Annotated in this window: 96 protein-coding genes, 1 tRNA gene and 1 pseudogene (1 of these 98 running past the window's edge); 52 read left to right on the top strand and 46 right to left on the bottom strand. The window is 73.2% G+C overall.

Annotated elements, in window-relative coordinates; translation table 11 throughout:
* Window positions 1–38 (top strand) — tRNA-Val (locus AB0J46_RS32665); it begins 34 nt to the left of the window's first position.
* A 353-nt stretch (window positions 39–391) separates the two neighbouring features.
* Here the strand turns inward: AB0J46_RS32665 and AB0J46_RS32660 are convergent.
* A complete protein-coding gene (locus AB0J46_RS32660) occupies window positions 392–925 on the bottom strand; it encodes a hypothetical protein (protein WP_364338018.1) in 534 nt (177 codons plus the stop codon).
* A gap of 619 nt (window positions 926–1,544) precedes the next feature.
* Between AB0J46_RS32660 and AB0J46_RS32655 the strand changes: the two genes are divergently transcribed.
* The 3 genes from AB0J46_RS32655 to AB0J46_RS32645 all read left to right on the top strand — a co-directional run bounded on the left by AB0J46_RS32655 (window position 1,545) and on the right by AB0J46_RS32645 (window position 6,115).
* On the top strand, window positions 1,545–2,789 hold the full coding sequence (locus AB0J46_RS32655) for a serine hydrolase domain-containing protein (RefSeq protein ID WP_364338017.1): 1,245 nt from the start codon (window positions 1,545–1,547) through the stop codon (window positions 2,787–2,789).
* Window positions 2,790–2,930: 141 nt separating this feature from the next.
* A complete protein-coding gene (locus AB0J46_RS32650) occupies window positions 2,931–4,145 on the top strand; it encodes a bifunctional glycosyltransferase family 2/GtrA family protein (protein ID WP_364338016.1) in 1,215 nt (404 codons plus the stop codon).
* 146 nt (window positions 4,146–4,291) lie between these two features.
* Window positions 4,292–6,115: a glycosyltransferase family 39 protein gene (locus tag AB0J46_RS32645; protein ID WP_364338015.1), complete on the top strand. Its 1,824-nt coding sequence runs from the start codon at window positions 4,292–4,294 to the stop codon at window positions 6,113–6,115.
* Between the two features lie 22 nt (window positions 6,116–6,137).
* On the opposite strand, the gene AB0J46_RS32640 is transcribed toward AB0J46_RS32645, so the two are convergent.
* Entirely contained in the window at window positions 6,138–6,749 is a 612-nt protein-coding gene (locus tag AB0J46_RS32640) for a tetratricopeptide repeat protein (protein WP_364338014.1), read from the bottom strand.
* An 8-nt stretch (window positions 6,750–6,757) separates the two neighbouring features.
* The gene (locus AB0J46_RS32635) at window positions 6,758–9,643 is read right to left on the bottom strand and encodes an AAA family ATPase (protein ID WP_364338013.1); all 2,886 of its coding nucleotides are present in this window, start codon (window positions 9,641–9,643) and stop codon (window positions 6,758–6,760) included.
* 285 nt (window positions 9,644–9,928) lie between these two features.
* Here AB0J46_RS32635 and AB0J46_RS32630 point away from each other — a divergent pair, with 285 nt between their 5' ends.
* The 7 genes from AB0J46_RS32630 to AB0J46_RS32600 all read left to right on the top strand — a co-directional run bounded on the left by AB0J46_RS32630 (window position 9,929) and on the right by AB0J46_RS32600 (window position 20,540).
* On the top strand, window positions 9,929–12,211 hold the full coding sequence (locus tag AB0J46_RS32630) for a TOMM precursor leader peptide-binding protein (RefSeq protein ID WP_364338012.1): 2,283 nt from the start codon (window positions 9,929–9,931) through the stop codon (window positions 12,209–12,211).
* A 40-nt stretch (window positions 12,212–12,251) separates the two neighbouring features.
* On the top strand, window positions 12,252–13,610 hold the full coding sequence (locus AB0J46_RS32625; protein ID WP_364338011.1) for a SagB family peptide dehydrogenase: 1,359 nt from the start codon (window positions 12,252–12,254) through the stop codon (window positions 13,608–13,610).
* Between the two features lie 52 nt (window positions 13,611–13,662).
* Window positions 13,663–14,475, top strand: a complete 813-nt coding sequence (locus AB0J46_RS32620) for an HlyD family efflux transporter periplasmic adaptor subunit (protein WP_364338010.1) — start codon at window positions 13,663–13,665, stop codon at window positions 14,473–14,475.
* A 39-nt stretch (window positions 14,476–14,514) separates the two neighbouring features.
* The gene (locus AB0J46_RS32615) at window positions 14,515–16,836 is read left to right on the top strand and encodes an NHLP family bacteriocin export ABC transporter peptidase/permease/ATPase subunit (RefSeq protein WP_364338009.1); all 2,322 of its coding nucleotides are present in this window, start codon (window positions 14,515–14,517) and stop codon (window positions 16,834–16,836) included.
* Between the two features lie 16 nt (window positions 16,837–16,852).
* Window positions 16,853–19,780, top strand: coding sequence for an NHLP bacteriocin export ABC transporter permease/ATPase subunit (locus AB0J46_RS32610; protein ID WP_364338008.1), 2,928 nt, complete (start codon window positions 16,853–16,855; stop codon window positions 19,778–19,780).
* A gap of 19 nt (window positions 19,781–19,799) precedes the next feature.
* Window positions 19,800–20,126 (top strand): YciI family protein, encoded by a 327-nt coding sequence (locus AB0J46_RS32605; RefSeq protein WP_364338007.1) that lies wholly within the window; start codon window positions 19,800–19,802, stop codon window positions 20,124–20,126.
* Window positions 20,127–20,195: 69 nt separating this feature from the next.
* Window positions 20,196–20,540 (top strand): YciI family protein, encoded by a 345-nt coding sequence (locus AB0J46_RS32600; RefSeq protein WP_352356825.1) that lies wholly within the window; start codon window positions 20,196–20,198, stop codon window positions 20,538–20,540.
* 22 nt (window positions 20,541–20,562) lie between these two features.
* Here the strand turns inward: AB0J46_RS32600 and AB0J46_RS32595 are convergent, their stop codons facing one another.
* Genes AB0J46_RS32595 through AB0J46_RS32585 form a run of 3 tightly spaced genes read right to left on the bottom strand, consistent with a single transcriptional unit; the run spans window position 20,563 to window position 22,882 of the window.
* Window positions 20,563–20,748: a hypothetical protein gene (locus tag AB0J46_RS32595; RefSeq protein WP_189646391.1), complete on the bottom strand. Its 186-nt coding sequence runs from the start codon at window positions 20,746–20,748 to the stop codon at window positions 20,563–20,565.
* Window positions 20,745–21,593, bottom strand: coding sequence for a methyltransferase domain-containing protein (locus tag AB0J46_RS32590; RefSeq protein WP_352356827.1), 849 nt, complete (start codon window positions 21,591–21,593; stop codon window positions 20,745–20,747). The genes AB0J46_RS32595 and AB0J46_RS32590 overlap by 4 nt, the downstream gene beginning before the upstream one ends.
* Window positions 21,594–21,625: 32 nt before the next feature.
* Window positions 21,626–22,882 (bottom strand): cytochrome P450, encoded by a 1,257-nt coding sequence (locus tag AB0J46_RS32585; protein WP_364338006.1) that lies wholly within the window; start codon window positions 22,880–22,882, stop codon window positions 21,626–21,628.
* Window positions 22,883–23,188: 306 nt separating this feature from the next.
* On the opposite strand from AB0J46_RS32585, the gene AB0J46_RS32580 reads away from it, so the two are divergent.
* From AB0J46_RS32580 to AB0J46_RS32570, 3 genes are read left to right on the top strand one after another with little or no spacing between them, the layout of a single operon-like run.
* On the top strand, window positions 23,189–23,560 hold the full coding sequence (locus AB0J46_RS32580; protein WP_358285393.1) for a hypothetical protein: 372 nt from the start codon (window positions 23,189–23,191) through the stop codon (window positions 23,558–23,560).
* 40 nt (window positions 23,561–23,600) lie between these two features.
* Complete coding sequence (locus tag AB0J46_RS32575) at window positions 23,601–24,557, top strand: ABC transporter ATP-binding protein (RefSeq protein ID WP_358285392.1); 957 nt, start codon at window positions 23,601–23,603, stop codon at window positions 24,555–24,557.
* Window positions 24,554–25,411, top strand: a complete 858-nt coding sequence (locus tag AB0J46_RS32570; protein WP_364338005.1) for an ABC transporter permease — start codon at window positions 24,554–24,556, stop codon at window positions 25,409–25,411. Before AB0J46_RS32575 ends, AB0J46_RS32570 begins: the two co-directional genes overlap by 4 nt.
* Before the next feature lie 13 nt (window positions 25,412–25,424).
* Here the strand turns inward: AB0J46_RS32570 and AB0J46_RS32565 are convergent, their stop codons facing one another.
* Window positions 25,425–26,615, bottom strand: a complete 1,191-nt coding sequence (locus tag AB0J46_RS32565) for a cytochrome P450 (protein WP_364338004.1) — start codon at window positions 26,613–26,615, stop codon at window positions 25,425–25,427.
* 51 nt (window positions 26,616–26,666) lie between these two features.
* On the opposite strand from AB0J46_RS32565, the gene AB0J46_RS32560 reads away from it, so the two are divergent.
* Genes AB0J46_RS32560 through AB0J46_RS32545 form a run of 4 tightly spaced genes read left to right on the top strand, consistent with a single transcriptional unit; the run spans window position 26,667 to window position 30,274 of the window.
* Window positions 26,667–27,911, top strand: a complete 1,245-nt coding sequence (locus tag AB0J46_RS32560) for an FAD-dependent oxidoreductase (protein WP_364338003.1) — start codon at window positions 26,667–26,669, stop codon at window positions 27,909–27,911.
* Window positions 27,908–28,825 (top strand): Rieske 2Fe-2S domain-containing protein, encoded by a 918-nt coding sequence (locus tag AB0J46_RS32555; RefSeq protein ID WP_364338002.1) that lies wholly within the window; start codon window positions 27,908–27,910, stop codon window positions 28,823–28,825. The genes AB0J46_RS32560 and AB0J46_RS32555 overlap by 4 nt, the downstream gene beginning before the upstream one ends.
* Window positions 28,822–29,661, top strand: coding sequence for an alpha/beta hydrolase (locus tag AB0J46_RS32550; RefSeq protein WP_364338001.1), 840 nt, complete (start codon window positions 28,822–28,824; stop codon window positions 29,659–29,661). The genes AB0J46_RS32555 and AB0J46_RS32550 overlap by 4 nt, the downstream gene beginning before the upstream one ends.
* Window positions 29,639–30,274, top strand: a complete 636-nt coding sequence (locus AB0J46_RS32545; protein ID WP_364338000.1) for a VOC family protein — start codon at window positions 29,639–29,641, stop codon at window positions 30,272–30,274. Before AB0J46_RS32550 ends, AB0J46_RS32545 begins: the two co-directional genes overlap by 23 nt.
* On the opposite strand, the gene AB0J46_RS32540 is transcribed toward AB0J46_RS32545, so the two are convergent.
* The gene (locus AB0J46_RS32540) at window positions 30,257–30,418 is read right to left on the bottom strand and encodes a hypothetical protein (RefSeq protein ID WP_352329725.1); all 162 of its coding nucleotides are present in this window, start codon (window positions 30,416–30,418) and stop codon (window positions 30,257–30,259) included. The genes AB0J46_RS32545 and AB0J46_RS32540 overlap by 18 nt on opposite strands.
* A gap of 165 nt (window positions 30,419–30,583) precedes the next feature.
* Here AB0J46_RS32540 and AB0J46_RS32535 point away from each other — a divergent pair, with 165 nt between their 5' ends.
* From AB0J46_RS32535 to AB0J46_RS32525, 3 genes are all read left to right on the top strand, one after another.
* A complete protein-coding gene (locus AB0J46_RS32535) occupies window positions 30,584–31,957 on the top strand; it encodes an NAD(P)/FAD-dependent oxidoreductase (protein WP_364337999.1) in 1,374 nt (457 codons plus the stop codon).
* On the top strand, window positions 31,957–32,523 hold the full coding sequence (locus AB0J46_RS32530) for a hypothetical protein (protein ID WP_358285374.1): 567 nt from the start codon (window positions 31,957–31,959) through the stop codon (window positions 32,521–32,523). The genes AB0J46_RS32535 and AB0J46_RS32530 overlap by 1 nt, the downstream gene beginning before the upstream one ends.
* A gap of 116 nt (window positions 32,524–32,639) precedes the next feature.
* The gene (locus AB0J46_RS32525) at window positions 32,640–33,488 is read left to right on the top strand and encodes a hypothetical protein (RefSeq protein WP_364337998.1); all 849 of its coding nucleotides are present in this window, start codon (window positions 32,640–32,642) and stop codon (window positions 33,486–33,488) included.
* Between the two features lie 66 nt (window positions 33,489–33,554).
* On the opposite strand, the gene AB0J46_RS32520 is transcribed toward AB0J46_RS32525, so the two are convergent.
* Window positions 33,555–33,860 (bottom strand): DUF6401 family natural product biosynthesis protein, encoded by a 306-nt coding sequence (locus AB0J46_RS32520; RefSeq protein ID WP_358285370.1) that lies wholly within the window; start codon window positions 33,858–33,860, stop codon window positions 33,555–33,557.
* A gap of 56 nt (window positions 33,861–33,916) precedes the next feature.
* Window positions 33,917–35,089, bottom strand: a complete 1,173-nt coding sequence (locus AB0J46_RS32515) for a 4-hydroxybenzoate 3-monooxygenase (RefSeq protein ID WP_364337997.1) — start codon at window positions 35,087–35,089, stop codon at window positions 33,917–33,919.
* 80 nt (window positions 35,090–35,169) lie between these two features.
* Here AB0J46_RS32515 and AB0J46_RS32510 point away from each other — a divergent pair, with 80 nt between their 5' ends.
* On the top strand, window positions 35,170–35,922 hold the full coding sequence (locus AB0J46_RS32510; protein WP_364337996.1) for an IclR family transcriptional regulator: 753 nt from the start codon (window positions 35,170–35,172) through the stop codon (window positions 35,920–35,922).
* 33 nt (window positions 35,923–35,955) lie between these two features.
* Here the strand turns inward: AB0J46_RS32510 and AB0J46_RS32505 are convergent, their stop codons facing one another.
* Both AB0J46_RS32505 and AB0J46_RS32500 read right to left on the bottom strand, forming a co-directional pair.
* The gene (locus AB0J46_RS32505) at window positions 35,956–37,029 is read right to left on the bottom strand and encodes an IS110 family transposase (RefSeq protein ID WP_364337995.1); all 1,074 of its coding nucleotides are present in this window, start codon (window positions 37,027–37,029) and stop codon (window positions 35,956–35,958) included.
* 228 nt (window positions 37,030–37,257) lie between these two features.
* Entirely contained in the window at window positions 37,258–39,024 is a 1,767-nt protein-coding gene (locus AB0J46_RS32500; protein ID WP_364337994.1) for a thiamine pyrophosphate-dependent enzyme, read from the bottom strand.
* 87 nt (window positions 39,025–39,111) lie between these two features.
* Here AB0J46_RS32500 and AB0J46_RS32495 point away from each other — a divergent pair, with 87 nt between their 5' ends.
* From AB0J46_RS32495 to AB0J46_RS32485, 3 genes are all read left to right on the top strand, one after another.
* Window positions 39,112–39,999, top strand: a complete 888-nt coding sequence (locus tag AB0J46_RS32495; protein ID WP_364337992.1) for an NAD(P)H-binding protein — start codon at window positions 39,112–39,114, stop codon at window positions 39,997–39,999.
* Window positions 40,000–40,133: 134 nt separating this feature from the next.
* Complete coding sequence (locus AB0J46_RS32490) at window positions 40,134–40,760, top strand: cupin domain-containing protein (RefSeq protein WP_352356863.1); 627 nt, start codon at window positions 40,134–40,136, stop codon at window positions 40,758–40,760.
* On the top strand, window positions 40,757–42,175 hold the full coding sequence (locus AB0J46_RS32485; protein ID WP_364337991.1) for an FAD-binding oxidoreductase: 1,419 nt from the start codon (window positions 40,757–40,759) through the stop codon (window positions 42,173–42,175). The genes AB0J46_RS32490 and AB0J46_RS32485 overlap by 4 nt, the downstream gene beginning before the upstream one ends.
* Before the next feature lie 21 nt (window positions 42,176–42,196).
* Here the strand turns inward: AB0J46_RS32485 and ligD are convergent, their stop codons facing one another.
* Together ligD and AB0J46_RS32475 are read right to left on the bottom strand one after the other, a co-directional pair.
* Entirely contained in the window at window positions 42,197–43,393 is a 1,197-nt protein-coding gene (ligD, locus tag AB0J46_RS32480) for a non-homologous end-joining DNA ligase (protein ID WP_364337990.1), read from the bottom strand.
* A 29-nt stretch (window positions 43,394–43,422) separates the two neighbouring features.
* Entirely contained in the window at window positions 43,423–46,626 is a 3,204-nt protein-coding gene (locus AB0J46_RS32475; protein ID WP_364337989.1) for a BTAD domain-containing putative transcriptional regulator, read from the bottom strand.
* A gap of 55 nt (window positions 46,627–46,681) precedes the next feature.
* Here AB0J46_RS32475 and AB0J46_RS32470 point away from each other — a divergent pair, with 55 nt between their 5' ends.
* Window positions 46,682–47,962, top strand: coding sequence for an FAD-binding protein (locus AB0J46_RS32470; protein WP_364337988.1), 1,281 nt, complete (start codon window positions 46,682–46,684; stop codon window positions 47,960–47,962).
* Between the two features lie 5 nt (window positions 47,963–47,967).
* Here the strand turns inward: AB0J46_RS32470 and AB0J46_RS32465 are convergent, their stop codons facing one another.
* The gene (locus tag AB0J46_RS32465) at window positions 47,968–49,044 is read right to left on the bottom strand and encodes a winged helix DNA-binding domain-containing protein (RefSeq protein WP_364337987.1); all 1,077 of its coding nucleotides are present in this window, start codon (window positions 49,042–49,044) and stop codon (window positions 47,968–47,970) included.
* Window positions 49,041–50,213 carry an epoxide hydrolase family protein gene (locus AB0J46_RS32460; protein WP_364337986.1) on the bottom strand — a complete coding sequence of 391 codons (1,173 nt, stop codon included), beginning with the start codon at window positions 50,211–50,213 and terminating at the stop codon, window positions 49,041–49,043. The genes AB0J46_RS32465 and AB0J46_RS32460 overlap by 4 nt, the downstream gene beginning before the upstream one ends.
* 62 nt (window positions 50,214–50,275) lie before the next feature.
* On the opposite strand from AB0J46_RS32460, the gene AB0J46_RS32455 reads away from it, so the two are divergent.
* Window positions 50,276–51,250, top strand: coding sequence for a YafY family protein (locus tag AB0J46_RS32455; RefSeq protein WP_364337985.1), 975 nt, complete (start codon window positions 50,276–50,278; stop codon window positions 51,248–51,250).
* A gap of 54 nt (window positions 51,251–51,304) precedes the next feature.
* On the opposite strand, the gene AB0J46_RS32450 is transcribed toward AB0J46_RS32455, so the two are convergent.
* Together AB0J46_RS32450 and AB0J46_RS32445 are read right to left on the bottom strand one after the other, a co-directional pair.
* Window positions 51,305–52,048 carry a crotonase/enoyl-CoA hydratase family protein gene (locus tag AB0J46_RS32450; RefSeq protein ID WP_364337984.1) on the bottom strand — a complete coding sequence of 248 codons (744 nt, stop codon included), beginning with the start codon at window positions 52,046–52,048 and terminating at the stop codon, window positions 51,305–51,307.
* Between the two features lie 58 nt (window positions 52,049–52,106).
* Window positions 52,107–53,759, bottom strand: a complete 1,653-nt coding sequence (locus AB0J46_RS32445) for an acyl-CoA dehydrogenase family protein (protein ID WP_364337983.1) — start codon at window positions 53,757–53,759, stop codon at window positions 52,107–52,109.
* A 31-nt stretch (window positions 53,760–53,790) separates the two neighbouring features.
* Here AB0J46_RS32445 and AB0J46_RS32440 point away from each other — a divergent pair, with 31 nt between their 5' ends.
* On the top strand, window positions 53,791–54,510 hold the full coding sequence (locus AB0J46_RS32440) for a PaaX family transcriptional regulator C-terminal domain-containing protein (protein WP_364337981.1): 720 nt from the start codon (window positions 53,791–53,793) through the stop codon (window positions 54,508–54,510).
* 11 nt (window positions 54,511–54,521) lie between these two features.
* On the opposite strand, the gene AB0J46_RS32435 is transcribed toward AB0J46_RS32440, so the two are convergent.
* The 3 genes from AB0J46_RS32435 to AB0J46_RS32425 all read right to left on the bottom strand — a co-directional run bounded on the left by AB0J46_RS32435 (window position 54,522) and on the right by AB0J46_RS32425 (window position 57,257).
* Window positions 54,522–55,550 carry a hypothetical protein gene (locus AB0J46_RS32435; protein ID WP_364337980.1) on the bottom strand — a complete coding sequence of 343 codons (1,029 nt, stop codon included), beginning with the start codon at window positions 55,548–55,550 and terminating at the stop codon, window positions 54,522–54,524.
* Between the two features lie 64 nt (window positions 55,551–55,614).
* Window positions 55,615–57,012, bottom strand: coding sequence for a glutamate--cysteine ligase (locus AB0J46_RS32430; protein ID WP_364337979.1), 1,398 nt, complete (start codon window positions 57,010–57,012; stop codon window positions 55,615–55,617).
* 35 nt (window positions 57,013–57,047) lie between these two features.
* Window positions 57,048–57,257, bottom strand: coding sequence for a hypothetical protein (locus AB0J46_RS32425; protein ID WP_364337978.1), 210 nt, complete (start codon window positions 57,255–57,257; stop codon window positions 57,048–57,050).
* 127 nt (window positions 57,258–57,384) lie between these two features.
* On the opposite strand from AB0J46_RS32425, the pseudogene AB0J46_RS32420 reads away from it, so the two are divergent.
* The 3 genes and pseudogenes from AB0J46_RS32420 to AB0J46_RS32410 all read left to right on the top strand — a co-directional run.
* Window positions 57,385–57,570 (top strand): annotated as a pseudogene (locus AB0J46_RS32420) (helix-turn-helix transcriptional regulator); the annotation flags it as partial.
* On the top strand, window positions 57,559–57,768 hold the full coding sequence (locus AB0J46_RS32415) for a hypothetical protein (protein ID WP_364338121.1): 210 nt from the start codon (window positions 57,559–57,561) through the stop codon (window positions 57,766–57,768). The pseudogene AB0J46_RS32420 and the gene AB0J46_RS32415, both read left to right, overlap by 12 nt.
* Before the next feature lies 1 nt (window position 57,769).
* Window positions 57,770–58,807: a zinc-dependent alcohol dehydrogenase family protein gene (locus AB0J46_RS32410; RefSeq protein WP_364337977.1), complete on the top strand. Its 1,038-nt coding sequence runs from the start codon at window positions 57,770–57,772 to the stop codon at window positions 58,805–58,807.
* A 29-nt stretch (window positions 58,808–58,836) separates the two neighbouring features.
* Here AB0J46_RS32410 and AB0J46_RS32405 read toward each other — a convergent pair whose 3' ends face one another.
* Window positions 58,837–59,325, bottom strand: a complete 489-nt coding sequence (locus tag AB0J46_RS32405) for a carboxymuconolactone decarboxylase family protein (protein ID WP_364337976.1) — start codon at window positions 59,323–59,325, stop codon at window positions 58,837–58,839.
* A gap of 142 nt (window positions 59,326–59,467) precedes the next feature.
* Here AB0J46_RS32405 and AB0J46_RS32400 point away from each other — a divergent pair, with 142 nt between their 5' ends.
* Window positions 59,468–60,076, top strand: coding sequence for a response regulator transcription factor (locus AB0J46_RS32400; RefSeq protein WP_364337975.1), 609 nt, complete (start codon window positions 59,468–59,470; stop codon window positions 60,074–60,076).
* Between the two features lie 34 nt (window positions 60,077–60,110).
* On the opposite strand, the gene AB0J46_RS32395 is transcribed toward AB0J46_RS32400, so the two are convergent.
* From AB0J46_RS32395 to AB0J46_RS32370, 6 genes are all read right to left on the bottom strand, one after another.
* Window positions 60,111–62,102 carry a prolyl oligopeptidase family serine peptidase gene (locus tag AB0J46_RS32395; RefSeq protein ID WP_364337974.1) on the bottom strand — a complete coding sequence of 664 codons (1,992 nt, stop codon included), beginning with the start codon at window positions 62,100–62,102 and terminating at the stop codon, window positions 60,111–60,113.
* Window positions 62,099–63,823, bottom strand: coding sequence for an ABC transporter ATP-binding protein (locus tag AB0J46_RS32390; RefSeq protein WP_364337973.1), 1,725 nt, complete (start codon window positions 63,821–63,823; stop codon window positions 62,099–62,101). Before AB0J46_RS32390 ends, AB0J46_RS32395 begins: the two co-directional genes overlap by 4 nt.
* The gene (locus AB0J46_RS32385; protein WP_364337972.1) at window positions 63,820–65,484 is read right to left on the bottom strand and encodes an ABC transporter ATP-binding protein; all 1,665 of its coding nucleotides are present in this window, start codon (window positions 65,482–65,484) and stop codon (window positions 63,820–63,822) included. The genes AB0J46_RS32390 and AB0J46_RS32385 overlap by 4 nt, the downstream gene beginning before the upstream one ends.
* Before the next feature lie 69 nt (window positions 65,485–65,553).
* Window positions 65,554–65,685 (bottom strand): SapB/AmfS family lanthipeptide, encoded by a 132-nt coding sequence (locus AB0J46_RS32380; protein WP_352327332.1) that lies wholly within the window; start codon window positions 65,683–65,685, stop codon window positions 65,554–65,556.
* A 3-nt stretch (window positions 65,686–65,688) separates the two neighbouring features.
* On the bottom strand, window positions 65,689–68,244 hold the full coding sequence (lanKC, locus tag AB0J46_RS32375) for a class III lanthionine synthetase LanKC (protein ID WP_364337971.1): 2,556 nt from the start codon (window positions 68,242–68,244) through the stop codon (window positions 65,689–65,691).
* A 127-nt stretch (window positions 68,245–68,371) separates the two neighbouring features.
* Window positions 68,372–69,502: a histidine kinase gene (locus AB0J46_RS32370; protein WP_364337970.1), complete on the bottom strand. Its 1,131-nt coding sequence runs from the start codon at window positions 69,500–69,502 to the stop codon at window positions 68,372–68,374.
* A 183-nt stretch (window positions 69,503–69,685) separates the two neighbouring features.
* Between AB0J46_RS32370 and AB0J46_RS32365 the strand changes: the two genes are divergently transcribed.
* From AB0J46_RS32365 to AB0J46_RS32345, 5 genes are all read left to right on the top strand, one after another.
* Complete coding sequence (locus AB0J46_RS32365) at window positions 69,686–70,666, top strand: aldo/keto reductase (RefSeq protein WP_364337969.1); 981 nt, start codon at window positions 69,686–69,688, stop codon at window positions 70,664–70,666.
* Window positions 70,667–70,704: 38 nt separating this feature from the next.
* Window positions 70,705–72,384 (top strand): DNA polymerase/3'-5' exonuclease PolX, encoded by a 1,680-nt coding sequence (gene polX / locus AB0J46_RS32360; RefSeq protein WP_364337968.1) that lies wholly within the window; start codon window positions 70,705–70,707, stop codon window positions 72,382–72,384.
* Between the two features lie 1,032 nt (window positions 72,385–73,416).
* Window positions 73,417–74,124, top strand: coding sequence for a hypothetical protein (locus tag AB0J46_RS32355; protein ID WP_364337967.1), 708 nt, complete (start codon window positions 73,417–73,419; stop codon window positions 74,122–74,124).
* A 172-nt stretch (window positions 74,125–74,296) separates the two neighbouring features.
* Complete coding sequence (locus AB0J46_RS32350) at window positions 74,297–75,370, top strand: sulfite oxidase (RefSeq protein WP_364337966.1); 1,074 nt, start codon at window positions 74,297–74,299, stop codon at window positions 75,368–75,370.
* 190 nt (window positions 75,371–75,560) lie between these two features.
* The gene (locus AB0J46_RS32345) at window positions 75,561–77,042 is read left to right on the top strand and encodes a wax ester/triacylglycerol synthase family O-acyltransferase (protein WP_364337965.1); all 1,482 of its coding nucleotides are present in this window, start codon (window positions 75,561–75,563) and stop codon (window positions 77,040–77,042) included.
* On the opposite strand, the gene AB0J46_RS32340 is transcribed toward AB0J46_RS32345, so the two are convergent.
* Entirely contained in the window at window positions 76,980–77,525 is a 546-nt protein-coding gene (locus tag AB0J46_RS32340; protein WP_364337964.1) for a helix-turn-helix domain-containing protein, read from the bottom strand. The two genes, AB0J46_RS32345 and AB0J46_RS32340, sit on opposite strands and share 63 nt — an antisense overlap.
* A gap of 120 nt (window positions 77,526–77,645) precedes the next feature.
* Between AB0J46_RS32340 and AB0J46_RS32335 the strand changes: the two genes are divergently transcribed.
* From AB0J46_RS32335 to AB0J46_RS32325, 3 genes are all read left to right on the top strand, one after another.
* A complete protein-coding gene (locus AB0J46_RS32335; protein ID WP_364337963.1) occupies window positions 77,646–78,218 on the top strand; it encodes a TetR/AcrR family transcriptional regulator in 573 nt (190 codons plus the stop codon).
* Window positions 78,218–79,723 carry an MFS transporter gene (locus tag AB0J46_RS32330; protein WP_364337962.1) on the top strand — a complete coding sequence of 502 codons (1,506 nt, stop codon included), beginning with the start codon at window positions 78,218–78,220 and terminating at the stop codon, window positions 79,721–79,723. The genes AB0J46_RS32335 and AB0J46_RS32330 overlap by 1 nt, the downstream gene beginning before the upstream one ends.
* A 77-nt stretch (window positions 79,724–79,800) precedes the next feature.
* Complete coding sequence (locus tag AB0J46_RS32325) at window positions 79,801–80,730, top strand: aldo/keto reductase (protein WP_364337961.1); 930 nt, start codon at window positions 79,801–79,803, stop codon at window positions 80,728–80,730.
* Between the two features lie 40 nt (window positions 80,731–80,770).
* On the opposite strand, the gene AB0J46_RS32320 is transcribed toward AB0J46_RS32325, so the two are convergent.
* Entirely contained in the window at window positions 80,771–81,790 is a 1,020-nt protein-coding gene (locus tag AB0J46_RS32320) for a polyprenyl synthetase family protein (protein ID WP_364337960.1), read from the bottom strand.
* A gap of 122 nt (window positions 81,791–81,912) precedes the next feature.
* Between AB0J46_RS32320 and AB0J46_RS32315 the strand changes: the two genes are divergently transcribed.
* The 7 genes from AB0J46_RS32315 (at window position 81,913) to AB0J46_RS32285 (ending at window position 89,457) form a co-directional block, all read left to right on the top strand.
* A complete protein-coding gene (locus AB0J46_RS32315) occupies window positions 81,913–83,232 on the top strand; it encodes a cytochrome P450 (RefSeq protein WP_364337959.1) in 1,320 nt (439 codons plus the stop codon).
* Window positions 83,232–84,059 carry a terpene synthase family protein gene (locus AB0J46_RS32310; RefSeq protein WP_364337957.1) on the top strand — a complete coding sequence of 276 codons (828 nt, stop codon included), beginning with the start codon at window positions 83,232–83,234 and terminating at the stop codon, window positions 84,057–84,059. Before AB0J46_RS32315 ends, AB0J46_RS32310 begins: the two co-directional genes overlap by 1 nt.
* Window positions 84,056–85,570 (top strand): prenyltransferase/squalene oxidase repeat-containing protein, encoded by a 1,515-nt coding sequence (locus AB0J46_RS32305; RefSeq protein ID WP_364337956.1) that lies wholly within the window; start codon window positions 84,056–84,058, stop codon window positions 85,568–85,570. The genes AB0J46_RS32310 and AB0J46_RS32305 overlap by 4 nt, the downstream gene beginning before the upstream one ends.
* A 187-nt stretch (window positions 85,571–85,757) precedes the next feature.
* Window positions 85,758–88,061, top strand: a complete 2,304-nt coding sequence (locus tag AB0J46_RS32300) for a nitrate- and nitrite sensing domain-containing protein (RefSeq protein ID WP_364337955.1) — start codon at window positions 85,758–85,760, stop codon at window positions 88,059–88,061.
* Between the two features lie 34 nt (window positions 88,062–88,095).
* Window positions 88,096–88,515, top strand: a complete 420-nt coding sequence (locus AB0J46_RS32295; RefSeq protein ID WP_358285281.1) for a roadblock/LC7 domain-containing protein — start codon at window positions 88,096–88,098, stop codon at window positions 88,513–88,515.
* Window positions 88,512–88,889: a DUF742 domain-containing protein gene (locus AB0J46_RS32290; RefSeq protein ID WP_352356948.1), complete on the top strand. Its 378-nt coding sequence runs from the start codon at window positions 88,512–88,514 to the stop codon at window positions 88,887–88,889. Before AB0J46_RS32295 ends, AB0J46_RS32290 begins: the two co-directional genes overlap by 4 nt.
* Window positions 88,870–89,457: an ATP/GTP-binding protein gene (locus AB0J46_RS32285; RefSeq protein WP_364337954.1), complete on the top strand. Its 588-nt coding sequence runs from the start codon at window positions 88,870–88,872 to the stop codon at window positions 89,455–89,457. Before AB0J46_RS32290 ends, AB0J46_RS32285 begins: the two co-directional genes overlap by 20 nt.
* Before the next feature lie 65 nt (window positions 89,458–89,522).
* On the opposite strand, the gene AB0J46_RS32280 is transcribed toward AB0J46_RS32285, so the two are convergent.
* The 3 genes from AB0J46_RS32280 to AB0J46_RS32270 form a co-directional block, all read right to left on the bottom strand.
* Window positions 89,523–91,142 carry a cation acetate symporter gene (locus tag AB0J46_RS32280; protein WP_364338120.1) on the bottom strand — a complete coding sequence of 540 codons (1,620 nt, stop codon included), beginning with the start codon at window positions 91,140–91,142 and terminating at the stop codon, window positions 89,523–89,525.
* Window positions 91,143–91,159: 17 nt separating this feature from the next.
* On the bottom strand, window positions 91,160–91,489 hold the full coding sequence (locus AB0J46_RS32275; protein WP_364337953.1) for a DUF485 domain-containing protein: 330 nt from the start codon (window positions 91,487–91,489) through the stop codon (window positions 91,160–91,162).
* A 165-nt stretch (window positions 91,490–91,654) separates the two neighbouring features.
* A complete protein-coding gene (locus AB0J46_RS32270) occupies window positions 91,655–92,833 on the bottom strand; it encodes an aminotransferase class I/II-fold pyridoxal phosphate-dependent enzyme (RefSeq protein WP_364337952.1) in 1,179 nt (392 codons plus the stop codon).
* Window positions 92,834–92,844: 11 nt separating this feature from the next.
* Between AB0J46_RS32270 and AB0J46_RS32265 the strand changes: the two genes are divergently transcribed.
* On the top strand, window positions 92,845–93,837 hold the full coding sequence (locus AB0J46_RS32265; protein WP_364337951.1) for a LacI family DNA-binding transcriptional regulator: 993 nt from the start codon (window positions 92,845–92,847) through the stop codon (window positions 93,835–93,837).
* 1,674 nt (window positions 93,838–95,511) lie between these two features.
* Here the strand turns inward: AB0J46_RS32265 and AB0J46_RS32260 are convergent.
* The 6 genes from AB0J46_RS32260 to AB0J46_RS32235 form a co-directional block, all read right to left on the bottom strand.
* Window positions 95,512–96,999, bottom strand: coding sequence for a cation acetate symporter (locus AB0J46_RS32260; RefSeq protein WP_357964520.1), 1,488 nt, complete (start codon window positions 96,997–96,999; stop codon window positions 95,512–95,514).
* Between the two features lie 19 nt (window positions 97,000–97,018).
* Window positions 97,019–97,471: a hypothetical protein gene (locus tag AB0J46_RS32255; protein WP_364337950.1), complete on the bottom strand. Its 453-nt coding sequence runs from the start codon at window positions 97,469–97,471 to the stop codon at window positions 97,019–97,021.
* Window positions 97,468–98,217, bottom strand: coding sequence for a LytTR family DNA-binding domain-containing protein (locus AB0J46_RS32250; protein ID WP_352324464.1), 750 nt, complete (start codon window positions 98,215–98,217; stop codon window positions 97,468–97,470). The genes AB0J46_RS32255 and AB0J46_RS32250 overlap by 4 nt, the downstream gene beginning before the upstream one ends.
* A gap of 112 nt (window positions 98,218–98,329) precedes the next feature.
* Window positions 98,330–99,508 (bottom strand): histidine kinase, encoded by a 1,179-nt coding sequence (locus AB0J46_RS32245; protein ID WP_364337949.1) that lies wholly within the window; start codon window positions 99,506–99,508, stop codon window positions 98,330–98,332.
* A 61-nt stretch (window positions 99,509–99,569) separates the two neighbouring features.
* Complete coding sequence (locus tag AB0J46_RS32240; RefSeq protein WP_364337948.1) at window positions 99,570–99,983, bottom strand: HIT family protein; 414 nt, start codon at window positions 99,981–99,983, stop codon at window positions 99,570–99,572.
* Window positions 99,980–100,687 carry a DUF1838 family protein gene (locus AB0J46_RS32235; RefSeq protein WP_364337947.1) on the bottom strand — a complete coding sequence of 236 codons (708 nt, stop codon included), beginning with the start codon at window positions 100,685–100,687 and terminating at the stop codon, window positions 99,980–99,982. Before AB0J46_RS32235 ends, AB0J46_RS32240 begins: the two co-directional genes overlap by 4 nt.
* A 52-nt stretch (window positions 100,688–100,739) precedes the next feature.
* On the opposite strand from AB0J46_RS32235, the gene AB0J46_RS32230 reads away from it, so the two are divergent.
* Both AB0J46_RS32230 and AB0J46_RS32225 read left to right on the top strand, forming a co-directional pair.
* The gene (locus tag AB0J46_RS32230; protein WP_364337946.1) at window positions 100,740–102,296 is read left to right on the top strand and encodes an MFS transporter; all 1,557 of its coding nucleotides are present in this window, start codon (window positions 100,740–100,742) and stop codon (window positions 102,294–102,296) included.
* A 5-nt stretch (window positions 102,297–102,301) separates the two neighbouring features.
* Window positions 102,302–102,898 carry a helix-turn-helix domain-containing protein gene (locus AB0J46_RS32225; RefSeq protein WP_364337945.1) on the top strand — a complete coding sequence of 199 codons (597 nt, stop codon included), beginning with the start codon at window positions 102,302–102,304 and terminating at the stop codon, window positions 102,896–102,898.
* Here the strand turns inward: AB0J46_RS32225 and AB0J46_RS32220 are convergent.
* From AB0J46_RS32220 to AB0J46_RS32200, 5 genes are read right to left on the bottom strand one after another with little or no spacing between them, the layout of a single operon-like run.
* Window positions 102,885–103,322, bottom strand: a complete 438-nt coding sequence (locus tag AB0J46_RS32220) for a protease inhibitor I42 family protein (protein WP_364337944.1) — start codon at window positions 103,320–103,322, stop codon at window positions 102,885–102,887. The two genes, AB0J46_RS32225 and AB0J46_RS32220, sit on opposite strands and share 14 nt — an antisense overlap.
* Window positions 103,319–104,257 carry a YihY/virulence factor BrkB family protein gene (locus tag AB0J46_RS32215; RefSeq protein WP_364337943.1) on the bottom strand — a complete coding sequence of 313 codons (939 nt, stop codon included), beginning with the start codon at window positions 104,255–104,257 and terminating at the stop codon, window positions 103,319–103,321. Before AB0J46_RS32215 ends, AB0J46_RS32220 begins: the two co-directional genes overlap by 4 nt.
* A gap of 2 nt (window positions 104,258–104,259) precedes the next feature.
* Window positions 104,260–104,892, bottom strand: coding sequence for a DUF3618 domain-containing protein (locus AB0J46_RS32210; protein WP_364337942.1), 633 nt, complete (start codon window positions 104,890–104,892; stop codon window positions 104,260–104,262).
* A complete protein-coding gene (locus AB0J46_RS32205; protein ID WP_352356982.1) occupies window positions 104,889–105,269 on the bottom strand; it encodes a phage holin family protein in 381 nt (126 codons plus the stop codon). Before AB0J46_RS32205 ends, AB0J46_RS32210 begins: the two co-directional genes overlap by 4 nt.
* A 51-nt stretch (window positions 105,270–105,320) precedes the next feature.
* On the bottom strand, window positions 105,321–105,485 hold the full coding sequence (locus AB0J46_RS32200; protein ID WP_358285249.1) for a hypothetical protein: 165 nt from the start codon (window positions 105,483–105,485) through the stop codon (window positions 105,321–105,323).
* A 79-nt stretch (window positions 105,486–105,564) separates the two neighbouring features.
* On the opposite strand from AB0J46_RS32200, the gene AB0J46_RS32195 reads away from it, so the two are divergent.
* Both AB0J46_RS32195 and AB0J46_RS32190 read left to right on the top strand, forming a co-directional pair.
* Complete coding sequence (locus tag AB0J46_RS32195) at window positions 105,565–108,471, top strand: DEAD/DEAH box helicase (protein ID WP_364337941.1); 2,907 nt, start codon at window positions 105,565–105,567, stop codon at window positions 108,469–108,471.
* Window positions 108,472–108,473: 2 nt separating this feature from the next.
* On the top strand, window positions 108,474–109,247 hold the full coding sequence (locus AB0J46_RS32190) for an SWIM zinc finger family protein (RefSeq protein ID WP_364337940.1): 774 nt from the start codon (window positions 108,474–108,476) through the stop codon (window positions 109,245–109,247).
* Between the two features lie 2 nt (window positions 109,248–109,249).
* Here the strand turns inward: AB0J46_RS32190 and AB0J46_RS32185 are convergent, their stop codons facing one another.
* On the bottom strand, window positions 109,250–110,188 hold the full coding sequence (locus AB0J46_RS32185; protein ID WP_358285242.1) for a diacylglycerol kinase family protein: 939 nt from the start codon (window positions 110,186–110,188) through the stop codon (window positions 109,250–109,252).
* Window positions 110,189–110,267: 79 nt separating this feature from the next.
* Window positions 110,268–113,018: an immune inhibitor A domain-containing protein gene (locus AB0J46_RS32180; RefSeq protein WP_364337939.1), complete on the bottom strand. Its 2,751-nt coding sequence runs from the start codon at window positions 113,016–113,018 to the stop codon at window positions 110,268–110,270.
* Window positions 113,019–113,137 lie beyond the last annotated feature (119 nt).

Genomic DNA, 113,137 nt, shown 5'->3' with positions numbered 1-113,137 from the left:
CACGGAAGAGGTCACTGGTTCAATCCCAGTATCGTCCACCCACGCTCTTCGGAAGTCGGACCGGGTTTCGGTCCGGTCCGGACAGCGGTCAAGCCCCAGCGAACGGCAAACGCCGGACGACTGGGGCTTCTTGTTGCTGCGGGCCGATCATGGTTGCCGGCACCGGTGCCGGCTGCATGCCGACCCTCGATGAACCCCGCTCCCACCGGGCGGAACGATCGCCGCGCTTCCGGCGCACATGCCCGCCTGGAGGCGTCCGGAGAACGCGGTCCCGACGTCGGACGACTCCGTGACACACCGTGCGTCGGCCGCCGCGCACGTCATCGAAGGGGCGGACGGTTTTCGCGGGAGTCGTCAACATGGCCTGTGCAAATGGCCGGGCGGAGTCTGATCAGTCCTCCAACTCCCGCATCTGGGTACGGGCCTTGCGTAGTTTCTCGTATGCGGTCCTGGCCTTCTCCGCTTCGACGCGGCCGTTGTACCAGGAGGCTTGCAGCTTGGGGAACCAGGAGCCGATCTTGTCCGGGTTCCTGAACAGATACACGACCGCGGAGATCACGCTCGCGCCCCCAGCACCCGTGGTCACCAGTTCCAGCGTGAGCGGCGAGTTCATGGAGACGGAACGCAGGTGGACGCCTCCCCGGGAGACCCCTCCGACCGACTCTCGATAGACCAGCAACTCAAGGAGCTCGATCACCTCTGCGCTGAAGGTGTCCACCTCGACAGGGAGTTCTTCGAGTGCCCCCACGCGATCCTTTATCTGCTGAGCGATTCTCACCGCCTTGATGACCTCGTTCAGCGCGTTCAGCAGGTCGAGAGCATACCCGTAGGCCGGATGAAGGTCAGTGGTCCCTACTGTCGGGTCGATCAGTACTTCGAGACCGTTGCCTACGCGGGTGCGCTCATCCAAGGCCTCTCCGCTCACAGCAGAGATCGTAACTCCTACCGGCGGAGGAGATGACCTCTGCGAATGGGCGACTTCGGGAGTCAGGCCGGGTCTCGCCCTTCCGGGCAAAGCCCGCCCGCAGCTCCACACGCTCATCCACCGGCGGTCGTCCGTCGGACCGCCGGGGCTGTACGGACGGGGAACGGCCTCTTCGATGTGGCGAGGCAGCAGGAGTTCGGATCTCCAGGCCGGCCAGCGGCTTCGGATCTCCATCGGACGGCTCACGCGGAGGTACGAGGCCTGCCGGATGGCTGCCGGGCGCTCTGCCGAAGCGGAAGGACGGCCCACGCCACTGTTTCTCTTCATCGCCGGGATCGCCGTCGGGGGCGGTTTGCCCCCTTGCTACAGCGCCCTTTGCCGCTCGACGGCTTCACCACCGCGACGGCATGACGGGGGCACGGGCGGTGGTGGAGGTGACGCCGGTCAGGTCGAGTTCGGCGGATTCGGTGTATCGCGGGCGTATCGAAAAGCGCATACGCCACCGCAACAGTCCTCCGTCTTCAGTAGAGGCACCGATCACATGGTGGTGATCGGCTGCCGACGGCGGTCGCGGTCAGACCTGCGGCGGTCGGTTCGGCGTCAGGAAAGGACCGTGATCATGGACTCTGTAGGTGGCGTCGGCCGGCGGCGGCTGCTCGGGTGGAGCGGGCTCGCGGCGGCCGGCGTGGTGGCGGCCGGCGCGCCGCTGGTGGGCGGCCCGCCCGGCAACCGGCAGCACCGTCCGGCCGCGACCGGCCCCGGCATCCCGCCGGACACCCGTCCCGGCGGAGCCTACGACCGGTACGTGGCGAAGCTGGCCGCGGAGGGCAGGTTCTCCGGCGTGGTGCTGCTGTCGCACCGGGGCCGGACGGTGCTGTCCCGCAGCTACGGCATGGCGGACAAGGAGAAGGGGATCCGCAACCACGAAGGCATCGCGTTCAGCCTCAGTTCGGCGGGCAAGCCGTTCGGCGCGGTGGCCATCCTGCAGCTGGTGCAGCAGGGCAAGGTGAAGCTGTCGGACACGGTGGGCACCCACCTGACGGGCTACGCCAAGGACGTCGCCGAGCGGGTGACCGTCCACCACCTGCTCTCCGGCACCTCCGGGCTGAACACCCCGGAGGAGGACCCGCAGCGCACCTTCCGGAGCCGGGAGGAGGTGCACGAGTTCTACGAGCGGTGGGCCCGGAAGGCGAAGCTGGTGGCCGCCCCCGGCACCCCCACCGAACACGCCGGCGCCGAGGTCGTCATCCCGGCGCTGATCGTGGAGGCGGTGACCGGCAGGACGTACTGGGACTACGTCGAGGAGAACATCTTCAAGCGCTGCGGCATGACCGGCTCGGCGTTCTACACCAGGCGGCAGTGGCTCACCGACGCGCACATCGCGCACCCTCACATGAGGCTGGCTGACGGCAGCGTGGTGGACGCCGTCCGCAACCTGGGCAAGAGCAGCTCGGACCAGTCCACGCCGGGCAAGAACCCGGGCCGCGGCTTCATCGACGTCCCCGGGGACGGGGGCTTCGCCACCGCACCGGATCTGGTCCGGTTCGCGCACGCCCTGAGCGAAGGCACGGTGCTGGAACGGCCCTACGCCGAGGTACTGACCGCGCCCAAGTTCCCTCACGGGCCGCAGTCGTTCGGGGCCTACCACATGGCGGTCCGCATCGTCAGCGGTCAGTGGGTGCACGGGCGCGCCGGCGCCAACCCCGGTGTCGGCGCCAGCTGGAACATCTACCCGTACACCGGCTGGGTCGGTGTCATCCTCAGCAACACCGACAGCGGGACGCTGCAGGAGCTGACCGGGCGGGAGGTACAGGCTGTCACCGGAGGCACGCCTGGCGGCGGCGGGGGCGGCGGGGGCGGCTGAAGTGGTCCGGCGGCCGAGTCACTGAGGGGACACGGCGTCGCCTGCCCTGGGTTCGCGTGCGCCCGGCTCGGCGCAGCCGCCAGGTGATCCACTCTGCGGCCACACCCTTGAGAGGCCTTTCGAGCGAGCGAGGAGTTGGTCATGGATCGCATGGTGGAGATCGCCATTCCGGTCTACAACGAGCAACATGTGCTGGCGTGCAGCGTGCGCAGACTGCACACCTATCTGGAAGAGACGTTCCCCTACCGGTTCCGGATCACGATCGCCGACAACGCCAGCGTCGACGGGACGTGGCAGGTCGCGCAGGAGCTGGAGACCGAACTGCAAGGGGTCCGGGCAGTACGGCTGGAGCAGAAGGGCCGGGGACGGGCGCTACGGCATGTGTGGAGCCGCAGCGACGCCGACGTGGTCGCCTACATGGACGTGGATCTGTCCACCGATCTGGACGCCTTCTTCCCGCTGGTGGCGCCGCTGATCTCCGGGCACAGCGATCTGGCCATCGGGACCCGGCTGACGCGCGGGTCGGCGGTGGTGCGCGGCCCGAAACGGGAGCTGATCTCCCGGGGCTACAACGTGTTGTTGCGCACGACGCTGGCGGCCCGCTTCACCGACGCCCAATGCGGTTTCAAGGCCGCGCGGACCGTGATCGCCAGGGCGTTGCTGCCGTCGGTGCAGGACGAGAAGTGGTTCTTCGACACCGAGTTGCTGCTGCTGGCCGAGTGCAACGGGCTGCGCATCCACGAGGTGCCGGTGGACTGGGTCGACGACCCCGACAGCCGCGTGGACGTCCTGCGAACCGCGCTGGATGACGTGAAGGGCATGGCCCGGGTGGCGCGGCGCATGCTGACCGGCGCGTTCGACGCCCCGGTGGAGAGCCGGCCGCGGCCGCGGCTGCCGGCGGGGATGGCCCGGCAACTGCCGACTTTCGCGATCATCGGGGTGTTCAGCACGATCGCTCAGCTGGTGCTGTTCGTGCTGCTGCGCATGGTGACGGGGCCGCTGTGGGCGAACGCGGTCTCGCTGTTGATCACCACTGTCGGCAACACCGCCGCCAACCGCCGGTTCACCTTCGGGGTGACGGGCCGGGAACGGGCGTTCAGGCAGCAGCTGGAGGGCGGTCTGGCGTTCCTGCTCGGACTCGTGCTGAGCTCCGGCTGCCTGGCCCTGCTGCACGCACTGGCGCCCGGGGCGCCACGGGCCGTCGAGGTCGCCGCGCTGGTGACCGCCAACGGGGTCGCGACGCTGGTGCGGTTCCTGCTGATGCGCACCTGGATCTTCCATCCACGGCGCCTGGGATGCCGGTCGGCCCCGGCCGATCCGACCGTCGGCACGGCCCGGAAGGACGAGGTCGCATGACCGTCGGCGTGCGTCGTTCACTGACGTCCTCTAATCCGCCGGGCCCGTCTGACGGGCCCCGCTCGCATGCCGCTCGGGGGTGGCTGCGCCGGCTGGCCTTGGGCGGGCCTGAAGATCCGCGCTGGTCGCGTCCGGCGCTCTGGGGCGTGCTGTCGGCGGCTTTCGTGCTGTACGCGTGGAACCTGTGGTCGGCCGGCTACGCCAACTCCTACTACTCGGCGGCGGTCAAGAGCGGCACCGGGAGCTGGAAGGCGTTCTTCTTCGGGGCCCTGGACTCGGAGTCGTTCATCACCGTGGACAAGCCTCCGATGGCGCTGTGGGCGATGGGCCTGCTCGCCCGCGTCCTGGGGTTCGGGACGTGGAGCCTGATGTTGCCGCAGGTGCTGGCCGGGGTGGCCGCCGTCGCGGTGCTGCACGCCACGGTACGGCGCGCGGCCGGGTTTCCGGCGGCGCTGATCGCTGCCGGGGTGCTGGCGCTGACCCCGATCACGGTGGCCATCAACCGCGACAACAATCCCGACACGCTGCTGGTTCTGTGGCTGGTGCTGGCCGCGTGGTCGTGTCAGCGCGCGATCGGGTCGGGACGCCTGCGCTGGCTGCTGGCCTCGGCCGCGTTCGTGGGGTGCGGGTTCAACACCAAGATGCTGCAGGCGTTCGTGGTCGTCCCGGCGCTGGCGCTGGCCTATTTCGTGGCGGCCCGGCCGGGCGTGCTGCGCCGGGTGCGGGATCTGCTGGCGGCGGGTGCGGTGCTGGTGGTGTCGAGTTCCTGGTGGATGGTGGTGGTCGACCTGACCCCGTCCGGGAGTCGTCCGTTCGTCGGAGGCAGCATCGACGGCACCGTGCGTGACCTCGTCATCGGCTTCAACGGCCTGGGCCGGATCTTCGGCCTGGAGACGCCCGGCGGCGGCCGTGGCGGCGGGGGTTTCGGCGGCGCCCCGGGCGCGGGACGCATGTTCAACGACATGGTCGGCGGTCAGATCTCCTGGCTGCTGCCGTTCGCCATGCTCGCGCTGATCGCGGGGGTCGTGCTGCTGTGGAAGCGGTCGCGCACCGACCTGGCCCGGGCCGGGCTGGTGCTGTGGGGCGGCTGGCTGGCGATGTACTGCGCGGCGTTCAGCTTCGCCAAGGGCGTGTTCCACCCGTACTACACCACGTCGCTGGCCCCCGCGATCGCCGTACTGGCCGGAGTGGGCGGGGTGTTGTTGTACGAGGCGTACCGGGGGCCGGTCCGGTGGTCGTGGGTGCTGCCCGTGGGCGTCGCGGTCACAGGGGCGTGGTCGTTCGCGCTGCTGAACCGGACGCCCGACTGGAATCCATGGCTGCGCTGGGTGATCGTGGCGGCGACCGTGCTGGCGGTGCTCGCGCTGGTGGCCGCGCGGCTGCCGTGGGCGCCGGGCCACGGCATCGTCGTCGCGTCGATGGCGTTCACGCTGGTCGCGGCCCTGGCAGGTCCGGGGGCGTACGCGGCGGTGACCGCGTTCGGCGGCGGCAACACCAGCGGCAACGCGCTGGCAGGGCCGTACGCGGCGCAGGCCCAGAACGGTCTGGCCGGGAACGGTCAGGCGCCGCCCCAGGGGCGGGGCGGCATGCTGGTGGTCGGCGGGCCGGCCGGTGAGTTGAGCGACGACCTGGTCGGCTACCTGCTCAGGAACCGGGGCGGTGCGCGCTGGCTGGTCGCCGTGGTCAGTGCCCAGCAGGCGTCGTCGATCATCCTGTCGACCGGCGAGCCGGTGATCGCGATGGGCGGCTTCACCGGGCAGGACCCGGCGATGACGGTGGCCAGGCTGCAGGAGTACGTCCGCAGGGGCGAACTGCGCCACATCGTGATCAACGGGTCGGGTCAGAGCGGCCCCATGAGCGGCGACCCCGCCATCGCCCAATGGGTGCGGAAGAACGGCACGAGGGTTTCGGCGAGCGCGTACGGCGGCACGTCCGACGAGGGCGGCGGTGAGCTGTACCGGCTCGGCTGAGGGGGCAGGCCGAGCGGGCGGATCACGGCCAGGGGTTGGACGGCTCCTGCTCGATCGTCGTCACGCTCGCGTCCCCCGGCCGCTCCAGTGGCATACGGCGATCAGGGGTCGGGTCTTCGCCGGTGGTGGCGGCGTCGAGTGATCGCAGGGCCGCCCGGGTGCCGGCGATCAGCTCGGGGTCGCCTCCGGCCGTGCGCAGGGCCAGGGCCTCCAGGAGCACCTCGCGGGCCTCCTCCTTGCGACCCAGGTCGGCAAGGGTCTTGCCTAGGTGTTGGAGCGGGAAGCACACCATCTCGGGTGCTTCGTTCCTGGCAAGGGTGAGCATCGCGCGGCAGAGGGTCTCCGAGGCTGCCGCGTCACCTGCGTACCGATGGGCGTCGGCCAGGTTGAGCGACGCGGCGATGCGCCTGCCGGTCGTGTCCGCCAGGTCGAGCGCACGGCTGAGGCAGCGGATCGCGTCGCCGTACTCGCCCAGAACCAGCAGCCCGATCCCGAGCGCGCGCAGCGTGCCGTGATCGGCGGGGGCCCGGGCGCGGGCGGAGTCGACGAGCGTGGTGAGCAGGCCACGGTCGCGGGGGACCATCCGCTGGCGTTCGTCGTAGGTGACGAGCTGGTTGATCTCTTGGAAGAGCACGGCCGGGGTCACAGGTATTCGTGGGGGCCGGTGGGCACGGGTTCGCCGGCGGGCGGGTCGTCGTCGGACAGGCCGGTGAGGATGACGGCGAGCTCGGCGCGGGTGTGGATGCCTAGCTTGCGGTAGATGCGGGCAAGATGGGTGTCCACGGTGCGCTTGCTGATCGACAGCGTCGTGGCCACCTCCAGGTTGCTCATCCCGCGCAGCACCAGGTCGGTGACCCGGCGTTCGCCGACGGTCAGCACGTGGTCGTCCTGGCCGGGGACGAGGGCGGCGGCGCGGGCCGGGGCGGTGGCGGCGCGGTGCTTGTCGGCCAGGGCGGCCAGGCGGCCCGCGCCGCAGTCGGCGGCCAGCCGCAGCGCCAGGGCCAGCGTCTCGTGGGCCTTGCCGTCGTCGCCGGCCTGGCGCTGGGCGATGCCGAGGCGCAGCAGGGCCCTGGCGTGTTCGAGCCGGGCGCCCCGGTTGCCCAGCAGGGCGACGGCCTCGTGCAGCATGTCGAGCCGGACCCGTCCCTCGTGGGCGAGGCTGCCCGCGCTGAGCGCGCGGGCGACGACGGTGGGCGCGCCCCAGGCGCGGGCCAGCTCCAGCTCCCGTTCGGCCACCATGCGGGCCGCCGAGCGCTCCCCGGACAGGACGTAGGCCAGGATCGAGTTCGTGCCCCAGGGCACGCAGGCGGGGTTGGTGATGCCGGCGGCGGTCAGGCGGCGGCCGCACTCCAGCAGGGTCAGCAGGCCGTCGCGCGGGCGGCCTTGGGCGAGCCGGAGGCGGCCCAGGGCGTCGAGGGCCTGTCCGGAGATCATCGGGTGCCAGTCGCCGTACGGGGCGACGGACTTCAGCGCCGACTCCGCGGCCTCCAGGTCGCCGAACTCCACCAGCACCCGGGCGGCGCAGGCGGCGGCGGCCACGTGGAAGCCCTCGGCCTGGCACTCGCGCGCGCTGACGACGGCGGCCTCGGCGTCGGCCAGCCCGGCCGCCAGGCTGCCGAGCTGGTAGCGCACCTCGGCCCTGGTCAGCAGCGCCAGCGCCAGTCCGGTGCCGGAGCCGGCCTCCTGGGTCTCGCTGACCAGGCGTTCGGCCCAGTAGGAGGCCTCGTCGAGGCGGTCGCCCCACACCAGCGGCAGCACGGCGGCCGCCGGCACCGGGCCCTGGCCGTCGAGGCAGCGCCGGGTCTGGGCGAGCGTGCGCGGCAGGCTACGGCCCCGCGCGCCGGTGGCCAGGGCCAGCACGCTGAGGAACTCCCGGGCCGCCGGGCTGACCAGCGTGCCGAGGGAGCGTCCGAGCCGGCGCAGGCCGAGCCGTCCGGCCGAGCGGCCCCACAGCAGCGCCTGGGCGGCGAACACGAGCAGCAGGTCCGCGCCGCCGAACTGGGGCGCGGCGGCGGCGCTCTCGGCCGCGCCGGCGAAGACCTCGGCGGCCTCGGCGGAGTTGGCGGTGACCAGGATGTCGGCGAACGGCGCCAGCGACATCAGGGCGTGCGGGGCCATCCTGACCCGGCCGTAGGCGGTGCGCAGGTGGCGCAGGCAGGCGGGCAGGTCGCGGTGCTTCTCCACGGCGCCCAGCTCGGCGGTGACCTCCAGCACGGTGTCCTGGTCGTCGGTCTCGGCCAGCGCGCGGTGCAGGTAGCCGGTCGCGTCCTCCCACGAGTGCCTGGCGGCGGCCTCGCCGGCGGCCTCGCGCAGCACGGTGACGGTGAGCGGGTCGCCGGTCGGGCCGGCCGACATCAGGTGGCGGGCCGAGCGGCGCAGCGGCGCGCCCAGCCGGTACAGCAGCGACGCGGTACGGCGGTGCAGCCGGTCGCGCTCGCCCGGGTCCATCCCGGCCAGCACGGCCTGCTGGATGCCCGGATGGGCGAAGCGGTCGGGCGGCGTGCCGGTGACCAGCCCGGCGCGGCGCAGCGTCTCCCCCGCCGCCCTGGCGGTGTCCTGGCCGTGCCCGGCGATCATGGAGGCGACCTCCATGCCGTCCTCGGGCGCGACGATGGCCAGGCTGCGCAGCAGGTCGACGCCCGCGGCGTCCACGCCGGAGCCGCTGCCGGACAACCAGCCGAGCGCGGTCTCGGTCAGCGCCAGCGCGCCGATCTCCAGCACCCGGGGCAGCTCGGCGCGCACCGGGCGCACGCCGGACCGGCCGAGCCGCCCGGCCAGCTCCCGCAGCAGCAGCGGGTTGCCCTGGGTGAGCCGGTGGCAGGCGGCGGCGACCTCCTCGCCGATCTCGTCCCCGGTCTCCTTTCCGCCGCCGAGCACGGACTCCATGAGCCGGGCGGCGCACTGGGCGCACAGGGGCGCGGGCCGCAGCAGCCGCGTGTACGGCAGCGCCGCCAGGTCCCTGACCAGGTCGTCGGGGCCGCCGGAGTCGGCGGTGGTGTCGGCGGTGGTGAGGACCATCGCGATGGGCAGGCCGTCGAGCCGCCGGGCGATGTAGGAGCACCACTGGGAGGACTGCGGATCGGTGTGGTGCACGTCGTCGACGGCGATGATCAGCGGCCGGTCGCCGGTGAAGGACCGGGTGGCCCGGTAGAGGCCGTGCAGCAGGTCGGGGGTGACGGGATGGCCCCGGTCGAGCCCCCCGCCCAGGTCCCCGCCGCCCAGGTCGGGCCCGACGACGGAGCTCCCGCCGGACGGCGGCGCGCGCCCGGCGGTCATGAGCGGTTCGAAGAGCTGGCGGACCACGCCGAACGGGTGGTCGCGCTCGGTGGGATGGCCCCGGGCCATCAGCAGCAGCGCCCCCACCTCGCCCCTGGCCGCCAGCGCGGCGTTGAGCAAGGTCGTCTTGCCCATGCCCCGGGACCCCTGGATCAGCAGGACGGAGGGGCCGCCGGCACGGACCCTCGACAGCGCCTCCCGCATCGCGGCGGTCTCGACGTCACGGTGTAGCAGCGGCTGTCCCGAAGACATCGCCACTCCCCACAGTTCGGCCCCCCTGAAACTGTCCACCAGGATCATGCCGCCTCAGGCGGGCGGGCTGTCAATACCTAGGCGCACGAATCCGACTAATCCGGACTATTGGCACCAGGTTCAACAGCCGGCCCACGCCGGGGCGCATGCGCATTCCTGACGGACCAATACGTATTTTCCCCCGTCGTACCGATGAAATGCGTACGCCGGAATTACGTCTTTACACCGGATCCGGCCCGATGCGACTCTGCGATCAACCGATATGGACCCGATACGGGGAGGGTCATGGACCGCCCACGTCTCAAGGCGCACTTCACACCCCAGGTGATCGACGGGTCGAAGGTGTTTCTCCTGGCCGAGGGGCAGCACTACCTCGTCCAGTCGGCGGGGGCCGGGAAACTCCTTCCCTACCTGGACGGACGGCGTACCGTCGCGGAGATCGCGAGCGCGCTGAGCGACGAAGTGCCGCTGCCGCAGACGCTCATCGCCATTCGCAAATTCGCCGCATTCGGCCATCTCGCCAATGGCCGCCCGGATTGGCCGGACAGCACCCTGGCATTCTGGGACGCGCAGGGAATTGACCCGGTCCACGCCCACGACGCGCTCTCCCACGCCGAATTCACCGTCGTGGCCTGCGCGGGGGCCGACGCCGCGCCGCTGCTCCCGGTGCTGCGCGAGCACGGATTACGTATGCGTACGGCCAGCGTGGAGGAGGCGGCCGCCGAGCCCGGAGGGACGATGTCGGTCGTCGTGGCCGGCGACTACCTCGACCCGGCGCTCGACCGGCTCAACGCCGCCTACCTGGCCGCCGGGCACCCGTGGGCGCTGGTGAAACCGGGCGGGATCACGCTCTGGGTCGGCCCGGTGCTGCAGCCGGGACGTACCGGCTGCTGGGCCTGCCTGGCGCAGCGGCTGGCCGGGAACCGGCAGGTCGAACGGTACCTGGCGGGCAAGCGCGGCGGCGGGGTGCCCTTCCACCCGGCGCGGGAGTCGGCGCCCGCCGGTCCGGCCGTGGCGGGCGGGCTGCTGGCCGTGGAGCTGGCGCGGATCGCCGCGGGGGCGGCCTCCTCGCGGCTGGAGGGCCGGATGACCACCGTCGACCTGCGCACGCTCGGCGTCATGGAGCACACCCTGGTCCGGCTGCCGCAGTGCCCGGCCTGCGGCGATCCCACGCTGATCAGCCAGCGCAGCCCCAAGGTCGCGCTGTCGGCGCGCAGCGCCCGGCACGTCACCGACGGCGGCTACCGCATCGAGCCGCCCGCGCGTACGTACGCCCGGCTGGAGAAGCACATCAGCCCGCTGATCGGCGCGGTCACCCGGCTGCACACCTTCGCCGAGCAGGACAACGGCGTCACCTACAGCTTCACCGCGGGCCACAACTTCGCCATGATCGGCGACAACATGGACCTGCTGCGGCGCAACCTGCGGGGGCAGAGCGGCGGCAAGGGCCGGACCGAGGTGCAGGCCAGGGTGAGCGCGCTGTGCGAGGCCATCGAGCGCTACTCGGGGGTCTGGCGCGGCGAGGAGCCGGTCACCGAGGCCGCCTACGCCGACCTCGACCCGGCGGTGGCCGTCCACCCGGAGTCGCTGCTGCACTTCTCCGACGCCCAGTACGCCGGCCGCGAGGAGTGGAACAAGGACCCCGCGCACCGGCTGCACCTGGTGCCCGAGCGGTTCCGCACGGACCTGCCGGTCGACTGGTCGCCCGCCTGGTCCCTGACCGAGGAGCGGGAGCGGCTGGTGCCCTCCGGCTACGCCTGGTACGGCCACCCCGACCTGGAGCGCCACTTCTACTGCGTGGGCGACTCCAACGGCAACGCCTCGGGCAACTCGATCGAGGAGGCCGTCCTGCAGGGCTTCTGCGAGCTGGTCGAGCGCGACGCGGTGGCCCTGTGGTGGTACAACCGGGCCCGGCGGCCGGCCTTCGACCTGGACTCGCTGCGCGACCCGTACGTCGACACCGTGCGCGAGTTCTACCGCGGCATGGACCGCGACCTGTGGCTGCTGGACATCACGACCGACCTCGGCATCCCGGCGTTCGTCGGGGTCTCGCACCGGCTGGGGCACCCGGTGGAGGACGTCATCGTCGGGTTCGGCGCGCACCTCGACCCGCGGATCGCCGCCATCAGGACGCTGACCGAGGTCAACCAGTTCCTGCCCTCGGTGGAGCGGCGCGACGAGCACGGCGAGACGCTCTACCTCGACGACGACGTCGCCACGCTGGCCTGGTGGAAGGAGACCAAGCTGGCCGAGGAGCCGTGGCTGGTGCCCGACCCCGCCGCGCGTCCCCGCACCCTGGCCGACTACGCCCGCTCGGACGGCGGCGACCTGGCCGGTGACGTGCAGACCTGCGTGGCCAGGGCCGCCGCGGCCGGGATCGAGGTCATCGCGCTCGACCAGAGCCGCCCGGACCTCGAGCTCAGCGTGGTCCGGGTGATCGCGCCCGGCATGCGGCACTTCTGGCGGCGGCTCGGCCCCGGCCGGCTGTACGACGTGCCGGTCTCGCTCGGCTGGATCCCCGAGCCCCGCGCCGAGGACGAGCTCAACCCGACCAGCGTCTTCTTCTGACCGGTTCGCGAGGCCCCTGCGTGACGGAGAGGAGCGGGCCATGGACGAGACCAAGCTGCGGCTGCGGCGGGACGCGGAGCTGACCGAGGCGGACGGGCAGGTGCGCATCTCCGCGCCGGCCGGCTCGCTCGGCCTGCGCGGGCTCGACGCCGGGACCACGGCCGCCCTGCGGATCCTGGCCGGCGGCGACGCCGGCGAGACCGCCCTGGCGGCGACGGTGGGCGAGGCCGGGCTGCTGCGCTGGAACCTGCTGGTACGCCGCCTGTCCGGAGCCGGCCTGCTGGAGTACGCCGCGGCGGGGGCCCGGCTGCGCCCGGTCGGCGCCGGGAGCGTGGAGCCCGCGCCCGCGCCGGCGGCGGACACGCCGATCAGGCTGTCGCGCTTCGCCGTCGTCACCGCCGGGGAGGGCGTGCTGACCGTGCGCTCCCCGCGCAGCCCGGCGGTGGTCGAGCTGTCGCCGGCCGCCTGCGGGCTGCTCGGCGCGCTGGCGTCCTGGACGACCCCGGCGGACCTGACGGACGGCGGCCGGGAGGGGAACCAGGGGTGGGGGCAGGCGCTGCGGTTCCTGGCGGCGGCGGGCGTGCTGGCCACCGGCCCCGAGGACGACGACCTGCGCCAGGCCCAGTGGCACCCGCGCGACCTGTGGCTGCACGCCCACAGCCGCGGCCCGCGCTGGACCGGCCGCTACGGCGGCACGTACGCCTTCACCCCCCGCTTCGACCCGGTGCCCGCCGATCCCCCGCCGTTCACCGGCGAGCGGATCGAGCTGCCCCGCCCCGACCTGGAGCTGCTGGCCAAGACCGACCCCAGTCTGACCGACACGCTGGAACGCCGCCGCTCCCTGCGCGAGCACGACCCGGCCGCGCCCATCACGCTGGCCCAGCTCGGCGAGCTGCTCTACCGGACGATGCGGCGGCGGGCCGTGTTCACCTCGCCGGACGGCCAGGAGCTGGCCGACCGGCCCTACCCCTCCGGCGGCTCGGTGCACGAGCTGGAGGTCTATCCGCTGATCGTGTCCTGCCAGGGGGCCGAGCCGGGGCTGTGGCACTACGACACCGCCGGGCACGCCCTGGAGCTGGTCTCGCCGCCCACGCCCGCCGTGCGGGCGCTGGTCGAGCGGGCCAGGTCGGCGGCCCAGCTCACCGGCGACCCGCAGGTGGTGCTGACCGTCACCGCCCGCTTCGGCCGGGTGATGTGGAAGTACGAGACGATCGGCTACTCGCTGGTCCTCAAGCACGTGGGCGTGCTCTACCAGACGCTCTACCTGGCCGGCACGGCCATGGACCTGGCCGTGTGCGCGCTGGGCGGCGGGGACGCCGCCGACTTCGCGCTGGCCAGCGGCCTGGACTACCTGACCGAGGGCAGCGTCGGCGAGCTGATCGTCGGCAGCCGGCGGTGACGCACATGACGGCACGACGGCGGCCCGACGGCCGCTTCCAGGGGACGGCGTGATGAAGTTCCGGTTCAAGGCGTTGCAGCGCATGCGGGAGCCCGACGAGCTGGACTCGCCGACGCTGCTGGCCTCCCCGCGCGGGTGGATCGCCACGTTCGTGGTGCTGATCATCGTGGTGGCCGCGGGGGTGTGGTTCTTCGCCGGGCGGCTGCCGGTCACGGTGCCCGCGGTGGGGCTGCTGACCCATCCCGGCGGCACGGCGCGGCTGCAGAGCCCGTACGGCGGGACGGTGCGCTCGATGCTCGTCCAGCCGGCCGAGGCGGTGCGGGAGGGCCAGGCGGTGGCGGTCATCGCCGCCGACGGCGGGTCGGAGCAGGTGGTGCGCAGCCCGTTCAGCGGGCGGGTGGTCGCCGGCTCCGCCGTGCCGGGGCACGTGGTCAGGGAGGGCGAGGAGCTGCTGCTCATCGAGCGTACGGACGCGCCGGGCGACCGGCTGGTGGCGATGTTGTTCGTGCCGGTCGACCGGGCGATGGGCGTGGTGCCGGGCAAGCCGGTCGATCTGTCGGTCTCCTCGGCGCCGCCCGGCGCGTACGGGCTGCTGCGCGGCCGGGTCGCGTCGGTCAGCGCCTACCCCGTGATGACCGAGCAGGCCGCCGACCTGGTGGGCGGCGAGGACCCGGCGCGCGGCTACCTGCGGAACACGCCGTCCAGGCTGGTGATCGTGGACCTGGTGCGCGATGCCGGCACGCCGTCCGGCTACGCCTGGTCGACCAGGAAGGGGCCGCCGGTGGGCCTGCAGTCGCAGGTCTCCGTCAGCGGCGCGATCGGGCTGGGCAGCCAGACGCTGTTCGACCTGCTGCTCGGGCGCTGAGGTGGACCGCGTGAACACCGCCGCCCGGCCGAAGGAGGGATGCGTGACCACGACCAGCGCCCCCGGGAGGGACGTGTGACCACCACCGGCGTCCCCGAGCAGGGGCATGCGGACCAGGCCCCCGCGCAGCCCGCCGCGCCCGCTCCCCCGGCGGCCCCCGTACGGCGGCGGCGGTGGAGGTGGCGGCGGCGCACGCCGACGGTGATCCAGATGGAGGCCGTGGAGTGCGGGGCCGCCTCGCTGGCGATGGTCCTCGGCTACCACGGCAAGTTCGTGCCGCTGGAGGAGCTCCGCTCGGCCTGCGGCGTCTCCCGCGACGGCGCCAAGGCCTCCAGCGTGGTGGCCGCCGCCCGCCGCTACGGGCTGATCGCCAGGGGCTTCCAGATGGAGGCCGAGGACCTGCGCTCGCTGACCGAGCCGGCCATCGTGTTCTGGGCGTTCCAGCACTTCATGGTCCTGGAGGGGGTGCGCAGCCGGTTCGGCAGGAAGGCCGTCGCGGTCAACGACCCGGCGGGCGGCCCCCGGATGATCGACTGGGACGACTTCGACTCCGGCTTCACCGGCGTGGTCCTGACGTTCGAGCCGGGTCCTGACTTCCGGCCCGGCGGCCGGCCCACCCGGGTCGGGCAGGCCCTGCTGGCCCGGCGGATGCCGTCGGGCCGCGCGCTCCCGCTGGTGCTGCTGGCCAGCCTGCTGCTGGTCGTGCCGGGCATCATCGGGCCGGCGTTCAGCCGGGTGTTCATCGACCGGATCCTGACCGGGCGCGACCCGGGCTACCTGGTGCCGCTGCTGTTCGCGATGGGGGTCACCGCGGTCGTGGTGTTCGTGCTGACCTCGGTGCAGCGGCACTACCTGCTGCGGCTGGAGATCCGGCTCGGCCTGGTCAGCTCGGCCCGGTTCTTCCGCCATCTGCTGCGGCTGCCGGTGGAGTTCTTCCTCCAGCGCCGTCCGGCCGAGGTGGCCAAGCGGGTGCAGGCCAACGACGGCGTGGCCGAGATCCTCTCCCGGGACCTGGCCGTCACGCTGGTGAACCTCGTCCTGGTGCTGTTCTACGCGGCCGTGCTCATCCGCTACGACGTGCTGCTCGGGCTGGTCGGGGTGTCGATGGCGCTGCTGAACATCCTGGTGCTGCGCCAGGTGTCGCGGGCGCGGACGGACGCGGTGGCGGCGCTGCGGGCCGACCTGGGGAACCTGACCTCCACCACGTTCAACACGCTGCAGCTCGTGGAGACCGTCAAGGCGACGGGGGCCGAGCCGACGGCGTTCCAGCGCTGGGCCGGGTTCCTGGCCAAGGCGGTCACCGCCAAGCAGCGGCTGGGCGTGGCCACGGCGACGCTGACCGTCGTGCCGCCGCTGCTGGCCGGGATCAACAGCGGGCTGATCCTGCTGATCGGCGGGCTGCGGGTGGTGGACGGGGTGATCAGCGTCGGCATGCTGGTGGCGTTCCAGACGCTGCTCAACGCCCTGTCCAGGCCGGTCACCCAGCTCACCAACCTGGGCGGCCAGCTGCAGGACATCTCGGCCGACATCTGCCGCCTGTACGACGTCGAGAAGTACCCGATGGCCAGGACGTTCGAGCGGGCCGCCGCCGGCGGGGAGCAGGCCGACCCCGGCGGGCGCCTGGACGGGCGGCTGGAGTTCGCCGACGTGACCTTCGGCTACAACGCGCTCGCCGCCCCCGTCATCAGGAACCTGTCGTTCACCGTGGTGCCGGGCCGCCGGGTGGCGATCGTCGGCAACTCCGGCAGCGGCAAGTCCACCGCCGGCAAGCTGGCCGCCGGCCTGTACGCGCCGACCTCCGGCCAGGTGCTGCTGGACGACCGGCCGCGCGACGACCTGCCGCGGGCCGTCGTGGCCTCCTCCGTCGCCTACGTGGACCAGGACATCACCCTGTTCGAGGGCACCGTGCGCGACAACCTGACACTGTGGAGCGACGACGTGCCCGACGAGGTGGCGGTCTCGGCGCTGCGCGACGCGGCGCTGTTCGACCTGATCGCCGCCCGGCCCGGCGGCCTCAACAGCCGGGTGCTGGAGGGCGGCAGGAACCTCAGCGGCGGCCAGCGGCAGCGGCTGGAGCTGGCGCGCGCCCTGTCGATCCAGCCCACGCTGCTGATCCTGGACGAGGCGACCAGCGCCCTGGACCCGGAGACCGAGCGGACCATCGCCGACAACCTGCGCCGGCGCGGCTGCGGCTGTCTGATCATCGCGCACCGGCTGTCCACCGTGCGCGACGCCGACGAGATCATCGTGCTCGACCGCGGCGAGGTGGTCGAACGCGGCAGGCACGCCGAGCTGCTGGCGCTCGACGGCCACTACGCCGAGCTGCTCAGAAGCTCGCGCAAGAACGGCGACGGCGGATGACACGGAGGATGACGCAGTGCTGAAGGTGGCCGGTTTCTCCCCGTTCTTCACCGACGCCGCCACGCCGGTGGACTACTCGGCGGAGAACCTGTTCGTGGTGTCGGGCGTGCGCGAGGTGCTGCTGGTGGAGGAGGGCGCGGTCGACCTGTTCGCGGTGCGGCTGGAGGGCGGCCGTCCGGTCGGCCGGTGGCACTACCTGTGCCGGGTCCGGCAGGGCACGCTGCTGCCGGGCTCGCCCAAGGGGCCCAGGCACGGCATCGTGGGCCGTCCGGTGCTCGGCACCCGCGTGTCGCGCCTGCCGCTGGCCAGGCTGGGCGAGCTGTCGGGCACCAACCGGTCGGCGACGATGTCCACCGCCGAGTACGGGCTGGCCGTCCGGCAGTTCGTCCGCGGGCTGGAGGCGGGGATGATCGCGCTGGCCACCGCCCTGCGCGACGCGCTGCCGCCACGCGAGTTCGTCCCGCTGCTGCCCGACGCGGTGACCGAGCTGCCCGCCGGGCGCGCCGCCCGGTCGGTGGACGGCGTGCGGTGGATGACCGTCGAGGCGGGCGCGGTCGAGATGCCCGACGGGGTGGCCGGCGTGCTGACCGCGGGCGCCGAGCTGGCGGTGACCGAGCGGGACTGGCTGGTCGCCGACGCGCCCGCCCGGCTGCGCGCCCGTTCGACCTGGCAGTTGCTGGCCGACGAGACGATCTGGGCCCGCTGGGTCGAGCACGCCATCCGGTTCCTCTACACCGTGGACCGCCGGGTCGAGCGGCGGCGGGCCCAGGAGCTGGAGGCGTTGCGGCGGCGCAAGGAACGCGAGGCCGGCACGACCCGGGCGGCCCGCCGCGGCTTCGACACGCTGGTCCGCGACACCGAGGCCAAGGTGCGCCTGGCCGACGTCACCGCCGACCCGCCGGCGCTGGCCGCGGCCAGGCTGGTGGCCTCGCACGGCGGGTTCACCGTGACCGCGCCGCCGCCCGGCCAGGCCCGGGGGGCCGATCCGCTGCAGGCCGTCGCGCTGGCCTCCGGGGTGCGCACGCGCTCGGTCCGGCTGGACGACGGCTGGTGGAAACATGACATCGGGCCCATGGTGGGCTACCGGTCCGACGACGGGACGCCGGTGGCCCTGCTGCCGATCGGCTCGCGGTACGTGGTGGCCCAGCCGGGCCACAGCCGGGTCACGCCGATCACCAAGGCGGTGGCCACCACGCTGAGCGCCAAGGCCGAGGTGCTGTACCAGCCGCTGCCGCGCGAGGTGCGGACCGTGGCCGGGCTGCTGCGCTTCGGCCTGGCCCGCAACGGCCGCGACCTGTGGGTGCTGGCCTCCCTGGGCACGCTGGTGGCGGTCATCGGCCTGCTGGTGCCCGCGATGACCGGGCTGGTGCTGGGGACCTTCGTGCAGCGGGCCGAGCGCGACCTCATCGTGCAGGGCGCGGCGCTGGTGATCGGCGGCGCGCTGGTGGCGGGGGCGCTGTCGATCGTGCAGAACGTCGCGGCCCTGCGCATCGAGGGCCGTTCGTCGGCCCGGGTGCAGGCGGGCGCGTGGACCCGGCTGCTGTCGCTGCCCGTCACGTTCTTCGGCCGGTACTCCACCGGCGAGCTGGGCACGACCGTGCTGGGCGTGAGCGCGGCGCAGGAGACGCTGTCGGGCGTGATGACGACGGCGACGCTCGGGCTGTTCGGCGGGCTGGCCAACCTGGCGCTGGTGTACTTCTACGACGTCGGCCTGGCGCTGCTGGCGACCCTGCTGGTGCTGGCCGGCGTGCTGGTGTGCGCGGTCGCCGGCTTCTTCGAGGTGCGCCTGCAACGCCGCCTGTACGAGCAGGAGCAGCGGCTGTCCTCGCGGGTGTTCCAGCTGCTGTCGGCGGTGCCCAAGCTGCGCGTGGCGGCCGCGGAGGACCAGGCGTTCGGCGTGTGGACGCGTGACTTCATGGCCACCAGGACCACCTCGGCCGCGGCCCGGCGGCTGCAGAACGTGGTGACCACCTTCAACGCCGGGTTCCCGCTGGTCTGCTCGGTCGTGATCTTCGCCGTGGCCGCCGGGCCGCTGCGCGGGCAGCTCCCGATCAGCGCGTTCCTGGCCTTCTTCGCCGCGTTCAGCCTGCTCATCGCCTCGGTGTTGCAGTTCACCGGGGCGGCCATCACGGCCATGGGCGTCGTGCCGATGCTGGAGAAGCTGGCGCCGGTGCTGGAGGCCGAGCCGGAGGACCACGCGGGCAAGGCCGATCCCGGCGACCTGTCGGGCCGCGTCAGCCTGTCGCGGGTGTCCTTCCGCTACGGCGAGGACGGCCCCGCGGTGCTCACCGACATCGACCTGTCGATCGAGCCCGGCGAGTTCGTCGCGATCGTGGGCCCGACCGGCAGCGGGAAGTCCACGATCCTGCGCCTGCTGCTCGGCTTCGAGCAGCCCGACGTCGGCTCGGTCCTGTACGACGGCCAGGACCTGGGCGAGCTGGACCTCGGCGCGGTGCGCCGGCAGTGCGGCGTGGTGCTGCAGAACGGCGCGCTGCTGGCCGGCGACATCAGGCAGAACATCGTCGGCAGCACGAACCACACCATCGACGACGCCTGGGAGGCGGCGGCGATGGCCGGCATCGCCGACGACATCACGGCCATGCCGATGGGCATGCACACCGTCCTGTCGGAGGGCACGAACACGCTCTCCGGCGGTCAGCGGCAGCGCATCATGATCGCCAGGGCGCTGGTCTCGCGGCCCCGCATCGTCTTCTTCGACGAGGCGACCAGCGCCCTGGACAACCCCGCCCAGAACGTCATCGCCGAGAGCACCCGGCGGCTCAACGCCACGCGCGTGGTCATCGCCCACCGGCTGTCCACCGTCCGGGACGCCGACAAGATCCTGGTGCTCGACGGCGGGCGCATCGTCCAGCAGGGCACCTACGACGAGCTGCTCACCGAGGAGCAGGGGCTGTTCGCGCGGCTGGCGCGGCGGCAGATGTGAGCGCACGGGAGGAGCCGTCATGGAGTTCGCGCTGCTGATCCACGGGCCGGAACGGGCCTGGGCCGAGCTGTCCGAACAGGACCGCGCCGCGCTGTTCGGCGCCTACCTCGACTTCGGGCGGGAGCTGCGGGAGGCCGGCGTCACGGTGCTGTTCGGCGCGCGGCTGGCCCGCCCGGACGCGGCCGAGGGGGAGCCGCGCGAGGACGGCCGTCCGGAGCTGGGCGGCATGTGGATCCTCGACCTGCCGTCGGAGGAGGCGGCGCTGGAGTGGGCCGGGCGCCTGCCGTCCGGGCCGGGCGACCGGGTCGAGTTACGGCGCTGCGACCGTGGAAGGATGTCACGATAGTGCCAACCGGGGCTCTGCCCGCGCCCCACCACGCCTTTGGGGCAGAACCCACAGGGAGGTAGACGACTCATGGACTTCGTGCTGCTGATCCACGGCGACGAGATGCTCTGGGACGCCTTCAGCGAGAGCGAGCGGGAGCGGATGGCCGAGGCGCACCGCCAGTTCGGCCGGGCGATGGCGATGGCGGGGGTCAAGGTCAAGTACGGCGCGGGGCTGACCAGGTCCCGGGAGGGCAAGCTGGTCAGGCCCGACGGGCCCGCCGTCGACGGGCCGTACGCGGTCGGGCGGGAGCAGATCGGCGGCATCTGGGTCATCGAGGTCCAGTCGGCCGAGGAGGCCGAGTCGTGGGCGCGCAAGATGCCCTACGCGCCCGGTGACATCGTCGAGGTGCGCCCCTGCGACCCGGCCTCCTGAAGGGCCGGGCCCCGGGCCGCCCTCAGTAGCGGGCTCTGCGGCTGAGCAGCACGCCCACGGCCAGGAACAGCAGGCCGGCGGCGCCGTACACGATGGCCAGCGAGGTCGCGGGCGGCTTCTCGCTGGCGTTCACGACGGCCAGCCCGAGGCCCACGATCGCGCTGATGTAGCTGAAGATCGCGATGAAGATCTTCCAGAACGGACTCATGACGTGCTTCCTTCCGATGGGTGCTGAGCCGGCCCGTACGGTGCGGTCCCGGCGACGACGAAGCCGAGCAGCATGACCCAGGCGTCCGGGTCGGCCAGGAAACGCCGCCAGCGGTCGGCGGCCAGGGCCAGCCCCGCCATCGGCAGCGCGCCCGAGGCGACGAGCGGCGCCAGGCGTTCGGGCCCCAGGTGCGGGGCGAAGGCCGCGGTGGGGTGGGTGTCGTTGGTGGTGGCGAACGGGCGCAGCACCACGTCGGCGAACCCGCCGCGGCGCAGCAGCCGGGTGAGCTTCCTGCCGATCTGCCGGTCTCCCCCGGCGCCGCGCTGGGCCTGCGCCATGGTGGCGTGCACGGAGGCCAGCTCCGGGTACATCGGGTCGGCCAGCCCCCACAGCATGCTGTCCACCTCGACGACCACGATCCGGCCGCCGGGACGCAGCACGCGCAGCGCCTCGGCCAGCATCGGCGCCGGATCGCCCACGTGCTGCAGTACGTACCGCAGCAGTACGCCGCCGACGCTGCCGGTACGCAACGGCAGCCGGGCGCCGTCGGCGGTGACCAGCGGCGCGCCGCAGCCGCCCGCGTTGCGCAGCAGGGCGGCGTCCACGTCGAGCGCGATGACCGGCAGCCCCGGCTCGGCGGCGCGCAGCCTGCGGGTGACCGCGCCGGACCCGGCGCCGAGCTCCAGCAGCGGGCCCTGGCCGGTCAGGCCGAGGTCGCGCATGATGCGCAGCTCCTCCTCGAAGGAGAGCGCCGCCTGGGCCTCCAGCCGGGCCAGCTCGCCCGCCACGCCTCCCCAGGTGGTGTTGGCGGCGTCGTAGGAGCCGGTCGCGGCCTGAGCACTCACCGGGGCACTCACCGGGGCACTCAGCGGGGCGCTCACCGGGGCCTCGGGGTCATCATCAGGCCGTGCCGGGGCCGCAGCGTGACCAGCGCCTCGGGCTCGACGGGGAAGCCCGGCACCAGCTCCATGCGCAGCCCGCGCAGGATCACCGCGAGCACGAGCGTGGCCTCGACCAGCGCGAAGTGCCGTCCGACGCAGATGCGCGGGCCGCCGCCGAAGGGCAGGTACTGGTGGCTGAGCAGCCGGGCAGCCCGGTCGGGGTCGAACCTCTCCGGCCGGTACGCATCCGGCTGCTCCCAGTACCTCCGATCCCGGTGCAGCACCCACGGGCTGACGCACACCAGCGACCCGGCCGGTACGTCGTAGCCGTCCAGCACGTCGTCGGCCGTCCCGCGGCGCGAGATCAGCCAGACCGGCGGGTAGAGCCGCATGGCCTCCTGGACGGCCTGCCGGCAGCGCCGCAGCCTGGGCAGGTCGGCGGCCGTGGGCGAGCGGCCGGCCAGCACCTCGTCGATCTCGGCGTGCACCGCCTCGGCCGCCTCCGGGTTGCGGTCGAGCAGGTAGAGCGTCCAGGTCAGCGACTTGGCGGTGGTCTCGTGCCCGGCCATGACGATGGTCAGCACCTGGTCGCGCAGGTCGGCGTCGGACATCGCGTGCCCCTCGGCCAGCATCGCGCCGAGCAGGTCGTCGCCCGCGCCGCCGGCCCGGCGGGCGGCGATGATGAGCCTGGTGACCCGGTCGAGGAAGGCCCGCGCGCGCAGGAAGCCGGCGTGCCGGGCGGCCGTGTCGGCCGGGTCGGGGTCGTCGCTGGGTACGTAGTGGCCGATGAAGCGGTTGACCGCGTCCACGGCGCGGCCGAAGCCCTCGCCCGCGACGCCGATGTCGGTGCCCAGCATGGCCTTCACGATCACGGTGAGGGTGAGCGAGGTCAGGTCGTGGTCGACGCGTACGGGCCGGCCGCCCGCCCAGTGCGTCACCAGGTTCTCGGCCGCCTCCACGATGACCCGGTCGAACCGGCCCACCTCGGCGGGCCTGAACGCGGGCGCGCACATCCTGCGCTGGGCCGCCCACTCGGCGCCGTCGCTGGTCAGCAGGCCGTTGCCGAGCAGGGGGCGGAGCATGTCGTCGTCCGGCGTGCGTTCCTTGGTGTAGGCGGCGCCGTTCTCCTTCAGCACGTGCCTGGCCAGGTCGGGGCGGTTGAGCATGTAGACCGGCTCGCCGTCGGCGTCGTGGCGGGTGACGTCGCCGAGGGCCGCCATGGCGGTGACGAACTCCAGCGGAGCGTCGCGCATGGCCCTCAGGCTCTGGGTTCCGGCGGGTCCCGGCGGCACCCGGGGGGATACGTACGTCCCGGACATGGGTTCTCCCGATGGCTTACGCAGACGAATATTCTCGATACGCATTTCCGGCCATCGAATACGTATATCGCTTCGTATTGTTCCGGTCGGCGTATTTGCAGAGTACCTTTTAAGCAGAGGGCTCTCAATACTTAATCCAGGGCCCCGGAAATTAAGTCTAGGCACTGCGAATTCGGCTGTGTAAGACTCCGTTCCGAGACGGCGCACCGCGCCGAAGGGGAAAAGCTCCAGGAGGACGCAATGGCCCTGAACCCCAGAGAGCGGACCGAATTCGTCAACGCCTACACGCGAGTCCTGATCACCGCGTGGTCGAGCGAGGAATTCTCGGCGAAGCTGGACAGCAACCCCCGCGAGGCGCTGGCCGAGGCCGGCCTCGAGGTTCCCGCGGGCGCCCAGATCAACCTCGTGCGCAATGTTCCCGACGGCCACCACGACACGAACCTCGACGTGCAGGTCTCGCTGTGGGAGCGCGGGCTGGAGACGGGGACGTTCGAGTTCCACATCCCCGAGACGCCGCAGATCGACATGGCCGAGCTGAGCGAGGGCGACCTCGACTCGATCGCGGCCGGCGACGTCAACTGCTGCTGCTGCCCCTGCTGCTGCTGCACCTGACGCCGGGAGCCACGCACGCCAAGAGGAGGTAGAGGAGATCATGTCCGACGACCAGGCGAACCCCATCCACGTACGGGGGCTGCGCAAGCAGTACGGTCCCGCTCTCATCCTGCAGGGTGTGGACCTGGACGTTCGTCCCGGAGAGGTGTTCGCCTTACTCGGGCCCAACGGCGCGGGCAAGACGACCACGGTCGAGATCCTCGAAGGCGTGCGCAGGCGTTCGGGCGGCGACGTGCGAGTCCTCGGCCGTGACCCGGCCGAGGACGCCCCGCAGTGGCGGGCGCGGCTCGGCATCGTGCCGCAGACGACGGGCGCCTACGCGGACCTGACCGTCCGCGAGGTCGTCGAGCACTTCGCCGCCTTCTACCCCGCGCCGCTGCCCGCGGCGCAGGTGATCGACATGGTGGGCCTCGGCGCCAAGGAGCGCAAGCAGGCCCAGACGCTCTCGGGCGGCCAGCTGCGCCGCCTGGACGTGGCCGTCGGCGTCGTCGGCGACCCCGACCTGATCTTCCTCGACGAGCCGACCACCGGGCTGGACCCGGAGGCCCGGATGGAGGCGTGGGACCTGGTCCGCTTCTTCGCCGACCAGGGCAAGACGACCGTGCTGACCACCCACTACCTCGACGAGGTGGAGGCGCTGGCGCAGCGCGCGGCCGTGATCGTGGCCGGCCGGATCGTCGAGACCGGGCCGGTGAGCGAGCTGGGCGGACGGCGCGACACGCCCGCCGCGGTGAGCTTCACCCTCACCCCCGAGCTGAGCGCGGCCGACCTGCCGGACCTGCCCGCGGGCACCGCGCTCGACCCGTCCTGCACGCCCGGCGTGCCCGGCGGCACGCTCACGCTGCTCACCCACACGCCCACGCGGGCCCTGGCCGCGCTGCTGCCCTGGGCCGCCCGCGCGGGCGCCGACGAGCTGCCCGACCTGCGCGTCCACCGGCCCACGCTGGAGGACGTCTACCTCAAGTTGATCCGCGAGAACCAGGGGGCCCAGGCATGACCAGCTCGAACGCGATCGTGGCCGAGCAGGGCCGTCCCGTGCGCGCATCGGGCGGCGGCTCGGGGCTGTGGCGGGCGTCGGCGGCCCGTTCGTCGGTGGAGCTGAAGTCGTTCTTCCGCAACCGGCAGTCGCTGTTCTTCACGCTGCTGCTGCCGATCGTGCTGCTGCTGGTGCTCGGCTCGATCTTCTCCGGCACGGTCCCCGGCACGCACACCGACTTCAAGCAGATGTTCGTGGCCGGGATCATCGCCTGCGGCATCATGAGCGTCAGCTTCAACGGCCTGGCCATCAACATCGCGATCGAGCGGGACAACGGCATGATCCGCCGCCTGGCCTCCTCGCCGATGCCGAAGACGGCGTACTTCGTGGGCAAGATCGTCCGGGTGGTGGTGACCGGGGTGCTGGAGGCGGCGATCCTGCTGGGCGTCGGCGTCGCGCTGTTCCGCCTGCCGCTGCCGCCGGACGCCGGACACTGGCTGACCTTCGCCTGGGTGCTGCTGCTCGGGGCGACGTCCTGCTCGCTGCTGGCGGTGGCCTTCAGCGCGATCATCCCCAACGCCCGCTCGGCCGCGGCGATCGTCACGCTGCCGTTCCTGGTGCTGCAGTTCATCTCCGGGGTGTTCTTCCCCTACAGCGAGCTGCCGGCGTGGATGCAGAGCCTGGCGGCGTTCTTCCCGCTGAAGTGGATGACGCAGGGCCTGCGCTCGGTGTTCCTGCCGGCCGACTTCGCGGTGGTGGAGCCCGCCGGCGCGTGGGAGCTGGGCAGGACCGCCGCGGTGCTGGGCGGCTGGTGCGTGGCGGCGCTGCTGCTGAGTCTGCTGACCTTCCGCTGGCGCGGCGCCAACGTCCGCTGACCGGGGAAGGGGCTCAGATGGCGAGGGTGAAGCCGGTCAGCCTCCTGGGCACCAGGCCCGGCGCCCAGGCGGGCGGCTTCCCCGTGCGGCGCAGCCCGGGATACCGCTCCAGCAGCCCGCTCAGCAGCAGCCCGCCGGCCTGCCTGACCAGCGGCGCGCCCAGGCAGAGATGGGTGCCCGCGCCGAAGGCCAGGTGGGGGTTGGGCGACCGGGTGACCAGCAGCTCGTCGGGCCGGTCGAACACCGCCGGATCGCGGTTGGCCGCCCCGACCAGGGCCAGCACCCTCGCCCCCGCCGGGACCAGGCCGCCGTCCAGCGGGACCGCCTCGGTGGTCACCCGGGCGGTGAACGGGATCGGCGACTCCAGCCGCAGCAGCTCGTCGACGGCCGCCTCGGCCACCTGCGGGCCGCCGTCCCTGATCAGGCCGGCGGCCTCGTCGCGCGGCAGCAGCCAGTGGAGGGCGTTGCCCACCATCTCGGCCAGCGGCTTCCATCCGCCGACGACCGTGAGCGCGGCGATGCCGAGCATCTCGGCCCTGGTCAGCCGGTCGTCGGCGGCCAGCCGCCCGAACGGCGAGCCGCCCGGCCCGTTCCCTGCGGCCTCGGCGGCGGCGTCGGCGCGCTCGCCGAGGAAGCGGGTGAGCTCGCCCATCGCGGCCCGCCCGGCCGCGGCGGCCTGCGGCCCGGCCAGCGGGTCGAGGTTGACCGACACGCGGGCGGCCAGCCCGGCGAAGGCCGGCACGTCGGCGGCCGGAAGGCCGAACAGCCTGGCCAGCACGCCGGTGGCCAGCGGCTCGCCGAGGTCGGCGGTGGCCTCGATCTCCTCCCGGCCGGCCAGCCCGTCGAGCACCGCGCCGATGCCGGCCTCGATGTCGCCGGCGATGCCGCGGATCGCGGCCGGGCCCATCAGCAGCGCGCCGGGCGAGCGCAGGCGCTGGTGCTCGGGGGGATCGGTGGTCAGCATCGACGGCGGCAGCTCGTCGTCCCTGACCCGCTCCCGCTGCCCGAGCGCGGCCGAGAAGCGCAAGTCGCGCAGCGCGAGCGCGCAGTCGGCGTGCGCGGTCAGCAGCCACATGCGCGAGGTGACGTCGAAGTGCACGGGATCGTGCTCGCGCAGCCAGCGGTACGCCGGATACGGGTCGAGCCGCCCGCGAGGAGAGAACGGGTGCGCAAGGTGGCCGGGCAGCGTGCGGGGTGCCGTCATGGCGTCTCCTCGTGATCAGGCCGAGGACAAACTACTACAGAGGATGTGCCGGTGGCAGAGCTTGACGTCGTCGTGATCGGCGCCGGGGTGAGCGGGCTGGCGGCGGCCGCGCGGCTGGCCGCCGCCGGGCTGGCGGTCACGGTGCTGGAGGCCAGGGAGCGGGTGGGCGGCCGGATCCGCACCCACCGGCCGACCCTGCTGGAGCTGGGCGCGCAGGTCATCCACGGCGACCGCAACCCGATCGCGGCGCTGCCCGGCCTGGAGGCGCCCGTGCCGGTGCCGCGGCGCGCGGCCCGGGTGCTGCTGCCCGGCGGGCCGCGCCCGCTGACCGCGCTGCGGCCCACGCCGCCGCTGCTGGAGGAGCGGCTGACGTCGGGCGCGGCCCGGGAGTCGCTGCGCCGCCTGGCGGGGGCGAGCCCCTGGGACGTGCCGGTCGCGACGTGGCTCAAGGAGGAGACGGCGCAGTGCCCGCAGGCCCTGGAGCCGGCGGCGGAGTGGTTCAGGCAGAACTGGGCGGCCGAGCCGGAGGCGCTGAGCGCGCCCGCGCTGGCCGCGCTGCGCCGGGCCGACCGGTCGGGGCGGGGCGAGTTCGCGCTGCCCGGCGGTTTCGACCGGCTGCCCGCGCGGCTGGCCGAGGGGCTGCGGGTGCGGCTCGGCGACGCGGTCGTCCGCCTGGCCTGGACGCCGGGCCGGGTGCGGGCGCTGACCGCCGCGGGGCGGGTGGAGAGCGCCGCCGCCGCCGTGGTGACCGTGCCGCCGCCGGTGGTTGCCGAGGGCCGGCTCGTGCTGGACGACCTGCCGGTGCGCAAGCAGGCGGCGGCCTACGAGCTGCGGCCCGGCGACGCCTGGTGCGGGCTGGCCGCCTATCCCGTGGCCGCCCCCGAGTCCGTCGTGGTCTTCGACGCCGGCGGCCGTCTGGGGTTCGTCAGCACGACCGCCGGGCGGCCCGAGGTGCTGGTGATGGCCAAGGGACGGGCCGCGGCGGCGGCCCGGAGCGCGTGGGCCGAGCCGGGCGGCCTGGCCGCGCTGCTGGCCGGCGCCCTGCCGTGGACGCGGGGGCTGAAGCCGGAGGTGGTGGTGTCCGACTGGGGCGCCGACCCGTGGGCGGGCGGCGCGTACACCTACCCGGGCGTGGGGACGTTGTGGGCGTCCCCGGCCTGGGCCGAACCGCTGGGCGGGACGGTCTTCTTCGCCGGGGAGGCCACCGTCGGCCTGTCCGGCCCGCCCATGGCGCACATGGCGATGGCCAGCGGGGAGCGCGCGGCCACAGAGGTGATTGGGGCGCTGGAGAGATGACGGCCGGTAACGGGGAGCTGCACGGCGGGTGGTTCCTGCTCGCCCTCGACGACGAGATCGGCCCGGGGATCACCCCGCTGCGGCTGGGCGGCGCGCGCCTGATGGCCGTGCGCGACGGCGAGCGGATCCGGGTGTTCGAGGCCACCTGCCCTCACCGGGGCGCCCATCTGGCCTACGGCGGCAAGCTGGACGGCGACTGCGTGATCTGCCCCTTCCACGGCAAGCGCGTCTCGCTGGGCGGGTCCGGCCGCCGCTGGTCGGTGGGCGAGCTGCGGACGCTGCGGGCCGGGGCGGCGCTGTTCGCCCGGCTGTCCGGCGACCCCGGCGACGACCGCGGCTTCGAGCAGGCGATCAAGCAGGCGGCCGAGGACCTGGTGATCGTGGCGGCGGTGAACCAGCCGGTGACGGTCCCGGCCGAGTACGTCGTCGAGAACGCCTTCGACGCCCAGCACTTCAGCACCGTCCATCTGGTGCCCTCGGTGCGCGGCATGCGGGTCAGCATGGGCGGGCACGACGAGCTGGTCATCGAGGGCGAGTTCCGGACCAAGGCGCCGCCGTGGGAGCGGGAGCGGCGGCTCGACTTCGCCTCCCGGTTCGTGGCCCGCGCCTACAGCCCGCACCTCGTGGTGACCGAGCTGGGCACGGAGTCGGCGCCGTACACCATCGTCACCGGCGCGGTGCCGGACGGGACGGGCTGCGTGGGACGGGTGGCCATCGGCGTGCGGCCGGACCAGCGCGACTCGCTGCCCGCGCTCGTGCACGGCGCCCGCTACGCCTTCGACCAGGACTGCGTCGTCTGGGACCACCTGGACACCGGCGCCCCGCAGCGGCTGGACGCCGGCGACACCCCGGTCATCGCCTTCCGCCGCTTCTGCCAGGGCTTCGCCCCCGTCCCCGCCGGAGCGTCCTCATGAGCCTGTACATGCGCTCGACCGGCGAGGGCCGGGCCGTGTTGTGGATCCACGGCTACACGATGGACGCCTCGGTGTGGGAGCCGCTGTGGAACCTGCTGCCCGGCTGGCGGCACGTCGGCGTGGACCTGCCGGGGCACGGGCGGTCCGGGCCGCTGCGGCCGGGCACGTCGCTGCCCGCGCTGGCGGCCGAGCTGGCCGCGCTGGCCAGGGCGGAGTCGGCCACGCTGGTGGTGGCCGAGTCGATCGGCTCGATGATCGCGCTGCAGCTGGCCGTCGACCATCCCGATGACGTGCGCGGGCTGATCGTCGGCTCCGCGACCATCGCCGGCGCGCCTCCCGAGCCGGGCACCGCCGAGCGTTACCGGGCGCTGGCCGGGCTGGCCCGGATGGGCGCGGACGGCGAGCAGCTCGCCGACCTGTGGATGTCCTCGCCGCCGGACATCTTCCGCGGCACCGAGGACCATCCCGAGCTGCGGGCCAGGCTGCGGGCGATCGTGGCCGGGCACTCGTGGCGGGAGCTGCGCGACGGCGCGATGCACGGGCTGAGCAGGCACGTCCACACGGTGGAGGACCTGCGCGGCATCCGGGCGCGCACGCTGGTCGTCGTGGGCGACCGGGACATGCCGACGTTCCGGGCCGGCGCGGCGCTGCTGCGCGAGTCGGTCCCCCGGTGCCGTACGGTCACCGTCCCCGGCGCTGGGCACCTGTGCCTGATCGAGCGGCCCGAGGTCGTGGCGCCGCTCGTCGCCGCGCACCTGCGGCTGTCGGCCCTGGACGCGCACGAAACGGACGATGCGGATGAGGAGGCCGGGCGTGCCGATTCACGAGCACTATGAGCCGGGGGAGCCGTGCTGGGTGGACTACGGGGCGCTCGACCCGGCCGGCGCGCGGGCCTTCTACGGGGAGCTGTTCGGCTGGACCTTCCGCGAGGAGGGCGGCTACTCCTTCGTCGAGCTGGGCGGTCAGGTGGTGGCCGGTTTCGGCCGGGTGCCGCCGGGCCTGCCCGCCTCCTGGAACACCTACCTGGCGGCCCCGGACGCGGACGCCGTGGCCGTACGGGTGAAGGAGCTGGGCGGCGGCGTCGTCTTCGGCCCGATGGCGGCCGGCCAGGACGGGCGCGTGCTGTTCGCGACCGACCCGGCGGGGGCGGCCGTCGGTTTCTGGGAGGGGCACCGGCCGGCCGGGATCGTGCTGGCCGGCGAGCCGGGCACGTGGTGCGCCCACGAGCTGTGGTCGGCCGGGGCCGCGTTCTACCGGGACCTGCTCGGCGTCGCGCCCGAGGTCCGCGAGGGGACGGGGGCGCGGCCGCAGTGGATGACGTTCTTCGCGACCGCCGACCGCGCCGCGACCGCCGCGGCGGCGGCCCGGCTGGGCGCCACGACCGCCCCCGGGCATCCCCGGGCGACGATCGTGCGCGACCCGTGGGGGGCCCTATTCGCGCTGACGTGACCGGCCGGACAGCACGAAGAACAGGGCCACGAGGACGGCGCCGGCGATGACGACCACCGAGCCGACCGTCTTGCCGATCAGGAAGGCCACGACCACCGCGGCGGCGTAGACCAGGGGAACGACCAGCCGGAGGTTCAATCCCATGCGCGCTCCTTGAAGAAAGACGGAACGGAACTCAGACGCATCATCGAACAGGCCGGGCCGGCGGTCCAGAATAACGCCGGAATATACGTATCGGCCTACGTATTGGGCCCCGCACGCCGGGCCCGTCACTGCGTAATACGTATTCGATTATCGGAAGGGCTCGCGATGACCAAGGTATTAGTGATCGGCGGCGGCCCGGCGGGCTCGATCGCCGCGACGCTGCTGGCCCGCAACGGAATGGACGTCCGGCTCCTGGAACGCGAACGTTTCCCGCGTTACCACATCGGCGAGTCCGTCTCGCCGTCCTGCCGGACGATCATCGACTACGCCGGGGCGCACGAGAAGATCGAGGAGCGCGGCTATCCCGTCAAGGAGGGCCTGCTGCTGCGCTGGGGCGCCGAGCGCGACTGGACGGTGAACTGGGCGGCCACCTTCGGCCCGGAGGTGCGCTCCTGGCAGGTGGACCGGGACGACTTCGACCAGGTGCTGCTGGACCACGCCGCCTCCCAGGGCGTCGAGGTGATCCAGCGGGCCAGGGTCAGGCGGGTGCTGTTCGAGGACGGCCGCGCCTGCGCCGCCGAGTGGGACCGCGGCCTGGAGCGCTTCGATCACGTGGTCGACGCCTCCGGACGCGCCGGGGTACTGTCGGCGCAGCACTTCCGTGACCGACGACCGCACGACGTCTTCAGGAACGTCGCCATCTGGGGCTACTACCAGGGCGGCGAGCTCCTTCCCGACACGCCGGGCGGCGGCATCAACGTGATCTCCGCACCGGAAGGGTGGTACTGGGTGATCCCGCTGCGCGGCGAGGTGTTCAGCGTCGGCTTCGTCACCCACCAGACCCGCTTCCTGGAGCGGCGTCCCCACTACCGGTCGCCGGAGGAGATGTTCCACGCGGTGGTGGCCGAGTCGCCGACCGTGGCGGGGCTGATCGGCAGGTTCACCGGCCCGGTGCGCGTCGAGCAGGACTTCTCGTACGTGGCCGACTCCTTCTGCGGCCCCGGCTACCGCATCGCCGGCGACGCCGCCTGCTTCCTCGACCCGCTGCTGTCGACCGGCGTGCACCTGGCCATGTACAGCGCCCTGCTGGCCGCGGCCTCGATCACGGCCACCGAACGCGGCGAGGTGAGCGAGCAGGAGGCCCAGGGCTTCTACGAGTCCCTGTACCGCAACGCCTACCAGCGGCTGCTGACCATGGTCTCCTCGGTCTACCGGCAGTACCGCGGCCGGGCCAGCTACTTCTGGCTGGCCCAGCACCTGGTCAGGGGCGGGACGTCCGACCACGCGTTCGCCGCGATCACGGCCGGGCTGTCCGACCTGACCGACGCCACCACCGCCGGCGGCACCGCGCCGATGAGCGAGCTGGTGACCGCCGCCCACGACGCGGGGCTGCGCGCCCTGCGCAACGTCACGCCCGCCGGCAGCACCCTGGCCCCCATGCGCATGGACGCCAACGACCTGTACGACGCCGCCACCGGCCTCTACCTGACCGCTCACCCCCGGCTCGGCATCAGCCGCTCACTGACGAGGACGCCTTGATGAAGTCACTGGTCCGCCTGCTCCTGCCGCTCGCCTTACTGGCGGCCCTGCTCTCCCCCGCCCCGGCGACGGCCGCCCGGACGCCCGCCCCGGCCGCGGGCGGGCAGGCGTTCGCCGGGCAGGCGGAGGCCATGCGGCGGCTGTCGTTCATGATCGGCACATGGGCGGGGGCGGGCTGGACCGTCACGCCGTCCGGCACCCGGCAGGAGTTCCTGCAGACCGAGCGGGTGCGCTGGCAGGCGGGCGACCTGGTGATCTCGGTCGAGGGCCAGGGCCGCGACAAGGCCGACCCGCGCACGATCGTGGACAGCGCCCTGGCAGTGATCAACTACTCCGAGGCGACCGGCCAGTACCGCTGGGAGGCGTTCTCGCGCGGCTACGTCACCACGGTGGTGCCGGTGGTCGGCGACGACACCTTCGAGTGGAGCCTCCAGACGCCCGCCTACACCAGCCGCTACACGCTGACGTTCACCGGCACCACCTGGCACGAGATCGGCGAGACCACCGTGGACGGCGGCCAGACCTGGCACCAGAACTTCCAGATGGACCTGCGCCGGCTCTACTGACCTCTGCGCACACTTATACAAATGTAACACTGAGCGAAAATTTGGTAGCAATGCGTGCATAGTCCCAGTTCAGCCGGGTACCGCGACTCCATGAGCTCCTCGTCCTGGAGGAAACCGTGGACATCAATATTGGCCAAGGCCTGACGGACGCCTGGCGACAGGTCGCGACGTTCGTGCCCAGGCTGGTCGCGTTCCTGGTGATCCTGATCATCGGGTGGATCGTGGCGAAGGCGCTGCAGAAGCTCGTGGACAAGATCCTCGACCGCGTCGGCTTCGAACGGGCGGTACAGCGCAGCGGCGTGCAGCGCTGGCTCGAAAGCAGCCGGTACGACGCCAGCGGGCTGCTCGCCAAGCTCGTCTACTACGCGATCCTGCTGATCACCCTGCAGATCGCCTTCAGCGTCTTCGGGCCCAACCCGATCTCGGCGCTGCTCAACGGGGTGGTGGGCTGGCTGCCCAAGGCCGTGGTCGCCATCGTGATCATCGTGATCGCCGGGGCGATCGCCCGGGCCGTCAGGGACCTCGTCGACGGCGCGCTCGGCGGGCTGTCCTACGGGCGCTGGCTCGGCATCGCGGCGGCCGTCTTCATCTGGGCGCTGGGCATCATCGCCGCGCTCAACCAGATCGGCGTCGCCACGACCGTGACGACGCCGGTGCTCATCACCGTGCTCGCCACCATCGGCGCGATCATCGCCATCGGCCTCGGCGGCGGGCTCGTCCGTCCGATGCAGCAGCGCTGGGAGCGCTGGATCGGCCGGATCGAGGCGGAGGCGCCGCAGGCCAGGGCGCACGCCGAGGCGTACCAGCGGGGGCGTGAGGACGCCCGCTCGATGGCCCGGCCCGCCGAACCGGCCCGCACCACACCGGGCGCGCCCGGCACCACCGGCCCGACCGGCCCGACCATGGGCCCGACCGGGGGGACGACCGGCGGGGCGACCCGCGCGGACCTCCCGCCGGAGAGCTGAGCTCCGTGTGACCGGGACAAGCGCCCGGTCACGCGGACCCCTCACGGCCGGGCGTCCGGCGCGGGGTCAGGCGGGTTCGGCGAGGAAGCCCTGTTCGCGGGCGAGCCAGCAGACCGCCGTCAGCCGCAGCGCGGGCGCGTCGTGGTCGCCGCTGAAGATCCAGCCGCGGTGGCGCAGCTCGTCGAGGAAGCCCAGCAGATAGTCGCCGAGGGTCTCGCGGTCGAGCGGGATCGCGTCACGCAGCAGCGCCGCGTGCTGATCCACGGCCGCGACCAGCGCCGGCTCGCACTCCATCCTGGCGAGCTGGGCATGGCCCAGCGTGTCCATCAACCACCGCAGGGGCGCATGCGCCCAGCCCTCCTCGAAAACCACGCGCCAACTTTAAGGCATCGCCCGAGGTCAGCCCGCCTGGGGGGCGGGTGGCGCGGTCAGACGTGCGGTCGGTCGAAGGGCAGTCCGACGTAGTTCTCCGCCAGCGTGGTCGCCGCCGCCTCCGAGGAGGTGACGTAGTCCAGGTAGGAGGTCTGGAGCCGCCGCCCGTACGGGTCGTCCTCGTCGAAGGTGTGCAGCAGCGTCGTCATCCACCACGAGAAGTGCTGCGCCCGCCACACCCGCTTCAGGCACGCCGCCGAGTAGCCGTCGAGCAGCTCCGGCGAGCCGTGCTCGAAGAACGCCGCCAGCGCCTCGGTCAGCACCCGGACGTCGGCCACGGCCAGGTTCAGCCCCTTGGCGCCGGTCGGCGGCACGATGTGGGCGGCGTCCCCGGCCAGGTAGAGCCGCCCGTACTGCATGGGCTCGGCGACGAAGGAGCGCATCGGCGTGACGCCCTTCTCGATGATCTCGCCCGTGGTCAGCTCGAAGCCCGGGACGGTCTCCAGGCGGGCCTTCAGCTCGGCCCAGACCCGCTCGTCGGGCCACTGCGCCACGTCGGCGTCGGCCGGGACCTGGAGGTAGAAGCGGCTGACCGTGGGCGAGCGCATGCTGTGCAGCGCGAAGCCGCGCTCGGTCCTGGCGTAGATCAGCTCCTCCGACGACGGCGCCACCTCGGCCAGGACGCCGAGCCAGGCGAAGGGGTACTCCCGCTCGAACACCTCCAGGACCCCGTCCGGGACGCTCGGCCGCGAGACGCCGTGGAAGCCGTCGCACCCGGCGATCACGTCGCAGTCGAGCCGCTCGCCGCCGAAGGTGAGGTACGGCTCGGACTCCGGCGAGTGCACCTCGACGTCCTCGACCTCGAACCGCAGGTCGCCGCCGGCCGCCAGCCGGGCCGCGATCAGGTCCTTGACGACCTCCTGCTGCCCGTAGACGGTGATGGCCCGGCCGGGCACGAGCTTGTCGAAGGCGATGCGGTGGCCCGCGCCGCCGTACCGCAGCTCGATGCCGTGGTGCGGCAGGCCCTCGCGCAGCAGGCGCGCGCCGACGCCCGCCTCGACGAGCGTGTCCACCGTGCCCTGCTCCAGGACGCCCGCGCGGACCCGCCGCTCGACGTAGGCCCGGCTGCGCTTCTCCAGCACCACCGAGGAGATGCCGCGCAGGTGGAGCAGATGAGACAGCAGCAGGCCCGCGGGGCCCGCGCCGATGATCCCGACCTGAGTTCGCATGAGGGAAGTCTGCTGCCTGCCGGCCCCCGGAGCCGAGTAGCCTCTTCCACTGAGTGGAAGATGTGCGCAGGAGTGTGGTCATGTCCGGAGGAGCCCGGCGTCCGGGGCAGACGGTGACGTCCAAGGTGCTGGCCATCCTGGGGGCGTTCGACGCGGCCCATCCGCAGCTCACGCTGACCGACCTGGCCAGGCGAAGCGGGGTGCCGCTGAGCACGGCCCACCGGCTGGTGGCCGAGCTGGAGGAGTGGCAGGCGCTCAGCCGCTCCCCCGACGGGCGGCTGCGGGTGGGGCTGCGGCTGTGGGAGCTCGGCCAGCTCGCACCCGGCAGCCTCCAGGGCCGCGCGCACCCCTGGCTGCAGGAGCTGTTCGCCACCACCGGCGAGAACGTGCACCTCGCCGTCCGCGACGGCCTGGAGGTCCTGTACGTGGACAAGGTGTACGGCAGGCGGGCCGTGCCCATCGTCTCGCGCACGGGCGGGCGGCTGCCGATGCACCCGACCGGGGTGGGCAAGGCGCTGCTGGCCTTCGAGCCGGAGTGGTTCGTGCAGGCGTACCTGGCCCGCGCGCTCGAACGGCCCACGCCGCACACCGTCACCGAGCCGGGCCGGCTGGCCAGGGAGCTGGCGGCGGTACGGGCGCAGGGCTACGCGCTGACGCACGAGGAGATGACGCTCGGCTCGTGCTCGGCGGCCGCGCCGGTCGTCGTGGACGGGCGGGCGGTGGCCGCCGTGGGGATCGTGCTGGCCTCGCGGCGCGCCCGCGAGCTGCCCCGGCTGGTGGACCCGCTGCTGGAGACCGCCGCCCGGATCGCCGCCGCCTGCCGGGCCCGGTGACCGGCCGCCGGACGGCGGATGCTCCTATGGATGTCAAGCGACGTGTTCCTGATCGTTTGCTGTGATGAGCCCGTAGAGTTCGCGGGCGACATAGCGCTTCAGGCAGCGGATGATCTCTTTCTTGGACAGGCCGTCTTGAGTGCGTCGTTCCATGTAGGCACGGGTGCGTGGGTCCCAGCGCAGGCGACACAGGACGACGCGGTAGAGGGCTGCGTTGGCTTGGCGGTCGCCGCCGCGGTTGAGGCGATGGCGGGTGGTCTTGCCGGAGGAGGCGGGGATCGGCGCGACGCCGCACAGCATGGCGAAGGCGGCTTCGTTGTGGATCCGGTCGTGGTTTTCGCCGGCGGTGACCAGGAGCTGGCCGGCGGTGTCGGTGCCCACGCCGTAGGTGGCGGTCAGCCGCGGGTTGATCGCCGTCACCAGGGCGTCCAGGAGTTCGTCGAGGTCGGCGATCTCGGCGGACAGCTGCTGGTGGCGGCGGGCCAGGGACCGCAGCGCGAGCTGGGTGGCGGTGGCAGGGCCGGCGGCGTGGTCGCGGTCAGGGGCCAGGCCGGCGCAGGTGACGATCAGCTTTGTGGTGGTCAGGCCGCGCAGGCTTTGGCGCAGTGCGTCCGGGGCGGTGACGATCAGAGCCTTGATCTGCCGTTGGGTGTCGGCACGCTGGTCAATCGCGCTGCGGCGGGCGATACGCAGGGTGCGCAGCGCCTCGATGCGGCCTTCGCGCTGCTTGGGGGTGCCGGTGCGGTCGCCGGCGAGCGCGGCCTTGGCGGCGGCGATGGCGTCGATCGGGTCTGACTTGCCCTGAAAACGGCGGGCTTTGCGGTCAGGCCGGTCGATCTCGATCACGTCGAGGTGCTCGGCCCGGAGCAGGCGGGTGAGCCCGGCTCCGTAGACGCCGGTGCCCTCGACCCCGACGCGTGTCAGGTGCCCGAAAGCGCGCATCCAGGCCAGCAGGGCGGCGTATCCGGCCGGGGTGGCGGGGAACTGCTCGGTTCCCAGCACTCTGCCGACCGGGTCGATCACGGCTGCGGTGTGGGTGTCTTGGTGGGTGTCCACACCGCCGGCGACTTCGCTGATCGGGGCGGTGTCGGGTGTAATGGGGGTCATCGTCGTCCTGTCGTCTTGACCGAGGGGCAGGGCGGCACGCACCGGCCGGGCAAGCGGACAAGACAGTGATGGGGCCTCTGGCCAGGCTCCTATGAAGTCACAGGTGCCGCGTCCGGTGAGTGCAGGTGAGCGCCTCCCAGCCAGGGCTGACAGATCCGGTGGAGGACCCGAGGTCAGTCAGTCGCTGGGTCAAGCCCTGGTGGGAAGCGCTCATCTCCATCATCACTGTCAGTCGGTGAACTTCTGGATGCGGTCCTTGAACAGGGTGGTCGCGATGGCCGCCTTGTGCGGCTGCCCCTTCAGGAACGCCTGGGCGAAGCTCTTGGCCTGGTCGTAGGAGACCTTGCCGGGCATGGGCGGCTCGTTCGGGTTGACGTCCACGTCCACCAGGGCGGGGCCGTCGTGGGCGAGCGCCTGCCTGATCGCCGCGGCCACGTCCCCGGACTTGGTGACCTTGGCGCCGAACCCGCCGCACGCCCTGGCCCAGACCGAGTAGTCGGCCTCAGGCTGGGCGAAGCGCACGCCGTGCTCGGGATAGCCGAGGACCATCTGCTCCCACAGGATCTGGCCGAGCGAGTTGTTGTTGTTGATGACGACCTTGACCGGCAGCCGGTGCTGGGCGGCGGTCAGGAACTCGGCCATCAGCATCGCGAAGCCGCCGTCGCCGACGTAGGCGATGACCTGCCGGCCGGGGAAGGCGTGCTGCATGGCGATGGCGTACGGCAGACCGGGCGCCATCGTGGCCAGCGTGCCCGACAGGTAGAACTCGCGCCCGCCGCGGATCGTCCAGTGGCGGGCGGCCCAGGTGGCGATCGTGCCGCTGTCGCAGGTCAGGATGGCGTCGTCGGCGGCCAGGTCGTCCAGGACGGACATGGCGTACTGGGGGGCGATCGGGTCCCTGTCGGGGTTCTCCAGGCTGTCCATGTCGGAGCGCCACTTGGCCATGAGCTTCTGGTACTTGGCCAGGTGTCCGCCGCCGTCGCGCCGGGTGAGCAGCGGCAGCAGCTCGCGCAGGCCCTCCTTGGCGTCGCACACCACGGGCACGTCGGTCGGCACCCGCGCCCCGGCCCTGGTCGGCTCGGCCTCGAACTGCACCACCCGCGCCTTGCCCGGCTCGGGGAGGAACTTCGAGTACGGGAAGTTCGTGCCGATCATGAACAGGACGTCGGCCTCGTCCATCAGCTCCTCGCTCGGCCTGGTGCCGAGCAGCCCGATCCCGCCCGTCGTGTACGGCGAGTCGTCCGGGACGACCGCCTTGCCGGGCAGCGTCTTGACCACCGGCGCGCCCAGCGCCTCGGCCACGGCCAGCACCTCCTGCCGGGCGTGCAGCGCGCCCTGCCCGGCCAGGATGGCGGGCCGTTCGGCGGCGTTGAGCACCTCGGCGGCGCGCGCCAGGTCCTCCCGGCGCGGCAGCCCCGGGGGCCGCAGGTAGATCGGCGCGGTCTCCGGCGCGCGCACCGGCGCGACCGTCCGGTACGGGTCCTCCCCCGCGTCGGCCACCTGGATGTCGTTGGGCAGCGTGAGGTGGGCGACGCCGCGCCGCGCGTAGGCCGTCCGGACGGCCAGGTCCACCAGCGAGGGCAGCTGGGCCGGGTTGGTGATCATCATGTTGTACTCGGCCACGTCGGCGAACAGCTTGTCGAGGTGGACCTCCTGCTGGTAGCCGGTGCCGAGCACGGCGGTCTCCTGCATGCCGGTGATGGCCAGCACGGGGACGTGGTCGAGCTTGGCGTCGTAGAGGCCGTTGAGCAGGTGGATGCCGCCGGGGCCGGAGGTGGCCAGGCAGACGCCGATCCGTCCCGTGGCCTTGGCGTAGCCGGTGGCCATGAAGGCGGCGGCCTCCTCGTGGTGCACCAGCACGAACCGCACCCGGTCACGATGACGGCGCAGCCCCTCCATGATGCCGTTGATGCCGTCGCCCGGCAGGCCGAAGACGGTGTCCACGCCCCACTCGGCGAGCCGTTCGACCAGGGATTCGGATGCGATACGAGCCATATTGGCGGCTCTACCCCGCACCGCCGTCCACAGACCTCGTCACGAAAATCATTGTCATCTCTGGGGATTCGCGGGTATGGACCCGGCATGCGCATTCTGGTCACAGGAGCCACCGGCACCCTCGGCAGGGCCCTGGTGCCCGTCCTGCTCAAGGCGGGACATCGGGTACGGGCGCTCAGCCGTACCCGGCACGAGGACCGCGGGGGCGTGGAGTGGGTGTGGGGCGATCTGGCCTCGGGCAAGGGCGTCGCCGAGGCCGTCCGGCAGGTCGAGGCCGTCGCGCACCTGGCCACCGGCGGCCGGCAGGGCCGCGCCCAGGTGGACCTGGCCGGCACCCGCACGCTGACCGCGGCGGCCCGCGCGGCCGGGGCCTCGCACGTGCTGCTGCCCTCGATCGCCGGCGCGGACCGCGCGCCCGGCCACCGGCACAAGCTGGAGGCCGAACGGCTGGTCAGGGAGAGCGGCATGGCCTGGACGGTCGTCCGCGCCACCCCGTTCCACCAGTCGGTGGACCGGCTGCTGCGCGACCTGTCGGCGCTGCCCGTGCTGCCCGTGGACCGCTCGCTGCTGTGGCAGCCGGTGCACGTGGACGACGTCGCCGGCCGCCTGGCCGCGCTGCTGGCCGGCGGCCCGGCCTGCGCCGTCGTCGAGTACGGCGGCCCGCAGGTCCTCGGCACCGAGGAGCTGACCAGGACCTGGCTGGACGCCCGCCGTCTGCGCCGCCTGTGCCTGCCGGTGCGCATCCCGGGCAGACTGGCCGCCGCGCAGCGCGCGGGCGCGTTCACCACCGAGGCCGATCCCAAGGGCCGGATCACCTGGCACGACTACCTGTTCCCGCCGCCGCCCGTGCCCTCGGACGACTTCGCCGAGGAGCACACCGCCTCGCCGACCAGCCCGGCCACGCAGCCCGAGCGGGACCCGTCGGTGCGCGTCTACGGCGGCGACGAGGGCTACCAGCGACCGACCCGCGGCTGACCCGCGGCCGATCCGCGCCGACCCGCGGCTGAGACCGGTTACCGATTCGTTAGGCACCCCCCTCTTGCTGGGCTTTCTCCGCCGTCGGTACCGTCACTGAACAACTTGTTCAGCCTGACCGATCGAGAGGTTCGATGACGGACCTGGGCACCCGCATCCGGGTCTACCGAGGCATGCGCGGCATGACCGTGCGCGCCCTGGCCGGCGAGGCCAAGGCGAGCCCCAGCTTCATCAGCCAGCTCGAACGCGGGCAGACCAGCGCGAGCATCGGCATGCTGCGCAGGATCGCCTCCGCGCTCGGCATCACCGTGGCCGACCTGTTCAACGAGGACGACGAGCCCGCCCACCGCGTGGTGCGCCGCGCCGAGCGTCCCGAGCTGGCCACCGCGCCGGGCACCCGCAAGTTCCTGATCTCCCAGCGCCCGCTGCGCACTGTGGAGATGTACGCCGGCGAGTTCGACCCCGGCGCCTCCACCGGCGACGAGCCGTACACGCACGGCGACTCGCAGGAGATCTTCCTCGTGCTGCGCGGCAGCCTCACGCTCTGGCTGGGCCCCGCCGGGTCCGCCGCCGCGCACCCGCTGGGGCCCGGCGACAGCGTGGAGTACCGCACATCGGTCCCGCACCGGGTGGTCAACGACGGCGACGAGACCGCCGAGGTGCTCTGGGTGATCAGCCCGCCCACCCCGTCCGCCGGGGACAGAGCGGATGGGGAATCAGCGGAGGGGCACGTAGCAGCCGTGGAGGCAGAACAGTCATGACAGGCATCCCGCTCACCGACGACTACGCCAACGGGGGCGTCTCGTTCTGGTACCGGCAGATCGGCCTGCCCGCCAGGCGGCCCTCGCTGCCCGGCTCCCGCGAGTACGACGTGGCGATCGTCGGCGGCGGCTACACCGGCCTGTGGACGGCGTACTACCTGAAGAAGGCCCAGCCGGACCTGCGGATCGCGATCCTGGAGAAGGAGTTCGCCGGGTTCGGCGCCTCCGGGCGCAACGGCGGCTGGCTGTCGGCCGAGTTCGCCGGCTCCCGCGAGCGGCACGCCCAGGCCCGCGGCCGGCAGGCCATGATCGACCTTCAGCACGCCATGTTCCGCGCGGTGGACGAGGTCATCGACGTCACCCGCGCCGAGGGCATCGACGCCGACGTGCACAAGGGCGGTCTCGTGCACGTGGCGACCAACCCGGCCCAGCGGCGGCGGCTCCGCGAGGAGGTCGCCGACCTGCGCTCCTGGGGCTACGCCGAGGACGACATGCGGCTGATGGACCGCGACGAGCAGCGCGAACGCCTCCAGGTGGCGGGCACGCTGGAGGCCGCGTACTCGCCGCACTGCGCCCGCGTGCAGCCGGCCAAGCTCGCCGTCGGGCTGGCCTCGGCCGTGGCCGCGCTGGGCGTGGACGTCTTCGAGGGCACGACGGTGACCGAGATCCGGCCGCGCGTGGGCGGCGGCAAGGCGACCGCGCACACGCCGCACGGCGTCGTCTCGGCCGACTACGTCATCCGCGCCACCGAGGGCTTCACCGCGTCACTGGCCGGGCAGCACCGGCAGTGGCTGCCGATGAACAGCTCGATGATCGTCACCGAGCCGCTGCCCGCCGAGGTGTGGAAGCACATCGGCTGGGCCGGGCACGAGCTGCTCGGCGACCAGGCCCACGCCTACGTCTACGCCCAGCGCACGGCCGACGACCGGATCGCGATCGGCGGGCGGGGGGTGCCGTACCGGTTCGGGTCGCGTACCGACCGCCGGGGGGCCACCCAGGCGCGGACGGTGGCGCTGCTGTGGCGGATGCTGGTGAAGCTCTTCCCGGCGGCGGCCGACGCGCGGGTGCAGCACTCGTGGTGCGGGGTGCTCGGCGTGCCGCGCGACTGGTGCTCGACCGTGCACCTCGACCACGCGAGCGGGCTGGGCTGGGCCGGCGGGTACGTCGGCAGCGGCGTCACCACCACGAACCTGGCCGGGCGCACGCTGCGCGACCTGGTGCTGCGGCGGGACACCGAGCTGACGGCGCTGCCGTGGGTGGGCCGGCAGGTGCGGCAGTGGGAGCCGGAGCCGCTGCGGTGGGCGGGCGTGCAGCTCATCTACACGCTGTTCCGGGCCGCCGACCGCCACGAGAACGACCGCGGCACCGGCACCTCGCTGTACGCCCGCCTCGGCAACCTCGTCTCGGGCCGCTGATCTCCACTTACGGGTGAGGGGTCAGGGGCCGCCGGCGCCCTGCCAGGGGTCGTAGTCGACCTCCAGCGGCTCCTGCGCCGGCCGTTCGCCCTCCGGCACGTGCTGGAGGTTGACCCGGATCCGGTACCACACGCTGCTGCGCCCGCGCATGCCGTCGACCAGCACGTCGGCGGGCTCCAGCAGGGCCGCGACCTCGGGGTGGCGGGCCTTCCAGCGGTCGAGCCCGGCCAGAGCCTCCTCCTTGTGCTGGGCCCTGGCGATCTCGATGACCGGCATGGTCTGCTGCCTGCGCCCGCTGCCCTTGGGCGGCTTGGGCGCGGGCCCGAGCTCCTCGGCCAGCTCCAGCAGGCCGTCGAGCGACCCGGCGTGCAGGTCCATGTCCTCCCACGGGTCGCCGAGCTCGGCCAGCCGCTTCGGCACGCTGTCGACGGTGAACTCCTCGGGCCGGCAGCCGGGCACCTCCTCCCAGCTCAGCGGGGTGGACACGCGGGCGTCGGGCACCGCCCGCACCGAGTACGCCGAGGCCACCGTGCGGTCGTAGGCGTTCTGGTTGAAGTCGACGAACACGCCGTGGCGCTCCTCCTTCCACCACCGGCTGGTCGCCAGGTCGGGGGCCCGCCGCTCGACCTCGCGCGCCACGGTTTCGGCCGCCTTGCGCACCTGGGCGAACGACCACCGCCGGTCGATCCGGGCATAGACATGGAAACCCCGCGACCCGGACGTCTTGGGCCAGGCGACCAGCCCGTGGTCGGCGAGCACCTCCCGAGCCACCTGCGCGGTCGCCAGCACGTCGGCCCACTCGACGCCCGGGACGGGGTCGAGGTCGATGCGCAGCTCGTCGGGCCTGGCCAGGTCGTCGGCGCGGACCGGATGGGGGTTGAGGTCGACGCAGCCGAGGTTGACCACCCAGAGCAACTGCGCCAGATCGGTGCAGACCACCTCTTCGGCGCTCAGCCCGGACCGGTAGCGCAGCTCGGCCACCTCGATCCAGTCGGGCCGCTTGGCCGGCGCGCGCTTCTGGAAGAACGCCTCCTGCTCGATGCCGTGGACGAACCGCTTGAGCACCATCGGCCGCCCGTGCACGCCGCGCAGCGCCGCCTCACCGACCGCCTGGTAGAACCGGATCAGGTCGAGCTTGGTGTGGCCGGACTGCGGGAAGACCACCTTGTCGGGGCTGGTGACGCGGACGGAACGGCCCGCGACCTCGATGTCAGGCATGAGATCACGATACGCGGCGGGTCCGACAGTCAGCCGGGACGCCACCCCCGGCTGCGCGTCTCCCAGTAGGTCAGCCCGAGCCGCCGGTGCAGCTCGACGGCGGCCTCGTTGTGCTCGCGCGCCGCCCGTCCGCGGCCGAGCCGCCGGGCCAGCTCGGCCAGCACGTCGTGCACCGAGCCCCAGGCGGCGCTGCCCATGCCCATGACGATGAGCTGGCCGGCGCTGGGCAGCAGCCGTTCGTACAGCTCGGCGGGGTCGGGCGTGCCGAGGCGGGCGGCCACCAGCCCCCAGACGGGGTGCAGGAAGTCGGCGGCCCAGTCCTCGCGCAGCTCCACCCCCCACCGGCCGATCAGCTCCCGGGCCAGCTCCGGCCGCCCGGCCTCCAGCGCCGCGAGCACGGCCAGCGGCCGCACCGGGCTCATCAGCGGCCGCTCTCCCGCCGCCACCAGCTCCGCCAGCAGCTCCGCGCCCCGGCCCTGGCCGCGCCTGCAGGTGTAGAGGGTGCCCAGGCGGCGCGCCTCGATCCCCCACAGGCTGCCGCCGAACGCGAGCCCTGGGAAGCGGCCGAGCAGGGCCTCGGCCTCGTCCCAGCGGGCGTGCAGGGTGTGCGCGGCGGTCTGGGAGACGCGGACCATGGCCTCCAGCTCGGGCCGGGCGACCTCGTGCAGGAGCTGCTCGCAGCGGTCCAGGTCCCTGGCCCACTCGGCCAGGTCGCCCGCGCGCAGCAGGCACGACATGCGCAGGACGCGTCCGACCAGCCGGGCCTCCCTGGGCAGGCCGGGCACGGCCAGCATCTCCTCGGCCGCCCTGCGCCGCGCGTCGTTGCGGCCCGGGACGAACCCGGCGATCAGGTAGTTGTTCAGCGCCTTGGCCAGCAGCATCGGGTCGTCCAGGCCGCGGGCCAGCTCGACGGCCTCCAGCGCCAGCCGCTCGCCCTCCGCGCGGCGCGGGCCGTAGTGCAGCTCGATGCCGAGCGTGCCGAGCAGCGCCGCCCTGGACGCCGCGTCCAGGCCGCCGGCGAGCAGGTCCTCCAGCACCGCGACCATCGTCTCGTCCACGACGCCGTACGGCCGCCAGTTCCACACCGACAGCCCGCCGAACACCGAGACGGCGGCCACCAGCGCGTCCCTGTCGCCGAGCCGCTGGGCCTGGGCGACGGCCTCGTCCAGGTCTCGGTGCGCGCCGGCGGCGTCGCCCAGGCTGCGGCGGGCCCGGCCCAGCTCGGTGAGCAACCGGCAGCGCCGCGCCGAGTCGCCGGGCGGGAGGTGGGCGAGCGCCAGCTCCCACAGCTCGACGGCCTCCTGGTGGCCGTGCCGGGCGGCGGCCTGGGCGGCGGCCTCGCAGGCGTGCGTGACGGCCTTGGGCGCGCCGCCCAGCCTGGCCGCCGCGGCGAAGTGGCCGGCCAGCAGCGCCGGGTCGGCGCCGGGCACGCTCTCCAGGTGCAGGCCGGCCCGCAGGTGCAGCCGGGCGCGGGCGAGCGTGGTCAGGCCGGCGTCGAGGGCCTGGCGGACGAGGGCGTGCGAGAAGCGGTAGCCGGCGGCCTCGGTCAGCAGCCCGGCGGCCAGGGCCGGTTCCAGGCCGGTCATGACGTCCTCGACCGGCTGCTCCACGAGCGCGGCCAGCAGGTCCACCTCGACCTCGCGGCCCGCGACGGCGGCGGCCCTGAGCAGGTCCAGCGTCGTCCCGGGCAGCCTGGCGAGCCTGCGGTCGATCACGTCGCGCGCACCGGGCGGGACGAGGTGGCGTTCGCGTTCGGGCAGCCGCAGCAGCTCGGTGAGGTAGAACGGGTTGCCGCCGGTGCGGTCGAGCAGCTCCCCCGGGTCGGCGCTCACCTCGCGCAGGCGCAGGAAGTCGCGCACCCCGTCGGCGTCGAACGGCGCGAGCGGCAGCCTGCGGCCCTCCCTGGACAGGGCGGCCAGGGTCTCGCGGAGCTGGGCCGGATGGCCGTCCGGCTCGGGCCTGAGCGTGGCCAGCACCAGGGCGGACGTGCCCGCCAGCTCGCCGGCGACGTGGCCGAGCAGCTTCAGCGAGGAGGCGTCGGCCCAGTGCAGGTCCTCCAGCACCAGCAGCAGCGGGCCGCCGCGCAGCGAGTCGAGCACGGCGTCGTAGAGGTCGAACAGCTCGGCGTGCGGCGACGGCGGGATCATGCCCGCGCGCGTCCACGGCCAGAACGCCGGGGCCCTGGCGTCGTCCAGGCACCTGCCCCACTCCACCCGGAATCCGCGGGCGGCGGCCAGGTCGGCGGCGGCCCTGGCCAGGCTGGTCTTGCCGATGCCCGGCTCGCCGGTGACCAGCGCCAGCCCGCCGCGCCCGGCCCGCGCCGCGCCCAGCAGCTCCTCCAGGGTCCGCAGCTCCGCCTCCCGTCCCACCAGCCGCTCGCCCGCGCTCCGGCCCGCCATCGGCCCGGGCTCCGGGGCGGCCTCCGCGTCCTTGTCCGGTCGCCGGTCCGCCGCCGGGCGGGCGGTCGTCGCGCCGGGGACGTCCAGGGCCGGGGACTGGTCGAAGACGGCCTGTTCCAGGCGTCTGAGCTCCGGTCCCGGCTCGATGCCCAGCCGTCCGGCCAGCAGGCCGCGCACCCGGCGCAGGGCGGCCAGCGCGTCGGCCTGCCGGCCCGCCCGGTAGAGCCCGAGCACCAGCAGCCGCCACGCCCGCTCCCGGTACGGGTGCGCCTCGGCCAGCGCCTCCAGGTCGGGCACGGTGGCCTCGCCCAGCGCCAGCCGCGCCTCCAGCCGGTCCTCCTCGGCCGCCAGCCGCAGCTGCTCCAGCCGGGCCGGCACCTCGGGCGCGAGCCCGGGGAACTCGGCCAGCGGCTCGCCGCGCCACAGGCCGAGCGCCCGGTCGAGCACCCGCGCCGCCTCGCCGTGCCGTCCCTGCCGCACCAGCCGGGCGCCGTCGGCCGTCCAGGAGGCGAAGCGGGCGACGTCCGTCTGGCCGGGCGCGATGTCCAGCAGGTAGCCGGGCTCGCGGGTGAGCAGCACCCGGGGCGGCGTGCGCGGCCTGCGTCCGGGTTCGAGCACCCGCCGCAGGTGCGACACGTACGCCTGGAGCGTGGCGGTGGCCCTGGCCGGGGCCTCCCCCGCCCACAGCTCGTCGATCAGCCGGTCGAGCGGCACGATGCGGCCCGGTTCCAGCGCCAGCATGGCCAGCACCGCGCGCTGCTTGCGGGTGCCGAGGTCGAGCCGGACGCCGTCGGCGTCGTCCACCTCGAGCGGCCCGAAAAGTCGGAACTTCACAGACCTCAAGTCAACCCCAATTCCCACGCAAGTGGGACGACGCATCATCGATCACATGAACGAACTGAGGAACATGACGGCCGGCCCGGTGCTTCTTCCCGGCGACGACGGCTTCGACCAGGCGCGACGGCCCTGGAACCTGGCGGTGGACCAGCAGGTGCGCGCGGTGGTCGAGGCGGCCGACGCCGACGACGTGGCCGCCGTGATCGGCTACGCCCGCCTGCACGGCCTGGCGGTCACCGCGCAGCCGAGCGGCCACGGCGCGTCGGGCGACACCGAGGGAACGATCCTGCTGCGCACCGGCCGGCTGGGCGGGGTGGAGATCCGCGACGGCGTGGCGCGCGTCGGCGCGGGCGTGAAGTGGGGCGAGGTGCTGGCGGCCGCGAGCCCGCTCGGGCTGACCGGCCTGGCGGGCAGCTCGCCGGTGGTGAGCGTGACCGGTTACACCCTGGGCGGCGGCCTGAGCTGGTTCAGCCGCAAGTACGGCTTCGCCGCCGACAGCGTGCGCGCCGTCGAGGCCGTGGACGCCGACGGCGGCCGGGTCAGGGTGACCGCCGAACGCGACCCCGAGCTGTTCTGGGCCCTGCGCGGCGGCGGCGGCGACTTCGCGATCGTGACGGCGCTGGAGTTCGACCTGCACCCCGCGCCCACGCTGTACGGCGGCCGGATCATCTGGCCGGCCGACCGCGCCGAGCACGTCATGGCGGCCTTCCGCGAGGTCACCGCCGACGCGCCGGAGGAGCTGTCGGTGTGGTTCCAGCTCCTGACGCCGCCCGGAGCCCCCGGCTTCGTCATGGCCGACTGCACCTACCTCGGGGCCGACCCCGGGGCGCTGCTGCGGCCGTTCGAGGCGGTGGGCGGGGCGATCGCCGACACCAGGCGGCGGCTGCCGGTGGCCGAGCTGGCCTCGATCTGCGACGAGCCGGTCGACCCGAGCCCGGGCGTGGGCCACACCGAGCTGCTGACCAGGCTGGACGACGAGGTCGCCGGCGTGCTGGCCGGCGAGCCGATCGAGCCGCTGCTGGCGGTGCAGGTCCGGCACCTGGGCGGGGCCGTGGCCAGGCCGGTCGAGGGCGGGGGCGCGGTGGAGCGGCTGGCGGAGCCGTACCTCGTGCACGCGCTGGGCCTGCCGTCGCCGGAGGTGGCCGAGCGGATGGAGCGGCTCGGCAAGTCGCTGGTGCCGTTCAGCACCGGGCGGCGTCCGTTCACGATGCTGCACGGCGGGGAGCAGGCGGCGGCGGCGTTCTCGCCCGAGACGCTGGCCCGGCTGCGCGACCTCAAGCGCGCCCGCGACCCGCTGAGCGTCATCAGGTCCAACTTCCCGGTGCTCGGCTGACGAGCCTACGGCTCTTCGAGGACCAGGTCGCACGTCGCCCGGGGCTCCAGGAAGGCGCACAACCGGGCGGCCTCGGCCAGCAGGGCGTCGCGATCCGTGCGGCGCAACGGGGTGAAGGGCCGGATGCGCAGCGTCCGGTCCCGGATCCGCCAGGTGCCCTGCCACATGCCGTCGAGCAGGAAGGTGCCGGTGGTCGCGCCGTTGCCCGGAGGGAGCGGGACGGGGCGGCTGCCGGGGATCACCCGGGTCCGGTCCTTGTGTGACAGCAGCAGATTGTCGTATTCGGGGAGGAATCTGGGCGGGGCGGGCACGTCCTCGGCCGGGCGGGGCGCGTCGGGCAGGTCGTACAGCACCTGCCGCTCCTCCCCGCGGAACACCCGCAGGGGCAGCCGTTCCACCACCTCGCGCAGGTGGGTCAGCCCGGACCACAGCTGCACGTCCGCGACGCTCGCCGGGCCGAACGCGCCGAGATAGCGCAGCACCAGCGCGTCCACCGGCACCGGGCGCAGCGGCGCGCCGAGCCAGCTCTCGACCGGCGCCCACGCGGCGGGGCCGGTGCCGCCCCAGACGCCCCGCGGCGGCACCTGGCACAGCGCGAGGTGATGCGTGACCGCGTAGGCCAGCGCGCTCGGATCGGCGCCCGGCCGGCTCCGCGCGAGCAGCCTGCCGAGCTCGCCCCGGGTGCGCGGCCGCTCCGCCAGCAGCCGCCCGGCCTGGTCGAGCAGCGCCTCCCGGTCCGCGTCGCCGAGGCCGCGGCGGAAGTGCGCGCGGAAGCCGGCGGCGTGCAGCGGACGGAACAGCGCGCGCCAGCCCAGGCAGTCGCGCGCGCTGACGAGGTGCACGGTGTTGCGCATCAGGTGCAGCCGCACCACCTGGCGCTGCTCGGTCAGCGCCGACAGCTCATCCGGCGCGAAGCCCCGCAGCCGGGTCCACAACCCCACGTACGGGGCCAGCGGCGCCTGGGACTGCATGCCGCCCAGGTGCTCGATCGCGTCGATCGCCCGGCCCGGCGCGCGTTCCAGCAGGTACTGGCGGGCCAGCGTGGCCCGGTTGAGACGACGCCGGCTCAGCACGTCGCTCACCGCAGCGGCCCGAAGAAGGCCCGCAGGTCGGCCGCCAGCAGGGCGGGGGCCTCCATCGCGGGGAAGTGCCTGCCGCGCTCGAACTCGCTCCAGTGCGCGCCGGCCGGCGCGGGCACCAGCCGGCGCACGGTCTCGTCGGCGCCGAAGACCGCGAACCCCTGCGGCACGGCGGGCGGCGCGCCCCAGTCGGCGGAGTGGGCCTGCTCGTACAGGGTGTGCGCGGCGGAGGCGCCGGAGCCGGTGAACCAGTACAGGCTGACCGTGGTGAGCAGCTGGTCGCGGTCGACCGGCAGGTCGGTCCACTCGTGGACCTTCTCGGCGATCCAGGCGAGCTGCAGCAGCGGCGAGTCGGCCAGGCCGTAGCCGATGGTCTGCGGCCGGCTGTTCTGGATCGCCAGGTAGCCGGAGCCCTCCTGCTGGAAGGCCTCCATCCGGCTCAGGATCAGCTTGTCGACCGGGTCGTCGGCGTCGAGCCGGTCGGCGATGCCCGGCATGAAGGTGGCGACGTTCGCGGCGGTGAACGGATCGGTCACCACGTGCACGCCGACGACGTGCTCTCCGTCGAGGCCGGCGAGCAGGCCGGACACGCCCGCGCCGACGTCGCCGCCGTGCACGCCGTACCGCTCGTAGCCGAGGCGGCCCATCAGCTCGGCCCAGGCGCGTGCGGTGCGCCCCATCGTCCAGCCGGTCCCGCCCAGCGGCGTGGAGAAGGCGTAGCCGGGCAGCGACGGCGCGACGACGTGGAAGGCCGGGCCCTCGTCCGGGGCGACCAGCGGCTCGATCAGGTGCAGGAACTCGGCGACGGAGCTCGGGTAGCCGTGGGTGATCAGCAGCGGCCTGGCGTCGGGGCGGTCGGACCTGACGTGCAGGAAGTGGATGCGCTGGCCGTCGATCTCGGTGGTGAACTGCGGGTACCGGTTGAGCCGGGCCTCCTGGGCGCGCCAGTCGTACTGCGTCCGCCAGTACCCGGCGAGCTCCTTCAGGTGGCCGAGCGGCACGCCGCGGGTCCATCCGACGCCGGGCAGCTCGCCGGGCCAGCGGGCGTGGGCGAGCCGGTCGTGCAGGTGGTCGACGTCGGCCTGGGGGATCTCGACGCGGAAGGGCTGGATGTCGTCGCGCACGGCGTTTCTCCTCGTGAACGGCTCGGCCATGAGTGCTCTTGCGCTCATGCGGAGAACACTAGGAACATTCGCGGAAAGGATCGTTCCTAGATTGTCGTCAGGATCGAAGAATGCTGGAAACCTCGGCGCGGCTGCTGCGCCTGCTGTCCCTCTTCCAGGCCAGGCGCGACTGGACGAGCACCGAGCTGGCCGCCCGGCTCGGCGTCACCACCCGGACCGTCCGCAACGACGTCGGCCGGTTGCGCGCGCTCGGCTACCCGGTCGACGCGCGGCCGGGCGTGGCCGGCGGCTACCGGCTCGGCTCGGACGGCGCCCTGCCGCCGCTGCTGCTGGACGACGACGAGGCGGTGGCGGTCGCGATCGGCCTGCGCACCGCCGCGAGCGGCTCGATCGCCGGGATCGAGGAGACCTCGATGCGGGCGCTGGCCAAGCTGCAGCAGGTGCTGCCCGCGCGGCTGCGTCACCGGGTGAGCGCCTTCCGGTCGTACGCGCTGCCGATGCCGTCGCGCGGCTCGCAGGTGGATCCCGACGTGCTGACCGTGATCGCGAGCGCGTGCCGCGACCATGAGCGGCTGCGGTTCGACTACCGGGCGCATTCCGGGGCGGCCAGCCGGCGCTCGGTGGAGCCGTACCGCCTGGTGCACGTCCGGCGGCGCTGGTACCTGGTGGCCTGGGACGTCGACCGGGACGCCTGGCGCACCTTCCGGGTCGACCGGATCGAACCACGGACGCCGGCGGGGCCGCGCTTCACGCCCCGCGAGCTGCCGCCCGACCACGAGATCACGGCGCGGGTGGCCCGCGGGGCCGGCGAGGCGACCTGGCGCTACCGGGCGCGGGTCATCGTGCACGCGCCCGCCTCGCACGTGCGCGACCGGCTGCCGATCCCGGTGGACGTGCAGCCGCTGGGCGAGGACCGGTGCGTGTTCGAGCCGGGCTCGGACCACCCGGAGATGCTCGCCCTCCACCTGGGCCTGCTCGACGCGGACTTCACGGTCGTGGACTCGCCGGAGCTGGTGGCCGCGCTGCGCACGCTGACGAGCCGCTACCAGCGCGCGATCGCCGCCGCCGACCAGCCACCCGGCTAGCCGGCACGCCTCGAAAAGGCCGCGCCCGGCCAGGCGACGCCCGCCGGTGCCGGGTCAGGCGGGGTCGCCGTGGCGGCCCGCGCCGGCGGCGAATCTGGCGGCGCCCTGTGCGGCGTCCGGCAGCGAGACCAGGCCGTGGCGCAGCTCGTTGCGCATGGCCTCGTCCTCGGGCAGGCCGTGCTGCTCCAGCAGCGACATGCGGTCGCCGCGCAGGCACGCCTGCGGGAACGCGGCGATCCGCGCGGCCAGCTCCTCGGCGTGCCGCCGGGCCGTGCCGGTGGGCACCAGGCGGTTGACCAGGCCCATGTCACGGGCCTCCGGGGCGCTCACCGCGCGGCCGGTGAGGATCATGTCCATGGCGCGGGAGCCGCCGACGAGCCGGGGCAGCCGCACCGTGCCGCCGTCGATCAGCGGCACGCCCCAGCGGCGGCAGAAGACGCCGAACACCGCGTCCTCCTCGGCCACCCGCAGATCGCACCAGAGGGCGAGCTCCAGCCCGCCGGCCACCGCGTGCCCGGCGACGGCCGCGATCACCGGCTTGGACAGGCGCATCCTGGTGGGCCCCATGGGGCCGTCGCCGTCCTCGCCGACGTGGTTGTCCAGCGCCTTGAGGTCGGCCCCGGCGCAGAACGTGCCGCCCTCGCCCCACAACACCGCCACGGCCGCGTCGGAGCGCTCGAAGCCGGCGAACGCGTCCGTGAGCGCGTCGGCGGTCTTCCTGTCCACCGCGTTGCGCGCCTCCGGCCTGCTGATGACGACGGTGGTGACGGGCCCCTCGCGCTCGACGCGTACGGTCATGCGCCCCTCCTCCGGGGAACGTGCGGCTTCGCCTCGGGGAAACCTGCCGAGCGTACCCTCAGGCGAGGGCCCCGGCCAGCAACGCGTCGAAGTGGTCGGCCGCCGGGGCGTCGATGCCGCGCAGCGGGCCGCGCTCGGCCAGGTGCGCCTCGGCGTACAGGCGGGCGACCAGGGCCTTGCGCCCGTCGTCGAGGCCCCATCCGGCCTGGTCCTCCAGCAGGGCGGCGGCGTAGACGTCGGCCATGAACTGGGCCAGCGGATAGAGGCGTTCCTCGGCGAGCGCCGGGTCGAGCCCGTGCCAGGCCGCGACGGCCTTGGACAGGTCGTCGATCCGTGCGTGCACCAGGTCGGAGGTGGCCAGGGCGCGCAGGCGGGCCAGGAACGGCACGTGGGCCTCCTCGCGGAGCATGGCGCGGCGCACGTCCAGGCACAGGATGTTGTCGCCGCCCTCCCAGATGGGGTTGACCTGGGCGTCGCGCAGCAGCCTGGCCACCGGCCACTGCTCGATGTAGCCGTTGCCGCCGTGCACCTCGATCGCGTCGCTGGCCGCCGTCAGGCCGAGCCGGGCGGCGCGCAGCTTGATCAGCGCGGGCCCGAGCCGCAGGCGGGGGCCGACCAGGCCGTCGAACACCATCGCCTGGGCGGCCTCGACCTCGACGATCAGCTCGGCCAGCTTGCGGCGCATCAGGGGCTGGTCGATGAGCGGGCGGCCGAACGCCTCGCGGGAACGCGCGTAGCAGACCGACTCGACCAGGGCCCGCCTGGCCACGCCGACGCCCATCATGGCCACGCCCAGCCGGGAGGCGTTGGTGAGCTTCATCATCGTCCCGAGCCCGGAGCCGGAGCCTCGCCCGGCCAGCAGGAACGCCTCGGCGCCGGTGAACTCGACCTCGGCCGAGGCGACCGAGCGGGTGCCCAGCTTGTCCTTCAGCCGCCGGATGCGCACCCCGTTGCGCGAGCCGTCGCGCCGCTCCCACAACGCCAGGAACGGCGCCACCGACCCGTCCGGCGTGCGGGCGAGCACCACGAACGCCGAGCCGTTGGCGTTGGAGGCGAACCACTTGAACCCGGTCAGCCGCCACGCCTCCCCGTCGGGCTCGGCCCACGCCTCCAGGGCGGCCAGGTCGGAGCCGCCGGTGCGTTCGGTGAACATCTGAGCGGCCTCGCCGGAGTAGTAGCCGTCGGCGAAGATCTCCCGGACCCGGTCGCGCACGTCCGGCGGCGCGTGCTTCTCGGCCAGCGAGACCACCATGTCCCCGCCGGTGCCGAGTGCGCAGCCCATCCCGATGTCGGCCTGGTCGAGCAGGTACGTCCAGGCCGCCGCCAGCGCGGACGGATCCGCCCCGTTCGCCCGTGCCTCCTCGGCGAACGACGGCGAGGTGAAGTTGTCCTCCATGAGCGCCGCGCGCGCGGCCTGGAAGGACGGCGGCATGACGACCCGGCTGACGTCCCTGCCCCACTTGTCGTACTTCTCCAGGCGGGGCGGGTTGCGGTCGGTCTCCTCGGCGCACTCGGCGACCAGGCCGCCCATCAGCGCGCCGAGCCGTTCGAGGTGGGGCTCGGCCCAGGCGAAGCCGTCGCCGAGGTGGCGCCGCATGAGCAGGCGCAGCGTGGGGTCGCAGGTCCACCAGTTGCGCCCGGCCGCCCCCTGGTAGCGCTCGGTGGCGTAGCGGTCGCTGTGGTCGAAAGGTTCGATGAGATACCGGCCCATACTCGCGAGTGTTACATATAATCAACACGCGATGGAAGACCGTAACACCTCACTCAGCGCCCGGTCGGCGGTGCTGAGCGCGCTGCTCGGCAGCCACCCGCCCCGCCTGCCCGCCCGTCACCTGGTGCGCATCGGCGCGCTGTTCGGCATCGCCGAGGGCACGGTCCGGGTGGCGCTGTCGCGCATGGTGGCGGCCGGCGACCTGACGCAGCAGGGCGGCCGCTACACGCTGTCCGAGCGGCTCGTCGAGCGCCAGGCCCGGCAGGACGAGAGCCGCGACCCGCACACCAGGCCGTGGGACGGCACGTGGGAGGTGGCGGTGGTCACCGCCGAGCGGCGCGCCCCGGCCGACCGGGCCGCGTTCCGGCACACGATGTCCGCGCTGCGCATGGGCGAGCTGCGCGAGGGCACCTGGCTGCGTCCGGCCAACCTGGTGCGCGAGTGGCCCGAGACCGTCACCGCGCAGTGCACCCTGATCGACGGCCGCCCGCACGGCGACCCCACCCCGCTGCTGTGGGACCTCGACGGCTGGGCGGCCGAGGCGGGCCGGCTGGAGCGGGCGCTCGACCGGGCCGACGGGCTGGCCGAGGGCTTCCTGGTCTCGGCCGCCGTGCTGCGCCACCTGCTGGCCGACCCGCTGCTGCCCGCCGAGCTGCTGCCCGCGGGCTGGCCGGGAGCCGCCCTTCGGGCCCGCTACGACGCCTTCGACCGCCGCTACCGCGAGGTCCTGCACGCGCACATGGAGGGCTGAGCCCTCCCGAATCAGAGCTCGACGCCGAAGACGATGCGCTTGTTCCTGAACTCGGTGACGCTCCACACCTTGCCGCCGCGCACCGTCAGGTCCTCAGGCCCGATCGGGTACGGCCTGGTCAGCAGCTTGTCGCCGCTGTGGACGAGCAGTCTGCCGTTGGTGGCGGCGTCGGCCGCCTGGCTCAGGTACCACCTGCCGCCCCACGAGACCGCGCCCTGGATCTTGGGGTGGCCCATGACGAAGGCGTCCTTGGGCGTGCCGTCGGTCAGCGGCAGGTTCCAGCGGGCGACCCACCCGCCGGGGTCGCTCTCCCGGTACTCGCCCGCGACCAGCGCGGGCGTGCCGCCGCTGCGGTCGACCGACAGGAACGAGACGTGCGGCCCGCCGCGCGCGAGCTTCCAGCAGTCGGTCTGCGGGAGCAGGTAGCGGTAGCCGAAGGCGTGGAACCGGCCGCCGGAGCGCCCGACGCGCGCGGGGTCACCCAGGTCGGGCTGGGCGGTGCGCAGGTCGAGCAGGTTGCCCAGGTCGAAGACGCGCAGGCCGTTGTAGGTGTCGGCGACGTAGAGCAGGTCGCCGTGGCAGGCCAGGCCGCCCGCGTGCACGTCGATCGGCCCGTACGAGCCGTCGGGCCTGGCCTCGACCAGCAGCGCGTGCTGGTACTTCAGCGTCCGGGGGCTCAGGAACGACACCCTGATCCCCCGCTCGCCCGCTGCCGGCTTGAAGTACCAGCTCACCAGCAGCACCGGCACGCCGATGTTGCCGGACTCCTCGCCGCAGGTCACGCCCTGCGGGTACCAGTCGACCGTGTCCTGGTCCTTGGCGTCGAAGGCGTACCAGTCCGCCGGCCTGGGCCGCATCGAGCCCAGCGCCGCCGTCGCGCCCTTGTGGACGGCGGTCCTGTTGGCGTGGGCCAGCAGGGCCTCGACCCCGGTCGCGCCGATCTCCCCGGCCAGCTTCGCCGCCCCCGTGGCCAGCGTCCCCGTGGCCCGCGTTAACGCGTAGGGCGCCTTGTCGGCCGGTACCATCCCCGTCGCCGCCATATCTGCCTCACTTCGTCCGTCTCTCGGAGTAGTTTGACGGACGCGCGGCGGCATTTGTTGGCGTTCAGTCCCACAGGTGCACCGGCAGACCCGACAGGGCCAGCTCGCGGTAGCGGCGCACGAGCCGTTCCCGGTCGCCGCCGAAGCGCGCCAGCGCCTCGCGCTGCCAGACCGCGCCGGTGCGCCGCAGCCGGGTGCGCTGGGCGATGACGTCCAGCGCGGTGTCGGCGTCGTGCGGGGTCACCCCGGCCGTCAGCAGCGCGGCCCGCGCCTCGGGCAGCAGCCTGAGCACCAGGTCGGCGGCCTCGAACTCGCCGTCCAGCCCCGGCCAGGTCAGCTTGGCCTCCAGCCCGTCCTGGGCGGCGCGGTAGAAGTTCTGGTACGCCTCGGCGAACCGGTAGCCGGTCAGGTCCCGCTCGGCCTGCGACAACGTCAGCCCCAGCAGGAACGCCGTGTTCGCGGTCATGTCCGCGCACGAGGGCCCGGCGGGCAGCGCGCGCATCTCGACCCGCAGGTGACCGCCGTCGGCCGGGTCGTAGACGGGCCGGTTCCACTGCCAGATCGTGCCCTGGTGCAGCCGCAGCTCGGGCACCTCGTGCGGCTCGGCGTCGTCGGACAGGTCGGGCACGATCGGCTCGTAGTCCTGGACGTACCGCTCGAACAGCTCGTGCGCGCCCTCCCGCACCCAGTCCGAGCCGAACGTGACCCGCCCGTCCCTGCGCCCGCGCCGCTCCACGTCGCGGTCGTCGGCCGCCTCCTCCATCAGCGCGATCCGCGTCTCCGCCCACAACTGCCTGCCCAGGAAGAACGGCGAGTTGCCGCACGCGGCCAGCACCGGCCCGATGGCGAGCTGGGCGGCGTTGAACAGCCGGGCGAAGCGGTCGGGCGGCGTGCGGATGTGCACCTGCCAGGAGGTGTTGGCGCTCTCCAGGATCACGTCCTCCACCGACAGCTCCAGGTCCTCGATCTTGACGAGGAACGGCTCCAGCCGCAGCCGCCTGATGCCCCTGCTCATGGCCCGGTAGCGGTTCTGGTCGCTCATCGCGCCGATGGTGAAGTCCTCGGCGGCCAGCGTGGGCAGGATCCCGATCGGCAGCGCGCCGCCGTCCTCGACGGCGGCGTCCACCTTGGTCACCGTCTCCTGGATCTCGGCCCCCATGCGCTCGAAGGGCGCGCCGGCCAGCGTCATCGGGGTGAGGTTCACCTCGATGTTGAAGCGGCCCAGTTCGAGCACCACGCGCGGGTCGTCGAGCTTGTCCCGCACCTCGTCGTTGCGCGGCAGCGGCCGTCCTTGCTCGTCAATGAGGAACAGCTCCAGCTCGGCCCCGATGGTGGCCGGCCCCTGGCCGAAGCCAGGGGTTTCGAGCAGCTCGCGAAGAGTGCCGAGCTGCTCCCGGATGCGTTCTCCGAAGCGCGCGTACTCCGCCTCGGAGAACCGCTCTTTTTCCAGATCTCGTCCCATCGCCCCCTTCTGTCCAGTACGCAAGTGTCCACACCTCACCAGCCGATCGGTCCGTCGTCCTCCAGGTAGGCGCCGGTCGGTCCGTCGGCGTCCAGGGTCGCCAGCCGTACGGCGATGGCCGCGCCCTGCTCGGCGGTGCGGAAGCCGGTGTGGGCGTTGAGGTCGGTGGCGCAGTAGCCCGGGTTGGCGGCGTTCACCTTCACGGAGGTGCCCATCAGCTCCTTGGCGTAGCAGACGGTGATCACGTTGAGCGCGGTCTTGGAGCATCCGGCCCGCCGGCGACCTGCGCAGCAGCGGCAGCATGGCGTTGGTCACGGTCACCACGCCGAACACGTTCGTCTCGTAAACCTCCCGCAGCTCCCGCGCGATCTCGTGGCCGATCCCCTTGTTCGCGCCCGCGTCACCCCGTCCGACGTGGGCCTGCCCGGCGGCGGACGCCGGCGCACCCCCGGCCTGCGCCGCCAGGAGGTGGCCCAGCTCGCCGGCATGTCGATCGACTACTACATCCGGCTGGAGCAGGGCCGGGGCCCCCACCCGTCGCGGCAGGTGCTCGGCGCGGCCCGGCACGAGGTGGAGGTGCGCAGGGAGCAGCGCAAACAGGTCACCCATCCGGTCGTCGGCACGATCGACGCCATCTGCCAGGTGCTCCCGGTGCCCGACCGCGACGACCTGCGGCTGGTGCTCTACACCACCGAACCCGGCTCGCCCTCCCACCCGGCCTTGCGCGACCTGCGGCGACTCACTCTAAGCTCATGAGATGCGAGCGGTTGCCTTTGACATCTTCGGCGGGGAGCTCGACGTGCGCGAGCTGCCCGATCCCACCCCCGCGCCCGGCGGGGCGGTGATCCGGGTCGAGGCGACCGGGCTGTGCCGCTCCGACTGGCACGGCTGGCAGGGGCACGACCCCGACATCAAGGTCCTCCCCCACGTGCCCGGCCACGAGCTGGCGGGCGTGATCGAGGCCGTGGGCCCCGACGTGCGCGGCTGGCTGCCGGGCGCGCGGGTCACCGTGCCGTTCGTCTGCGCCTGCGGCACCTGCGCGGCCTGCGCCACGGGCCAGCAGCAGGTGTGCGAGCGGCAGACCCAGCCGGGCTTCACCCACTGGGGCTCCTTCGCCGAGTATGTCGCCGTCGAGCACGCCGACGTCAACCTCGTCCCGATCCCCGAGGAGATGGCCTACGCCACCGCCGCCGGGCTCGGCTGCCGCTTCGCCACCGCCTTCCGGGCGGTCGTCCAGGTGGGCGAGGTGCGTCCGGGAGAGTGGGTGGCGGTGCACGGCTGCGGCGGGGTCGGGCTGTCGGCCGTGATGATCGCGGCGGCGTCCGGGGCGCGGGTGGTGGCCGTGGACATCAGCACCGACGCGCTGGAGCTGGCCGAGCTGGCCGGGGCCACGCACTTCGTCAACGGCTCGGCCGGCGACGCGGCGGCCCAGGTCAGGGAGCTGACCAGGGGCGGCGCGCACGTCTCGCTCGACGCGCTGGGCAGCCCCCGCACGTGCGCGGCCTCGGTCGAGAGCCTGCGCAGGCGGGGGCGGCACGTCCAGGTCGGCCTGCTGCCGGGCGGCGCGACGCCGGTGCCGATGGACCGCGTGATCGGCCACGAGCTGCGGCTGCTGGGCAGCCACGGCATGGCCGCGCACGCCTACCCGCCCATGCTGGAGCTGATCAGGGCCGGGATCCTGCACCCCGACCAGCTCGTCACCCGGACGATCGGCCTGGCCGACGCCGGCAAGGCGCTGGCCTCGATCGGCTCGGTCCCGGGCGTGACGATGATCCTGCCGCGGGCGGGCGCGTGAGGGCCGCGTACAGATGAGTGAGGGGGAGCTCACTCCTCCAGCTGCACGCCGAACGTCCTGAGCACCAGCGCCAGCATGGCGTAGTGCGCGACGAGGACGACGAGCTCGATCCTGCACACCTCGTCGTAGCGGTCGCACAGGGCCGCCCAGGTGGCGTCGGTGAGGTCGCCCGCGTAGTGGAGGTCGTCGGCCACCTGTAACACCAGGCGGTCCTCGACCGGCCAGAGGGCGTCGAGCTGGCGGACCGACTCGATCTCGACGTCGGTCAGGCCGACCTCGCGGGCGATGCGGGCGTGATGGGCCCATTCGTAGGCGCTGCCGCTGTGGAAGGCGGTGCGCAGGATGGCCAGCTCGCGGTCGCGGGCCGGCAGCGTGCCGTTGAGCAGCGCGCCGCCGAAACGCAGCCAGCCCTGGTAGACCGCGGGGTGCCGGCCCAGCGTCGTGAACACGTTCTGGGGGTTCGCCTGCTGAAAGTCGTCCCATTCCGCAGGAGGCAGGGGCTTCACTCGAGGCTTCATGGCCATGAGCATTCCCCAAATGAGCGTCCACTTGTCCGGCGGCGGCTTTACCGTCACTTAGGAGGACTTTCCACAGTGCGGGCTTTACGTCAGGATTGAGTGGCCCGCAGACGTTGCAAGCCTGGTCGACCGCAAGGACCCCATGGTGATTCGAACGTTGCTCGCTGAGGACATGAACCTGGTACGAGGGGCGCTCGTGGCGCTGCTGGCCTACGAGGAGGACATCGAGGTCGTCGCCGAGGTCGAGCGGGGCGACCACATCCTGGCCGCCGCCCAGTCGTGCCGTCCGGACGTGGCGGTGCTCGACATCGCCCTGCCGGGCATGGACGGGCTCGCCGCCGCCGGAGAGCTGCACGACAAGCTGCCCGGCTGCGGCGTGCTGATCCTGACCGGCGTCGGCACCCCCGGGCTGCTGAAGCAGGCGCTGGAGGTGCACGTCCGGGGGTTCATGGCCAAGGACGCGCCGCCGGAGCGGCTGGCCGACGCCATCCGCCGGGTCGCCGACGGCGAGCGGGTCATCGACTCGGAGCTGGCCATCGCGGCCATGCGCCCCGAGGAGCCGCCGCTCACCCCCCGTGAGCTGGACGTGATCGGCGCGGCGGCCGACGGCGCCTCCATCGGGGAGATCGCCGCGTCGCTGTTCCTGGCCGAGGGAACGGTCCGGAACTACCTGTGCCGGACGACGTCCAAGCTGGGCGCGCGCAGCCGCATCGACGCCATCCGCATCGCCCGCGAGTCCGGCTGGATCTGACCTCCCTCCGCCGTCCCGGCCCGCCCCCGCCCGCTCAGGGACGGGTGTGGGCGGCCAGGAAGGCCAGGACGTCGGCGGCGAGCGCGATGGACCGGCTCACGGCGCGGGCACCGTGACCGACGTCGCGCTCGTGGCGCAGCAGGACGGGACGGGAACCGTCCTGCCGCGTCCGCCGGACCCACTGCATGGCCGCGCACATCTTGCGGGCGTGCATCGGGTCCACCCGGGTGTCGGCGGCCGAGACCGTGAACAGCGTCGCCGGGTAGTCGGCGTCCGGCCGGACGTGGTGGTAGGGCGAGTAGGCCATCAGCCAGGCCAGGTGGTCGGGGTCGGCGGGGTCGCCGTACTCGCCGGTCCAGGACGGCCCGAGGCCGCTGAGGTGGTAGCGGGCCATGTCCAGCAGCCCGGCCGAGCAGACGGCGGCGGCGAACAGGTCGGGGCGCTGGGTGAGGGCCGCGCCGACGAGCAGGCCACCGTTCGACTCGCCCCAGATGCCGAGCTGCTCCGGGGTCGTCCAGCCGTCGGCGACCAGTTTCTCGGCCGCGGCGACGAAGTCGTCGAAGACGTTCTGCTTGCGTTCCAGCATGCCGTCGCGGTGCCAGGACTCGCCCTCCTCGCCGCCGCCGCGCAGGTTGGCGATGGCCAGCACGCCGCCCGACTCCACCCAGGCCAGCGAGTCGGCCGCGTAGCCGGGCATGAGGGGGATGCCGAAGCCGCCGTACCCGTTGAGTATCGCCGGGCGGGGGCCCGAGCCGGAGGACAGCGCGACCACGACCATGCGCACGGGGGTGCCGTCGGCCGAGGTGTACTCGACATGGTGGCTCCGCACGTCGGGCAGCGCGACCCGGCCGGGCGGGGCGGCCCACAGGGTGGCGGCGCCGGTGCGGGCGTCGTAGCGCCAGATCTCGGCGGGCGTGACGGCGTCGGTGTAGGTGAACCAGGCCTCGTGGCCGCCCTCGGGCCGGGAGCTGAGCGAGGCGATCGAGCCGCTGCCGGGCAGGGGCACCTCGCCCAGCCGCTCCCCCGTCCTGGCGTCGTGCACGGCGATCTCGCCGATCGCGTGGCGGGTCCTGGAGACCAGCAGGCGGTCGCCGTCCAGCAGGGTGAACGCGCCGAGCACCGCCCGGGGGTCCTCGGGAACCAGCTCGCGCCACACCTCGGGCTCGGCCGGGTCGGCCACGCACAGCCGGCGCCGGGGGGCGTTGCGGTCGGTGAGCAGGTACAGGCGGCCGTCGGGGGCCACCGCGCCCGCCGTGCGCACGTGCGTCCCCTCCTGGACGACCCGCAGCCGCGGCCGGGCCGGGTCGCCGCCGGACAGGTCCGCCAGCCAGAGCGAGTTGCCGGCCGTGCCGCCCGCGGAGATCGTCAGCCAGCGGCCGTCCGCGCTGAGCTGCACGCCGTACGAGACCGGCCCGCCGGTCAGGACGGGCACGTCGTCGGGGACGCCGAGCCGGTGCAGGTGCACGCCCTCGTGGAAGCGCACGTAGTAGAAGCCCTCGCCGCCGGGCAGCCAGGCGACCGGCGAGTAGCGGCAGCCGCCGATGGGGCCGTCCACGAGCTTGCCGGTGTCGACCTCCTCGACGTACAGGTCGGCCTTCTCGTCGCCGCTGCGCGAGATCTGGTAGGCGACCAGGCGGCCCTGCGGGTCGGGCTGCCAGTCGTCCAGGGTGGTCAGGCCGGTGGGGTCGCGGTCGGCCGGGTTCAGGAAGGGCCGGTCGTCGCAGTACAGGACGGGGTGCTCCTGGCAGCCGGTCTGCCGCAGGTGGAAGCGCCGGCCGCCGCGCCACACGGGCGGGGTGACCAGGCCGGTGACGCTCAGCTCGGTGAGCCTGGTCAGGAAGCGCTCGCGGTCCGGCAGGCGCGCGGCGGCCTCCCGCCACAGCCGGTCCTGCGCGGCCAGCCATTCCCCGGTCCGCGGGTCGGAGGGATCCTCCAGCCAGCGGTACGGGTCGGGGACGTCGCGCCCGTGGAGGCGGTCGGTGACCGGTTGACGTTCGGCGGGCGGGTACTCGTCTGCAAATGTCATGACACGGGCTCCGGTTGCCAGTGGCCGGCCAGGTCGGCGTACAGGGGCGAGACCCGGATCAGCTCGTCGTGCGTGCCGATCGTGATCCGGGGTCCGTCCATGAGCAGGACGCGGCGGGCGCGCAGCGCGGAGGTGAGGCGGTGCGCGACCACGATGAGCGTGCCGCCCCTGGCCGCGAAGGCGTTCTCGGCCAGGGCTTCGGCGGCGGGGTCCAGGTGACAGGTGGCCTCGTCCAGGATGACCAGCGGGGCATCGGTCAGGTGGGCGCGGACGAGGGCGAGGAGCTGGCGCTGCCCGGCCGACAGCGCCGCCGGGTCGAGCGTGGCGTCGTACCCGCCCAGGCTCTCGACCAGGTCCGTGGCGCCCAGGGCGGCCACGGCCGCGTCCAGGCGGCCGGACCCGGGCGCGAGGTAGGCGAGGTTGTCGCGCAGCGTGCCGCGGAAGACGTACGCCTCCTGGGGGATGAGCACGCGGGCGGCGGGGTCGGCGCGGTCGGCGGGCACGCCGCCGACCAGCACCTCCCCCTCGCCGGGCCGCAGGATGCCGCTGAGCAGGGCGGCGAGCGTCGACTTGCCCGCGCCGCTCGGGCCGACGACGGCCAGGTGGTCGCCCTCGGGAACGGTGAGGTCCAGGCGGTCCAGGACCGGCGCCGAGTGCGGGCCGTAGGCGAAGGTGACCGACCGCAGCGTGACGTCGCCCCCGGACGGACGGACCTTGGGCGGGGACGGCGGCTGGGTCGGCGCGGCGGCGGCGATGCGGCGCAGCGTGGCCACGAGCCGCACGCCGCTCACCCCGAGCCCCTGGACGAGCCCGCCGAGCGCGGGGGCCAGCGACTGGGTGACGTAGGCGAGCGCGCCGACGATCACGCCGGGCCGGGCGCCGCCGTCGAGCAGCCAGGGCGTGCCGGCGAGCAGCAGGACGACGGGCAGCCAGCCGCCGACGGCCAGCGCGGCGGTGCGCACCGCGGTCACCCTGGCCAGGGCGCGGGCGGCGTCGCGCTGCGCGCCGACCTGGCGGGCCAGCCGCTCGTCCTCGCGGTCCTGCAGGCCGCACGCCTCGATGTCGCGCAGCCCGGCGGCCGTCGCGGTCATCGACCGGGCCAGCTCCTCGTCGGCCAGCAGGAACGCGCGCTGCCGCCGGGCCAGCGCGGGCAGCGAGGCCAGGAAGAACGCCAGCCCGGCCGCGAACGGCGGCAGCACCAGCACGAGCGTGCCCGGCGCCAGCGTCAGCAGCCCCAGCACCACGCTGACCAGCGTGAACGCGAACCCCCTGACCGTGGTGACGACGGCGGCGAAGGCGTCCCTGGCCAGCTCGACCTGGAGCCCGGCCCGCGCGGTGGCCGCGCTGTCGGGCCGCTCGTCGAGCGGGCGGCGCAGCGCTCCCTGCACCACCCGCGTCAGGAGGTCGTCGCGGAACGGCTCGGCCACGGCGGCCACGGCCAGCACCACCTGGCGGGCGCCGACGGCCGAGACCAGCCACGCCAGCCCGAGCGCCGCCAGCCAGGCCAGCCCGGTCAGCGGCCGGGCGCGGGCGAAGCCGTCCTCGATGGCGCGGGCGACGGCGTGCCCGACCAGGAAGGCGGGCGCGGCCTCCAGCACCGACCAGAGCAGGATGGCGACCAGCCGCCGCGGGTCGCGCACGAGCGCCCGCCGGAACCCGGCCGACGCGCCGGGAACCGCGGGGACGCCGGGAGCCGCGGGGACGCCGGAGTCGGGGGTCATGGGCGGGCCTCCTGGAAGACGGCCCGGTAGGCGGGGTCGCGCCACAGCACGTCGTGCGGGCCGGCGGCGCGCACCCGGCCCTCCTCCAGCCAGACGACCTGGTCGGCGCGGGCGGCGGTGGCCAGGCGGTGGGCGGTGATCAGACGGGTGCGGCCCCTGGGATCGCCGGTGAGCGCCCGGCTGACCTCGCGTTCGGTGACGGTGTCCAGGCTGGAGGTGGCGTCGTCGAGCACCAGCAGCCGATCCCCCCGCGCGAACGCCCTGGCCAGGCCGAGCCGCTGCCGCTCGCCGCCGGACATGGGCGTCTCGGCAAGCGGCGTGTCGTAACCGGCGGGCAGCCGGCGGACGAACCCGTCGGCGCGCGCCGCCAGGGCGGCCTCGCGTCCCGCCTGGGAGCCGGGGACGGCGCTGATCGCCTCGCCGACGGTGTCGCCGACCAGCACCGGCCGCTCGAAGGCGTAGCCGATGGCCGAGCGCAGGCCGTCGCGGGTCAGCTCCCGCAGCGGGACGCCGTCGAGCAGCACGTCCCCGCGTTCGGGGTCGGCCAGGCGGCCGGCGAGGGCGGCCAGCAGGGACTTGCCGGAGCCCGACCGTCCCACCACGGCGGTGACCGTGCCGCCGGGGATGGTCAGGTCGCCCACGGTGAGCCCATCGGCGGCGACGTCGCGGAACTCGACCGTGCCGGGGCCGGGCGGCAGCGCGCGCGTGCCGTGGCGGACCGGCGGCAGGGTGAGGACGTCGGCGACGCGGGCGGCGGCGGCCCGCGCCCTGGCCAGGCCGCCGACGTAACCGAGCGAGGTGCTGAGCGCGGCCCCGAGGGCGGCGTAGCGGGCGGCGGCGTACAGGTCGCCGACGGTGAGCCGCCCGGCGGCCAGCATGAGCCCCCCGGCGCCCAGCACGGCGACCTCCAGCAGCGGGATCATCAGCCCCGACCGGACCCCGGCGGAGGCGTTGGCGCGCCACAGGGCCATGCCGTGCGCGCGCAGCCGGGGCAGGGGCGCGAGCACGCGCCGGGCCTCCTGGCCGGCGGTCCCGGCGGCGGCGATGGTGCGGGCGCCGTCGAGGGCGTCCACGAGGCGGGCCGCGATCTCGCCCTGGACCTCCTGGTAGCCACCGGAGATGACGGTCGTGACGCGCAGGAAGGCCCGCAGGACGAACACGATGAGGACGATGCCCGCCGCGAGGGTGAGGGTCAGCAGCGGATGGATGAGGGTGAGCGCGACCAGGGCGCCGAGGGTCGGCACCAGCAGGGCCAGGGCGCCGGTGACCGTCTCGGGGGCCCGTCCGGCCTCCTCGGCGTTCAGCCCGGCCCGGGTGACGAGGTCGCCCTCGGGGAAGCGGCGGGTGGCGGCCCGGCCGACGCCGAGCACGTGCCGCAGCACGCCGAGCCGCAGCCGGGCGGCCGCGTACGCGCTGCTCGCCCCTCTGGCCCAGCCGCCGAGGCTCTCGCAGAGCACCACCACGGCGACCACGCCCGCGCACAGCGCCAGGGCGGTGGCGGCCTCCGGCGAGCGGGCGAGGAGCAGGTCGAGCGTGCGGCCGACGAGGAACGGGACGGCCAGCTCACCGGCCGCGCCGGCGACGGCGGTGACCGCCAGCACGGCGGGCCACGGGCCGCAGCGCCGTACGGCGTCCGTCACCAGGCGGTCTCCCGGTCCCACCTGCCGGCCTCCTTCGGACTCGGGAGGTCCCCGCGCCACCACGAAACGGCGCGGGGACCCTGTCAGCTATCAGTGGCAGAGAGCGACACTGAGGTTGCTCGGGTGGCCCGAGTGACACGTGAGAGCAGTGAGCGAGCTGCCGCCGCTGGCCACGTCGCTGGCCGCGGGAGCCTCCAGACCCTGCAGGTCGAGAAGAACCATGTTCTACACCTCCTTCCGCGGTTGATCATGCGCAGGCCGCTCTGGTGCGGCCTCCAGGAACGGCAGGCGTGCCGGCTGGTCTCCCAGCACCGCCCCGAGGGCGAACAGCACGCCGGCCGTACCGGTCGCGAAATCCATGGACAGGCGCAACAGCCCGTCGCCGGGGAAGGCCAGGCCGCCGCCGTACGGCATGGCGTGCCAGCTCAACCCCTTGATCAGCTCGCGGGCCACCGGATCTCCGGCGAGTGCCGCGATGATGCCCGCGCGGCCGGTGAACAGCCCCGGCTGGACGAAGAACCCGGCGCGGGCGACCAGCTTGAGCCGGTCCAGCTCGGCGGCGAGCTCGTCGTCGTCGCGGTGCGTGAGAAAGCGTCGGAGCACCATGGCGATGCCCACGGAGCCCTCGTCCAGGTAGGGCAGCATCCGCCAGCCCTGGTTCACCTGGAGGGAGCCGTCCTCCGAGGCCCGGCAGCGCCGCAGGTCCTGCCTGAGCGCGATCTCGGCCAGGTCGAGCAGCGCCCGGTCGCCGGTGTGCTCGTAGGCGTGCAGGAAGAGCAGGGCGGAGCCGGACGAGCCGTACATGAGGCCGGCTCTGGGGTTGTCGCCGCCGCTGATCTCGGGCACGTCCTCGGGGCCGCCGAGGCGGTCGGCGCAGATGTCCACCGCGCGCATGGCGTGCCCGGTCAGCGCGGGCTCGGTCCGGCCGAGGCGTAGGAGGTTCAGCCCGATGCCGGGCAGGCCTGAGAACAGGGCCGTCTCCAGGCGGTCCCACTGCTCGCGCAGGGCGATGTCGACGACGTCGAGCGCGTCCTGGCGGTGCCCGAGCCGGTCGAGGACGTGGGCGATGCCGTGCAGGCCGTCGTACAGGCCGATGCCGGAGCCGGGGGCCGGGCGCAGGGCGCGCTCACGCAGCCAGGTCTCGTACTCGGGGAAGGGCCCGAGGCCGGTGGCCGACAGGGCGAGCAGCACGCCGGCCGCGCCGGTCGCCACGTTGAGGCCGCCGCCGGGCTTGAACTGGGCGACGTCGCCGGGGAAGAGGCGGTCGTCGCGCTCGGGGGTCGCGCCGGCCCGGATGGCCCGGCACATCGCCTCCCGCAGCTCGGCCCAGGTGGCCGTCCCCGGCGTCGGCACGGGGGTCTCCACGGCCTGGTCACCCGCGATGGTCGCGGCGGCGGCGTCCATGAAGGCACCGGGAACGGGGAAGGTCTCCTTGACGATCCGCGCGAGCTGGACGATCTTCGGCCGGTGGATCGGCAGCATGATCGTGCACTGCGGGGCGAACAGGGCGAACCGCAGGCAGGCCAGCGCGTACCGGTCGACCTCGACGCCGTGGCGGTCGCGCGGGGCGGCGAAGGCGGGATGGGCCAGCGCGGCCCTGGCCCGGTCCGCGGCGAGGGTGGCGACCTCGTAGTCGATGAGCACGACCCGGCCGTCCTGGGTGAGCAGGATGTTGTCGGGGTGCAGGTCGCCGAAGACGACGCCGCGTCCGTGCAGCGACTCGACGGCCTCCTCGACGCTCTCCAGGGTCGTGGTGGCCCAGGCGGTGTAGTCGGCGAGGTCCTGCTCGTCGCAGGTGGCGCTGGTCAGCGGGAAGCGGCGCACCAGCCGCCGCTGGAGCGGGGTGCCGTCCACGAACTCCTGGACGAGGAAGTGGTGGCCGCCGATGGTGAAGTAGTCGCGCAGCTCGGGGGCGGCGGGCAGGCCGGCCAGGCGGCGCAGCATGTCGCGCTCGTGTTCGAGCCTGGCGACCGCGTCCCGGCCGGCCACGTCGAGGCCGGCGTGCGGCCTGCCCTCCTTGAGCACCACCCGTTCGTCGGTACGGGTGTCGCGGGCCAGGTAGACGCCGCCGCCGTTGGAGAAGTGCAGCACGCTCTCGATCCGGTACGGCAGCCCCTCCATGGTCACCGCGTTGCGCGCGGCCAGGTGGGGTTCGAGGAACTCCGGCAGCGTCGTCCAGGGCGGCACCGAGAACGTCGCGCCGCGCACGTCGGGGATCAGGTTGCCGTCGCCGTCCTCGACGGCCAGCACCCGCTCCCCGGACGGGGACAGGCAGTGCCGCTCGGCGAACCCGCCGTACCGGACGAACATCGGCCCGTCGCCGTAGCGCAGGTCGCTCAGGATGTACGGCCCCTCGACGCCGCGCAGCAGCTCGTCGAGCTCCTTGAGCACGAGTTCGAGCTGCCCCTCGTCCCGGGGGTAGATGGTGACCAGCTTGCCGCTGGAGGCCCGGGAGGCGGCCTTGGAGTTGACCATGACCAGCACCGCCGGGCCGCGCAGGAACTTGAAGGCGACCCCGCGGGGCACGCAGTAGTCCCACACGGTGTCGACGACCTTCTCGGCGTCCTCGACGCGGGCCGACACGTGGATCTTCCAGCCCTGGGTCGGCAGGGGCGCCTCGCCGGTGGGCATGTAGTACGCCCAGGTGTCGCTGAGGTCGTGGGCCCAGCCGTCGGGGACGGGCCGGCGCAGGTGGGCGAAGTCGACGTCCGCCGCCGTGCTGTGGTCGGGAGTGTCGTAGAAACACTGGTCCACAAGGCAGTAGAGCTCGTACTTGTCCATTTGGCGCGGCCCTCCGAGGCGGTGTGCTCAGAGCCTGCCGCACCCGCGCCGGGCCGGACTAGTAACACGCAACATGAGCCATATATGGCTATGGAATGCGCTTTGATGCGTTTTTCACAAATGGTAATTATATGCGCGGGGCATAAACGCTGAACGAGAATTCCCCGTCGCGCGACGTGGACGCCTCCAGCCAGCCGCCCAGCGCCGAGACGCGTTCGGCCAGGTTGAGCAGGCCCTGCCCGGCGTCTCCCGGCCGGCGCGGCGGGCGTACGCCGTCGTTCCTGATGGACAGGCGGACCACATTGTCGCGTTCCATGAGCTGGATCCAGCACTGCCCGGCCTCGGCGTGCCGCAGCACGTTCGTCACCCCCTCGCGCAGCGCGTGCGTGAGGGCCTCCTCCACGTCCGGGTGCAGGTCACGGCAGGCCACCCTGATCTGGCAGCGCACCCGCGCCGACTCCAGCAGCGCCCGCGCCGAGCCCAGCTCGGCCGCCAGCGAGGAACTGCGCAGCCGGCCGTGCGCGACGGCCCGGACGTCGGCCGACAGGTCCCGCAGCAGTTCGAGCGTCTCGCCCACCTCCTGCCGGGCCTTCTCGTCGCCCTCGGCCACCAGGCGCTGGATGAGCTGCGCCTTCAGCGTCAGGACGGTCAGCCGGTGCCCGACCAGGTCGTGCAGGTCGCGGGTGAAGCGGCGGCGCTCCAGCGTCACGGCCTGGCGCATGACGTCGGTACGGGCCCCGGACAGCCGGCGCACCCGGGCCAGCAGGCTCAGCAGCGCGAACTCCACGACGCCGATCAAGGGGGTGACCAGCGCCCACACCGGCTCGACCTGCCACGAGCCCGGCGCGGCCAGCAGCACCGGCCCGCACGACAGCGCCAGCGCCACCAGCACGAGCGACCTGATCCGGGACGCGACCACGAGCAGCGCGCCGGCCAGCAGCCCGCACACCGGCGTCCAGGCCGGCCCGAGCACCCCGAGCGGCACGTACGTCAGCCACGCCTGGACGGCCACCAGCCACCACGAGCCGGCCCGCCGCACGGGCTCCTCCAGCACGAACCTGCCGTGCAGCGTGAGCAGGACGGCCAGCGCCACCGACCCCTCGACCACCAGCCCCGACCCGGCCAGCCCGGCCTGCACCGGGATCACCAGCCCGACGCCACCGGCCACCAGGCCGAGCCCGCCGGCCCAGCCGGGCGACGTCAGGACGCGCGCCTTGGAACGTAATCGAGGCGCCGGGCCACGCTGTGTGGCGTCCACCTCACCCCCGGTGTGCGGTTGACGTGACGGGACAGTACGCGTGGCGAGTGCGCTCACCGCTCCCTCGTTCCTCTAATCGACCTGACACGGCGACCTTGTGTAAAGACCGAGGCCGCTTCCGGACACGCTGACTTCCCACCCCACAAGAGGTTAGGCAGTTCATATCAGTCATAGGGTGTCGGTATGGATTACATGCGACTTGGCACCACAGGTATGAAAGTTTCTCGCATCTGTTTGGGGATGATGAGCTACGGCGATCCGGCCCGCCAGGAATGGGCATTGCCGGAGGAACAGGCCGAGCCGATCATCCGGCGGGCCGCCGACGCGGGCGTGACCTTCTTCGACACCGCCGACATCTACAGCCGCGGCCAGAGCGAGGTCGTCACCGGCGCCGTGCTGCGCCGGATCTTCCCCCGCCGCGAGGACTACGTGCTGGCCACCAAGGTCTACTTCCCGATGGGCAGGGGCGCCAACGACGGCGGACTGTCGCGCAAGCACATCCTCGCGGCCGTCGACGCCTCGCTCGCCCGCCTCGGCACCGACTACGTGGACCTGTACCAGATCCACCGCTGGGACGACGAGACGCCCATCGAGGAGACCATGGAGGCGCTGCACGAGGTGGTCAGGTCGGGCCGGGCCCGCTACATCGGCGCGTCCACGATGTGGGCCTGGCAGTTCGCCAAGGCCCAGCACGTCGCCGAGGCCAACGGCTGGACGCGGTTCGTCTCGATGCAGAACCACTACAACCTGCTCTACCGCGAGGAGGAGCGCGAGATGCTGCCCCTCTGCGCCGACCAGGGCGTGGGCGTGATCCCGTGGAGCCCGCTCGCGCGCGGCGTGCTGGCCAGGGCGGGCGCGGCCGGCCCGGCGGCCGCCGCGACCGCCAGGACCGGCTCCGACGCGCGCATCGACTTCCTGTACGACCCCGACAACGACCGGCGCATCCTCGACCGGGTAGCCCAGCTCGCCGCCGAGCGGGAGCTGCCGCCGGCCCAGATCGCCCTGGCCTGGCTGCTGCACCAGCCGGGCGTCACCGCGCCGATCGTCGGGGCCACCAAGGACGGTCACGTGGACGACGCCGTGGCGGCCGTCGGGGTGGAGCTGTCGGACAAGGAGCTGGCGTTCCTCGCCGAGCCGTACCGGCCGCGGGAGGTCAGGTTCTGAGCACCGGGATTGTCGGTCGGAGATCCTAAGGTAGGGGCATGCGGGCTAATGAGGAGGCGGCGGCGGCGCTGCAGGAATACGCGGAGCTGTTCGCGCTGAGCGGCGGCGACGCCTTCCGGGTGCGGAGCTACCAGAAGGCGGCCAAGGCGATCGCCGGGTTCCCCGAGGACATCTCGGAGGTCGACGTGCGCGGCGTCCCCGGCGTCGGGGAGGCCATCGCCAAGAAGATGGAGGAGTTCCTCCAGCGCGGCAGCTTCCGGCAGCTCGACGACCTGCGGGGCCGCGTGCCCGAGGGCGTGCGGCGGCTCACCCGGGTGCCCACGCTCGGCCCCAAGACGGCCATCATGCTGTTCGAGGACTACGGCATCGACTCCACGGTGGCGCTGGGCGAGGCCATCACCTCCGGCCGGCTCGACGGCGTCAAGGGCCTCGGCCCCAAGACCCTGGCCAACCTGCTCAAGGGCATCGAGCAGCTTGAGCAGGCGGGCCGCCGGGTGCACATCGGCGTCGCCATGGCGCTGGCCGAGCAGGTCATCGGCTCGCTCAAGACCGAGCGGGTGGCGTACGCGGGGTCGCTGCGGCGGATGAAGGACACGATCGGCGACATCGACATCCTGGCGGTGGCGCCCGAGTCGATCATGGCCGACTTCCGCGCGCAGCCCTACGTCGCCGACGTGATCGCCGCGGGCGAGAAGAAGACCTCGATCCGCACGACCTCCGGCGTCCAGGTCGACCTGCGCCTGATCCCGGCCGGGTCGTGGGGCGCGGCGATGCAGTACTTCACCGGCTCCAAGGAGCACAACGTGGCCATCCGGGAGATGGCGGTGAAGAAGGGCTGGAAGCTGTCGGAGTACGGGCTGTTCGAGGGCGAGCGGGTGATCGCCGCGGAGTCCGAGGAGGACATCTACGAGGCGCTCGGCATGCAGTTCGTGCCGCCGCCCATGCGGGAGGACGGCGGCGAGGTCAAGGCGGCGCTGCGCGGCGAGCTGCCGGTGCCGGTGGAGCTGGCCGACCTCAAGGGCGACCTGCACACCCACACCGACCTGACCGACGGCATCGCCTCCCTGGAGGACATGGTGGCCGCCGGCGCCGCGCGCGGCTACTCCTACTACGCGGTCACCGACCACGCGCCCGACCTGGCCATGCAGCGCATGACCCTGGACAAGGCGCTGGAGCAGCGCGGGCGGGTGGCGGAGCTGCAGAAGAAGTATCCGCGCATGCGCATCCTGCACGGGTCGGAGCTCAACATCGCGCCCGACGGGTCGGTCGACTGGCCGGGTGAGGTGCTGCGCGAGTTCGACGTGTGCGTGGCCTCCGTCCACTCGCACTTCGGCATGTCTCGGGAGGAGATGACCCGCCGGTTCATCGCCGCCTGCGAAAACCCGTATGTCGACATCATCGGCCATCCGACCACCCGGAAGATCGGCAAGCGGCCGCCGGTCGACGCCGACTGGGACGCCGTCTTCCGGGCGGCCGCCCGTACGGGCACCGCGATGGAGATCGACTCCTACCCCGACCGCTCCGACCTGCCGGCCGACCTGGTGCGGCTGGCCAAGCACCACGGGGTGAAGTTCTCCATCGACAGCGACTCGCACGCGATCCCCCACCTGGCCCACCAGCGGTTCGGGGTCGGGATCGCGCAGCGGGCCTGGCTGACGGGCGACGACGTCATCAACACCTGGCCCCTCGACCGCCTCCTCGCCTTCCTCGGCCGCTGACCCACCGCCCGCCCCTGGTCGGGGCGAGGGGGTGGGCGCGGCCCCGCGTAGGGGTCGGGCGCGGCCCGCGTTGTGTGGGATGGGCGCGGCCGATGGTGGTGCGCGACCCGCGTCGGGACGCGGACGGGCGCGACCCCCATTGGCGTAGGCGCGGCCGACGTTGGTGTGCGCCCCCTGGTCAGGGGGCCGCCGTCCGCGTTGGGTGCGGCACGCGTCGAGGTGCAGGGTGTCGCAAATGTCGGCATGCGGGTCGGTGTGTCCCGCCTCGGGGTGCCGGTCGGGCGCGGCCCGCACCCAGCGCGGGCCGCACCCGAGCCTCGACGGGGGCATCCGCCGCAGATGGTCGCGGCCCTTCTCCAGGAGCGGGCATCCACCGGAATTCCTGCTCTCAAATCCGGACTTAACACCCTAAACCGGGACATTTGCCGCAACCTTGGAGCGGCACCGCTCCTTGGAGTGCGGGCCCGCACACACACCCGACGCCCGGCCGAGCGGCACGCGCCGACCCCTCCGACGGACAGCACGCGCACGGCCCCGCCGCACGGTCGGCGCACCCGGACCCTCCAGGCGCCCGCGCGGACCGCGTACACCTGGGCCCCGCGGGCAGCACGCGCACGGCCCCACCTGCGGACGGCGCACACAGGCCCCTCCCGAGGCGCAGCACCCGTCCGGCGGAAGGGGACAGGGTCCGGCTGGTGGCGGGGGTGGCGGGGCAGCGCCCGGCCGGTGGCGGGTGTGCGCGTAGATCGTTCCGCTTCGCTAGCTTGGACGGCGATGGAGGACAACCAGCTTCCGCGCCCCGGAGCCCCGGACCCGGCCTCTGCGCCCCGGCCCGCCGACTCCGCCGGGCCACCCGCCGCCCCGGCCACTCCCACCGGGCCGCGCCCCGATCCGGCCGCCACCACCGCCGCGCCCGCCGGACCGCCCGCCGGACCGCCGGCCGAGCCAGCCGTCGCCTCTGCCACTCGCGTCGCACCGGTCGCGGGCGCCAGTCCCGCCACGAGCGCCCGAACGGGGCGCCGGAGGCGGCGGGTGTGGAAGGTCGTCGTCGTCGCGCTGGCCGGGCTGGTGCTCGCCGGCGTCGGCGGGGTCGCCCTGGCGTACCCGTCGCTCGCCGCCACCACCTGCCCCGGCTGCTACGGCCTGACCGAGCTGAGCCCGGGGGTGCACGTCGAGGACGGCCTGAGCCCCGCCCAGCGTGAGCGCGTCGGCGAGGTGGCCGACCAGGCCGCCCGCCGGGTCACCGCCTTCTACGGCGGCCGCCGCAGCTCCCCCGGCCTCCTGGTCTGCCTGACCGAGGCGTGCTACCGGCGCATCGGCGGCGGCCAGGAGCGCGGCGTCGCGGTGCTCAACCGGTCGGTCATGCTCTCGCCGCGCGGCCTCGACCCGGTGATCGCCTCCCACGAGATGTCCCACGTCGAACTGCACGCCCGGCTCGCCTCCTCCGCCGAGGTGCCGCAGTGGTTCGACGAGGGGCTGGCGGTGGTGGTCTCGGGCGACCCGCGCTACCTGGCTCCGGAGTCCGCGCCGGACCGCTGCCTGGTGGCGCCGTCCGGGCCGCTGCCGGTGACGCTGGAGGAGTGGCTGCGCACGGCGAGCGCCGACCCCGCCACGTACGCCAGGTCGGCCTGCCAGGTGAGCCGCTGGCTGGGCGAGAACGGCGGCCGTGCCGGGCTGCTCGGCCTGGTGACCAGGCTCAACGCCGGCGAGCCCTTCTCCGCCCTCGTCCGGACGCGCTGACGAACCACCTCGAAAGGCACGGTTGCTGCACCCGTGCCGCTGGGTAGGTCTTCGTACGGCTGGAACGGTCCCAGGATCGGGACAGCATTCGGCAAGCACGCGCACGCGGAGACAGCGCGAGGAGATTAAATGGTTTCCAGGTAGGAAATACGTCTTGCGAGAGGTGGCTCCCATGAAGCAAGTCGCGGCGACGATCGTCAAACCGCTGCCCGACCACCTGTTCCGGGTCCACGACGGGAACGCGGAGATGCGGTGGGAGGCGATGTCCGGGGTCGGCTACCACACGCCGAACGACCGCTTCTTCGTCAGGAACCACACCTCCACCCCGCTGATCGACGCCGCCGGCTGGCAGCTCCACCTGCACGGCGCCGGGCTGCGCGGGCCGCGCGCCTTCACCTACGACGAGCTGCTGTCGATGCCCTCGCGCACCCACGACGTGGCCATCGAGTGCGCCGGCAACGGCCGCGCGTTCTACGGCACCCAGCAGGGCGACCCCGCGCCCGGCACGCAGTGGGGCCTCGGGGCCGTCGGCGTGGCGAGGTGGCGCGGCGTGCCGCTGCGCCACCTGCTCGCCGAGGCCGGCCTGCGTCCCGAGGCCGTGGACGTGCTGCCCACCGGCCTCGACGCGCCCTTCGAGGACCACGGCCACGTCCGCCGCCCGCTGCCCGTCGCCAAGGCGGTGCGCGACGTGCTCGTGGCGTACGAGATGAACGGCCGGCCGTTGCCGCCCGACCACGGCTTCCCGGTGCGGCTGGTCGTGCCGGGATGGGTGGGGATCGCCTCCATCAAGTGGCTGGGGGACATCGAGGTCTCGACCAGCAAGCTGTTCACGCCGTGGAACACCGTCTTCTACCGGGACGTCGCGGCGCAGCCCGTGAAGAGCGCCTTCGAGCTGCCCTGGGACGCCCGGCTGCCGATCCGCGGGCCGCACGCCTGGCGCGGCCGTCCGGGGCCGCACGTGCTGCGCGGCCGGTCGTGGTCGGGGCGCGGGCGGATCGTCGCGGTCGAGGTCAGCTTCGACGGCGGGCAGTCCTGGCACCCGGCCGAGCATCACGGTCCGCACCTGGTCGGGGCGTGGTTGCCGTGGCACGTCCAGTGGGCGCCGAAGCACACCGGGCCCGCCGTGCTGATGGCCAGGGCCACCGACGAGACCGGCGCCACCCAGCCGCTGCGCACGCCCAAGCACCCCTTCGGCTACTCCTTCGACGCGGTCGTGCGGCATCCGGTGCAGGTGGTCAACGGATAGATAAGTGTCACGAACACGGCTGAGCTGGCCGTTCATCACAAAGTGGTTCGGAGGTGTGCATTTCATCTGAAAGACTCTCGCGGAAACGTTACGGAAATGACACCGTGCGAGGCTTTCGCACAAGACGAAGCACCCGTCAAAGCACCCGTCGAATCAGGCGTCGAAGAACGCAACGAAGAAGGGAGAGCAGATGCGCCAGCTGACCCCGTTGGACGCCCAGTTCCTCCATGTCGAGTCCGAGACCACCGCGGCGCACGTCGCCGGGCTGGCGGTCCTCGACCCGGCCGGCGGCGCGGTGGACCGGGACGCGCTGGCCGAGCTGCTGCTGGACCGCGTCCACCTCTCCCCCGCGCTCAGCCTGCGCCTGGTCGAGGTGCCGTTCGGGCTCGACCGTCCCTACTGGTGCGCCGACCCGGACTTCGACCTGGCCAACCACCTGTTCGAGACGACGCTGCCGGCGCCCGGCGACGACGCCGCGCTGGCCGGGGCGGTGGCCGCGATCCACGAGCGCAGGCTCGACCGGTCGCGTCCGCTGTGGGAGATGCACCTGATCAAGGGCCTGGCGGGCGGCCGGGTCGCGGTCTACACGAAGGTGCACCACGCGGCCATCGACGGCGTGTCGGGGGCGGAGACCCTGGCGACCCTGCTCGACCTGACCCCGGAGGGCGTGCGCGAGCGCGGGCCACGCCCGGCGCCGCCGCGGCAGGACCCGCCGGGCCTGATGGAGATGCTGGCCGGCGCCGCCGTGCGCTCGCTCACCCATCCGGTGCGCGCCGCCCGCTCGGTGGTCAGGGCCGCGGGCGACCTCGACGCGATCCCGCTGGCCGGCGCGCTGCCCGGCGCGCAGGCGATCGCCAGGGCCGCCCGGCTGGTGACCGGCGACCAGAAGCAGCGCCCCGAGCTGCCGGGGCTGACCGCGCCGCGCACGCCGTTCAACGGGCCGATCAGCGCGCGGCGGGAGCTGTCGTTCGGGTCGGTGCCGCTGAAGGAGGTCAAGAAGGTCGCCAAGGCCAACGGCATCAGCGTCAACGACGTGGTGATGGCGCTGTGCGCCTCGGCGCTGCGGTCGTGGCTGGACGAACGGGACGCGCTGCCCGCCGAACCGCTGGTGGTGGCCGTGCCGGTGTCGGTGCGTACGGGCGGGGCCACGGACGTGGTCGGGAACCAGATCTCGGCCATGGTGGCGCCGATGCCGACGAACGTCCCCGACGCCGGGGAACGGTTGCGGGCGGTCGGCGAGACCATGAGCAGGGCCAAGCGGCGCTTCGCCGTCGCGCCGGCGAGCTGGCTCGGCGAGCTGTGCTCGCTGCTGCCCGCGCCGGTCACCAGCCTGGCCACCCCGGCGATCTTCCGGCTGGCCGGGACGGCGTTCCCGCCGATCAACCTGATCATCAGCAACGTGCCGGGCCCGCAGTTCCCGCTCTACATGTGCGGCGGCCGGGTGCTGGCCTACTACCCGCTGTCGGTGCTGACCGACCTGTCCGGCGGCGTGAACATCACCTGCTTCTCCTACGACGGCATGCTCGACTTCGGCATCGTGGCCTGCCCCGAGCGCGTGGACGACGTGTGGGGCCTGCTCGGCCACCTGCGCGACGCCCTCGACGAGCTGCTAGCCGAGGGCGTGGGCGATGAGTTCGGCGACGGCGTCGGGGTCGATCTGGTGACCGGTTAGCTGGCAGAGGTTCTCCTGGTAGAGCAGCACGGCGGCGAACGTCGCCGCGGCCACCTCCAGGCGGGCCGCGTCGCCGCGGGTGCCGGGCAGCGCCAGCTCCAGGGCGAACCGGGCCCTGCTGATCAGCTCGCCGTTGAGCCGGCCGAGCCGCTCCTTGACCGAGCCGTGCGTGTCGGCCTCGCGGAACAGGATGCGCCGCATCGCCGGCGAGGCCCGCAGCGGCAGCCCGCGCGCCAGCCGGGCCAGCGTGCCGGCCGGGTCGCCGGGCACGGCGTCGACCTCGCGGCCCTCCTCGACCAGGGTGCGCTCGTCGACGAGGGCGACGAGCACGTCGATCTTCCGCGGGAAGTAGTGGAAGATCAGCCCTTTGGGGACTCTCGCGAACCTGGCGATCATCGCGGTCGGAGTGGCCTCGTAGCCGCTGCCCGCGAACAGTTCCTCGGCCGCGTCCAGGATGCGCGTGCGCGCGTCACCGATCGACACAGCTCGTACCCTAACGCCACCTGCGGCTTCATCGCCATCCCGCCGGGGCGAGAGCCTGCTGCCCTCCGCCCGCCGTGTAGGCTTGAGACGTAAATGTCTCATATTTGACGGAGTTGTCTCATGGTGGTGAGCCGGGAGCAGATCATGACCGCGGCGATCCAGCACCTCAACGAACATCCGGCCGCCTCGATGGCCCAGCTCGCCGAGGCGGTGGGGATCAGCAGGGCCACGCTCCACCGGCAGTTCAGCAGCCGGGAGGAGCTGATGACGGCGCTCGGCCACCGCGCGCACGACCGGTGGCACGACCTCCAGGTGCGCGCGGACGTGCCGGCCGCCGCCGCCTCCGACGACCCCGGCGTGGTCCGCGAGGCCCTGGAGACCCTGCTGGAGGGGTGGATCGAGGTGGCCGACGAGTACGGATTCGGCCTCACCGACTACGCGATGGCCGTGCACCCGGAGCTGCTGCGCCGCGCCGAGGAGCTGGAGGAGCGCGAGATCGCGCTCTTCGCCGCCGCCCAGCGGGCCGGACTGCTGCGCGCCGACCTGCCGCCCCGCTGGATCAGCAACACCGTCTACGGCCTGCTCGTGGCCGTCCGGGAGAGCCTGCGCCGCGGCGACGTCGCCCGCCGGGACGTCGCCAGGCTGCTGCGGGAGACGTTCCTGGCCGGCGCGGGCGCCGGGGGGTGGTCGTGATGACGGTCACCGGCCTGTCGGCGCGCCGGCGGTGGGCGGGCCTGGCCGTGCTGTCGGCCAGCGTGCTGCTCGTGGTCATGGACATGACCGTGCTGAACGTCGCCCTGCCCGCGATCACCGAGGACCTGCGGCCGACCTCGGTCGAGCTGCTGTGGATGGTGGACGCGTACTCGCTGGTGCTGTCCGGGCTGCTGGTCACGGCGAGCGCGCTGGGCGACCGGTGGGGGCGCAAGCGCATGCTGCTGGCCGGGTTCACCGTGTTCGGGGTGGCCTCGACGGCGGTGCTGCTGGCCGACTCGGCCGCCGAGGTGATCGCCGTGCGGGCGCTGCTCGGCGTGGGCGGCGCGATGATCATGCCGTCCACGTTGTCGATGATCCGGAACCTGTTCACCGATCCGGGCGAGCGGGCCAGGGCGCTCGGCGTCTGGTCGGCGATGGCGGCGATGGGCGCGGCGCTCGGCCCCATCCTGGGCGGGTTCCTGCTGGAGCACTTCTCCTGGCAGTCGGCGTTCCTGGTGAACGTGCCCGTCATGGCGGCGGCCGTCGTCGCCGGGCTGCTCCTGCTGCCCGAGACGCGCAACCCCAGGCCGGGCCGGTGGGACGCGCTTGCGACCGTCCTGTCGATGGCGGGCATGGCCGCGCTGCTGTACGCGGTCAAGACGTTCGGCAAGGACGGCCTGACCTCGCCCGCCGCCCTGACCGCCACGGTGGTCGCGGCGGTCGCGCTGGGCTGGTTCGTGGTGCGGTGCGCGCGCCGGCCCGATCCGCTGCTGGAGATCAGGCTGTTCCGCAGCGCGCCGTTCTCGGCGGGCGTGGTGACGGCGCTGACCACGTCGATCGCGATGGCCGCCGTGCTGCTGCTGCTCGCGCAGTGGATGCAGCTCGTCCAGGGGTACGCGCCGCTGGAGACGGGCGTGCGGCTGCTGCCGGCCGCGCTGGCCGCCCTGATCGCCTCGCCGCTCGCGCCGGTCCTGGCCGAACGCGTCGGCGCCCGGGTGGTGCTGACGGGCGGGCTCGCGGTGACGGGGCTGGGGTTCCTGCTGGTGTGCCTGGCGCCGGAGCCGCTGGGCTACTGGCCGGTCGCCGTCGCGCTGGCGCTGATCGGCGCGGGCAACGGCGCGCTGGCCATCGCCTCGGCGGTGATCATGGCCGGTTCGCCGCCGGAGAAGTCGGGCAGCGCGGCGGCCATCGAGGAGACCAGCTACGAGGTGGGCGCGGCGCTCGGCGTGGCGGTGCTTGGCAGCGTGGCCGCCGCGGTCTACCGCAACGCGCTGGACTACGCCGGCCCCGGCGCGGGCGCGGCGCGCGAGTCGCTGGGCGGCGCGCTCGACGTGGCCGCCGAGCTCGGGGCGCAGGGGGCGCGGCTGGTGGAGACGGCCAGGGCGGCCTTCACCGACTCGCTGGCGCTGACCTCGGGGGCGGGGGCGGCGCTGATGCTGGCCGGCGCGCTGGTGGTCTGGCTGCTCACCCCGCGCGCCCTCGACCTGGCCTCCGTGGAGCACTGACCGCACGTCTCCCACCAGCACGGACGTGACCGGGGCGCCGTCCGTGCCTGTTCGCGGGGGGCACGGATAATGGCCGTATGAGATCAATAGGCACGACGGACCTGTCCGTTTTCCCGATATCGCTCGGCACCAACGTCTTCGGCTGGACCGCGGACAAGGAGACCTCGTTCGCGATCCTCGACGCCTACGTCGAGGGCGGCGGCAACTTCATCGACACGGCCGACGTCTATCCCCACTGGGTGACCGGCGAGTCCACGTCCGAGCTGATCATCGGCGAGTGGATGGCCGACCGCGGCAACCGGGACTCGGTGGTCGTGTCCACCAAGGTCGGCATGCTGGAGGGGCTCGAAGGGCTGGCCCCGGCCACCATCCGGACGGCCGTCGAGGACTCGCTGCGCCGCCTGCGCACCGACTACATCGACCTGTACTGGGCGCACGTGGACGACCGCGACACGCCCCTGGTGGAGTCGCTGGCCGCCTTCGACGCCCTGGTCAAGGAGGGCAAGGTGCGCCAGATCGGCGCGTCCAACTACGGGCCGGCCCGGCTGGCCGAGGCCCTGCGGATCTCCCGGGACGAGGGGCTGGCCGCGTACGTCGCGCTCCAGCAGCCGTACAACCTCGTCGACCGGGGGTACGAGGGCGAGCTGCGGGACGTGGTGGCCTCGGCCGGCCTGTCGAGCACGCCGTACTTCGGCCTGGCCCGCGGGTTCCTGACCGGCAAGTACCAGCCGGGCGTCACGGTCGACAGCCCGCGGGCCGGGAAGGCGGCCGAGTACCTGGACACCGAGCACGGGCGCAGGACGCTCGAAGGGCTGCTGAAGGTGGCGGCCGAGCGCGGCGCCGAGCCCGCCTCCGTGGCGCTGGCCTGGCTGGCCGCCCAGCCCACGGTCACCGCGCCGATCGCCAGCGCGCGCGACCCCCGCCAGCTCAAGCCGCTGCTGGCGGCGGCGGAGCTGGAGCTGAGCGAGGAGGAGCTGGCCCTCCTCGACGAGGCCTCCCGCCCCTGACGCCACGAACCAGGGTGGCAGGCGGCCCCGGGCCGGCAGGTCAGTGCATGCGGCCGGCCAGGGAGAGGCAGAGCTCCTTGAGCTCGGCGGCGGCCGGCAGGCATTCGTCCAGCACGTCCAGCGCCGCGGTCAGGTGCCGGGCGGCCAGCCGGTCGGCGGCGTCCCGGCCGCCCGCCTCCTCGATCAGGCAGGCGGTCAGGGTCAGGGCCGCGTCGTCGGTCTCGCCGTCGAGCGCGTCGGCCAGGCGGCCGGCGGCGGGCTCCCCCGAGGCCAGCGCGGCCAGGATCGGGACGGTCTTCTTGCGCGATCGCAGGTCACTGTGCACTGGCTTGCCGGTGACCTGCGGATCCCCCCAGATCCCCAGCACGTCGTCGGTGATCTGGAAGGCCACGCCGAGCTCCACCCCCATGGCCCACATGCGCTCGGACAGCTCGGGCCGGCCCCCCAGCGCGACCCCTGTCGCGGCGGCCGCCCCCAGCAGCGCGCCGGTCTTGCCCGCCGCCATCTCGGTGTACTCGGCCATGCTCACCTCGCCGGGCCCGCGCCAAGGACGGCTCTCGAACGCCATGTCGGCCGTCTGGCCCTGGACCAGCTCCACGAGGGCTCGCGACAGGTAGCCCATCGCCTCCGGACGGTCGGCGAGCCGGGCCACGGCCAGGGCCAGCAGCGCGTCCCCTGCCAGGAGGGCCGGCCCCACCCCGTACGCCTTCCACAGGGCGTCCCGGTGCCTGCGTCTGTCGTCCTGGTCGATGATGTCGTCGTGCACGAGGGAGAAGGCGTGCACCAGCTCGACCGCGACGGCACCCGGCAGCGCGGACTCGGCGGTGCCGCCGGCGGCCTCGGCGCTGAGGAGGGCGATGGCCGGTCGCACGCTCTTGCCGCCCGCACCCTCGTACGGGCGCCCCGCGGCGTCCGACCAGCCCAGGGTGTAGGAGACCATGTCGGCTCCCCGCGGGTGGAGGCGGGAGACGGCGGCGCGCATGGCGGGCTCCACCAGGCGGCGGCAGCGCGCGATCACGTCGGTGTCCGGCAGGGGCGGTCCGGTGCGGCTGAGGTTCACAAGATGTTCCTGTCAGACTTCGATCTTGAATGTCTATGTACGGCCATGTGATACTCCAGCCTGAGTTTAACTTTCGTCATTAAATGTCCGTTATGTAAGACGGGCGCAGAGGAGACACGCCCGTGGCGGACAATGCCACTGCCCCCAGGACTGTCCCTTTCCTCGGCAGGCTCGGCAGACACCACCGCGTCCCGGTGCACGCGCTGGAAGAGGCCGGCGCCGAGGCCGGCGGCCGGGTCATACGGCTCGACATGGGCCCCTTCCGTCCCTACCTCGTTACCCACCCCGACCACGTCGAGCACGTGCTCACGGTCCGCCAGCCCAACTACGTGCGCGCGGGCATGTTCTGGGACCCGCTCGCGCCCCTGCTCGGCGAGAGCATCCTGTCCGACGGCGAGAACTGGGCCGACAGCCGCCGGATCCTCCAGCCGCTGTTCACCGCCCGGCACGTCAACGCCATGGCGGAGAACATGGCCCGGATCATGGACGAGCTGATCGAGACGACCGTCGTCCCCGGACGGCCGTTCGACGTGACCGAAGGCATGGGGGCCCTGGTGCACCCGGTGATCGTGCGGCTGTTCTTCGGGGCGAAGATCTCCATGGCGGACATCGACCGGCTGGCGCCGGCCTATGACGTCGCCGTCACCGCCAAGGCGCTGCGCCTGGTGCTGCCGTTCGTGCCGCACCAGGTGCCGCTGCCGGGCGACCGGGCGTTCAGGCGAGCGATCAGGACCATCGACGAGGTCGTCTACCCCTGCATCGCGCGGGCCCGCCACGAGGAGGGCGACGACGTGATCTCGCGCCTGGTCAGAGCGAGGGCGGACGACGGCGGCGACCGGCGCATCAGGGACGACCTCGTCGCCATGCACGGCGCCTCCACCGAGACCACGTCCACCGCGATGTCCTGGGTCTGGCCGACGCTCCAGGCGCATCCGGAGATCGCCGCGAAGGTGTACGAAGAGGTGGACCGCGTGGTGGGCGACGAGCCGGTCGGCATCGCCCACCTGCCGCACCTGCGGTACCTGAAGATGTTCGTCAGCGAGCTGCTGCGGGTCTACCCCCCCGGCTGGCTCCTGCCCCGCAGGACCGTCGAGGCCGACGTGGTCGGCGGGGTCGGCGTCGAGGCCGGCTCCACTGTGATCCTCAGCCCCTACCTGACGCACCGGCTGCCGGAGTTCTGGGACCGCCCCGCCACGTTCGACCCCGGACGCTTCGCCCCCGGCGGGGACGCGCGGCGGCACCGCTACGCCTACTGGCCCTTCGCCGCCGGGCCGCACGTGTGCCTGGGACAGCACCTGTTCGCGTTGAAGGCGCCGCTGCTCATCGCCGGCATCCTGCGCAGGTACCGCCCCCACGTGCACCTCGACCGGCCGATCGTGCCGCGCCTGGCCTCCACGCTGCGCCCGCCGCACGGATTGACCATGACACTGGAGAAGCGATAGTGAACCCCTTCGACATCGGCCGCACCTGTGCGCTGGCCGTGGCCGGCGGGCGGGAACTGGCCGCGCACGCCGCGCGCTTCGGTGACCTGTTCCCCGCCGGCGCCTTCGACGCCGGGCTGCACCTGTCCCTGGGCCTCGCCGGCGCCTTCGGCTCGCCCTCGGCGACCGCCACCGAGCTGCGGGCCGTCAACCGGGCCTCGCTGCTGGTGTTCGCGGTGGACCGGCTGATCGACCACGAGGCCGGCACGCGCGAGGAGGTCGCGGCGCTGATCGGCGACTGCCTGTCGGAGTCCCCCGCCGGGCCGGCCGGCGCGTTCGCCGCCGACCTGCGGGCGGAGCTGGACACCACGCCGGAGCTCGCGTCGGCCTGGCGTGACCGGCTCGCGCGCATGCTCGCGGCCATGGCCCGCGAATGGGGGTGGAGCCGCGCGGACGAGCCGCCCGCCGTCGAGGAGTACCTGGCCAACGCCGACAGCTGCGGCGCCTCCTTCGTGGCCGTCTCGCACTGGATCGCCACCGGCCAGGTGGGCGCGCCGGGTGACCTGGAGGTCCTGCGCCCGGCGGGCGAGGCGGTGCAGCGCTACCTGCGGCTGCTCAACGACCTGGCCACGCACCACCGGGAACGGGCGTACGGCGACCTCAACGCGTTCGCCCTCGGCCTGACCCACGACGAGGTGACCGAGCGGATGGCCGTGCTGGCCCGCGAGGCGCGCGCGCTGATCGAACCGCTGCGCGGCGACCATCCGCGCCCGGCCGGCTACCTGGCATGGCAGATCGACTACAGCGCGGGCTTCTACGGCCTGTCCGACTTCTGGGCGACGACGTGAACCTCTCCGAACAGGCCTGTCTCCTGGTCAACGAGCTGATGGCCAAGCCGTGGGGCCAGGTGTCGCCGTCGGTCTACGAGACCGGCCGCCTGGTCACGCTCGCCCCCGGCCTGGCCGGGCACCGGGAGCGGGTGGCATACCTGCTGGCCGAGCAGCACGGCGACGGCGCCTGGGGCGCGCCGGACGGCTACGGGCTGGTGCCCACGCTGAGCGCCACGGAGGCCCTGCTCACGGCGATCGCACGCGGCGACGGCGACGACGGCGTCCTGCTCCCGGCCGCCGAGGCCGGGCTGGAGGCGTTGCGTCCCATGCTGGCCGCGGCGTCGGAGCCGCCGGACACGCCGGCCATCGACCTGATCGTCCCCGCCCTCGTCGAGCTGGTGAACCGCCACCGTCCGGAGGGCTCCCCGCTGCCGCTGCCCCTCACCATGGACACCACCCGGCTCACCAAGGTCAGGCGGCTGCTGGCGTCCGGCGCCGAGCCGCCGCAGAAGGTCCAGCACGTGCTGGAGGTCGTCGGGGCGACGGGGGCGATACGGCCGGCGCCGATCGGCACCGTCGGCGCCTCGCCCGCGGCCACCGCCGCCTGGCTGTCGGCCCGGCCCGATGCCGAGGCCGCGGGCCCGGCCCGCCACCACCTGCGGGCCGTCGCCGGACGGTACGGCGGCCCGGTGCCGGTGGGGCTGCCGATCACCGTCTTCGAGCGGGCCTGGGTGCTGAGCTGGCTGCTCAGGGCGGGCGTCCCCGTGGACGTGCCGCCGGAGATGACGGCCGACCTGTGGGCCACGATCGGGCCCGCGGGCACCCCCGCCGGGGCCGGTCTGCCCGCCGACGCCGACACCACCAGCGTGGCGCTCTACGCCCTGGCCCTGCTCGGGGTCCCGTACGAGCCCGCGTCGCTGGCGGCGTTCGACACCGGCGCGCACTTCTGCACCTGGCAGGGGGAGGACGGCACGTCCGTCAGCGTCAACGCTCACGTGCTGGACGCGCTGGGCCAGTACGCGCGGGTCAGGCCGGCGGCCGGGGAGGCGTACCGGCCACGGATCGAGCGGGTGGCGAGGTGGCTGGCCGAGCGGCAGCGGCCCGACGGGAGCTGGAGCGACAGGTGGCACGCCTCCCCGTACTACGCCACGTTGAGCTGCATGCTGGCGCTCGGCGAGTTCGGCGGCGCCCGATACGCCGGGGCCGTGTGCAAGGGCCGGGAGTGGATTCTGTCCACGCAGCGGGCCGACGGATCCTGGGGCCGGTGGGCGGGCAGGCCGGAGGAGACGGCTTACGGGATGCAGGCCCTCCTGCTGGCCGGCCCCGAGCCGGACGAACGGTGCCGAGGGGCGGCGCGGCGCGGTTATGAGTACCTGAATCGGACAGCCAATTCAACCGACTATCCACCGTTGTGGCATGACAAGGAGCTTTACTCGCCGACAGCCATCGTGCGGGCAGCGATCATCGCCGCTCAGCATGTCACGATATGTAGCACCGAAGGAAATTCCAGGTACGAAAATAGGACATAATACCCTTTACGGTGCTCTAGCGTGTTGAGGCAGTATTCTCGCGTTGCTAAGGTGATCCGAGTGCCGGATTACTGGAGTGTCCCATTCTCCGCCTTGACATGGCCTGCTGACCCCGCGGTCTTTTCTTCCGGAGGGCTTCATGCGCTTCCGTAATGCCAGTGTCCGGGCCAAAGTCACGGCGCTTATCGTGTCGCTCACGCTGTTGTGGGTGTTCGCGGCCTGGGTCACGGTGCGGGAAGGCGTCAACCTGCTCGGGGCCGCGACGGTCGACAGCAGGATCGTCGAGCCGAGCGAGCCGCTGCTGGTGGAGCTCCAGCGCGAGCGCCGGCTGACCGTCGCCCATCTCGGCACCGGATCCCGCGTCGTGGACAAGGGCATGCGCGACCAGCGAGCCAGGACCGACTCCCTGCGCGCCGAGTTCACCTCCATGGCCCAGGGCGACGTCGTCGACCTCGCCGCCGAGGACTCGCTCGTCGAGCGCATCGCCGCGGTCAACGCCGAGCTGGACAAGCTCGTGGCCGCGCGCAAGGCGATCGACGCCGGCGAGACGGAACCGTCCCAGGCGACGCAGCAGTACAACGACACGATCGACGCGATGTACCGCATGTACGACTCCGTGGCCGCCTTCGACGACAAGGACATCGCCGCGGACGGCCGCGCGCTGTCGGACCTGCACCGCTCCCGGGAGTACCTGGCCCGCGAGGACTCGCTGCTGTCCGGGGTGTTCGCCAGGCGCGGGTTCACCGCCGACGACCACGCCGAGTTCCTCAGGATGTCGGCCGTCTTCCACTACACGCTCACCGACGCGCTGAACCGGCTGCCCGACGAGGACCGGGCCACCTTCGACGCCTGGCTGAAGACCGAGCCCGTCGTCCGGCTGCAGACCATGGAGGCGCAGCTCGTCCGGTACGAACCGGGGACGGGCCCGCTTCCGGTGAGCGGCGAGAGCTGGCGCGTGGCGGCCGACGCGACGCTCTCCGGCATGCACGCGCAGGTGGTCGCGGGCGGTGACCGCCTGTTCGACCGGATCGTCCCCGTCGCCATCGGCGTCGTCATCCGGCTCCTCCTGGCCGGCGGCCTCGGCCTGATCGCCGTCGTCGCCTCGATCATCCTGTCCATCACCACCACCAGGCAGCTGCTCGCCCAGCTCCAGAAGCTGCGCGACGCCGCCCACGAGCTGTCCGACGAGCGCCTGCCCGGCATCGTCGAGCGCATCGGCCACGGCGAGGAGGTGGACGTCGCCAAGGAGGCGCCCGCGCTGGAGTTCGGCGACGACGAGATCGGCCAGGTGGGCCAGGCGTTCAACACCATGCAGCACACCGCCGTCAGCGTCGCGGCCGAGCAGGCCGAGCTGCGCCGCAGCATCCGCGACATCCTGCTCAGCCTCGCCCGCCGCACCCAGGGCCTGGTGCACCGGCAGCTGACCGTCCTCGACGTGATGGAGCGCCGGGAGACCGACCCCGAGGAGCTGAAGGAGCTCTTCCGCCTGGACCACCTGGCCATCCGGATGCGGCGCAACGCCGAGAACTTGATCGTCCTGTCCGGTTCGTCGCCCGCGCGTACGTGGCGGCGGGCCGTCCCCATGGTGGACGTGGTGCGCGGCGCGCTGGCCGAGGTCGAGGACTACACCCGCGTCACGCTCATGCCGATGGGCGAGGTCGTGCTCGTCGGCCGGGCCGTCGGTGACGTCATCCACCTGCTGGCCGAGCTGATCGAGAACGCCGTGTCGTTCTCGCCGCCGTACACGAACGTGCAGGTCAGCGGCCAGCTCGTGGCCAACGGGTACGTCATCGAGATCGAGGACCGCGGGCTCGGCATGAAGCCCGAGGACCTCGACGCGGCCAACGAGCGCATCGCCGACCCGCCGGAGTTCCGCATCTCCGGCACCGCCCGGCTGGGGCTCTACGTGGTCAGCCAGCTCGCCCGGCGGCACGACATCCAGGTCGTGCTGAAGCCCTCCCCGTACGGGGGGACCACGGTCGTGGTGCTGCTGCCGCAGGAGCTCGTCGAGCTCGACCCGGCGCCGCGGCACCCCGAGGGCGACACCCGGCCGAGCCTGCCGCGCCGGACGAGCACCGGGACCACGCTGGCGACGGTCGCGCGGCCCGCCGAGAACGTCCGCACCCTGACCCCGCCGCGTCCCGCCCCCATGTCCGCACCCGCCCCCGCCCCCGCCCCGCTCCACGCGGTGGCCACCCCCTTCCCAGCACCAGCACCCTCGCCTTCACCTGAACCAGAACCGCCCGCGGAACCGGAGCAGCAGCCTGTGGCCGAGTTCACGCCGTCCGGCCTGCCGTTCCGAGTCCCTCAGGCCAACCTGGCGCCAGCGCTGCGGGACGACACGCCGACGCAGCCCGACTTCGAGGAGGACGATGACGAGCGCTCGCCCGAGGAGATCCGCGCCATGATGGGATCCCTGCAGTCAGGCACCCGTCTTGGCCGCGACGAGGCGGCCAGGCTGATGGAAGAGCAGCCGGGAGGCGAGGCATGACCGCCGCGGCCCGGCTCCCGACGGGAGGCCCGACATGACGCCCACCGCGGGCACCGACCTCAACTGGCTGCTCGACGACCTGATCGGCCGGATCAAGGAGGCCGAGCACGCCATCGTGCTGTCCTCCGACGGCCTGCTCATGGCCTCGTCCGCCGGCCTGCAGCGCACCGACGGGGAGCACCTGTCGGCCGTCGCCTCCGGCCTGCAGAGCCTGGCCAAGGGCGTCGCGGACCACATCGCCGGCGGCGCGGTGCGGCAGACGGTCGTGGAGTGGAAGTCGCAGTTCCTGATCGTGACGACCGCCGGCGAACGCGCCTGCCTGGCCGTGCTGTGCGCCCAGAACGCCGACATCGGGCTGGTGGCGTACGAGATGGCGATGCTGGTGGCGCGGGTCGGCCAGTACCTCACCTCCGGCGCGCGCAACGCCGAGGCCGTCGCCAGGAGCGACCGGTGAGCACCACGGAGGAGTCCACGGACGAACACTGGATCGATCCGGAGATCATCCGGCCCTACGTCGTCACCCGCGGGCGGACCCAGCCCGCGCACGGCAAGTTCGACCTCATCTCCATGGCGCTGGCGGTGGGTCCGCCGCCGGGCCCGGACGCCGGGCTGGACCCCGAACACCTGCGCATTCTCCAGCTCTGCCGTGAACCCAAGTCCGTCGCCGAGATAGCCGCGCACCTCAACCTGCCGGCCGGCACGATCCGCGTGCTGCTCGGCGACCTGTTCGACCGCGAACTCGTCTCTGCCCAGGAACCACAATCCGAGGTGGACATGCATGACATGAAGATGTACAGGGCGGTGCTCGATGGTCTTCGCTCGCTCTGAGCGCCCGCGCCTCCCGACGGCGATCAAGATCCTGATCGCCGGAGGGTTCGGGGCGGGCAAGACGACGATGGTCGGAGCCGTGTCCGAGACCCGGCCGTTGCGCACCGAGGAGGTGCTGACCGACCGCAGCGTGGGCGTCGACGACCTGACCTCCGTGGAGGCCAAGCGCACCACCACGGTGGCCATGGACTTCGGGCGCATCACCCTGGGCGCCGACTACGTCCTGTACCTGTTCGGCACCCCCGGGCAGGAACGTTTCTGGTTCGTGTGGGACGAGCTGGCCGAGGGCTCCCTGGGAGCCGTCATCCTGGCCGACACCCGCCGCCTGGCCGACTGCTTCCCCTCGGTCGACTACTTCGAGCGGCGCGGGACGCCGTTCGTGGTGGCGGTGAACTGCTTCGAGGGTTCGCCGACGTTCGAGCTGGACGAGGTGCGGCTGGCGCTGCAGCTCAACCCGTCGATCCCGATCGTGATGTGCGACGCGCGCAAGCGGGACTCCAGCCGCGAGGTGCTGATCACGCTGGTCAAGCACTCGGCCCGGCTGCGCGCGGAGCCGGTCGGAAGCTGACCGAGCCGGCGGGCCCGTCCGTCCCTCGCGGGCGGGCGGGTCCGCCGGGCTCGTTCAGGGCGAGGTCAGTGCTCGGTGGCCTTCTCGGCGCCCACGCCGGTCAGCGAGCGCACCTCGATCTCGGCGTACTTGGCGGCGTTGTACTCCTTGCTGAGGATCGTGCCCAGCCAGCCGAACAGGAAGCCGAGCGGGATGGAGACGATGCCCGGGTTGCTCAGCGGGAACCAGTGGAAGTCCACGCCGTGGATCAGCGCGGTCACCGCGGCGCCCGCGGGCGGCGGCGGGGCCGAGACCACCGGCGAGAAGATCACCAGGATCAGCGCCGAGCCGAGCCCGCCGTAGATGGCCGCGACCGCGCCCGCCGTGTTGAACCTCTTCCAGAACAGGCTGTAGAGGATCGCCGGCAGGTTGCCCGAGGCCGCGATGGCGAAGGCCAGGGCGACCAGGAACGCCACGTTCTGGCCCTGGGCGAGGATGCCGAGGCCGATCGCGATGGCGCCGATGACCAGCGCCGATACGCGGGCCACCACGACCTCCTGCCGCTCGCTGGCGCCGCCGCGCTTGAAGACGTGCGCGTACAGGTCGTGGGCGAAGCTGGAGGAGGAGGCCAGGGTCAGGCCCGCGACGACGGCCAGGATCGTGGCGAAGGCCACGGCGCCGATGAGCGCGAGCAGGATCGTGCCGCCGACGTCGCCGAAGATCTGCGCGCCGATCCGCTCGGCCAGCAGCGGGGCGGCGGTGTTGGCCGCCTTGTCGGCCTTGAGGATGTCGGTCTTGCCGACGATGGCCGCCGCGCCGAAGCCGAGCACCAGGGTCAGCAGGTAGAACACGCCGATGATGCCGATGCCCCACAGGACCGACTTGCGGGCGTCCTTGGCGGTGGGGACGGTGTAGAAGCGGATGAGGATGTGCGGCAGGCCCGCCGTGCCGAGCACCAGCGCGAGGCCGAGGCTGATCAGGTCGATCTTGCCCGCGAGCCCCTGGGCGTCGGTGCCGTACTTCAGGCCGGGGATGAGGAAGTTGCCGGGGTTGGCCTTCGGGCCGCTGGTGGCGGCGGCCTGGCCGAGCAGGGACGACAGGTTGAAGCCGAACTTGCCCAGCACCAGCAGCGTCACCAGCGCGGCGCCGGTCATCAGCAGCACGGCCTTGACGATCTGGACCCAGGTGGTGCCCTTCATGCCGCCGAACACCACGTAGACGATCATCAGCGCGCCGACGCCGATGATCGTCCAGATCTTGCCGGCCTCGCTGGTGATGCCGAGCAGCAGGCCGACCAGCGCGCCCGCGCCGACCATCTGGGCCAGCAGGTAGAAGATGCTGACCACGATCGTGGACACGCCCGCCGCCGTGCGCACCGGGCGCGGGCTCATCCGGAACGCCAGCACGTCGGCCATGGTGAACTTGCCGGAGTTGCGCATCAGCTCGGCCACCAGCAGCAACGCCACCAGCCAGGCGACCAGGAACCCGATGGAGTACAGGAACCCGTCGTAGCCGGAGACGGCGATGATGCCGGCGATGCCGAGGAAGGAGGCGGCCGACATGTAGTCGCCGCCGATCGCCAGGCCGTTCTGGACGCCGCTGAAGGACCGGCCGCCCGCGTAGTAGTCGGCGGCGGTCTTGGTCTGGCGGCTGGCCCAGAACGTGATGGCCAGGGTGCCGGCGACGAAGGTGAGGAAGAGGATCATCCCCAGCGTCGTGGAACTCACTGCGTCTTCTCCTCGACCTCGTGACGGAGCTTGTCGGCGATCGGGTCGAGCTTCCTCTCGGCGTGCCGCGCGTACGCCCACGCGATGAGGAACGTCGAGACGAACTGCAGCAACCCGAAGATCAGCCCGACGTTGATCTCGCCGAACAACTTGATGCCCATGAAGCCGCGGGCCCAGCCGGACAGCACCACGTACAGCAGGTACCACACCAGGAAGGCCACCGTCATGGGGAAGGTCCAGCGGCGGAAACGCCGCTTCAACTCCTGGAACTCACTGCTCTCCTGCACCTGTTCATAGACGGACGCGTCATGTTCTCTGGTCGTCACGAGACCTCCACTGTGATGCGGATCACGCTCAACGTAAGAGCGCAACCTACCCGTCGTGGAGAGCCGTGGGGGTGCTGTTCGGCGAGCCGCTCGCGTACCGCGATTAGTTGGGGATGGCCTGCGGTGAAAGGTCTGTTCGGCGCGATGAGCGGTCGGGAATTCCGTTCACCCCGATATCGGACGCGGCGGGCCGGGCAGGGCGCTCAGCGCCTGATCCAGGTCCTCGACGAGGGTCGCGGCGGGCTCCAGGCCGACCGACAGGCGGGCCAGGCCGACGGGGATGCCCATGGTGGCCCGTACGCTCTCCTCGACGGTCAGGGCGGGGGCGTTGACCAGGCTCTCGAAGCCTCCCCAGGACACCCCAATCCTGAAATGTCGCAATTTATCGAGGAAAAGTGCGGCCTGTTGGCGATCGTCCGTGGCGAGTTCGATGCTGAACAGGCTGGAGAAGCCGGACATCTGCCGCAACGCGGTCGCATGGCCCGGATGCGAGGGCAACCCCGGATGGTTCACCGCCCGTACGGCGGGATGCCCCTCCAGGAACGCCGCCACGGCCAGCCCCCGCTCCTGGTGGGCGGCCATGCGCACGGGCAGCGTGCGCAACCCCTTGATCACCTTGGCCGCGTCGTGCGGCGACATGGCCGCACCGTAGAGCTGGTACTCCGTCAGCGCCAGCGGCCGGATCAGCCGGGCCGGCCCGACCACCACGCCGCCGACCAGGTCGCTGTGCCCGCCGACGTACTTGGAGAGCGAGTGCACGACCAGGTCCACGCCCAGCGTCAGCGGTTTCTGGAACAGCGGCGTGGACCAGGTGTTGTCCATGACCGTGACGAGCCCGCGCCCGCGCGCCCAGGCCGCCACCTCGGCGATGTCCACGATCGCGTACGCCATGTAGGAGGGCGACTCGAAGTAGAGTAGGCGGGTACTCGCCCTGATAGCGCTGTCACATCCCGCGAGGTCGTCGACGTGCGTATGCGTGACGCCGTACTTCTCCAGGTAGCGCAGGAACTGCGTGGTCGGCCCGTACACCGCGCCGAGCACCAGCACGTGGTCGCCGGCGGAGACGAGCGAGGAGATCGTCGCCGAGATGGCGCCCATCCCCGAGCCGAAGCACTTGGCCCGCTCGCCGCGCTCCAGCGCGGCCAGCTTGCGCTGCGCCACGTCGACGGTCGGGTTGGTGCCGCGGCCGTAGACGTACCGCTCGTCCTCGTCCCGGATCGCGGCTCCCAGCTCGGCCGCCGTGCCGAAGGTGAACAACGAGTTCTCGAACACCGGCGGGTTCACCGCGCCCAGCGTCCACGGCTCGTCCTCGCCCATCCGGCCGCAGATCCATTCATCCTCCATGGGGGCAGACTATGACAACGCGTAAGCCCACCATGGCGGACGTCGCCCGGCACGCGGGCGTCAGCCTGAAGACGGTGTCCCGTGTGGTCAACCAGGAGCCGCACGTCCGGGCCTCGCTGCAGCAGCGGGTGCACGACTCGATCAGCGCGCTCGGCTTCCGCCGCAACGAGGCCGCCGCCCGGCTGGCCCGCGGTGCGACCATGCTCACGCTCGGCCTGGTGATGGAGAACATCTCCAACGAGTTCTACGCCCGCCTCGCCGCCGCCGTGGAGGCGGCGGCGGCCGAGCACGAGGCGCTGGTGGTGTTCGGTTCGTACGAGGAGCGTCCGGACAAGGAGCGCATGCTCATCGAGTCGATGCACGCGCGGGGCGTGGACGCGCTGATCGTCGTGCCCTCGCCGGCCGACCACGCCTGGCTGGCCGAGCACGGCGGCCCGCGCACGGTCTTCGTCGACCGCGTGCCGCGCGGGCTCGACCGGGCCGACGTGGTCAGGCTCGACGACGAGCGCGGCGGCCGGACGGCGACCGCGCACCTGCTCGCCCACGGGCACCGCCGCATCGCGCTGATCTCCGACGACGACGGGCTGAGCTCGGTGCACGACCGGGCCCGCGGCTACCGGGCGGCGCTGCGCGAGGCGGGGGCGGCGGCCGACGAGGCGCTGGTGGTGCGGGGGGTGTTCGATCCCGGGCGGGTGTCGTACGAGGTGGGGCGGCTGCTCGACCTGCCCGACCCGCCGACGGCGTTCTTCGCGACGAACAACCGGGCGGCGATCGGCGTGCTGGAGGCGTTGCGGGAGCGTCCCGAGCGGCCGGCGTACGTGGGGTTCGACGACTTCGCGCTGGCCGGCCTGTTCAGCCCGGGGGTGACGGTGGTGCGGTACGACATCGGCCGGCTGGCGCGCGGCGCGGTGGAGTTGCTGCTGGATCCCGTCCGCGAGCCGCGGCGGATCACGGTCCCCGTGGAGCTGGTCGTCCGGGGGTCCGGGGAGTTGCCGCCTGCCTGACCTTCCGGTCAAACCTCCCCCAAGTCCCTTATGTCGGAGCCTGATGGGATACGGGAGGGGTAATCGCAGGTCATGGCCGAGAGCAGCCCGTACCGCGATGACCGTACGCCCGAGGAGCAGGCGCTCGGCTCCGGCGCGCCCGCCCGTCCGAACCCTGAGGTCTGCCTGGAGATCTCCGAGATGCGGGTGGAGGAGGCCGGGCCGGAGGGCCGGGCCCCGGGTGCCCGGCGCGGCGGCGCGCAGGCGCGGGCGACGCTGCGGGTGCGGCTGGACGACGTGGCGCACCTCATCGACCACCTCCTGAACGCCGCCCCCCACCTCCTGGACCACCTGACCCCGCCCACCGCCACTCCCCCACCCCGCACCGCCCGCCACGCCTTCCCCCCCACCACCCCCTCCACCCCGGCCTCCCTGTCCTCGGGGAAGACCGCTGCGGGGACGCCTGCCTCGGCGGCGCGGAGAGGCGGGGTGTGGGGAGGCCGACCGGAGGAGGGCGGCGGGGTGCGGCGGGGGTGGCCGAGGGGCGGCGCCCCCTCCTGGCTACCGGAGCGGAAGCACGCGGGCGACCTGGGAGCGGCCACCGGCCGGACCATCCACCACGCGGCCCCCGTCGAGGAGGCCCCGCACACCGTCCCGGGTCACGAGGTGCTCGACGTCGAGACCCACGCCGGCACGGCCGCCAGACCCATGACCGAACGGGCCACCCGGCACAGCGACGCCTCCCACCCGACGCCCCCGACCAGACCGTACTTCGCCCCCGACGAGGGAACCCTCCCGGACGAGCCCCCCACCGCAGGCACCACACCGCACGAACCGCCCGCCGCGGGCACCACGCCGCATGAGCCCTTCCGTCAGGCCCAGGACGTCATGCCCTCGCCTGCGGGCAGTCGTTCCCGCGCGGCCCGGGCCGGCGGCCGAGACCCGGGGCCCGGCCGTTCCAAGGCTCCGCACACCGGCGTCGGTCACCGCCCGGGTCTGGACCCTCCGCCGCAGGAGCCGTCCCATCCGGGCCTCGCTCACCGGATACCGTCCCAACCCGGCCCTCGGCCACAGGCGTCGGCCCAGCCCGCCCGCGCGCCGCAAGCGTCAGCCCAGCAGCAGCCCGGCCGGCCCGTGACCCATCCCGGTAGCACGCCGCAGGAGTGGACCCGTTCGCACATCCCACCCCAGGGGACGGCCCAGCCGCGCCCAGGCCGAACCCCAGCCCCACCCGGCACCGAGCCAGAGGGGTCGGCCCGGCCGGACGTCCCGCGGGAAGGGGCGAGTCAGCCCCGGCCCGGCCGAAGCACGTCCGCACGCGCCACCGGTCCGTACCGCCCCGGCCTGGACCCACCGCCCCAGAGCGAACAGCCCCACGACCAGGGCGGCATCCCGCGTCCCACGGAAAGCGACCGCAAGTCCCGAGCCGCGAGCGCCCAGGGAGGCCCAGTCTCGTCAAGGGCCGCAGGCGGCGCGGGGGCCGTGGGAGGCGCTGGGACCGAAGGCGGCCCTGGGAGAGGAAGGGGTGCCGGATCCGGCGCGGGGGCCGGAGATGTGGCGCACAACGAGGGCGCCAGTGGAAACGGGGTGGCGTCGGAGCGCTTGGGAGGCGTCGCCGCGGGCTGGTCGTGAAGGGCGGGCAGACGCCCACCGGCACGCTCCCGCGCATCGGCCGAGCGCGGGACCGGGGGCGGGTTATGGGGAGCGGGGGTGCCAGTCGCCGCGGTCCAGGTCGAGGTTCTCCGGGGTGTGGAGGCGGACCATTGTGCGGGCCACGCCGGGCGGTACGCGGTGCGGCGTCAGGAACGACACCGACACCATCACCGTGAACGCGATCGGCACCGTCCAAGCAGCCGGCTGGGCCAGCAGCGCCCCCGTGAGCCCCTCGTACGGCCCCCCGGTGATCGTGGCGAGCACGGCCGAGCAGGCGAGCCCGCCCCCCACGAACAGCCCCGCCAGCGCCCCGGTGGTGGTGAGCCGCCGCCACCAGATGCCCAGCACCAGCAGCGGGCAGAACGACGAGGCGGCCACCGCGAACGCCAGCCCCACCACGTCCGCGACCGGCAGCGCCCGCGCCCACAACGCCAGCGCCAGCGGCACGGCGACGGCCATGAGCGTGGCGATCCGGAACGAGCGCACCCCGCCCTTCAGCAGGTCCTGCGCGATCACCCCGGCGACGGACACGGTCAGCCCCGAGGAGGTGGACAGGAAGGCCGCGAACGCCCCGGCCGTGACGAGGGCGGTGAGCAGGTCGCCGAGCGTGCCGCCGATCATGCGGCTGGGCAGGGTGAGCACGACCGCGTCGGTGCGCACCAGGTCGGGGGCGTAGAGGCGGCCGAGCCAGCCGTACAGGGCGGGCAGCAGGTAGAACGCGCCGAGCAGGGTCAGCACGACCAGCGTCGTACGGCGGGCGGCCCGGCCGTCGGGGTTGGTGTAGAAGCGCACGAGCACGTGCGGCAGGCCCATCGTGCCGAGGAACGTGGCCAGGATCAGCGAGTACGTCGAGTAGAGCCCGTACTCCTTGGCCCCGGCCAGCGGCATCTGCCAGGTGGTGGCGTCCTGGACGCTGAGGGCGGGCGCGCCGTCGCCCTTCCAGGCCAGCAGCAGGAACACCAGCGGCACGGCCAGCGCGGTCAGCTTGAGCCAGTACTGGAACGCCTGCACGAACGTGATCGACCGCATGCCGCCGGACAGCACGTTCACCGCCACCACACCCGCGACCAGCAGCCCGCCCGCCCACACCGGCGCGCCGGTGATCGTGCGCAGCACCAGCCCGGCGCTCTGGAACTGCGGCATCAGGTACAGCCATCCGATCAGGACGACGAGCACGCTGGCGGTCCTGCGCACGGTCATCGACTCCAGCCTGGCCTCGGCGAAGTCGGGCAGCGTGTACGCCCCCGAGCGCCGCAGCGGCGCCGACACCAGCACCAGCAGCACCAGGTAGCCGCCGGTCCAGCCGACGGGCAGCCACAACATGTCCACGCCGTAGGACAGGATGAGCCCGGCGACGCCGAGGAAGGAGGCCGCCGACAGGTACTCGCCGCCGATGGCGGAGGCGTTCCACAGGGGGCTGACGGTCCGGGAGGCGACGTAGAAGTCGGAGGTGGTGCGGGAGAACCTGATGCCGTACGCGCCGATGAGCACGGCCGCCGCCATCACGACGACCACCGCGGTGAGGCTCACGAGGGGCCCTTCGCGCCGGTCACCGGCGTTCCACCAGCTCGGCGAAGTGGCGTTCGTTGCGCTCGGCCTGGCGGACGTACAGCCAGGCGCCGATGACGAAGGCGGGGTAGATGAGCCCGGCCAGCACCGCCCACGGCAGGGAGACGCCGAGGACGTCCACCTCGCGCAGTTCGGGGATGAGCAGGAACAGCAGCGGCAGGCCGCCGACCACGCAGGCCAGCACGGTGCAGACGAACAGGGCGAGCCGGAACTGGGTGCGCAGGAGCGAGCGCATGTAGACCTCGCCGAGGCGGGTCTGCTCGTCGATCTCCCTGGTGGCCGGGTAGCGGGAGCGGCGGGCGGCGGCGGTGCGCGGGCTGGTGACGCTGACCCGGCGCGGCGTCTCGGAGCGGCGGAAGGCGTCCATGCGGCGGGCGGCGGGATCGGTGCGCGGCGACCCCGCCGGACGCCCCGGCCGGGGATCGGAGGTCATTCCGTCCTGCCCTTCCTGGCGCGGCGGACCAGCAGGTCGCGCAGCTCGCGGGTGTGCCGCCGGCTCACCGGGAGCTCGGTGTCGCCGACCCGCACGCTGCACCGGCCCGAGTCGATGTGCAGTTCCTCGATGTGCTTGACGGCGACCAGATGGCTGCGGTGCACCCGGACGAACCCGGCCGGGGCCCAGCGTTCCTCCAGCGTGGCGAGCGGGATGCGGACGAGGTGGCTGCCGTTCGCGGTGTGCAGCCGGGCGTAGTCGCCCTGGGCCTCCACGTAGAGCACGTCGGCGCTGGAGACGAACCGGGTCACGCCGCCGAGCTCGACGGGGATGGTGTCGCTCTCGCCGGTCTCGGCGGGCACGTCGGCCGAGACCGCCACGCGCCTGATGGCCTCGGCGAGCCGTTCGGGACGTACCGGTTTGAGCAGGTAGTCCTCGGCCTTGATCTCGAAGGCGTCCACCGCGTGCTCCTCGTACGCGGTGACGAACACGACCCGCGGCGGGTTGGCGAACTGCGACAGCAGCCGTCCGAGCACGACGCCGTCCAGGCCGCGCATGCGGATGTCGAGGAAGACGGCGTCGATCGGGCGGCCCTCGGCGATGCCGCGGTCCAGCAGGCGCAGCGCGGCCGCCCCGTCGCGCGCCGTCACCACCTCGCCGATGCGGGCGTCGGCGCGGAGCAGGTAGGACAGGTCCTCCAGCGCGGGTAGCTCGTCGTCCACCGCCAGGACGCGCAGCCCGGTCACACGTCACTCCTCACACCTCGAATGCATTAGACAGTGATGAAACCGGCACCAAACGTCAAGGCCGTCACGGCGGGGTCACAGGTGGGGGCAGGTGTGGAAAGTCGGCGGGAGGTCAGCGGGCCGAGACGCCGGGGTGGTACTTCGGCAGGCGCACGTTGACCTTGGTGCCCGCGCCCGTGCCGGTCTCGACGACCAGGCCGTATTCGTCGCCGTAGACCTGGCGGAGCCGTTCGTCGACGTTGGCCAGGCCGACGCCGCCGGTGGGGGCGATCTCGCCGGCCAGGATGCGGCGCAGCCGGTCGGGGTCCATGCCGAGGCCGTCGTCCTCGACGCTGATGCGGCACTCGGCGCCGGCGTCCTCGGCGATGATCGTGATGCGGCCGACGCCGTTGCGGCTCTCCAGGCCGTGCCGGACGGCGTTCTCGACCAGCGGCTGCAGGCACAGGAACGGCACCGCGACCGGCAGCACCTCGGGGGCGATGCGCAGGGTGACCTGCAACTGGTCGCCGAACCTGGCGTGTTCGAGGGTGAGGTAGCGCTCGATCGAGTGCAGCTCCTCGGCCAGCGTGGTGAACTCGCCGTGCCGCCGGAAGGAGTAGCGGGTGAAGTCCGCGAACTCCAGCAGCAGCTCGCGGGCGCGTTCTGGGTCCGTACGGACGAAGGAGGCGATCGTGGTGAGCGAGTTGTAGATGAAGTGCGGCGAGATCTGCGCGCGCAGGGCCCGGACCTCGGCCTCCATGAGCAGCGTGCGCGAGCGGTCGAGCTCGGCCAGCTCCAGCTGCGAGTTCACCCAGCCGGCCACCTCCTGCGCCGCCCTGACCAGGCCGGCCGAGGCGTTCTGCCCGTAGGCGGCCAGCGCGCCGACCAGGCGGTCGTCGGTGGTGAGCGGGACGACGACGGCGTGCCGGATCGGGCATTCGAGCAGCTCGCAGTCGATGGTGAGCACCTGGGTGCGGCCGTCCCGCAGGGTGGCGGCGGCGTGCTCGAACGCCTGGGCGGCGTGGTGGTCGCCGGCGCCGTCGTAGACGAGCAGGCGCTCGCGGTCGGTGATCGCGAGCGCGGCCGAGCCGAGCAGCGCGCGCAGGTGGCGGGAGGCGCGCTCGGCGCCCTCGGGGGTCAGCCCGGCCCGCAGCGGCGGCCCGGCCATGGAGGCGGTGTGCAGGGTCTCGAACGTGGCCCGCTCGGCCGGGCTGGTGCCCAGCTCGCGGCGGCCTCGCATGACGCGCCAGAGCACGATCGCGGGCACGCCCACCAGCACGGCCACGACGGTGACGCCGACCAGGTACTCCACGCGCCCCGAGCCTAGCGCCCGCCGCCGCCCGTCCCGCCGCCGCCCATCCCGCCGGCCACCCTCACCCGGCCGCCAGCGCCTTGGCGACGGCCGCCGCGTAGGTCTCGGCCTCCTGCGCGGAGTCGTAGGTGGTGCGCGGCCAGAAGAAGCCGCGCAGCCCGTCCTTGCGGTTGCGCGGCACGACGTGCACGTGCAGGTGGGGCACGCTCTGGCTGACCCGGTTGTTCACTGCCACGAACGTGCCGGCCGCCTCCAGCCCCTCCTCCACGGCCCTGGCCATGGCCTGCACCCGGGAGAAGAACGGCCCGACGTCGGCGAGGTCGGCCAGCGTCTCGACGTGCAGCCGGGGCACGACGAGCACGTGCCCCTTGAAGACCGGGCGGGTGTCGAGGAAGGAGACGGCCACCTCGTCGGAGCTCACCACGTGGGCGGGACGCGCGCCGGCGATGATCTCGCAGAACAGGTCGGTGCTCACCGCCCGACCTTATCGGCGAAGGCCGTCCAGCTCGTCATGTTGGGCGTGGTCCACTCGTCGGGGGCGTGCAGGAAGTGCTCGCCGACGCGCTCGCGCAGCCGCCCGGGGACGTCGGCGACCTTGGCCCCCCGGCAGTGGTAGACCAGCCCGCCCGGCCGCTGTCCCATGGCCATCCAGGGCAGCCAGGGCGAGACCCGGCACCAGGAGAAGACCGCCGGCACGTCGGGCATGCCGGACTCGACGTCGGCGGCCGAGGCGAAGAACTGGAACAGCTCCAACGCCCGATACGTGTCCCGAGCCGAGTTTTCCGGATATTTCGCGACAGGGAGCGGCGAAGGGTAGGAAAGGCGGATGTCGGCGTTGTACACGACCTGGTCCCCCAACCGCGTCACCGGCACCGGATAGGCCCCGAGCCGCTGGTTGACCGGGTCGTTGAAGACGTGCTGCACCTCGACGGACCGCCCGGTGAGCGGGTTGTCCCACACGTCGATCGGTTCCCTGGTCCTCGGGTCGAGGTAGAGCGCCGCCTCCCTGGTCAGCAGCTCCCAGCCGCCGTCGGCCGGGCGCGCCCGCGCCACGTTCAGCCCCTCGAAGCCGAACAGGTGGTGGGGGCCGTCGTCGTCCTGCCAGCCGTAGACGTCGCCGGTCCAGTAGGAGATCGTCTCGGCGCCGTCGGCCGAGGCACGCACCCGGATGAAGTCCATGATCCGGAGCTTACCCCTTGTTTCGAGACAGCATGTTGCTATCTTTAGGGACATGGTGTCGCTAAATGAGCGGATCCGGCAGAGCTGGCTCCCGCTGATCGTGCTCGGCGTCGGGATGTCGATGATCATCATCGACGCGACGATCGTGAACGTCGCCGTCCCCGCGATCATGGGCGATCTGGGGTTGTCGGCCACGGACGTCGAATGGGTCAACTCCATCTACTCCCTGGCCTTCGCCTCCCTGCTCATCCCCCTCGGCCGGACCGGCGACGTGCACGGCAGGCGCCGGATGTTCGCCGTCGGCCTGGTGGTGTTCCTGGCCGCGAGCATGCTGGCCGCCTCCGCGCCGAGCGGCGCGCTGCTCATCGCCGCCCGCGTCGTCCAGGGCGTCGGGGCGTCCATGGTGGTCCCGATGACGCTGGCGATCATCAACTCCCTCTACACGGGCTCGCGCCGGACGATCGCCTTCGCCGTCTGGGGCTCGATCATCGGCGGCATGGCCGCGCTCGGCCCGCTGCTCGGCGGCTGGGTGGTGACCGACTTCGGCTGGCGCTGGGCGTTCTGGGTGAACCTGCCGATCGGCCTGCTCGTGCTGCTCGGCACGGCCCGGGTGCCGGAGTCGAAGGACGCGGCGGCGGGCGGCTCGGACGTCCCCGGCGTGCTGCTGTCGGTGGTCGGCCCGGCCGCGCTGGTGTTCGGCCTGATCGAGGGCCAGCGCTACGGCTGGTTCACGCCGACCGGCGAGGCCACGCTGTTCGGGTGGACCTGGCCGCTCGGCGGCGTCTCGCCGATCCCGTTCGCCTTCGGGCTCGCGGCGCTCGCGCTGGCCGCGTTGCTGCTGGTCGAGCGCTCGCGGGCACGATCGGGCCGCCCGGTCGTACTGGACCTGTCGCTGTTCGCCATCCCCTCCTTCAGGTACGGCGGCGCCGCCGCGATGATCATCAGCCTCGGCGAGTTCGGCCTGATCCTGGTGCTGCCGCTGTTCCTCCAGGCGGCCATGGGGTTCACCGCGTTCGCCACCGGGCTGATCATCGCCTCGCTGGCCGGGGGCACGTTCCTGGCGGGCGGCGTCGTCCCGCGGCTCGACCTGGCGCCCAGGGTCATCGTGCGGCTGGGGCTCGTCCTGGAGGCCGTGGGCGCGATCGCGATCGGCCTGGCCGTCTCCCCCTCGCTCGGCCCGTGGACGCTGGTGCCGTGGCTCGTCCTGTACGGCGTCGGCGTCGGCTTCGCCTCGGCCCAGCTCCCGAACGTGATGCTCGCCGACGTGCCCGCCCGCCGCTCCGGCGTGGCCTCCGGGCTCCAGAGCACGATCCGCCAGCTCGGCGCCGCCGTCGGCATCGCGGTGCTGGGCGCCGTCCTGGTCACCGGTCTGGACGCGGCGATGGCCGAACGCCTGCCCGGCGAGCCCGCGCTCGGGCGGGCCGTACGGGAGAGCGCCGGCGCGGCCATCGCGGCGATCAGGGACCCCGCCGGCCACGCCGCCGCGGTCGCGGCGGGCGCCGACGCCACCCGCCGGGTCACGATCGTGACCGGCATCGTGCTGTTCGGCGGCGTCGGGGCGACGTTCCTGCTGCCCGATACTGGGAGGAGACGACGCGAGGAGGAGTGAGTCCGGTGCCGAGGATCAGCGCGGCGACGGTGGCCGACCATCGGGCCAGCCAGCACGCGGCCCTGCTGGCGGCCGCCATGGAGGTCCTGGCGGCCGAGGGCCCGGCCGGGCTCACCCCCGCCGCCGTGGGCGCGCGGGTCGGGCTGGCCCGCTCCAGCGTCTACCGCTACTTCTCCTCCACCGCCGACATCCTGGCCCAGCTCGTGGAGGACGCGATCCCCCGCTGGGCCGACCGGCTCGTCACGGCCACCCGCGACGGCGGGCTGGAGGAGCGGGTGCGCGCCTTCGGCGCCGTGTCGCTGGCGTCCGTGACCAGCCCCGACCACGCGCTGCTGCGCGCGGTGGCCGCGGTCGATCTGCCCGCCGAGTGCCGCCACCGGCTCGACCAACTGCACGAGTCGATGATCGAGCCGCTGCGCGGGCTGCTCGCCGAGGCCGGGGAACCGCATCCCGACCTGGTGGCCCACCTGGGGTGGAGCATCCTGGGCGAGGGCCGCCGCCGCCTGGCCGCGTGCGCCGACACCGGCGCCGAGGCCGAGGCCGAGGTGATCACCGCGACCACCCTCGACGTGTTGTGCCGGGCCGTGCTCAGCGCACGGTGATCTCGAAGACCGCCTCGCCCGACTGCCGCCTGCTCTGCTCGTCGGGCGGCGTCGAGCTCTGGCCGCACCGCCAGCAGTCGCGCAGCGTGATCTCGGCGGCGCCCGGGCTCTTGGTGTTGAAGACGAAGTAGGCGGTGCCGCCGCTGCCGGGGCCCTGGCCCGCGCTCTTGCGCTCCTCGCTGATGTAGGAGACCACCCTGGCGTCGGGCACCGCCGCCAGCCGCCAGTTGTCGCCCACCGACGGGTTGTCCGGGACGGCCAGCGAGAACCGCTGCCCGGGGCGCAGCTCGGCGCGCACGGTCGTGCCCTTGGCGCCCTTGACGACGGTGCCGAAGTCGCTGACCGCCGAGCCGTCGCCGCAGCCGGCCACCAACCCCGAGGTCAGCAGGGCGAGTGCGGCGACGACGGCCTTTCCACGCTTCACTCGGGAAGGCTATCCTCCTTCGGCGGGTCCCGGGGCTCCACGTACGGCTCCTGCCCGACGGGCTCGCCCTCGGCGATCTGGCGTTCCCTGATGAGCTCGGCGTCCAGCTCGGCGCCCAGCAGCAGGGCCATGTTCGACAACCACAGCCAGATCAGGAACACCACGACGCCGGCCAGCGTGCCGTAGGTCTTGCCGTAGGACCCGAAGTGGGCCACGTACAGGGCGAAGCCGCCGGAGACCACGACCCAGAGCACCACCGCGAGCAGCCCGCCGGGGGTGATCCAGCGCACGCCGGGCTGGCGCACGTTCGGCGCGGCCCAGTAGAGCACCATGATCAGCCCGGCCGCGACGAGCGCGAGGACGGGCCATTTCAGGATGTCCCAGGCGGTCACCAGCGCGCTGCCCAGGCCGAGCGCCTTCCCGACGCTCCTGGCCAGGTCGCCGGTCAGCGCGACGGAGATCGCGCCGAGCGCCAGCAGCACGGTGGCCAGCACGGTGAGCCCGATCCGGAGCGGGGTCACCTTCCAGAACGGACGCCCCTCGTCGATGTCGTAGATGGTGTTGCCGGCCCGGATGAACGCGCCGATGTAGCCCGACGCCGACCAGAGCGCGACCAGCAGGCCGACGATCGCGACCAGGCCGGCCGAGGCCGCGTTCTCCTGGACCGACCGCACGCCCGTGACGATCAGGGAGCGCACCTCGTCGGGCGCCAGCACCACGAGGTTGCCGACCAGGGTGGCGGTGTCGCGCCTGCCGAGCAGGCCGAACACCGACACCAGCACGATCAGCGCGGGGAAGATGGACAGGACGGCGTAGTAGGTGAGCGCTGCCGCGAGGTCCTGGACGCCGTCGTTGCGGAACTCGACGACGGTGCGTTTGAGCACGCTCCACCAGGCCCTGCGCGGCAGTTCCGCAGGTCTTTCGGGGGAACGCACGCCTACTTCGCCCTGTTGCGCTTCCTGAGCCGCCGCACGACGAGGGCCGTCACCGCCGCCGCCGCGGCCAGCAGCAGCACCGGACGCTTGCGCGCCCCGGTGGCGGCGTCCTTGACCTGGTGGGGGGTGGCCTCGCGGACCTTGCCGGCGACCTCGCCGGCCATGCCCTTGGCCGTGCCGGTCACCTCGGCGGCCTTGCCCTTGGCCACGCCGGTCATCTCGGCGACCTTGCCCTTGGCCGCGCCGGCCGCCTCGGTGGCCCGGCCCTTCAGGTCGGCCTTGTGGGCCAGGGCGCTGACCGTGTCGCCCAGTTCGTTCCTGGTCTCCTTGATGCTTTTTCGCACGTCGTCCTCTTCCTCGTCGTCCTCGCCACGGCCCCCGCCCCCGCCCAGCGACTCCTCCTCGACCGCGCGGCTCTCCACCGCCTCGGTCCGGTCGTCGGGCACGGGGGTCTCGGGGATGAAGGTCTCGTGTTCCTGCCGGGCCAGTTCGGCCCGTTTGGCGTTCTCCGCAGCCCCCGGTCTCGTCGGCGGCACGTTGATCGACTCGCGTTCGGTCGGCGTGCCGACGGTCGCCCTGCGGGCGCCCACGTCACCGGCGTGCTGCTCGCTGTATCCGGGGTCCGTCTCGCTCATCGGCGTGCCCTCTCCTTGACCATGTCGATATCGGCCTTGACGCTCGCGATGGTCTCCTCGGGGACCGGCGGCGTGGCCTGTTTCACCTGGTTCTTTCCGGTCAGGCCGAGCAGGGCGGCGGCGATGAGCAGGACCGCCCCCACGATCGCGGCGGCCGCCCACGCGGGCATGACCAGGGCGAGGAGCAGGACGACGGCGGTCACCAGCGCGGCAGCGCCGAAGAACGCGGCCATCCCGGCCGCGCCGAACAGCCCCGCGCCGAACCCGGCGCGCCTGCCCTTCTCCGCGAGCTCCAGCCTGGCCAGGCGCAGCTCGTCCTTGACGAGCCGGGAGACCTGGTCGGACAGATCACTGACCAGCTTGTGGGTATCGTTCACGACGTCGCCTCCTCCGCTGAGGAAGGCGACTACCCAGCTGACCGCCTGTTATTACCTCTTGGCGGCCTTCAGCAGGAACCGGAGGACGGACGCCACCGGCGACTCGGGCGCTTCGCACCAGTTGTCCGGCTGCTTCGGCTTGCTCCACGGTGCGGGCAGCTCGCACGAGGGAGCCTGCGGCTCAGGCCGCTCACACCACGATCCGGGAGTGTTCATCCTTCGATGGTACGACTTCCGGCCCGGCCCGCAGAAGACCCGCGGACCGGTCGCTCCAGGCCGGCGGTAACCTGCCGGGGTGCTGGTACATGGGGTGTGGGCGGGTGACGGGCTCGCCTTCTGGGGAGAGGTTCCCGGCCGGGCCGCCGCCGTGTCCCGCGGGGCGGGCGCGCGGCCCCATCCGTTCGCCGCGTCCCCTGCCGAGCTGGCCGGCGCGCCGGGCCTCGGGGTGGGCGGGCCGTCCAGGGAGCTGGAGCTGCTGCTGCCGGGGTCGGCCAAGGGGCCGCTGCCCTCGCCGGAGACGGGGCTGCTGACCGAGGTGGTCAGGCCGCGGCTGCTGCCGTGGCGGGTGCTCGCGGTCGTGCTGCCGCCCGCCGAGGCCCTTGCCGCGCTGGACGGCCTTCCGGGCGACGCCACCGCCACCGTCCGCCACTGGGCCGCCGTCGCCGCGCTCGCCCGCGACCTCGTGGGCCGTGGCCGGGTCGTCCCCCAGCTCGTCTCCGTGCCCGATGCCGACGGGGCCGCGCTGGCCCTGTGGCGGCCCGTGCTGACCGGGGCCGACGCCGCCTACTTCCGCGACCTGGCCCTGGCCATGCCGCCCGCCTGCCGCACCTGGGCCGCCGAGCGCCCGGCCGCCGGGGTGCAGCTCCAGGCGCTGGAGGCGTTCACCGACGCGCTCGTCCGGCAGGCCGTCACCACTCCCCTGGCCGCCCCCTCTGCCGCCGCCCCGGCGACGCCGCGGGAACGGTGGCTGGCCGCGCTGACCGGCGACCCGGCCTGCCCCGACGACCCGGGGCTGCGCGAGGAGCTGGACCGCTGGCGGGCGGCCGTCACGGCGGCCGAGGGCGCCACCCGCGTCTGCTTCCGCCTGCTCGAACCGGCCGCCGGCGACGACTGGCGGGTCGAGCTGGCGTTGCAGGCCGCCGACGACCCCAGCCTGTACGTCCCCGCCGCCCGCGTCTGGGACGGCGAGAAGGGCCTGCCCGGCCGGCCGGAGCGCGAGCTGCTGGCCGGGCTCGGCCGGGCCGTGCGGCTCTACCCGGAGCTGGACCGGGCCCTGCGCGTGCCGGAGCCGAGCGAGCTGACCCTCGACACGGCGGGCGCGTTCGGCTTCCTGCGCCAGGCCGCGCCGCTGCTCCAGGCGGCCGGGTTCGGGGTGCAGCTGCCGCGCTGGGCGGGCCGTACGCGGCTCGGGCTCAAGCTCACCACCAGGACCAAGCCCCAGACGGCGGCCGTCAGCCAGGGCTTCGGGCTGCGCGAGCTGGTCGACTTCCGCGTCGACCTGGCGGTGGGCGAGGAGACGATCAGCGAGGCGGAGCTGGCCGAGCTGGCCAGGCTCAAGGTGCCGCTGGTCCGGGTCCGCGGCCAGTGGGTGGAGCTGGACGACCGGCAGCTCAAGGCCGCGCTGCGGGCCGTGGAGGGGGTGCGCGCGGGCGAGGCGGCGGCGGCCGACCTGCTGCGCCACGTGATCCAGGGCGACGACGAGCTGCCGTTGCTGGCGGTCGACGCCGACGGCGTGCTCGGCGACCTGCTGTCGGGCCAGGCCGAGCGGCGGCTCACCCCGCTGGCGACCCCGCCGGGCCTGGACGCCGTGCTGCGGCCCTACCAGGAGCGCGGGCTGGCGTGGCTGAGCTTCCTGTCGGAGCTGGGCCTCGGCGGCGTGCTCGCCGACGACATGGGCCTGGGCAAGACGGTCACCACGCTGGCGCTGCTCGTCCACGAGCGGGCCGCCGCGCCCACGCTGCTGGTCTGCCCGATGTCGCTGGTGGGCAACTGGCAGCGGGAGGCGGCCAGGTTCGCCCCGGGGCTGCGCGTGTACGTCCACCACGGCCCCGGCCGGGACGCCGCCCGCATCGCGGCGGCCGACCTGGTGATCACCACGTACGGCACCGCCCACCGCGACCTGGAGACCCTGCGGGAGCACGAGTGGCGCCGGGTGGTGTGCGACGAGGCCCAGGCGATCAAGAACAGCGGCACCCTCCAGGCCCGCGCCGTCCGGTCGATCCCCACCGGCACCCGGCTGGCCCTGACCGGCACGCCGGTCGAGAACCACCTCGCCGAGCTCTGGTCGATCATGGAGTTCGCCAACCCGGGCCTGCTCGGGCCGCGGGCCCGCTTCCGCACCCGGTTCCAGGAGCCCATCGAGGCCCGCCAGGACGAGCAGGCCGCCGACGCGCTGAAGCGGGCGACGGGCCCGTTCATCCTGCGCCGGCTCAAGACCGACCGGTCCGTCATCTCCGACCTGCCGGAGAAGATCGAGATCAAGGAGTGGTGCCCGCTCACCCCCGAGCAGGCCACCCTCTACCAGGCCGTCGTGGACGACATGCTGGCCCGGATCGACGACAGCGAGGGCGTCGAGCGGCGCGGCCTGGTGCTGTCGGCCATGGCCAGGCTCAAGCAAGTCTGCAACCACCCGGCCCACCTGCTCAAGGACGGCTCCCGCCTGGCCGGCCGGTCGGGCAAGCTGGCCCGGCTGGAGCAGCTGGCCGAGGAGGTCCTGGCCGAGGGCGAGAAGGCGCTGCTGTTCACGCAGTACGCCGAGTTCGGCACGATGCTCCAGCCCTACCTCGCCCAGCGGCTCGGCCGCCCGGTCCTGTGGCTGCACGGCGGCCTGCCCAAGAAGACCCGCGACCGTCTGGTCGAGCGTTTCCAGCACGATCCGGAGCCGATGTTGTTCCTGCTGTCGCTCAAGGCGGCCGGCGTCGGGCTCAACCTGACGGCGGCGAGCCACGTCGTCCACGTCGACCGCTGGTGGAACCCGGCCGTGGAGGACCAGGCCACCGACCGGGCCTTCCGCATCGGCCAGCGCAGGAACGTCCAGGTGCGCAAGCTGATCTGCGCGGGCACCCTCGAAGAGCGCGTCGACCAGATGATCGAGCGCAAGAAGGCGCTGGCCGAGCGGGTGGTCGGCGCCGGTGAGGAGTGGCTGACCGACCTGTCCACCGACGAGCTGCGCGAGGTGTTCCGCCTCACGGGAGGGTCCTGACCATGCCCGACTGGTACGACGGCGGCGGCCCCATCGAGGTCGAGGGCGGCCTGCGGGCCCGGTCGCGGCGCGGCAGCATCGGCTCGGCCTGGTGGTCCAGGCGCTTCGTCGACATCCTGGAACGCGTCTGCGACAAGGGCCGCCTGTCCCGCGGCCGCGCCTACGCCCGCAAGGGCCAGGTGCTCTCGATCGACCTGTCGGCGGGGCTGGTCCGGGCGTCCGTGCAGGGGTCGCGGCCGAAGCCGTACGACGTCGTGGTCAGGATCGACGTCTACGGCGAGGACGTGTGGGCGCGGCTGGAGGAGGCCGTCGCGGCGCAGGCCGTCCACCGGGCCAGGCTGCTGGCCGGGGAGATGCCGGTCGAGATCGAGGAGCTGTTCGCCGCCCATGGCGCCGACCTGTTCCCGCGCGACCTGGACATGGAGTGCTCGTGCCCCGACTGGGGGTTCCCGTGCAAGCACCTGTCGGCCGTGCTCTACCTGCTGGCCGAGTCGTTCGACGACGACCCGTTCCTGGTGCTGGCCTGGCGCGGGCGCACCCGCGAGCAGCTGCTCGGCTCGCTGGCCGACGACCCGCCCGCGCCCGACCCGCTGGAGGTGGCCGACGTGCCGTTCGCCGACCGGCTGGCCGACTTCTACGCCCCCGGCGCCACCGCGCACCGCCCGGAACGCCGCCCCGCCGCGGCCGCCCCCGACCTGCTGCCGCGGGTCTTCCCGCCGCCCGCCGGCCTGGCGGACGCGCTCGCCCCCGCCTACCGGGCGCTGGGCGAGGGCTGAGGTCAGTTGTCCTCGAAGGAGTCGGGGACCATCACGCGCACGCCGTTGGGCACCACGCGCAGCGTGATCGGAGTGCGCAGGCGCACCTCGCCGTCGACGTCGGCGGCCATCGGCGGGTCGGTCTCCAGCAGCATCTCCCGGCCGACCACGAACGGGCCGCCCGCCAGGCTGCGCCAGCGGCCGGTGGTCGCGCGCAGCAGCGTCTCGCCGAGCAGGCGCAGCTTCTTGCCCGAGCCGAGCTGGTAGGCCACCAGCATGCCGTTGTCGATGCTGATGTCCTTGGCCACCTGCCAGCCGCCGTGGAAGCGGCCGTTGGCGATGTTGAGCTGGTGGGTGAGCAGCTCGTGGCGCTGGCCCTCGACGGTGATGTAGGCCCGGAAGGGCCGGTGGCCCGGCAGCACGGTCAGCGCGGTCATCGGGTAGGCCGGACGGCCCACGATGCGCTTGAGCCACGGCTTGACCCGGCCGGCCACCTCGACCGAGACCCCGAAGCTGGCCAGGTTGGCGAAGGGCCGGTCGCCGGCCATGCCGAGGTCGATGTCGGCGACCTTGCCGGTGGAGAACACCCGGATGGCGCCGGCCAGGTCGAGCGGCAGGCCGAGGCTCCTGGCGAAGTTGTTGGTGGTGCCGAGCGGCAACACGCCGAGCGCCACGTCGCGGTGGGCGACGTGGCGCACGGCCGAGGAGAGGGTGCCGTCGCCGCCGCCCACGATCAGCAGGTCGGGGTCGGTGGCGAGAGCGGTGTCGAGCAGGTCGCGCAGCCGCTTGGGGTTGTAGACCGACAGCTCGGCCAGCGGCTCGAACCCCAGGTTGTGCAGCTGCTCGATGACCTCGAAGTAGTGGCGGCGGCCGCGGCGTGAGCGAGTGTTCACCACCACCGCCACCCGGCGATCCCGCCGGATCGCCTCAGTGTGCTCGATCTTGGTGCGCAGTTCGCTCATGGTCATCAATCGTAGGCGCTGTGTCCGCCGCTCAGTGCTGGATCGGGGGGCCGCCGGAGACCCGGCGGCCCTCCTCACGTTACTTCTTCGGCGGGACGACCTGGACGATGGCGCCCAGGTTGCCCGGCAGCGGGCTGATCAGCTTGAACTGCACGCCCAGCGCCTTGCCCTCGTCGCCGGGGTTGCCCGAGCCGGCGACGTGGCCGTCGCCGAGGTCGGTCCCGTACAGCTCGGTGGCGGGGGTGCCGTCCAGGTGCACCACGCGGGTGCTGTACGGCTGGTCGCCCTTGCTCGGCACCACCGTGGAGGCGTCGAAGTCACGGTAGTAGAGCGAGCCGTTCTGCAGCTCGAAGCCCGGAACCCAGGTCTTCGCGTCGGTGAAGGCCGGCACGCCCTTGAGCGCGGGGACGTTGGTGCAGTACTCGCTGAAGGGCTCGTCCGGCGCCTCCAGGCACTCCTTCAGCGGGTAGGTCTTGTTGAAGGAGAACGCCGCGTTCGAGGACTGCGTACGGCCCTCCAGGTTCTTGTGCCTGGTCGGGTCCTTCTCGGCGGCGGTGCCGGTGCGGCGCAGCGGGTCGTAGTGCGAGTCCACGACCAGCAGGCTGCCCTTGGAGCCGATGCTCGGCGGCAGGGTCAGGTTGTTGACCACCGAGTTGTTGGTGAAGGTCGAGTCGCGGTACCAGACCAGCAGGCCGGGCGCGTTGTACTTGACCTTCTCGACCTTCCACGCCCCGTCGCGGGAGTAGTTGGTGTCGTAGGCGTACTGCAGGCCCTTGTCGAAGCCGTCGAAGTTGCGCCACTCGGCGAGGTAGAAGCGGGAGATCTCGCGCGAGCCGTTGTTGACGGTCCAGCCCTGGCCGCTGGTGTTGGTGAACGTGCCGCCGGTGGCCTTCCAGCCGTTGTCGCCGTTCTCGACGTCGTCGCTCCAGACGGCGGTGCCGCCGTTGGTGAGCGAGAAGTCGTCGGCGTGCCAGCCGCGCGGCTCGAAGGCGGCGTCGGTGTTGTAGGTCAGGCGCAGCTTGATCGACTGCCCGGCGTACGGCGTCAGGTTGACGTAGTCGTGCCGCCACTGGCCGCCGGTGTCACCGGTGAGCCCGTACTTCTTGTTGCCGAACGTCTTGAGGTTCTTGTTCGGGTCGGGGTAGCCGTCGGGGGTGCTGACCTCGGTGCCGGCCTCGTCGTAGACCTTGAGCTGGGTCCAGGTCTGGCCGCCGTCGGTCGAGACCTCCACGAAGCCGAAGTCCCAGTCCTGCTCGATCTCGTAGTTGTTCCACATCCAGAACCGCACGTCGGAGCCCGCGGGCACCGGGACGTCGCGGGTCAGGGTCTGGTTGGCCCAGTCCTGGTCGAGGTTGGACCACCAGGCCTTCGTGCCGCTGTGCGGGTCGATCATCTTCAGCGGCGTGGAGGCCAGGTTCACCCGGACGCCGTCCTCGGTGAGCTTGGGCGTGCGCGAGGACTGCCCGACGGTGACGAGCCTGCTGGCGTCACCCGGGTTGAACGTCTTCGGGTTGGCCCAGCCGAGCACCCACTTGTCCCACAGGCCCATGTGCGTGGGCATGGACTGGAAGATGGGGCCGGAGTGGGAGCCGCTGGACATCAGGTCCCAGAAGTCCACCGCGGAGCTGGCCTGGCCGCTGGTGTCGTACAGGTCGGGCAGGCCCAGGTCGTGGCCGTACTCGTGGGCGAAGACGCCGACGCCGGAGTCCTCGGGCTGCACGATGTAGTTGGAGATCTTCTTGTCGCTGCCGGGGATCTTGTAACCGCCCGCGACCGCGCTGGAGTGCGCCCAGATGGCGTAGGTGCCCTCGGCGCCGCCGTCGGAGGACTTGTCCTTGCCGGCGTGCACCATCACCAGGTGGTCGATGACGCCGTCGGGCTCGTCGAAGTTGCCGTCGCCGTCGGAGTCGGCCACGTCCTCCTGGTCGTAGTCGGCCCACGGGAAGTTCGGCTGGGCCGCGGCCAGGGCGTTGACCGTGTCGATGGCGAGCTGGCCCGCGCCGGTCGGGTTGCTGGGGTGGCCCGACATGTCCTGCGGCTGGCCACCACAGGCCGCGGCGCCGTAGTACGCCTCGGAGTGGGGGGCCTTGATCCAGCCGACGGCCGAGCCGGTGACGGAGTAGGCGCCCTTGGACAGCTCCTCGTACATCTTCTTCATCGTGAAGCCGGAGATGTCGATGCCGGGCTTGCCGTCGCGCGGGTCCTTCAGGTCCTTGCGCACGCGCTCGGTGATGCCCTTGTCGCTGTAGAGCATCTTGTTGAAGTGGTCGGTGCTGAAGTCCTTGAGCCAGAAGGAGTTGTTGTCCTTCTGCGGCAGCGTCGCCGGGTCGGGGATGTTGTTGTGCAGCGGGCCGTTCTTGAGCGTGCCCGGCGGCTCGACCACGCAGTCGTCCGGCGGGCTGTCGGTGGTGCGCAGCCGGTTGAAGCCGGAGAAGTCGTCGTTCGCCTGCTCGTTGAACTCGACCAGGACGGTGAGGAGCTTGGCGGTCTTGACCTGCTTGGAGTTCTTGAAGATCCATTCAGCCGGGTTGCGGCCGGTCCTGATGGCCTGGTTCTCGCGGGCGGCGAGGACGCGGGCCGCGGCGGGGTTCCCGCTGACGAACTTCCTGTCGAACTTCTCCGCCGGTGAGAGCGAGCGGGCCTTGCCCTTGTTCAGGCCGGGTTCCTGCGGCTCCTTCTCGACCCGCGGGGGAGCGTAGTTGATGTAGTAGTCCGCCGCCGTGGGCTGGTAGCTGGCCACTGACGTGGCCTGGGCCGCCGGGACGGTCAGCGCGGCGCCGAGGAGGGCGACCGCCGGGAACACGACTAACAGGCGCTTTGAGCTTGGCACCAGGTACCCTCTCTGCCCGGGGTCGCCGGGCGCATGGCCATAGGGTGTGCAATGCCGGACGCTAGAGGGTGGATAAACGGGTCGTAAAGTACGTTGTTGAAACGTGATCAAACTACGAC

It is taken from the genome of Nonomuraea sp. NPDC049758 (assembly GCF_040674635.1).
Lineage (GTDB): Bacteria > Actinomycetota > Actinomycetes > Streptosporangiales > Streptosporangiaceae > Nonomuraea.
Note: the sequence above shows the minus strand (reverse complement) of the source record. Positions and strands in the feature narration are given on the sequence as shown.

Excerpts from the sequence above, each read along its gene's own strand:
- AB0J46_RS32655 (WP_364338017.1), top strand. The coding sequence starts at position 1,545 with ATGGACTCTGTAGGTGGCGTCGGCCGGCGGCGGCTGCTCGGGTGGAGC.
- AB0J46_RS32650 (WP_364338016.1), top strand. The coding sequence starts at position 2,931 with ATGGATCGCATGGTGGAGATCGCCATTCCGGTCTACAACGAGCAACAT.
- AB0J46_RS32635 (WP_364338013.1), bottom strand. The coding sequence starts at position 9,643 with ATGTCTTCGGGACAGCCGCTGCTACACCGTGACGTCGAGACCGCCGCG.
- AB0J46_RS32630 (WP_364338012.1), top strand. The coding sequence starts at position 9,929 with ATGGACCGCCCACGTCTCAAGGCGCACTTCACACCCCAGGTGATCGAC.
- AB0J46_RS32625 (WP_364338011.1), top strand. The coding sequence starts at position 12,252 with ATGGACGAGACCAAGCTGCGGCTGCGGCGGGACGCGGAGCTGACCGAG.
- AB0J46_RS32620 (WP_364338010.1), top strand. The coding sequence starts at position 13,663 with ATGAAGTTCCGGTTCAAGGCGTTGCAGCGCATGCGGGAGCCCGACGAG.
- AB0J46_RS32615 (WP_364338009.1), top strand. The coding sequence starts at position 14,515 with ATGCGTGACCACGACCAGCGCCCCCGGGAGGGACGTGTGACCACCACC.
- AB0J46_RS32605 (WP_364338007.1), top strand. The coding sequence starts at position 19,800 with ATGGAGTTCGCGCTGCTGATCCACGGGCCGGAACGGGCCTGGGCCGAG.
- AB0J46_RS32600 (WP_352356825.1), top strand. The coding sequence starts at position 20,196 with ATGGACTTCGTGCTGCTGATCCACGGCGACGAGATGCTCTGGGACGCC.
- AB0J46_RS32595 (WP_189646391.1), bottom strand. The coding sequence starts at position 20,748 with ATGAGTCCGTTCTGGAAGATCTTCATCGCGATCTTCAGCTACATCAGC.
- AB0J46_RS32585 (WP_364338006.1), bottom strand. The coding sequence starts at position 22,882 with ATGCGCGACGCTCCGCTGGAGTTCGTCACCGCCATGGCGGCCCTCGGC.
- AB0J46_RS32580 (WP_358285393.1), top strand. The coding sequence starts at position 23,189 with ATGGCCCTGAACCCCAGAGAGCGGACCGAATTCGTCAACGCCTACACG.
- AB0J46_RS32575 (WP_358285392.1), top strand. The coding sequence starts at position 23,601 with ATGTCCGACGACCAGGCGAACCCCATCCACGTACGGGGGCTGCGCAAG.
- AB0J46_RS32570 (WP_364338005.1), top strand. The coding sequence starts at position 24,554 with ATGACCAGCTCGAACGCGATCGTGGCCGAGCAGGGCCGTCCCGTGCGC.
- AB0J46_RS32565 (WP_364338004.1), bottom strand. The coding sequence starts at position 26,615 with ATGACGGCACCCCGCACGCTGCCCGGCCACCTTGCGCACCCGTTCTCT.
- AB0J46_RS32555 (WP_364338002.1), top strand. The coding sequence starts at position 27,908 with ATGACGGCCGGTAACGGGGAGCTGCACGGCGGGTGGTTCCTGCTCGCC.
- AB0J46_RS32550 (WP_364338001.1), top strand. The coding sequence starts at position 28,822 with ATGAGCCTGTACATGCGCTCGACCGGCGAGGGCCGGGCCGTGTTGTGG.
- AB0J46_RS32540 (WP_352329725.1), bottom strand. The coding sequence starts at position 30,418 with ATGGGATTGAACCTCCGGCTGGTCGTTCCCCTGGTCTACGCCGCCGCG.
- AB0J46_RS32535 (WP_364337999.1), top strand. The coding sequence starts at position 30,584 with ATGACCAAGGTATTAGTGATCGGCGGCGGCCCGGCGGGCTCGATCGCC.
- AB0J46_RS32530 (WP_358285374.1), top strand. The coding sequence starts at position 31,957 with ATGAAGTCACTGGTCCGCCTGCTCCTGCCGCTCGCCTTACTGGCGGCC.
- AB0J46_RS32515 (WP_364337997.1), bottom strand. The coding sequence starts at position 35,089 with ATGCGAACTCAGGTCGGGATCATCGGCGCGGGCCCCGCGGGCCTGCTG.
- AB0J46_RS32510 (WP_364337996.1), top strand. The coding sequence starts at position 35,170 with ATGTCCGGAGGAGCCCGGCGTCCGGGGCAGACGGTGACGTCCAAGGTG.
- AB0J46_RS32505 (WP_364337995.1), bottom strand. The coding sequence starts at position 37,029 with ATGACCCCCATTACACCCGACACCGCCCCGATCAGCGAAGTCGCCGGC.
- AB0J46_RS32500 (WP_364337994.1), bottom strand. The coding sequence starts at position 39,024 with ATGGCTCGTATCGCATCCGAATCCCTGGTCGAACGGCTCGCCGAGTGG.
- AB0J46_RS32495 (WP_364337992.1), top strand. The coding sequence starts at position 39,112 with ATGCGCATTCTGGTCACAGGAGCCACCGGCACCCTCGGCAGGGCCCTG.
- AB0J46_RS32490 (WP_352356863.1), top strand. The coding sequence starts at position 40,134 with ATGACGGACCTGGGCACCCGCATCCGGGTCTACCGAGGCATGCGCGGC.
- AB0J46_RS32485 (WP_364337991.1), top strand. The coding sequence starts at position 40,757 with ATGACAGGCATCCCGCTCACCGACGACTACGCCAACGGGGGCGTCTCG.
- ligD (WP_364337990.1), bottom strand. The coding sequence starts at position 43,393 with ATGCCTGACATCGAGGTCGCGGGCCGTTCCGTCCGCGTCACCAGCCCC.
- AB0J46_RS32470 (WP_364337988.1), top strand. The coding sequence starts at position 46,682 with ATGAACGAACTGAGGAACATGACGGCCGGCCCGGTGCTTCTTCCCGGC.
- AB0J46_RS32460 (WP_364337986.1), bottom strand. The coding sequence starts at position 50,213 with ATGAGCGCAAGAGCACTCATGGCCGAGCCGTTCACGAGGAGAAACGCC.
- AB0J46_RS32455 (WP_364337985.1), top strand. The coding sequence starts at position 50,276 with ATGCTGGAAACCTCGGCGCGGCTGCTGCGCCTGCTGTCCCTCTTCCAG.
- AB0J46_RS32450 (WP_364337984.1), bottom strand. The coding sequence starts at position 52,048 with ATGACCGTACGCGTCGAGCGCGAGGGGCCCGTCACCACCGTCGTCATC.
- AB0J46_RS32445 (WP_364337983.1), bottom strand. The coding sequence starts at position 53,759 with ATGGGCCGGTATCTCATCGAACCTTTCGACCACAGCGACCGCTACGCC.
- AB0J46_RS32440 (WP_364337981.1), top strand. The coding sequence starts at position 53,791 with ATGGAAGACCGTAACACCTCACTCAGCGCCCGGTCGGCGGTGCTGAGC.
- AB0J46_RS32435 (WP_364337980.1), bottom strand. The coding sequence starts at position 55,550 with ATGGCGGCGACGGGGATGGTACCGGCCGACAAGGCGCCCTACGCGTTA.
- AB0J46_RS32430 (WP_364337979.1), bottom strand. The coding sequence starts at position 57,012 with ATGGGACGAGATCTGGAAAAAGAGCGGTTCTCCGAGGCGGAGTACGCG.
- AB0J46_RS32410 (WP_364337977.1), top strand. The coding sequence starts at position 57,770 with ATGCGAGCGGTTGCCTTTGACATCTTCGGCGGGGAGCTCGACGTGCGC.
- AB0J46_RS32405 (WP_364337976.1), bottom strand. The coding sequence starts at position 59,325 with ATGAAGCCTCGAGTGAAGCCCCTGCCTCCTGCGGAATGGGACGACTTT.
- AB0J46_RS32400 (WP_364337975.1), top strand. The coding sequence starts at position 59,468 with ATGGTGATTCGAACGTTGCTCGCTGAGGACATGAACCTGGTACGAGGG.
- AB0J46_RS32395 (WP_364337974.1), bottom strand. The coding sequence starts at position 62,102 with ATGACATTTGCAGACGAGTACCCGCCCGCCGAACGTCAACCGGTCACC.
- AB0J46_RS32390 (WP_364337973.1), bottom strand. The coding sequence starts at position 63,823 with ATGACCCCCGACTCCGGCGTCCCCGCGGCTCCCGGCGTCCCCGCGGTT.
- AB0J46_RS32380 (WP_352327332.1), bottom strand. The coding sequence starts at position 65,685 with ATGGTTCTTCTCGACCTGCAGGGTCTGGAGGCTCCCGCGGCCAGCGAC.
- lanKC (WP_364337971.1), bottom strand. The coding sequence starts at position 68,244 with ATGGACAAGTACGAGCTCTACTGCCTTGTGGACCAGTGTTTCTACGAC.
- AB0J46_RS32365 (WP_364337969.1), top strand. The coding sequence starts at position 69,686 with ATGGATTACATGCGACTTGGCACCACAGGTATGAAAGTTTCTCGCATC.
- polX (WP_364337968.1), top strand. The coding sequence starts at position 70,705 with ATGCGGGCTAATGAGGAGGCGGCGGCGGCGCTGCAGGAATACGCGGAG.
- AB0J46_RS32350 (WP_364337966.1), top strand. The coding sequence starts at position 74,297 with ATGAAGCAAGTCGCGGCGACGATCGTCAAACCGCTGCCCGACCACCTG.
- AB0J46_RS32345 (WP_364337965.1), top strand. The coding sequence starts at position 75,561 with ATGCGCCAGCTGACCCCGTTGGACGCCCAGTTCCTCCATGTCGAGTCC.
- AB0J46_RS32335 (WP_364337963.1), top strand. The coding sequence starts at position 77,646 with ATGGTGGTGAGCCGGGAGCAGATCATGACCGCGGCGATCCAGCACCTC.
- AB0J46_RS32330 (WP_364337962.1), top strand. The coding sequence starts at position 78,218 with ATGACGGTCACCGGCCTGTCGGCGCGCCGGCGGTGGGCGGGCCTGGCC.
- AB0J46_RS32325 (WP_364337961.1), top strand. The coding sequence starts at position 79,801 with ATGAGATCAATAGGCACGACGGACCTGTCCGTTTTCCCGATATCGCTC.
- AB0J46_RS32295 (WP_358285281.1), top strand. The coding sequence starts at position 88,096 with ATGACGCCCACCGCGGGCACCGACCTCAACTGGCTGCTCGACGACCTG.
- AB0J46_RS32285 (WP_364337954.1), top strand. The coding sequence starts at position 88,870 with ATGGTCTTCGCTCGCTCTGAGCGCCCGCGCCTCCCGACGGCGATCAAG.
- AB0J46_RS32280 (WP_364338120.1), bottom strand. The coding sequence starts at position 91,142 with ATGATCCTCTTCCTCACCTTCGTCGCCGGCACCCTGGCCATCACGTTC.
- AB0J46_RS32270 (WP_364337952.1), bottom strand. The coding sequence starts at position 92,833 with ATGGAGGATGAATGGATCTGCGGCCGGATGGGCGAGGACGAGCCGTGG.
- AB0J46_RS32265 (WP_364337951.1), top strand. The coding sequence starts at position 92,845 with ATGACAACGCGTAAGCCCACCATGGCGGACGTCGCCCGGCACGCGGGC.
- AB0J46_RS32255 (WP_364337950.1), bottom strand. The coding sequence starts at position 97,471 with ATGACCTCCGATCCCCGGCCGGGGCGTCCGGCGGGGTCGCCGCGCACC.
- AB0J46_RS32235 (WP_364337947.1), bottom strand. The coding sequence starts at position 100,687 with ATGGACTTCATCCGGGTGCGTGCCTCGGCCGACGGCGCCGAGACGATC.
- AB0J46_RS32230 (WP_364337946.1), top strand. The coding sequence starts at position 100,740 with ATGGTGTCGCTAAATGAGCGGATCCGGCAGAGCTGGCTCCCGCTGATC.
- AB0J46_RS32210 (WP_364337942.1), bottom strand. The coding sequence starts at position 104,892 with ATGAGCGAGACGGACCCCGGATACAGCGAGCAGCACGCCGGTGACGTG.
- AB0J46_RS32200 (WP_358285249.1), bottom strand. The coding sequence starts at position 105,485 with ATGAACACTCCCGGATCGTGGTGTGAGCGGCCTGAGCCGCAGGCTCCC.
- AB0J46_RS32190 (WP_364337940.1), top strand. The coding sequence starts at position 108,474 with ATGCCCGACTGGTACGACGGCGGCGGCCCCATCGAGGTCGAGGGCGGC.
- AB0J46_RS32185 (WP_358285242.1), bottom strand. The coding sequence starts at position 110,188 with ATGAGCGAACTGCGCACCAAGATCGAGCACACTGAGGCGATCCGGCGG.